This is a genomic window from Achromobacter sp. ACM05, from assembly GCF_019218915.1.
Lineage (GTDB): Bacteria > Pseudomonadota > Gammaproteobacteria > Burkholderiales > Burkholderiaceae_B > Achromobacter > Achromobacter animicus.
Genome location: NZ_JAHUWQ010000002.1, coordinates 909388 through 1024730, shown reverse-complemented (window position 1 = coordinate 1024730; position 115343 = coordinate 909388). Strand labels below are relative to the sequence as shown.

The window sequence follows — 115343 nt, the reverse complement described above, 5'->3', positions numbered from 1 at the left end:
GCGCTGCGACTGCGGCCCGCAACTGCAGGAAGCGTTGCGCCTCATGAGCCAGGAGGGCGGCTACCTGCTGTACCTGCGCCAGGAAGGGCGGGGCATCGGCCTGTATTCCAAGATCGATGCGTACCGGCTGCAGGAATTGGGCTACGACACCTACACCGCCAATCTGGAACTGGGCCACGGCCTGGACGACCGCGACTACACGCCGGCGGCGCAGATGCTGCGGGCGATGGGCGTCGATGATCTGGAACTGCTGACCAACAATCCCGACAAGCGCACGCAGTTGGAACGCATGGGCATCCGGGTCAGCGGTTGCCGCCTGACGGGGGTCTATCCGAACGAACACAACAAGGGCTATCTGCTGGCCAAGGCGCTGCGCACGCAGCATCGGATCGAGCTCGGCCAGACCGAGGAATGATGGCCCGCAAGTCCGCTAGCCGCCCCCCGGGGCGGCTTTGCTTTTCCCGAATGTAAGGACAAACCCTTATACTCTGGGCCGGTCGATGGGCCGCATTGCCGGCTGCATGGCCGTATCGTGTTTTGGAATTCCCTATGAATCAACAACATAAAGACCTGTCCGCGCTCGCAAAAGCGTGGCTGTTTGTGCTGGGCGCGTGCATTCTGGCCGCCGGGCTCTTTTTTGGTTACCACGGCGCTCGCCTGGTGGCCCTGAATGGAAGCTGGTATTTCGTGGTGTGCGGCGTCGTGCTTGCCGTCTCCGGCATCCAGATCGCCCGCCGCCGCCCCAATGGCGGCCTGCTTTTCGCGCTGGCGCTGGTCGGCACCGCGATCTGGGCGGTCATCGACGTGGGCCTGCAATTCTGGCCGCTCGTCTCCCGCGTGCTGGTGTTCGTGGGCTTCGGCATCCTGGTCGCGCTGTCGCAGCCGCTGCTGCGCCGCGCGCAGAAGCTGCCCGCCAACCCGGCGCCGTCCCGCATTGCGGCCGCCGTGCTGGCGCTGGCCTTTATCGCGACCGTGGCCGGCATGTTCGTGCCGCACGCGCCCGTGTCGCAAGGCGAGACTCTGGCGCTCAAGCCCGTCGCACCCGGCCAGGAACAGAAGGACTGGGCGCACTACGGCAACACTGCCGGCGGCACCCGCTTTGCGGCGCTGGATCAGATCACGCGCGACAACGTGAAGGACCTTGAGGTTGCCTGGACCTACCGCACGGGCGACACCCCCGTCAGCCCCGGTGGCGGCGGCGCCGAAGACCAGCAGACCCCGCTGCAGATCGGCAACCGCGTGTTCCTGTGCACCCCGCACAACAACGTGATTGCGCTGGACGCCACCACGGGTAAGGAACTCTGGAAGGTCGAGATCAACGCCAAGCAGAAGAAGTGGATGCGTTGCCGCGGCCTGGCCTATTTCGATATCGATGCGCCGCTTGAGCAGCCGACCGTCGAAGGCGCGACGCCGGTCAAGGCCGTGAGCCTCGCCGCCGGCGCCGCCTGCCGCCGCCGCATCCTGATGAACAGCGTGACGCCCGAGCTGATCGCACTGGACGCCGACACCGGCGCCTTCTGCGCCGACTTCGGCAACCAAGGCCGCGTGGACCTGCGCGCCGGCATGGGCAAGGGCGCCGACAAGGGCGAGTATCACCCGACCTCGGCCCCGACGCTGGCCGGCACGACCATCGTCATCGGCGGCCGCGTGGCGGACAACGTCAGCACCGACATGCCTGGCGGCGTGGTACGCGGTTTCGACGTGGTGACCGGCGAGCTGCGTTGGGCCTTCGATCCGGGCAACCCGGAAGACCAGGCCGCGCCCGCCGACGGCCAGACCTACGTACGCTCGACCCCGAACGTGTGGGCGCCGATGTCGTATGACGCCCAATCGAACACCGTCTTCATGCCGGTTGGCAGCGCCGCGGTGGACCTGTGGGGCGTGAAGCACACCGCGCTTGACCGCAAGTACGGCGCTTCCGTGCTGGCCGTCGATGCCAGCACCGGCCGCGAGAAGTGGGTCTACCAGACCGTGCATGACGACCTGTGGGACTTCGACGTCCCGATGCAGCCGTCCTTTGCCGACTTCCCCGTCGACGGCAAGACCGTGCCCGCGCTGGTGTTCGGCACCAAGGCCGGCCAGATCTTCGTGCTGGATCGTCAGACCGGCAAGCCGCTCACCCGCGTCGAAGAACGCAAGGTGCCGGCCGGCAACATCCCCGGCGAAACCTACTCGCCGACCCAGCCGTTCTCCGTCGGCATGCCTTCGATCGGCGCGAACGACATGAAGGAATCGGACATGTGGGGCGCCACGCCGTTCGATCAGCTGCTGTGCCGCATCCACTTCAAGTCCAAGCGCTACACGGGCCTGTTCACGCCGCCCGGCACGGATCCGTCGTTGAACCTGCCCGGCTCGCTCGGCGGCATGAACTGGGGCGGCATCTCGATCGACCCGGTGAACGGCTACCTGTTCATCAATGACATGCGCGTCGGCCTGGAAGTGCAATTGGTCGAAGCCGGCGCCAACGCCAAGAAGAGCGACGGCAATGAAGCCGCCGCCATCCAGGGCCCCGTGGCGCTGTCGGGCACGCCCTACGCGATCAACGCCAAGGTGCGCTTCATGTCGCCGCTGGAGATCCCGTGCCAGGCGCCGCCGTTCGGTACGCTGACCGCCGTGGACCTGAAGACGCAGAAGATGGTCTGGCAGGTGCCGGTCGGCACCGTGCAGGACACCGGTCCCTTCGGCGTCAAGCTGGGTCTGCCGATTCCGATCGGCATGCCCACCATCGGCGGCACGCTCGCCACGCAGGGCGGCTTGGTATTCATCGCCGCCACGCAGGACTACTACCTGCGCGCGTATGACGCCGGCACGGGCAAGGAAGTGTGGAAGGTCCGCCTGCCGGTCGGCAGCCAGGGCACTCCCATCAGCTACAAGTCGACCGCCGATGGCAAGCAGTACATCGTCATTTCGGCCGGCGGCGCCCGCAACTCGCCGGACCGTGGCGATTATGTGATCGCCTACGCGTTGCCGGGCGAGGTCTGAGCCTTGCGGTAGCGTAAAGGGCAGGGCAGCGTGAGCCACGCCCCAGCCCACCACCCCTGAAAGCATGAAGCCGCCCTCCGGGGCGGCTTCGTTGCGTTTGGGTTCGGTTGTTAACGAGGCGCGTGCTGATTATGGCCAAGGCAGGCCGGGCAGATGACGGCGATGCCGTAACACTGCTTAGCCGCTGTGCCGATGCTTGCCGGTCTTGATGAACAGGTCCGAAAAACTCTCCCAGTCCTGCAGGTACACGAACATCTCGCCGTCATCGCCTTCACACAGCGCGGATCCCCGGCTGCTTTCCTCCCAGAATGCGAAGAAGGGAAGCCGGCGGATGTCGTCCAGGCGCACCAGACGGTCTTTCACGATGGGCAGCCCAAAGTAGGTTGTGGTCATATGCCGAGCCTCGATGTTGCGACAGGGAGGAAAAATCTTACCGGCGAAAGTGAACAGCCAAGAAGAGCTAAAGAAGGTAGTGCGCCAGGACTGCTGCGGGTCAACACAATGGCGTGAGCAGCGGCTCGTCGGCGTATAGACGTTCCGTGTTATCCAGGAACATCTGCACCATTGCCTGCATAGCCTCGGGCGACCACCCGGCAACGTGCGGCGTCAACACCACGTTGTGCAGATCAGCAAGGCCCACAGGCAATTGCGGTTCGCCTTCATAAACATCCAGCGCAGCACCTGCAATCGTCTGCTCGCGCAGCGCGCATTCCAGAGCGGCGGTGTCCACCACGCTGCCGCGCGCGATGTTGATCAGGTATCCATTCGCTCCCAGATGCGAAAGGACGCCGGCATCGATCAGGTGGAAGGTCGCGTCGCCACCGGGGATGGCGACCAACAGCACGTCAGACCATTGCGCCAATTCTTCCAGCGTTGAAAAGTAACGATGCGCCGAACCCGTGCGTGGACGGCGGTTGTGGTATCCGATCTGCATTTCGAATGCCTGCGCTCGCAATGCCACTTTTTCGCCAATTCCCCCAAGGCCGACAATGCCCAGCTTCTTGCCCGACACGTTGGGAGGCAGCGGCAACTGGGTGCGCCACACGCCTTGCCGCGTAAGCTGGTCCAGACGCGGAATGCCACGGATAACCGCGATCATCAGGCCCATGGCGTGGTCGGCGACACAACTGTCGTTGGTGCCGGCCCCGTTGGCGACCTTGATGCCGCGCTGCCTGGCGTGATCCAGGTCGATTTTTTCGTAACCGGCGCCCATCGAATACACCAACTTCAAATTGGGCAAGGCGTCCATCTGCTCCGCCGTCAAGCCAATGGCGCCGATGGTCATCACCACCTCAACGCGCGAGGCGTGGTCGGCAATGGCCTGCGCGTACTGCTCTGGCGTCGGCGTGAAGATGACTTCGAAGTGGCGGGCGATCTGGTCGCGGTCGGACTGCGTGACCGGATTCATGATGATGAGTAGAGGCTTTGGGGAAGACATGCTGGGAGGGGAATCCATATCAAATTTCGGTGTGCCGGGCGACCAGACCGACGCGCACGTTGCTCAAGTGGGCTTGCATCGCCGCGCGCGCGCCTTCCGGGTTGCGGTCCACAATAGCCTGCAGGACGGCAATGTGCTCGTCGCAGCCAGGGATCAGCCGCTCCGGCGCGCCATTCTGGTCAAAACATCGCGCCTTGATGCGCAGGTCGTGGATGGCCTGCGCCATCAGCCGGTTGCCGCTAGCCCGGGCGATGCTGTCGTGCAGCAGGTTGTCGACACGATGATTCTCTTCGTGAGTGGCGTGTTGCCGGCGCCGGATCTCTTCGACCTGCTGGAGCAGGGCAGCAGCCTCAGCCGGGGGCATGCGGGTCGCGGCCGCGGCGGCCGCGTCGCCTTCCAGCAATACGCGCATCTGGAAGATTTCCAGGTACTGGCGCAGCGACGGTTCCGGCACGATCAGTTGGCCGCGGGCGGTGCGAACCGCAAAGCCCGCCCCGATCAGCCGGCTCATCGCTTCGCGCAGCGGCGTGCGCGATACGCCGAGCGCGCTGGCGAGCGTGCGCTCCTGCAGCGGCCGGTTAATGGGCAATTTGCCGAGCTGGATCATGTCCAGCATGGTCGAATAGGCCTCTTCGACCAGGTCTCGCGCGTCGGCGGAGGGGGCAGTTGCCGCCTGCCGAAGGTGGGGCGGGGATGCTTCCATGGCGTGCGTGATGGACATGGGGATCAGGGAAAGAGTAGGGGGAAGATGGGAAAGTTCGGATCGGCCCGTAGCGCAGCTTCACGGTCGCGGATCCAATCCAAATAGTCCCGCCAGCGTTGCACGGCCTGCGCCGGTTCCAGCGGCTCGAAGCGCACCCGCTGGCCCGGCCGCATCTGGGCGAGCCGGGGAAGGTCGGCGGAGATCACGGTTGCGATCTTTGGATACCCGCCGGTGGTCTGGCGGTCATTCATGGCAATGAGGGGCTGCCCCGCGCCCGGGATCTGGATGCTGCCTGCCGCAATGGGGTCGGTGATGATGTCGGCGCCCTTGGCATGCGCGATGGCCGGGCCTTCCAGGCGCAAGCCCATGCGGTCGGACTGAGGCGCCAGGCAATACGTGGCTCCAAGAAAGCGTTCGATTTCAGCCGGTGCAAAGTGGTCCTGCTGCGGCCCGAGCACGATGCCGACGGGCTCGTCCCGGTAGAACCAGCCGGTGTCGCGGGCCGCCAGCCACCGTCGTGGGAAGCGGCTTCGGCTATCGCCCGTGCCGAGCACGTCGCCTCGCGCCAGCGCACGGCCATCGAGGCCCCCGAGCCGGGCGCGCGTAAGCGTGGACGCGCTGCCCAGGACGGGCGTGACGGCAATGCCGCCACCGACCGCGAGATAGCCGCGAACGCCGCGCTCCAAGGGCCCGATCGTCAATGTGGCCCCCGCTGGCAGACGATGGGACTGCCAAGGAGTCAGGGCGCGCGCGGGCAATGCGCCGGTTGCGGCGATGTGCAGAGTGGCAGTACCAGCGAAAGCGATTGCACAGTCTGCGTCCAGCACCGTCAGCCGGCCGCCCAGCAAGGTGAATTCCAGCGCTGCGGCGTTGGGCGTGTTGCCGACGAGCGCGTTGGCCAGGCGCAGCGCACCCGGATCCATGGCGCCCGATGGCGGCACGCCCATGTGCTCATAACCCGCGCGGCCCAGGTCCTGGACCGTGGTCAGCATGCCGGGCGCTTCGACGCGTAGCCGGGCGTTCATGGCCGGACTTCCCTTTGTGGCTGCGGACGGCTGGCGGGATCGTCCTGCTGGGCGGCCAAGTGTTCGAACGCGTCGGCGTCGATTGGCGTGAACGCGACCTCGTCGCCAGCTTCGAACAAGAAGGGCTGGGCATGGCGCAGATCAAAACTGCGCCAGGGTGTGCGGCCGATCAGGTGCCATCCGCTGGGCCCGGGCACCGAGGCGATGGCGGTCTGCTGCCCGCCAATGTTGACGCTGCCCGCGGGCGTGTGCGCGCGGGGCATGGCGCGGCGGGGCGTGTGCAGCAGGGGATCGAGGCCCCCTAAATACGCGAATCCGGGCAGGAAACCTACCATGTAGACCCGGTAGACGGGCGCCGTGTGGCGCGCGATGAGCTGCGCGGGGGCCAACTGGTGTAGGTCCGCGAGCGCCTGCAGGTCCATCCCGTGGTCGCCGCCATAGCAGACGGGAACCTCCCAGCGGCGTGGAACGGGCATGGGCGCGCCAGCACAGGCGTCAAGGCTGCGTGCGATCAGGTCGCGCACTGCGCCGTGCCCGATCAGGAGCGGATCGAAGCCCACCGCCAGCGAGCGGTACGCGGGGACCACGCTCGACAAGCCTCGAGTCTTGCGCAAGGCGCTTCGCAGCTTGTGCGCCAGCGCCAGCACCTGTGCGTTCGTGTCGGCGTCGATACGGTCGGCGAACTCGATCAGCAGCGTGCGGTCACCTGCGGGAACGATGCGAGGCACCGGGGAAGGCGTGGAGATTGGCGCGGCGGTCATCATGCTGCGTTGGCGAATTCCATGGCGTCAGCCGGATGAAAGCCCCATGTCACGGCCTGGCCCGGCGTGCGCTGAGCCACGTCCTCGTTCAACGGCGCATAGGCCAGGATGATCTTGTCATAGGCTGCGATGAAGACCTTCCAGTGCACGCCGCAGAAGGTCGACGCCACCACTTTTCCCGGATGCCGCTGATCGCCGCCGGCCAGTCGGCTGCCCAGGCGCAGATGTTCAGGTCGCACGCCCAGCACGCCGTCGTTGGCAGGCAGGAAATTGCACTCGCCCAGGAAGCCCGCGACGAAGGCGCTGGCCGGCGTGCGGTACAGGCTCTCCGGTGATCCGGCCTCGACAATGCGGCCCTGTTCCAGGATGACGATGCGATCCGACAGGTTCATAGCCTCTTCCTGGTCATGCGTGACAAAGACGACGGTCAGCCCCAATTCCTGGTGCAGCCGGCGCAATTGAAGCTGGATGGACTGGCGCAGGTTCTTGTCCAGCGCGCCCAGCGGCTCATCCATCAGCAGGATGTCCGGGTTGAACACCAGTGCGCGGGCCAGCGCGACGCGCTGCTGCTGACCGCCCGACAGCGCACCCGGCTTGCGGTCCTGAAGCGGAGCGAGGCTCACCAGATCCAGGGCTTCCAGCACGCGGCGGCGGATGTCTCCATCGTTCAAGCGCCGCATGCGCAGCGCAAACGCCACGTTCTCAAACACGCTCATGTGAGGGAAGAGGGCGTAGTTCTGGAACACCATGCCGATGTTGCGATCCGCGATTGGGGTGTGCGTGACGTCGCGTCCCCCGATCGTCACCACGCCCGCATCCGGATGTTCGAATCCGGCAATGATCTTGAGCAGCGTGGTCTTGCCAGAGCCGGACGCGCCCAGCAGCGTGCAGAACTCGCCTCGGGCCACGGCCAGGTCGACCTCGGGCAGGGCGACTGAATCGCCATAGCGCTTGTGGATGCCCGCGAGAGTCAGCGGCTTTCCTTGGCTTTCCGGCGGGCGTTGCGGGAGGATGTCGTTAGCGTTATGCATGTCAGTGTTCCTTCTTTTTGCTGATCAGCAGGTTGGCGAGCAGAATGAGTGCCGTTGCGCCGACCAGTAGGCAGGAGGCGGAGATAACGGTGGGATCGAAGTCGTTGGCCAGGCCTTCGAACATCAGTTTTGGGAGGGTGCGGTTGCGTATCGTCGTCAGGAATAGCGCCATGACCACGTCGTCGAAAGAACTGACGAAGGCGAAGACGGCGCCGCCGATCAGGCTGGGGATCAGCGCCGGCAGCATGACCAACCTGAACATCGCGGGCCAGGTGGCGCCCATGCCCAGCGCAGCAAGCTCGAGGCTCGGATCCAGGCTGCGCAGCGCCGCGCGCATGGTGATGTAGACGTACGGCGCGGCCAGCACCGTATGACCAAGGATCACGGCCATGGAGTTCGCGACCCAGCCGACGGGCGCGAACAGGTAGTACAGCGCGACCGCCGTGACGATGGCTGGGACAGACATGGGGGCGATGAAGAATGCGTCCAGCCAGCCTTGATGGCGCTTAGCCAATCTGCTGACCCCCAAGGCTGCTGCTGTGCCCAGCGCCGTCGCAAGCAGGGTGACGACGATGGCTATCCGAGTGCTGGACGCCAAGGCGGCCAGCCACTTGCCATCGGTAAAGAAGTTCTCGTACCACCGCAGCCCATAGCTGGGTGGCGGAAAGATGGGGAAGTCCGTCGTGCCGAAACTCATCGGGATGACGACGACGATGGGCAGCAGCAGGAATACGGCGCATATCACGCCCAGCACTGCGGATACCCGGCCGCCCGGCGTGCGTCGATAGCCCGTGTGGTTGCTGCCCTTGCCGGAGCTGGCGCTGATCAGATTGTTCAGACCGAACAGCCGGTTGAACAGCCACAGCGATAGCAGCACGGTGGCTAGCAGCACGCCAGCCAGGGCCGACGCCAGCCCCCAGTTCAGCTCTTCCGTGATGTTGTGCGAAATCAGTTCGGCAGCCATGCGCTGGGCAGGCCCGCCCATCAGCGACGGCGTGATGTAGTAGCCGACCGCGTTCATGAAGACGATGATGCCGCCCGCAACGGCGCCGGGACTGGTCAGAGGCAGGATGACCCTGCTGAAGATGCCTGCGGATCCTGCGCCCAGGCCTTGCGCGGCCTGCACCAGACTGCCGTCCAGGGACCGGAACGAGGCATAGAGCGGTAGCACGACAAAGGGCATGAGCACGTGCGTCATGCCCACCATCACACCGGTGAAGTTATAGAGGAACGCCATCGGCTGGTCCAGAATGCCCACTGTCGTCAGCAGCGTGTTCAACGGCCCGTTCTTGCCCAGCAAGGCGATCCACGCCGATGTGCGCACCAGCGCGCTGGACCAGAAGGGGAGCAGCACCGCGAAGAACAGCACGCGCGCCACCGTGGGCGACACGGTCGCCATCAGGTAGGCCAGCGGATAGCTCAACAGCACGCAGGCCAGCGTGACCGCCGCGGCGATCGTGAACGTGTTGACGAGCACGATGCGGTAGATCGGCGTGTCCAGCAGATGGCGATAGTGGCCCAGCGTCAGTCCGCCGTCCTCTCCCTTGAAACCGTTGCCGAGCAGACCTGCAATCGGGCCGGCAAAGAACAACAGCAGGAAAAGCAGCAGCGGCAGCGCGGCAAGGGCCGCAACGCGGCCGCGCCGGGAGGCGGCGGCCCGGCGCGGTGTGGCGACGGGCAGGGAAAGGGCGTCGGTGCTCGTAGTCATGGCATCTTGGCGCCGGCGCGCACACCGGCGTCTGAGTGAAGAGGCAGAAAGATCAGCGGGCGCGGACCTGGTTGTAGCGTTCGGTGATGGCCGGGCCGTTCGTATCCCAGAACTCCGAATTCAGGAAGATGCTGTTCTTCAGGCGCTCGGTGGTCGACGGCAGACGCTCCAGGCGTTTGGCGTCGATCAGCGGCAGCGCTTGCTCGGTGGTCGGGCCGTACGCGATGTACTTGCTGAATTCGGCCTGGTGCTTGGGCTGGATCATGTAGTTCAGCAGCTTGATGGCCGCGTCTCGATTGGGCGCGCCCTTGACGATGGCGAAGTAGCCGACCTGGGCGATGCTGTCGCCCCAACCCATGGCGATGGGCAGACCTGAATCGATGCCGGCCTGAAAGCGGCCGTTTCAGCCCAGCGCCATCACCACTTCGCCGCTGCCCAGCGCGTTGACCGGTTCCGCGCCGCTCTTCCACCAGCGGGCGACGTGCGGCTTGATCTCGTCGATCTTCTTGAAAGCACGATCCAGGCCTTCAGGGGTGGCCAGCACCTTGTACACGTCCGCAGGCGCGACGCCGTCGGCGATCAGCGCCGCTTCGATCACCGTCGCGGGATCGTCCTGGAGGGTGCGCTTGCCAGGAAACTTCTTCACGTCCCAGAAATCGGCGAACGTGCTGGGCTGAGGCTTGCCGGCAGGGAACGCCTGCGTCGAAAAGCCGATGTTGGTGGAGAAGATTTCGGACGGCACGCCGTAATCGTTGCGGGCATTTGCGATGACGTGGTCCTGGTTGACCATGTCCGGCGTGATCTTCTCGAAGACGCCAAGCTTGATGCCGCGTGTGAGGCGGGCGCTGTTCTCAGTCACCACATCCCACGTGATCGACTTGGTGTCGATCATGGCGCGAATCTTCGCGACCTGCGGATCGGTGTCCTCGTGAACCGTAATGCCGGCTTCCTTGGAAAAGGGCTTGAGCCACGCGTCCCGGATGGCGCCTTGGTAGTTGCCTCCCCAGCTTGCGAAATTGAGCTCGGCCGCTTGTGCGGCGCCCGTGGCCATAGCCAGCGCGGCGGCGACAGTGCACGTGACGTTCTTCCATGTGAAATTCATTGCTTGGACTCCGTTCCATAAGAAAAGCGCGGTGGGCAGACTCGCCCCGATCCAGGGCATTTCGCCTCGGCAAGTCCTTGGCATGCAATTTGCATGCCAACGGTATGCCAAACATTCAAATTCGCCTTTTCTCGGAGTCCTTCTGATGCGCGATGTAGACCTCAATTCCGACCTGGGAGAGAGCTTCGGCCACTACAAGATCGGTGCCGACGAAGCCATGCTGGACCTCATCACCTCGGCCAACGTGGCCTGCGGTTTTCACGGTGGTGATGCATCCGTGATGCACCAAACCGCGGCATCCGCCCTAAAGCGGGGCATCGACGTGGGCGCCCATCCGGGCTTCAACGACCTCTGGGGATTTGGACGGCGCAAGATCGTCGGCGACAGCCCGCAGGCCATCGGCGACATGCTCGCGTATCAGATCGCCGCAATGCAGGGCATGGCTCGCGCGGCCGGGCATCGCGTGACGCACGTGAAAGTGCACGGCGCATTGGCCACGCTGGCGTTCGAGGACCGCGCGCTTTCCGAGGCGCTGACCTGGGCGATGCGCACGCTCGATCCGGAACTGGTGCTCGTCTGCACGCCGCACAACGAAACCGAGCGCGCAGCGCGCCGGGCGGGCATCCGCGTGGCCTGCGAGGTCTTCGCCGATCGTCTCTATGGCGACAACGGGCTTACACTGCCGCGCAGCGAGCCGGGCGCCGTCATCCACGATCCGGCCGCGGCGGCTGCGCAGGCGCTGCGCATGGTGCGAGAACAGGCAATCCGCACAGTGGGGGGCAGGGTGGTCGAGATGCCGGTGCACACGATCTGCGTGCACGGTGACAACCCGCAAGGCGTGGAGATTGCGCGCGCGGTGCGCGATGCGTTGCTGGAAGAGGGCGTGCGCCTGCGGCCGATTTCGCAGCTGGACTTTCAGTAGGGCGCGTCTTTTTGCGCTTGCCGGATCAGCGTCTTCAGTACGGTCGCGAAACGCTTCGCCGTGTTGGAGAGCGGGCTGCTGGCCGAATGCAGCAGATGAATGGCATGGCTGAGCGCGGGATCGGTCGGCAGCAGGATGAAGTCTTTGCGGAAGCTGGGGTGATAGCCGAACGACTCGATCAGCGCCACGCCCACCCCCTGGCGCACCAGCGACAGCGCTTCGGGCGTGGAACGTATTTCGATCTGCGGGTGCACTGACGCCGCTCCTGAATGGAGGAACCGGCTGGCCAGACGTCCGAACGGCGTGTCTGCGCCATAGCCAATAAGCAGATGGCCTTGCAGGTCTTCGGCCCGCAGCCGGCTGCGCACCGCCAGCGGATGACCGCGCGGCACTGCGCACCCCAGCCACCCTTGGCCGATCTCCTCGCTGACGATATTGGCGTTCACCGGCGGGGGCATCGAGGCGATACCGAAATCGGCCTGTCCCAGCAACAGGTGCGGCAGCAGCGCGTCGAAGGCCAGCGGGCGGTAGCGGATGGGCGTATCGGGATGCCGTTCGCGAAACTTCTGGATCGCGTGAGGGATGAGCCATTCGCTGAAGCTGGGGCTGGAAACGAGGCTTACGGCGCCAGCCGAACCCGCGCCCAGCGCGCCCGCCAGATCGTTGAAGCGATTGACGCGGCCGAAGATCTCTTCGGCCTCGACAAAGAGGCGGCGCGCCTCGGGAGTGGGATGCAGCCGCCCCTTGACGCGCTCGAACAGCCGGTAGCGCAAACGGTTTTCGGCCGAGGCGAGCAGCCGGCTCACGGCGGGTTGCGTCACGGAGAGCATGCGACCCGCTTCGCTGAGCGAGCCGGTCAGCATCACGGCGTGAAAGACCTCGATCTGGCGAAGCGTCAGCGCTCCGGGCGCAGAGGGAAGGGGGCCGGACATAAGGAAGCACTCGTGGACGGGAACGCGTTGCCGGCCATTTTATGTCGGGGAAGCGCCGCTGCGCGCACACAACGGCTCCGCCATGACCTTTTGCGCGCACCCCATAACTAAATGCACAGTCCCCGCGCCGGTCCGCAAGGCCGGGGTTGCGCGCAAAACCGTTTGTTTTCAAGGCTCGGCGGGTCTTGGGAGTGAACGCTGGACGGGTCATTTCGCTGGGCTGGCCGTCTTTGCGCGCCGCTGCCGCCGCGTCATGCTGCAAGCCATATCGCAACCCACCTCAGGATTTTTCCATGTCCCGCATCGTCACCGTCGCTGCCGCCCAATTGGGTCCGATCCAACGTTCCGAAGGTCGCGATGTTGCGATCGGCCGCATGATCCGGCTGATGGAGCGCGCGCATCAGCGCGGCGCCCAGGTCGTGGTGTTCCCGGAGCTGGCGCTGACGACCTTCTTTCCCCGCTGGTACTGCGAGGACCTGGACGAGGCCGACGCGTGGTTTGAACCCAACCTGCCATCGCCCGCCACGCAGCCTCTGTTCAATGCCATCAAGCGCTACGGCTTGATGGTTTACCTCGGCTACGCGGAACTGGCCTGGGAACCGGACGAGCAGGGCGTGATGCGCAAGCGCCGGTTCAACACGTCGGTCGTGATCGCGCCGAACGGCGAAATCGTGCTCAAGTACCGCAAAGTCCATCTGCCTGGTCACGCCGAGTTTGCCGAGCATCGCCAGGTCCAGCATCTGGAAAAGCGCTACTTCGAAGTGGGCAACCTGGGCTTTCCCGTCGTGCGCGCACCGGTCGCACCCGGTATCGACGCCAATCTGGGCATGTTGATCTGCAATGACCGGCGCTGGCCGGAAGCCTGGCGCGTGCTCGGGCTGCAACAGGTCGAACTGGTGATGCTGGGCTACAACACGCCCAGCCGGAACCAAGACAACCGCGGATTTGAGGCGCACCACCTGAGGGTGCTGCATTCGCATCTGTCCATCCAGGCGGGCTGCTATCAGAACGCCACCTTTGCCGCGGCCGTCGCCAAGGCCGGCACCGAGGACGGCCATGAGTTGTTGGGCCATTCCATCATCGTCAATCCGCAGGGCGAGATCATCGCGATGGCTGCGACCTGGGATGACGAGCTGATCGTCGCCGACTGCGACTTGGACCTGTGCGAACTGGGCCGCAGCACCGTCTTCAACTTCGCCAAGCATCGCCGTCCCGAAGCCTACGGCCGGCTGATCGAGCAGACCGGCAGCGTCGCGCCCGCCGTCTGGACGCCGTCCGCCTGATTCGTCCGAATTCTTCTTCCTTGCTGGATAGCCTCATGACCGCGATGCCCCTGCCTACGACCATCGAACACGAAATGCTCGGCACCCTGCGCGTGCCGGAATACGCCGACGTAACCGCCGCCGCCCAGCGGCTGGCGCCCCACGTGCGGCGCACCATGCTGTTGCGCTCGCCAGTCCTTGATGAACTTGCGCAGGCGCCAGTCTGGCTGAAGCTGGAAAACCTCCAGGTGACGGGTTCGTTCAAGGCCCGTGGCGCGTTCAATGCCTTGTTGAACATGGAGCCAGCCCAACGCGAGCGTGGCGTGGTGGCGTATTCGACCGGCAATCACGGCCAGGCTGTCGCGTGGGCCAGCCGCTGCCTGCGCGTTCCCGCCACCATCGTGATGCCGGTCGACGCGCCGGAAAACAAGGTGGACAAGGCGCTGCGCCATGGCGCCAGGGTCGTGCGCTACGACCGCACTCGCGAAAGCCGCGAAGAGATTGGCATGCGTCTCCTGGCCGAAACCGGCGCCACGCTGCTGCCGCCCGGCGACCATCCCGACGTGCTGGCAGCCCAGGGCACGCTGGCGCTGGAAGCCCTGCAGGACCTGCCCGCCGCAGCGCTTGCAAACCTGGGGCTGTTCGCAACGCCGTGCGGCGGCGGAGGCATGGCGGCAGGCTGTTCACTGGTGTTGCGCGAGCTTGCGCCACAAGCCCGGATGGTGGCCGTGGAGCCCCTCGAATTCGACGACACGGTGCGGTCGCTGGCGTCCGGCCAGCGCGAAACCAATCCGGCGGGCGCCAAGACCTTATGCGACGCGCTGCAGGCTGCGACGCCGGCCGAACTGCCCTATGCGATCAACAGCCGGTCCCTCAGCGCTGCCGTGTCCGTGAGTGACGACGAAGTCGCCGCCGCCATCCGTTTCGCGCTCGAAGAACTGCGCCTGGTGATCGAGCCGGGTGGGGCGGTTGCGCTTGCCGCGTTGCTGGCGAGAAAGCTGTCGGCCGACGGCCGCGATGCGGTCATCGTGCTCTCAGGCGGAAACATCGATCTACCGCTGTTGCGTCAGATCGCCCTGGACTGAGCGCTCGCGCCGCAGCCCGGAACGGCGGGACCCTTTCAGGCCTGCCGAGCAGTAAGGGCGCCCATCAGGCGCCTTGCACAACCCACGCGGGACGCAGAGCCCGCGCGGATACACCTATAACAGTCCAAGGAAGAAAACCATGTCCACGTATCAAAGCAGCGCCAAGCGCTGGCTCGCGGCCGCGAGCGCAGCATTTACCTTGATGGCGGCGTCCGCCGCGCAGGCCGCTTATCCCGAACATCCGGTCACGATCGTCGTGCCGTTCAATACCGGCACCACGCCCGACCTGGTGTCGCGCCTGCTGGCCGCGGAAATGGCCAAGCAGACGGGCGGCAACTTCGTGGTGCAGAACCGCACCGGCGCGTCGGGCATCATCGGCACCCAAGCGGTGGCGAACGCCGCGCCAGATGGCTACACGATTGGGTTTGCCAACGTCGCTACGCTTGCCATCAACCAAAGCCTCTACGCCAAGCTGCAGTACGACGCCGACAAGCAGTTGGCGCCTGTCGCGCTGACGGGCTCCGTGCAGAATCTGCTGGCCGTGCGCCCCGGCTTGAACGTCAAGAGCGTCGCCGAGCTGATCGCCATGGCCAAGAAAGACCCGGGCAAGCTGGTCGTCGCCTCGGGCGGCAATGGCACCACCGGGCACCTGAGCGCCGCGATGTTCGGCACGATGGCAGGGGTGGAATTTATGCACGTGCCGTACAAGGGCGGCGTCGAGGCGGACCTGGCCGTGCTGCGCGGCGAAGCCGACCTGGTGTTCGACAACATTTCGTCCATCGCGGGGTTCGTGGAGCAGGGCAAGGTCGTGCCGCTGGCCGTCACCGATCTGCAGCGTGATCCGTCCATGCCCGATCTGGCGACGCTGGATGAGCAGGGACTGAAGGGCTACCGCGCCGTGGCCTGGACCGGCTATGTGGCGCCGGCGGGCACCGATCCGAAGGTTTTGGACTATCTGAACGCCGCCTTCAACAAGGCGTTGCAATCCCCAAACGTGCAAGAGAAGCTCAAGAGCATGGCCTACGTGCCGAACATCGGGCCGCGCCAGCAGCTCTTTGAGCGTGCGCATGCGGAGCGCCCGGTCTGGGCTCAGGTAATCCAGCAAGCCAACGTCAAAATTGACTGAACCTTATGAACGGCGAACGCTACGACCTGCTGATCCGTGGAGGCACGGTAATTGATGGAACGGGCGCTGACCGCGTCCAGGCCGATGTGGGCCTGCGCGGCGGCCGGATTGCGGCCGTCGGCGACCTGAATGGCGCCAACGCCGATCAGGTGCTGGAGGCGGGCGGCCGGATCGTGTCGCCCGGCTTTATCGATACGCACACCCACGACGACCGCTACCTGTCGATGGATCCCGGCATGCCCGCCAAGCTGAGCCAGGGCGTCACCACGGTCGTGACCGGCAACTGCGGCATCAGCCAGGCACCGTGGCGTCCGGGTTGGCGAGGCGAGGTGCCGGCGCCGATCAACCTGCTGGGCAACGAGTTGGCCGACTTCCCGTACGAGACCTTCGGCGCCTACCTGGAAAACCTGGACCGGCATCCGCCCGCCGTGAATGCGGCATGTCTGGTGGGGCACACGTCGCTGCGCGCCGCCGCGATGACCGACCTGACCCGCCCCGCGACGGCGGCCGAGATCGAACACATGCAGGCCTTGCTTCGCGAAGCCATGGAGAGCGGCGCGATCGGCCTGTCGACCGGCACTGCATATCCGGCGGCCATGCCAGCCACGTTGGATGAACTGATGGCTGTTGCCAGCGTGCTGCGCGAGCATCGCGGGCTTTACGCCAGCCATATCCGCGACGAGGGCGACCGCATCTTCGCCGCGCTGGATGAGGCCTTCGCCGTGGGCGCCGCCGGCGATGCGCCCGTCCTGATCTCGCATCACAAGCTGATCGGTCCACGCAATCATGGCCGCTCGGTTCAAACGCTTGCGCACATCGACAAAGCGGGGCAGGGGCAGAAGGTGGCGCTGGATTGCTATCCCTACGTTGCAGGATCCACCATCCTGCGCAAAGACCGCCTGGCGGTGTCCAGCCGCGTGATCGTGACCAAGTCGGTGCCATATCCCCAGTACGCAGGACGCGATCTGGACGACATCGCGCTCGATATGGGTCTGAGCCCGGAGGACGCGGTCGATGCGCTGCAGCCGGCTGGCGCGATCTACTTCATCATGGACGAGACGGACGTCCAGCGCATCCTGGCGTACCCGGGCACCATGATCGGCTCGGACGGCATGCCGCACGATCCCGCGCCGCACCCGCGCTTGTGGGGCACGTTCCCGCGGGTCCTGGGCCATTACTGCCGCGACATCGGATTGTTCACGCTGGAGCAGGCCGTGCACAAGATGACGGACAAGCCCGCCGCTTACTTCCGCCTGCCGCAACGCGGCCGCATCGCGGTGGACTACGCGGCCGATCTCGTCGTGTTCGATGCAGACACCATCGCCGACACCGCAACCTGGTCGTCGCCGACGAGCCAGGCAGTGGGGATCGACTACGTGCTGGTCAACGGCAGCGTTGCATGGCAGGCGGGAGCCGCCACTGGATCGCGCCGTGGCAAGGTGATTCGGGCGGGCCGCTGAGCACGCATGACCGGCGACTTGACCGGCTGATTGCACCGGGACAAAGTGGGCCACGAGGAAGGTCTCTCGTGGTCCTAACCAATTACGCATAATGTGTATTATGTAAAGTAATAAATGGCCGTTTTTGTCCCGCCACCACGCCGCCATCAGATAAGATGCGCGCCAAGCCTCCCAACCCATCCCCATCCAGACCCCATGACCCCGCGCGTCGCCATCATCGAAACCATGGAGAACACGCAGCTCGGCCTTCTGCTGAGCGCGCTGAATGAAGCCCAGGCCGACATCACCTGGTTCCGCGTCTATCGCGACGGTCTTGGCGACATTGCCCTTGACGACTTCGACGCCCTGATCGTTCCCGGCGGCTGGCCGAGTGCGCAGGACGACGATCTTTATCCTTACCTGCCCAAACTGGTCGCGCTGATGCGGACATTTGGCGACGCCGGCAAGTCCGTGCTGGGCATCTGCTTAGGTGCGCAGGTGCTGGCCCGCGCTTACGGGGCCGACAACCTGTTGGGGGTGGCGCGGGAATTTTCCTGGACGCCGCTGACCGTGACGGACGATGGGCGCGCCGATCCGCTGTTTGCCGAATTGCAGGGCGGCTTCACCAGTTTCCAGTGGCACGTCCACACCTACACCCTGCCCCCGTCCGCCCTCCTTCTGGCCCGATCCGAAATGGTCCAGAATCAGTGTTTTCGCGTGGGGCGGGCAACTTACGGCATGCAATTCCACTTTGAAGCCAGTGGCGACGTGGTTCACGACTGGACGCGCGCCAATCCCGACCGGGTCAATCGCATTGCGCCGGGCTGGCTGGAGACCCAGGCGGCCGAGGACCGGGCCCGCTTTGCCGCCGACGCCGACGAAGCCGGCGCGCGGATCGCCCGCGCATTTGTGGCCACCATCGGCGAGCGCGCGCGGACCTGATCGACGCCGGCCCGAACAAAAAAGGCGATGCCAGGTTTCCCGGCATCGCCTTTTTGCTTTCACCGAGGGTCAGCGCTTCTTGGACGCCTCGTACTTCGCCTTGTTGGCTTCGTTCGGCGGGTACAGGCCCGGCAGCACGGCGCCATTGTTGACCTCGTCCATGATCCAGCCTTCAAACCGTTCCTGTTCGACGGCGGCGTCAACTACGTCGGCCAGCAGCGCGGCCGGGATGACGACGGCGCCGTCCTGGTCGGCAACGATCACGTCATCCGGAAAAACGGCCACGCCGCCGCAGGCGACGGGCTGCTGCCAATCCACGAACGTCAGGCCGGCCACCGACGGAGGCGCCGCCGCCCCGCTCGCCCAGACGGGCAGCTTGGTGCCCAGCACACCGGCCAGATCGCGCACGACGCCGTCGGTCACCAAGCCTGCAACGCCGCGCTTGGCCATGCGGGCGCACAGGATGTCGCCCCAGATGCCGGCGTCTTTCACGCCCATGGCGTCGACAACCGCGATGCAGCCCGAGGGCATCTGCTCGATGGCGCCGCGGCTGGATTTGGGCGAGGACCATGATTCTGGCGTGGCCAAGTCTTCGCGGGCCGGCACGAAGCGCACCGTGAACGCGCGGCCGACAATGCGTTCGAGGCCTTGCGCCAACGGGAAGGCGCCGCGGATCCAGACGTTACGCAGCCCTTTCTTGAGCAGAATCGTGGTCAGTGTTGCCGTCGTGACGCCGGACAGCGCCTTGAAATGAACCTCGTCCGAAACAGTCATGGGTTTTTCTCCCTGTGAAATCAGAATGGGCGCTCAGCGCGCCCGAACTCGATGCGGCAGATGCCTTAAACCAGATCCCGCGCGCGCGCGTCGCGCTTGCCCAGGCGCGCCAACAGATGATCGACCTCGGTCCGCGCCTGGTTGGTCAGCGCAGCACCCGGCCGGCGTTGCGCCGCACTGGTCAGGATGCCCCGGCGCATCATCACGTATTTGCGCACGGCCAGGCCGACACCCGGCTGCTGTTCGTAGCGCAGCAGCGGCAGGTGCGCATCGAACAGATCATGCGCCTCTTCGGTCCTGCCCTCGCCTACCCATTTGACGAAGTCGCACAGCATGTCCGGAAAGCAGTATCCGGTGTTGGCGCCGTCGGCGCCGCGCGCCATTTCGTAGTCCAGGAACAGGCCGTTGTTCCCGCACAGGATCGAGATATGCCGCATGGCGCCTTCGGCTTCAAAGCGGCGCAGCGCCGAGATCTTCTCCAGGCCCGGCCAGTCTTCGTGCTTGAGCATGACGCACGAAGCCAGATCGGTCACGATCCGCCGGATGACCGTGGGCGCCATCTGCACCGAGAACGTCAGCGGATAGTCCTGCAGCACAAACGGAACGTCGTCGCCAATGGCCTCCACCGCCTGGTGGTAGTAGTTGACGATCTGATCGTCGGTGCGCAAGGTGTTGGGCGGCGCGATCATGACGCCGGCCGCGCCGCGGTCCATCACCTCGCGCGTGAGCGAACGCATGGAGGCGAAGCCGGGCGCCGACACGCCCACCACGATGGGAATGCCCTGCGATTTGCCGATCACCTGCGAGGCGATTTCCAGGGATTCCGCGAAGTCCAGTTTGGGCGCTTCGCCCAGTTGGCCCAATACGGTCAAGCCGGTCGAGCCGCAAGCCAGATAGAACTCCATCATGCGGTCGATCGAGGCGTGGTCGACGGAACCATCGTCAAAGAACGGCGTCGGGGCGATGGGATATACGCCTTTCGCGTCAGCAGTCAGTTTCATGGTCTGTTTCTTCAAGAAGTTGTTTGAGTCAGGCGTCAGGCCTTAGATGCTTGCGATGAGACCGCCGTCCACCCGGATCGTCGATCCGGTGATGTAGCTGGCCCGCGCGCTGGCCAGAAACGCAACCGCATCGCCGTATTCCTGCGGGTCACCGTAACGGCCCACTGGAATGGCGCTGGTGCTTTCGCGGCTGACGTCCTCTACGCTGCGCCCTTCGCGCTTGGCCCGGGCTTCGTCCAGAAAAGAGATGCGCGCCGTCGCAATGCGGCCCGGCAGCACGATGTTCGACGTGATGCCGTCCTTGCCCACTTCGCGCGCCAGCGTCTTGGACCACCCCACCAGCGACATGCGCAGCGCGTTGGAGATGCCCAGATTCGGAATCGGCGCAATGACGCCCGAGGAGGTGCTGGTGATGATGCGGCCCCACTGCCGTTCCCGCATGCCCGGCAGGATGCGATCAGTCAGCTTGATGACGGACAGCACCATGCCTTCAAAATGCTCGCGCCAAAGATCGGCCTGCTGTCCGAAAGACGGCGTGGGTGGCGGGCCACCGGTGTTGTTGACCAGGATATCGACAGGCCCCACATTGGCCTCGATCCACGCCACCTGGCTGTCAAAGGCGTCCAATGCACGCAGATCCCATTGCAGGGCAAAGGCAGACAGGCCCTGGGCCTTGATGCCGTCGGCGGTGGCCGTAGCGGCGTCAAGGTTCAGATCGGCGACGACCACCTTGGCGCCTTCGCGCGCCAGCGACCGTGCAATGGCGCTGCCCAGGCCACCGCCGCCGCCCAATACCAGCGCCGTCTTGTCTTTGATACCCAAATCCATCTTTACCTCCGTACGAAAAAAGCTTGATCAGTCAGCGCTGAGCGCTGGCCGGCCTATCTTGACCGCGTCGCGCCACCCTGCGTCTGATGGATCGCAAGGTGCGCCCTGTAGACCTCATTCTCTTGCCAAAGCGCATCGCGGAAAAACGGAAAATTGTTGGGTAGATCATTCGGTTTATGAATGATTTGCCAGTTGCAAGGTATGCGTCTCCCAGCGTGAAAACTGTCGGCGCGGGCAATTCCGCTATATTGGGGCCACCATTTTCATGCACGAATTGAATGAACCCGCGCCGCCTCACCCCCTCCATGTCCCTGCTGTTGGCCTTTGAAGCCAGCGCCCGCCATCTGAGCTTTACGCGAGCGGCGACCGAGCTTGCGCTGACGCAAAGCGCCGTCAGCCGGCAGGTGCAGGCGCTGGAGGATCTGCTGGAAGTCGCGCTCTTTCGCCGGGAAAAGCGGCGGATTGTGCTGACCGAGGCGGGCACGGGATACCAGAAAGAACTGGCCGCCGCCCTGCAGCGCATCCGCAGCGCATCGCTTCAGGCGATCTCGCACCGCACTGGTCGAGGCGCCTTCCACCTGGCCGCGTTGCCCACGTTTACGGCCAAGTGGCTGATGCCCAGGCTGCACCGCTTCTATGCGCGCCATCCCGGCATTCTGGTTCACCTGCATTCGCGCGTGACCCGCTTCGACCTGGATCTGGCCGGCATCGACGCCGTCATTGCCGTGGGCGATGGCGACTGGCCGGGACTGGTCCCGCATCGGCTGATGAATGAACAGGTCATCCCGGTCATCAGCCCAGACATCGCCGCGCGCCAGACCATCCGCAGGCCCGCAGACCTCATCCAGCACGTGCTGCTGCAAGTCGCGGCCAGGCCGGCCGTGTGGCAACGCTGGTTCGAAGCCCACGGCCTGCCCGTGCGCTCGATGCGCTGGGGCGCGCAGTTTGAACTGACCACGCACCTGATCCAGGCGGTGGCGTCGGGCTTGGGCGTTGGCCTGTTGCCGACCTTCCTGGTGGAGGATGAGTTACGGCAAGGCGTGCTGGCGCCGGCATTGGATGAGGAATTCAGCACGGGCGCGGGATACTTTTTCCTGGCGTCGCCAGACAAGTTGGCCATTCCGGCAGTGGCGGCGTTTCGGGATTGGTTGCTGGATGAGAGCGCGGGGGGGTGAATTCCCGCGTTAATCTCGGGCGGTCCGCATCCGCATTCGCCGCTATTCAATAATTCAACAATCGTTGTATTATCCGGCGCATGAATGAAGAATATGCCGTGCTCGCCCTCGCCGCCTTGGCCCATGCCCAACGCCTGCGCGTATTCCGCGCCCTGGTCGTCGCCGGACTAGAAGGCCTGACCCCCAGCGTGCTTGCCGACCAGCTTGCTGTGGCGCGCAACACGTTGTCATTCCATCTGAAAGAGCTGGCGCATGCGGGACTGGTCTCCATCGAGCAGCAGGGCCGCAACCTGATCTACCGCGCCGACTTTTCCCGCATGAACGGGCTACTGGGCTATTTGACCGAACACTGCTGCGCGGGCGCGCCTTGCGCAGTCACCGATCGCGGCGCGTGCGAATCCTGCTGACCCAGCCCCCCTACCTACCGGCCTTCTCTCCTGCAACCCATGCACTCCACCGCAACCGCCGCACGTCCGGCGCCCCAGCGCCCTTCCATGAACGTCTTTGAGCGCTATCTCACCTTGTGGGTCGTTCTCTGCATCGTCCTGGGCGTGACATTGGGCCAGGCGGCCCCCGGCGTATTCCAGGCCATCGGTCGCATGGAAGTCGCCCAGGTCAATTTGCCGGTCGGCATTCTGATCTGGGTGATGATCATCCCGATGCTGCTGAAGGTGGACTTTGGCGCGCTGGGTCAGGTCAAGCAGCACTGGCGTGGTATCGGCGTGACGCTGTTCATCAATTGGGCAGTCAAGCCGTTCTCCATGGCCTTTCTGGGCTGGCTGTTCATCCGCCACGTTTTCGCCGCCTGGCTGCCGGCCGACCAGCTCGACAGCTACATCGCGGGTCTGATCCTGCTTGCCGCCGCCCCGTGCACGGCAATGGTGTTCGTCTGGAGCCGGCTGACGGGCGGGGACCCGGTTTTCACGCTGTCTCAGGTGGCGCTGAACGACACCATCATGGTGTTTGCCTTCGCGCCCGTGGTCGGACTGCTGCTCGGCCTGTCCGCCATCAGCGTGCCGTGGGACACGTTGCTGGTTTCTGTGGGGCTGTACATCGTGGTGCCGGTCATCCTGGCGCAGGTGTGGCGCCGCGCGTTGCTGCGGCGCAGCCAGGCGGCTTTCGATGCCGCGTTGGCGCGGATCGGTCCGTTCTCGATGGCCGCCCTGCTGCTGACGCTGGTGCTGCTGTTCGCGTTTCAGGGCGAAGCCATCATCGGGCAGCCCTTGGTGATAGCGATGTTGGCGGTGCCCATTCTGATCCAGGTGTTCTTCAATTCCGGCCTGGCGTACTGGCTCAACCGGCGCGTCGGTGAAAAGCACAGCATCGCGTGCCCGTCTGCGCTGATCGGCGCGTCCAACTTCTTCGAACTCGCGGTCGCGGCTGCGATCAGCCTGTTTGGCTTTCAGTCCGGGGCGGCGCTGGCAACGGTGGTCGGCGTGCTGATCGAGGTGCCCGTCATGCTGCTCGTCGTGCGGATCGTCAACCAAAGCAAGGGTTGGTACGAAGCCGGCGCCGCGCGCAACTGACGCCGCTTGGCACCCGCCTTTGCCGGCCGTCCGAAGCAGTCCTGGATATCCTGCCGCAACGCCAACGCGGCGCGCTCAACAAGGAGGAAGGCGACCCCGTCATCGACGCGAACGGCAATCGCGTCCAAGGTGCCTGACAGCTGAAGTGTTGCGGCGGTTATCCGACCTTCTTCGCCACCACAACCACAAACCGCTGATCCCAAGCGTGGCCAAACCCAGTCCCAGCATCGCCACGCCGATCTCACCCGCGGGGCCGCCCAACTCTCCTGTATGCAACGGATAGATCACCGAGTTGATCCGCGTGCCCGGATCGAGTTCGTTCCAGCGGTGCGCGGCCAGAACCCTGCCGTCCCGAGGATCCAGCCATACGGTGGAGCGCCCGTTGGGATGCGAATCGTCTGGAACGCGCATTCGGATAGCCATGGGCCGGTCGAGGTGTGGCGTGTAGAGAATGAAGCCGATCTCACCGTCCGGGAATGCTTCCCTGGCCGCCGCGGCAAAGGCGTCCAGAGATGGCGGCCGGGGCATCCCATTCTGCAACGCCGCCATCCCGGCCACCAGCCCCGGAAGCTTAGGCGCGACCACGCGAGCCTGCCCGCTGGCCGCAGTGATCCACCCGCCGATCGGACGCCACGCCAGGTAAGCCCCCGTCGCCACCGACACCGTCAGGAAAGTCGCCAGAATCGCCCCGCCCTGACGATGGACATCAAACAGCGCGCGCAACGTTCCCTTGTCGAATACCATGCGCAGCGATGGGGGCCATTTGCGCGGCCACCAGAGCACAAGCCCGGACACCGTCAGCACAAGATACGCCAACGCGGCCCACGCCAGCACCGCCTTGCCGGTCTGCCCCAGCATCAACGCGCTGTGCAGCTGAAAAAGGACCGCGGTAACGCCCTCGTCCTCTGCCCGCCTGCCCTGCTCTCGGCCGCTCGACGGGTCCAGATAGACGGTGCCCCGCCAGGCGGCGCGCACCCGCACCTGCAACGTGTCACCCGCCTTGCGGGGCGCATCGAACGTCAACGAGGCATCTGGGCCAAATGCGGCCACCAGATTGCGCCGCACGGTTTCCAACGGCACGGCGCCACCATCCGGCCGGCTTTCCGCGACAAAATAAGCCGGATGCAACATCCGATCCAGCGGCCGTGCGGCCACGAGCAAGGCGCCCGTCAACCCGGACAGAATCAGAATTCCGCCCAGGACGAACGCGACCCAGCGATGGCAGGCCAGCCAGACGCGCCGAGGCATCAATACGCCAGTCGCGCTTGCAGGTAGACCATGCGCGGTGCGCCCACCATGCGGCCGCCGTTGGTGTCGACGTTGCGCGTGTAGTAGCGGCGATCAAACAGGTTGTTCACGCCCACCGCCAGCTCGCTGCCGCGCCATTGCGGCACCTTGTACGCCAGTTGCGTGTTCCAGACGCTGAAGCCAGGCACACGGCCATTGATCGCGTCCGCATTCTCAGGCCCCGTGTTGGCGGTGTCCGAGTATTGGCTGCTTTGCGCCGTGGTGAACAGGTTGAACGTCCAGTTGTTGCGCGTATACCGGCCGCCCACCGTACCGGTCTGGCGCGAATAGAACGGCACGTCGTTGCCTTCGAATTCGCCGGATTTCTGAATGGCCCGCACGTACGTGTAGTTGGCGTAGACGTTCAGGCCGGCAAGCGGCCCGGAGCGGTCGAAGTCGTAGTCGATGGCGAACTCGACGCCATTGTGCGTCGTGGCGCCCAGATTGCGGAAGACGGCCGGGTTCGTGCCGGGAATCGACAGAATCTGGTTGTCGAAGCGCAGATCGAACACCGTGAATTCCGTGTGCAGTTGCTCGCCCGTGTAGCGCAGGCCGGCCTCGACCGTCTTCGCGATCTCGGGGCTCAGCGGATTGGTCGCGGACATGGAGTTGAGCTGCGTGTACTGGACCGCGCCGAACGAGGTGTTGTAGTTGGTGTAGAGCGTCAGCGCGTCATTGACCAGGTACGCCACGTTCAGCGACGGCAACCCGCGGCTGTTGCGCATGTCGAACGGCGTGTCGTTGGCGGTGCCGCTTGGCTGGCGGTGGGTGTCGATGCGCTCGTAGCGCACGCCCGGCGTGATGCGCCAGTTGCCGTAGGCAATGCGGTCGTCCAGGTAAACGGAGTGCGCGTCGGTTTCGTTGTCGAAGACCTGCTGCACACCCACGCGCTGGCCGGTCGTCAGCGACTCGGAATAGCGCCGGTCCTGGCCGGTTTCGTGGATATAACGGTAGCCGATGGTGACGTCATGCGTCGTCGGTCCCCATTCGATGCGCTGCGTGTAGCGCGGTTCGATACCCAGCACCTGGTTGTTGCGCGGTTGGTAGTCATTGCGGTTCGCGGCGGAATTGATCAGCGAACTCTGCCGGGAGCTGTCGTAGTGATAGACGCGCGCCTCGAACTCCTGCGTCTCCGAAATCGAATTCAGATAGCCGATATCAACCTGGTCCCGCTGCCCTTTCCAGTAATCGGTCGGGTGCGTGTTCTGGAAGGGATCGTCCCGATACTGGGCGACGGTCAGGCCGCCGGGCGTCATCGATTTGACGTCGTAATGCGCGAACTTGCCGTAGATCTCCGACGTGGGCGTCAGCGCAAAGCGCCATTTCAACGCGACGTCGTTGTAGCGGTCGTCGCTGCCGTCGCGCCATTGCTCGCCGTCCATGCCGGAATACATCAGGGCCACACCCAGGCCGTTGTCGAACTGCGTGCCCAGGAAGCCGGTGTATTGGGTGTTCGTGCCGCCGTGGCTGAAGACGTTGTAGCGGGCCGAGGCTTCGGCGGTCAGGCCGGGCGTGTTGGGAATCGCGCGGGTCTTGAAGTTGATGACGCCGCCGACGTTCTGCGGACCATAACGCACGGCCCCGCCGCCCCGCACCACGTCGATGGCCTCGATGTTGCCCAGACTGGTCGGGGACATGACCAGATTCGGTTGTCCGTAAGGCGCCATCGCCATCGGGATGCCGTCCAGCAGCATCGTCGTGCGGAAAGAGTTGCGCGGGTTCAAGCCCCGGATGCCCACATGCAGGCCTACCGAGCTGCCCGTGGCGCTGGTGCTGCCGCTGATCTGCACGCCGGGCACGCGGCGCAGCGCGTCCGCCACGCTGGTGGCGCCGCTGTTCTGGATTTCGTCGCGGCGCAGCAGCGTGCGCGCTCCGCCAAAAGTCTGCACGCTGTTTTCAAGGCCGGTGCCCAGCCAGTCGCCGCTGACCTGGATGGACTCCAGTGTGCTGGCGCTGGCGGCGGGCACGGCGGCCGACGCGGAAGCCTTTGCCGCTGACGCCGCCGGCGCTCGCACGACATAGCCCTGCCCGCCTTGCGCCTCGGCCACCAGTCCGGTGCCAGCGAGCAGCTTGGCCAGACCGGCGTCTACCGCGTAGCTGCCGTCGAGGCCCTGCGTCGTCAGGCGGCCGGTGTCTTCCGGACGGAACGACACCGTAATGCCCCCCGCCTTGGCGAAGGCGGAAAGCGCCTGGTCCAGCGGACCCGCCGGAATGCGGTAGTCCTGCGTGCCGGCTTGCAGCACCGGTTGCGCCACCGCATACGAAGCGCCAAAGGCGGCGGTCAGGCTCAGGCTCAATGCGGCCAGGCGCAGGACGCGCGTTGCGCTGCGCGCGGGCGATGGGGTTTGAAGTGCCACGTGTTCACATCCCGTTCAGGTCATCAATGTGCGGTATGCCGGATGAGCCGGGACAAAAGGGACACGCGGGCAGAAAGGTAGTTGTAAATAAATGAAACGGCGTCGAAGGCGTTTATCTGGCCAGCGTCACCCAGTACGAAGTGCGCGTCACCACGCGTAGATCCAGCGTGTTGGCCACGACAGCCAGCAGTGCATCGGTGTCGTGCAGGCGGAACACGCCCGACAAGCGCAAGCCCGCCACTTCGGGATCGCAGCGGACTACGCCCCGCCGGTAGCGCGATACTTCGGCCAGCAATGTGTCCAGCCGCATGTTGTCGGCCTCGATCACACCGCGCGTCCACCCCGGTGCAACTCCAGACGGTTGACGCGCGCCCGCCGGGAGGTCGCTTTGCAGGAAAGCCCCGGCCGTGAAGCGCACGGACTCGCCTGCGTTGAAGATCCGCGCCGATCCCCCGTTCGCAAGGGTGACGGCGACCCGGTGCTCGAGCACGGTCAATTCAGTCATGGCGTCGCGGCCGTCCAGTTGCCGGACGACGAACCGCGTGCCCAGGGCTTGCAGACGTCCCTGCGGCGTTTCGACATAAAACGGCCGAACCGCCTTGTCGGCCGCCGTACGTACATAGACTTCGCCAGACCGCAACTGCACCACGCGGGCGGCGTCGGAATAGCGTACGTCCATGCCCGTATCGGTATTGAGCAGCACCTGGCTGCCGTCGGCCAGCATCAGGTCGTGGCTTTCGCCCACTGCCGTGCGGTGCGCGCCCTCCTGCCCGTAGTGGAAGCGGTATCCCAGCCATGCCGCAGCCGGCGCCGCGAAACCCATCGCCGCCAACGTACGCAGCGCGGTGCGCCGGCTGACCCGCGGCTCGCGCGTCAGCAGCGGCACCCCCAGCGCGGCCGGCACGGCGTTGAACTGTTGCGTCAGCCGCTGCGCCCGTTGCCACGCGAGTTCGCGGTCCGGGCTGCCCGCGCGCCAGCGTTCGAAGGCGGCGTGATCCGCTGGCCCCGCCTCGCCCGAATGCAAACGCACCAGCCAGCGCGCCGCCTCGCGGATGATCGCGGCGTCCAGAGGCTTGGATTCGGCGACGGCCATGAATCAATGCTCCAGCAGGGTCAGGCAGACCTCGAAGCCCTGGGCCATGTATCGCTTCACCGTGCGATCACTGAGTCCGGTGCGCGCCGCGATCTCCACGTACGTCAGGCCTTCCAGTTGCGACAGCACGAACACTTCGCGCGCCTGAGGGGCCAGATTGGCCAGCATGCGGTCCAGTTGCTGCAGCGCCTGCTGCACGCCCACCAGCATCTCCGGCGACGCCTCCATCTCGGGCGGAATCTCTGCAATGGCCTGCAGCCAGGCGCGCTCGAGCGAACGGCGGCGCCAATGGTCGTTCAGCAGGCCTCGTGCGATGGTGGTCAGGTAGGCGCGAGGCTGCCGCAGGGTGCGGACTTCTTCGGGATTGCGCAGCACGCGCAGAAAGGTGTCATGCGCGAAATCCGATGCCTCATCGCCGTGGCCAAGCTGACGCCGCCACCATTGGCAGAGCCATTCGTAATGGGTTTCGCAGAGAAGCTGGATCGGCTGGAGGGGGTTGGACATGCTCAAACGCCCCGGCAAGCAGCGCGATGACACGGAAAAGCCGCCTGCCGGGAAAGCGGTCAAGCGGCGAGAACCGCCAAATGATACCAAGAATTGTTCGCAACATGTGTTGTCGCGCGGCGTCACCCCGCACTCATTGCCAATCCTGCGCGTAGATCCGCTTCCACTCCTTCTCCATATCGACGACCGTCCATCCATTGGCCCGCGCCGCGTCCAGGGCCTTGTCCAGACGGCCGACGCTCGAATCCCGGTCGTAGGCCCATTCGCGCTTGGCGTCGGTGTGGTGAACGATGCCGCCGAACCGCTTGCCCGGCCCGGCGGTGGTCCATTGCAGCATCTGCAGGTCGCCGTCCGAGTTGCCGAAGGCCAGTATGGGACGCTTGCCGATGTGACGCTGGATGGCCACCGGTTTGCCGGGGCCGTCGTCGTTGAAGTCCAGCTTCGGCAACCGCATCAGCGCGTACCCGTCGCCGCTTGCCACGAATTCGCTGCCGAACGCCGTGCCGATGACCTGTTCCGGCGGGATGCCGTAGGCCTTCTGCGTCCAGGCACGCATGAACTCGGTTTCGCCGCCCGACACGATGTAGGTCTTGAAGCCGCGCGCGCGCAGGTAATCCAGCAGCTCCCGCATCGGCACGTACGTCATGCTGTCGTACGGCAGTTTGGTGCGCGGATGGCGCGCGGTTTGCAGCCACTGATCGACGCGCTGCGTGAACTGCGCGACGGGCATGCCGGTATTGGTCGCCAACACGATTTCCCCCATGCCGCGCTCGCCGGACTTGGCCACCGCGGCATGATCGTTCTGCAGCACCGCCATGAACGGCTGACGCGTGGCCCAGTCCGGATGCGATGGCGCCAGCGCGTGGATCTCGTCCATCGAGAACATTACCTGGAAGTAGATCGGCTTTTCGCTCCACAGCGTGCCGTCGTTGTCGAACACGGCGATACGATCTTCCTCGGGCACGAAGTCCGGGCTGCCCGGTTCGGTGACTGCCTTCACGAACGCGACGATGGCCACACGGGATGGCCCGTCGGTCCAGGACGCCAGCTCCGCCTGCTTCTGGCGGTCGGACGCGGCGCAGCCGGCCAGCAGGCACACGATGCAGAGCCACATCCAGGCCAGCCGCCGCATGGAGCGATATTGAATCGAAGCTTGCATGACGATCTCCCGAGCGCGCGCATGGCGCGGTGGTGACATCCTTTGAACGATTTACCCTGTCCGCGCCCCGCACGGCGAACAGGCATCAACGGCTGGCGATGTTGCCTTGAGACGCCTGCGCCGCCTTCCACTGCTGCGGTGTCATGACGGTGCGAAAACCGATATGCGACATGGGGTTGAGCGGATCCGTGCCGCGCCGCGCGCTGGCGCGGTAGCTGATGCAATACGTGTCGCTGCAAAGAAAGGACCCGCCGCGGGTCACGCGCTTGGGCGCCGATACGGGCGTGCCGCCGTCGTCGGGATCAAAGCTGTCGGCGGGTCCGGCCGGGTCCTGCGGCGGCTGGCGGTACTGCGCCTGAAACTTGAAGGCATCCGCGCGATACCAGTCCGACGTCCATTGCCAGACGTTCCCAGCCATGTCGTACAGGCCATAGCCGTTGGGGGCGAAGCTGCCTACCGGCGTGGTGCCGACCTGCACCTTTTCATCCTTGACGACAGGAAACGGCTGCGGCTGCCGGGTGTCCCAGATGTTGGCCATCGCCTTGCCCTGTGGCAGCAGCTCGTTGCCCCACGTATACGTAGCCTGCTCCAGGCCGCCCCGGGCAGCGAATTCCCACTCGGCCTCCGTCGGCAGCCGCTTGCCCGCCCACGTGGCGTAGGCTTGCGCATCTGCGTAAGACACCTGCACGACCGGGTGATCGTCCTTGCCGTCGATATTGCTGCCCGGCCCCTCGGGGTGCCGCCAGTTTGCGCCCGGAACAAAGCGCCACCAGCGCGAATAGTCGCGCAGCGACACCTCGGTCTCCGTGCCGGTGAACACCATGGCGCCCGCCAGCAAGGCGCTGTCGTCCGGACGCGGCGTACCAGCCGGAAGCTGGACACGCAGGTCTTCCCAGCGCGGCTTCTGCTCGGCGGTCGTCACATAGCCGGTCGCCTCGACGAAACGGCGGAACTGCGCGTTGGTGACGTCGTGCACGTCCATCCAGAACCCGCTGACGCGCACCTTGTGCGCCGGGCGCTCGTTCGGCTGGGACATCTGGTGGTCGTTGCCCATCAGGAATTCGTTGCCGGGTATCCAGGCCATCGCCGCCGGTCCCTGCTTGCCGTCTCCCAACGTGATGACGTGCGGCCCCGCCGGTGGCGCGGAGACCACGACATACGCGCCGATCGCGCCTGTCGCGCCCAGTATTGCCACCAACGCCAACCCGATCTTCGCGTGCTTTTTCATGCGCGTTCTCCTTGAAGAGAATCCTTTCGCAATGCAGGCGTATCCTTTGATGCCGTTACAGCGCCGCAGCCCGCGAGGCCAGCTTGCGGTTGCCCTCGCTGTTGGGCTTGAGACTCATGCGTTCGGCGGTCAGCACCTTCGCGAGCGACCGCGCGCCGCCCCGCAGCGCCGCCTCGACCAGCGTCAGCGCCAACACGTCGCGTTGGGCGTGGCTGCCGCCGAACCGGTGCGCAATCAGCCGCACGTCGCGCAACAGATCCGCGGCCAATGCGTAGTCTTCGCGCGTGAAGGCCACCAGCGCGTGCGCCACCGGCAGCCCCACGTCGCGCGTCATCATTGCGTTGGTCCCGGCGCCCTGAGCGGCGGCTTCCATGGATTCGATCAACGACTGCGCCGCTGCCCCGTCGCCGGCGCCCAGGTAGGCCATCAACGCATGCACATCGTTGAAGGCGTAGTAGCCCGTGCCGCCGCGCGCCTGCCAGACTTCGGCAAGCTGCCGCCACCGCCAATCGACATCGATCCCACGCAGCAACAGGCGCCACAGCATGGCCGACGCGTCGATCAGGTCAAGCACCTGCCCGGTGGATGTTTCGCGCAGCCGGTCGTCGTACATGGCAAGCACTTCGGCGATGTCCTCGCGGTCCAGGTGAAACAGGGCCAGGTGCCACCAGTTGTGGATGGACAGCATGTTGTCGCTGGACCAGTCGTCGCGCCGGCCGTTCAGCCAGGCAATGCCCTCGTCCACCCTGCCCTGCATTTCCAGCACATGAGCCACCGCGTGCACGGCCCACGGATCGCGGGGGTTCAGGTCCAGCGCGCGGCGGCCCTGGACTTCCGCTGCGGCATAGAGATTGGTCTCTTCCAGCCCGAAGGCGTGCATGCCCAGCACGTAGCCGTAGTCGGGCATCTTGCAGTTCCACGCGGGCAGAATGCCGGCCACGCGGTCGCGCAACATGGCCGAGCGGCCAAGCAGGAAGTCGCCTATGTGGCCCACCTGCAGCGCCAGGGTGTCGTGCGGGTAATCCGCAAGGATGTCAGCGTAGCGCCGCAACGCGGCAGAGAAATTGCCGTCGAGCCAGGCGCGCGCCGCCGCCGTATGACGGCGCTCGCGATCATTGGCGATATCGACGAGTGCTTCGGCAGCTTCAACGCTTTCGCGTAGCAGCGGTTCGACGCACTTGTCGCTGGCGGTAATCATCATGCCTGCGCGCAGCAGGTGGCCCATGACAAAGACGGGGTCTTCGGAAAGCGCCCCGTCGATGATGCCCAAGGGATCGCCGTAATAGCCGTGGAACAAGCTTTGCGCCTGTTCGTAAGCGGCCATCGACGCCGGTTCATCGCTGGAAACGGGATTGCCCCGCACATCGCTCAGCGCCATGGTGATCTCCCAAAGGGCCGGCCCGCGACGGGCTTCGGAAATATAAGCACGGATGCCGTGCGCCGGCAAAACGCAACTGCGCTAGTGCGACTGCACCGGATTCGCGGGTATGGGCATACGCCTGCGCTTACGGCAGCCGCGGCGTCACGGGCGGGAAGACGGCGGGTCAACCATCGCCTGGCGTTGCGACACCAGCAACGCGTCGCTCTGGTCGATGCGTATCGTGCCGATTCGTGGAAACTCAAAGTCGATGATGATGTACAGCGCCGCGGTCATGACCAGCGCGTAGATCAGCTCGTGCAGTAGCGTCCCCCGTTGCGTTGCGGCCAGCTTCACGCCCACCAGCCCGGCGCAGATCAGCGCAAGAAAACCCAGGAAAACGTAGGCCGCCATGGGCGGATGCACCTTCTGGGCGGCGACAAGCGCGGTCGCCGCATCGAACATGTCATTCACTGCCTGCACGTATGAGGCCGCCAGCGGCGGCGCAACATCGTCCCGCGCCGCCCCGACGGAGGCCCGCCAGATGTCCATTTGCAGCGCGCTGGCCTTGGCCGCAATCCCCGTCCGCGCATCCAGATCGGCGACATGGCGTTCATAGAGAATCCGTTGATCGACGTAGTGGCGAAATTGCGCCCGCAGCGCCGGCTGCGCAGCGGGAGGCAGCAGATCAACCCGCAGCCATGCCGTGCCGATGGCGTTGACTTCCTGGATCAAGAGATCGCGCCGGTCCGACATACGCTGCGCCGCGCCCGAGAACGTAAAAGCGACCAGCAGCCCCAGCAGCGCAAACACCGATGCCTCGATCGCCGCCACCCCTGCCCCGCCGTTCTCCTCAAGTTTTCTGCCCAATCGCTTGCCCAATGCGATAGCGCCAAGCAGCGCCACAAAGAACGCCGCCGCCAAGCCTGCCAGGAGAAACGAGTAGTCCATGGGAACCTCGCGTGTGCGATTACCGGAGGAACGTGCGAGCGGTAGGCTGGCGCGTCCGGAACGCATCAACGATAAGAGCAACGCGCGCGGGCTGGCAATCGCGCAAGCGCAGCCAACGCGTGATACAGCCGTGCCGGTCCGTGTTGACCAATGCGGCGCACGCATGCAAGCGCATTGCGGAATCTCGTTGACAGGCGGGAAAGGAAGATGAAAATTATTGCAGTTCAAATCCTGCGGACGATGCATGTCGGATTGCAAGTCCCGGAGTCTGCGTTCCGGACTACGCGTCGCGGACTGCGCGTCCCGAATTGAACACCCCCAAGTACGTAGGCCAATGTGAACCGCACGGTTTGCAGCTTCGTGCGGTTGATTTCACTCTCACACGACGGAGTTGAAAATGGCGACCAAACGAACGCTCACTTGCGGTGCCGCAGCACTTCTCATGGCGGGAGCGGCAATCTGTGCCCCCGCCTCCGCGCAGGATCAGCGCAAACCCAACATCATCCTGCTAGTCTCCGACGACACCGGTCTCGGCGATCTCGGTCCGTATGGCGGCGGCATCGGCCGCGGTATGCCGACGCCCAACATCGACCGGCTCTCTTCCGAAGGCATGACCTTCTTCTCGTTCTACGCGCAACCCAGCTGCACCCCCGGCCGCGCAGCCATGCAGACCGGCCGCATCCCCAATCGCAGCGGCATGACCACCGTGGCCTTTCAAGGCCAGGGCGGCGGCCTGCCGGCGGCCGAATGGACACTCGGTTCGGTGCTGAAAACCGCCGGCTACAAGACGTTCTTCACGGGCAAATGGCATCTGGGCGAAGCGGACTACGCCTTGCCCAACGCCCAGGGCTACGACGAGATGAAGTATGCAGGTCTCTATCACCTGAACGCCTACACCTACGCGGATCCCACGTGGTTCCCGGACATGCCCGCGGACGTGCGCGAGATGTTCCAGCGCGTCACCAAGGGCGCATTGTCCGGCAACGCCGGCGAAAAGCCGCGCGAGGAGTTCAAGATCAACGGTCAATACGTCGACACGCCCATGGTCAACGGCCGCGAAGGCGTCGTCGGCATTCCGTTCTTTGACCGGTATGTCGAAAAGGCCTCGCTGGACTATCTGGACCGCAACGCCAAGTCCGAGCAGCCGTTCTTCATGAGCATCAACTTCATGAAGGTGCACCAGCCCAACATGCCGGACCCCGACTACATCCATAAGTCCATGTCCAAGAGCAAGTACGCGGATTCGGTCGTGGAACTGGACGCACGGATCGGCCGCATCATGGACAAGATCCGCGAGCTTGGCCTGGACAAGAACACGCTGGTGTTCTACACGACGGACAATGGCGCCTGGCAGGACGTCTACCCCGATGCGGGCTACACCCCGTTGCGCGGCACAAAGGGAACGGTGCGCGAAGGCGGCAACCGGGTCCCCGCGATCGCGTGGATGCCCGGCAAGATCGCCGCGGGCGCCAAAGATCACAGCTTGGTCGGTGGCCTGGATTTGATGGCGACGTTTGCCGCGGTTGCCGGCGTGAAGCTGCCCACGAACGACCGCGAAGACAAGCCGATCATCTTCGACAGCTATGACATGTCGCCCGTCCTTTTTGGCACCGGCAAGTGCGACCGCAAGTCGTGGTTCTACTTCACCGAGAACGAGCTGTCGCCGGGCGCCGTGCGCGTCGCCAACTACAAGGCGGTGTTCAACCTGCGCGGCGACGACGGCGCGGTGACGGGCGGGCTTGCGGTGGACACGAACCTGGGCTGGAAAGGCGCGGAGTCCTATGTTGCGACGGTGCCCCAGGTGTTCGACCTGTGGGCCGACCCGCAGGAGCGTTACGACATCTTCATGAGCAACGTCACGGAGCGAACCTGGACGATGGTCATGATCAACGACGCCGTCGCGCCGCTGATGAAGACGTACATCGACTACCCGCCCCGCAAGATGCAAAGCGAAGGCTATGACGGACCGCTGACTTTGTCCGGCTACGAGCGGTTCCAGTACATCCGCGACAGTCTGGCGAAGGACGGCTTCAAGCTTTCCCTGCCCACTGGAAACTGACGCCGGCACGCCGCGGTTCACCTGATTCGGGTGAACCGCACGGCCGCGGGACCTGTCCGGGCAGGCGGCTTGCTGCTACAGGCGGATGGACGCGGCAAGTCCATCCCGGCAAGCTAGCCGCCTGCCAGCTTGCGACCTGGCTACAGGAGGTCTCATGTGGGAACCCAGTGAACGCTATCCCGATCCGGCCATTGAGGTCCTGGATCCCCGATTCCGCAACATCCGGCTCAATAACGCGGGCATCGAACGCCTGGCGACCGGTGTCCGCTATGGCGAGGGCCCGGTCTGGTTCGGAGACGGCAGGTGCCTGATCTGGAGCGACATCCCCAACAACCGCCTCTTGAGATGGGACGAGGAAACGGGTGCGGTATCGGTGCACCGTCAGCCTTCCGGGTTCACGAACGGCAACACGCGCGACCGCCAGGGCCGGCTCGTCAGTTGCGAACATGGCGAGCGGCGCGTGGTGCGGACCGAGTACGACGGCTCAGTGACGGTGCTGGCCGACCGGTTCGAGGGCAAACGCCTGAATGCGCCGAATGATGTGGTGGTCCGTCGGGATGGATCGATCTGGTTTTCCGATCCGGTATTCGGCATTCTGAGCAACTACGAAGGCTTCAAGGCCGACCCGGAACTCCCGACGCACGTCTATCGGCTGGACCCCGGCACCGGACAGCTACAGGTCGTTGTCCGGGGCGTCCACAATCCCAACGGTCTGTGTTTTTCGCCGGACGAACGGCTGCTGTATGTCGTGGACAACGGCTCTTCTCCTAACCGCATCCTGGTCTACGGGGTTGGAGAGGACGGCACATTGGATGAAGGGCGCACGTTTGTGGAGGCAAGCCTTGAGGCGATCCCGGACGGCATCCGCTGCGATACCGAGGGCAATCTTTGGGCCGGCTGGGGACCGGGTCCGGACCTGAGCGGCGTGATGGTCTTTGCACCCGACGCCACGGCCATCGGCCGCATCGCCCTGCCCGACCGCTGCGCCAACCTGTGCTTTGGCGGCACGCGGCGCAACCGGCTGTTCATGGTGACCGGACAATGCCTGTTTGCGCTGTATGTGAATGCGCAGGGCGTCCCCTACTGCTGACCGGGCCGCTACAGAAACCCGATCCAGCGCCCCGCGATCAGGCATCCCAGCCAAAGCGCAAGCGACGCACCTGCCTGCGCGCGAAGCATCCCGGTTGGCCGGCCGCCGTTTTCGACGCCGGCCCACGCGCGGCCCCGGTGCACGAGCCAGGCGTTGACCGCACCGGCGGCCAGCAGCGCCATCTTCACCACGAATGCGGGATTTTCCAGATACTCAAGCGGACGCACCGAAAACAGCAACGCGCCCGTCAGCACCGCCAATGCAAGGCCCGTTGCGGCTGTGCGCGCCAGCACCGGCGCCAGGACGGCCAGCGCGTTCGGCTTCAGGATGCCGAGCAGGCGCAGATCCAGCGGCACGATAGACCCGATCAACAGGCCGATGGCGCCAATATGCGCGGCGTTCATCAGCAGATAGAGAACGCCGGACCGGCGCAACCACAGCGCCGGCGGAACGGATTCAAGGTGTTCGAGCGCAAGCCGCAGCAGTTCAGGCATCCGGCGCGGGTGCTCAGGGTTTCTTGATGCGGCTTGGGTAAATGTCGTAGGTCTTTCCGCCCACGGTCACCTGCACGGCCTTCATGCGTTTGGCGGCCGCGTCCTGGTCACGGTTGCCGACGGCGGTGATCGCATCGCCGGGCTTGGCGGAACCTTCCACGAATCCGGCTTCCTTTGTCTGGCTGGGGTTGCCGAGTTCCACCGTCCACACGCCGTCCTTGGCCCGGACCTTGAGCGTGGGGTGCGGCGGGGCGATCTGCACCTGTTCGACCGTGCCCTGCAATGTCATTTGTTCGGATTCTGCCCACGACCAGCCGTGGTGCGCCATGGCCGAGGGGACGACGCCGCCGATGGCAGACAGCGCTAGTGTGGCGATCAACGCGCGATGGGAAAGCTTCATGTCGATTCTCCTGAAGTGCGGTGGCTGCCGTTCGTCCGCGCGAAGGCGCAGGCGTGAGCGCGAAAAAGCAGGATAGCAGCCGACTCTTGAGACGGGTGTGAATTTATTTGGCGGTCGGGAGGCGATAAATCAGCGCGCGAATCCTGAGAATTTACTTCTAAGAATTTACTTTAGCTTGCGGCTGTTCCTTTTTAATTATCTTGTTATTAATCAATAGCTTAACGCCGATTAATGAGATAACACGTGAAGTTGAAATGGCGCCCCGCGTCGCTCGCGTCTGCCGCGTTCACCCAGGAAAACCCTGCGGAACTTTCCCTGTTCGGTAACGGTCGCTTTATGTTCAGGCAATTGTCAGCATATGCCGACATTTGCCCAGAAGCCGTTTCCGCGCGTCCACCCCCGGGAGAATTGCATGTCATTGCTCCGCTCGCGTTTCCTCGCGAATCTGCCCTCCACTTCCACCGCGCGCCCCCCTGATCTCCCTTCTCCCCTCGGCCTTTCCCTGCGTGCAGAACCATGTCCACGGCGCGTGCAACCATGAGCGCCGTTCCTGACGCCGTGAACAACCGTGCGCCCACCGGCCTGTCGGTCATGGACGCAACCATGGTGCTGGTCGGCGTCGTCATCGGCATCGGCATCTTCGGTTTCCCACCTCTTGTCGCGCAACATGCCCATTCAGACGCCATGTATATCGGCCTGTGGTGCGCGGGGGGGCTCGTCATGCTGGTGGGCGCCCTTTGCTATGCCGAACTTGGCTCGGCGTATCCCGGCGCCGGGGGCGAGTACCTGTACCTGACCCGGGCTTGGGGTGCGCGCGTTGGGCTGATGTTTGCCTGGGCGCGCTGCTCCGTCATCCAGACGGGCGCGATTGCCGTCGTGGCGTTCATCTACGGCGACTATGCCAACCGGCTGTTGCCGCTGGGATCACAAGGGCCGGCTGTGCACGCGGCCATCTCGGTGGTCGTGCTGACGGGCCTGAACATGATCGGCACGCGTTATTCCAAGCGGCTGCAATGGGTCTTTACCCTGCTGACGGTGATCGCCCTGGCCGCGGTGCTGATCGCCTGCCTGACGGCTTCGGGTGGCGAGGCGCTCAAGACCCCGGACCCCGCGCCGCTGTCGGGCAACACCGCGGGCCTGCTGGGCATGGGCATGGTTTTCGTGCTGCTGACCTATGGCGGCTGGAACGAAGCCGCGTACCTCAGTGGCGAACTGCGCGACCCCGGGCGCAACATGAGCCGGGTGCTGCTGATCGGCACGGCGGTCGTCACCGGCGCCTATGTGCTGACCAACATCGCCTTGCTGGAAATCTTTGGCTTGCAGGGGCTCCGCGACACGCCCGCGCTGGGCGCCGAGGTCATGCAGCTTGCGGCCGGCCCCTATGCCGCGGCACTGCTCAGCCTGACCATCTGCGCCACGGCGCTCAGCACCATCAACGGCACCATCATCACCGGCGCGCGGGTTTATTACGCGCTGGGCCGGGACGTGCCGCGGCTGCAGGCGCTGGCCGGCTGGAGCGACCGCAACGAAACGCCGGTCAGCGCGTTGGTGGCCCAGGGACTGATCACGCTGGCGCTGGTGGCGCTGGGCGCCTTCAGCCAGAACAGCGTGCAAACGATGGTGGCGTACACCGCGCCCGTGTTCTGGCTGTTCATGATGCTGGTTGCCGCGTCCGTCTGGCGCCTGCGCCGCCTGGATCCCGATCGCCCCCGGCCCTTCCGCGTGCCGCTCTTTCCGCTGCCCCCCCTGCTGCTGGCGCTGACCTGCGCCGGGCTGGTGGTTTCCAGCGCCATGTATGCCGGCGCCGGCGCCCTGATCGGGCTGGCCGTGCTGGCAGCCGGCGTGCCGCTCATGCGACTGCTCAAGCCCGCCCAGGCCATCGGCTAACTGGTTCTTCCCTGTCCTCTTCGTCCAAGGAACCCTCACCATGCAACGCTCCAACGTACGCTTCAACGCATCTTCCAAGTCCGCGGTTCAGGCGTTCACCCCGCGCCTGCGTCTCGCAATGCTGGCCTCGGCAATGGCGTTCGCGCTGTTGGGCGCTAGCGCCGCCATGGCGCAGACCGCCGCGGCGCCCGCCAAGGCCGGGGAACCAAAGGCCTATGTGCCCGACGTCGGCCAGGAAGGCAAGGACGTCATCTGGGTCCCAACCCCGCAAAGTCTCGTGGACAAGATGCTGGACATGGCCAAGGTCACGCCCAAGGACCGGCTGATGGACCTGGGATCGGGCGATGGCCGCACGGTCATCACGGCCGCGCAGCGCGGCCTGACCGCGCAAGGCATCGAGTACAACCCCGACCTGGTCGAGCTGTCGCGCCAGAACGCCAAGCGCGCCGGCGTGGCCGACCGGGCCACCTTTGTGGCGCAGGATCTCTTCACCACAGACCTGTCGCAGGCGGATGTGATCACGATGTTCCTGCTGTCGACCATCAACGAGAAGCTGCGGCCAAAGCTGCTGGAACTGCCGGCCGGCACCCGCGTCGTGTCCAATACGTTCCGCATGGGCGACTGGGAGCCGGACGCTTCCGAGACCGTCACCGAGAACTGCCAGACCTATTGCACAGCGCTATTGTGGATCGTGCCGGCCAAGGTTCAAGGCAAATGGGATCTGGGCGGCCAGACGCTGCAGCTGGATCAGCACTATCAGGTGCTGTCCGGCAAGCTGGGATCCGTGCCGATCTCGGACGCCCGCCTGGACGGCACGTCGATCACCTTCACCGCCGACGGCGTGCGTTATGCGGGCGTGGTGAACGGCCGCACCATGAGCGGCACCGCCGCCGGCAAGGGCAACTGGCAGGCCAAGCGGAGCTGATCTTCGTGCGTTGGACATGGCGCGCGGCGCGGCCTTGTGTGGCCGCGTCGCGTTGACCGTCCCCGGCGTCATGCAATAGCATCTGTTGCATGAGAAGAGACAGCAAGCTTTCCGGCGTCCTGCACGTTCTGCTGCATATGGCCGAGCACCCCGGTCCCATGACCTCCGACGACCTGGGCCGCGTCATGCAGACCAACCCCGTGGTGATCCGCCGCATCATGGCCGGCCTGCGAGAGCAGGGTCTGGTCCGCTCCGAAAAAGGCCACGGCGGCGGATGGACGATTTCCTGTGACTTCAACGCAGTGACGTTGCTTGATATCTACGACGCCCTGGGCGCACCGGAGATCTTTGCGATGGGCAATCGCAGCGAGTCGCCGGGATGCCTGGTGGAAGAGGCGGTGAATGCGTCGCTGGACGACGCGTTTGAAGAGGCCCAGCGGCTGCTTCTGAATCGGCTCGGCAAAGTCACGCTGGCCGCCCTGAGCCGCGATTTTCACGCGCGCATGGTGGAACGCGGGCAAGCGTTTGATCCGCAGGCCATCCACGAGGGGTGATCGCCCCCTACTTCCACGGCTGACGCCACGCCATCAACGACGCTTCGACGTGAGCAATTTCGGCCTGCGACATCCCGGCTTCTTCGTAAAATCGCTGGCGCTCGCGCACCACATCCAGGACGCGGTCGATGATCGATCTGGCGGCAGCTTCCGACCGGAGTCCGAAACGCCGGTACTCGGTCAGGCAATTTGCAAAGGTGCTGTCACGGCCCTCGGCGCCGATGTGCAGGTAATGCCGCGCCGACCCTTCCTGGGTCACCACATCAAACAGCGGCGACATCCGGTAGGTGTGCGCGCCTTCGTCCTTCAGGAAGCCGACGTTCTTCAGGTGATCGTCCGTGTTGTGAACGGCCACGTTCAGCACCATCCGCGCATACAGCTCCAGCAGATCCTGCACGGGATTCGACGAGATGCGGCGCGCCACGTCGGCCAGCCGCGCGTAGGAATACGTGGCTTTACCGCGCGGCCCGTCCAGCTCGCGCTTGCCAATGTGTACGGACGGGCTGATCAGGGAAGCGCCACTCAGGAAATGCCGCCGCGCAATGACTGGATCCGCCCCTTGCTGGACCGGCAATAGCTCGCGGTCGAATCGGTGCGTCAGCAGCACCGCGCCAAGATGGGTCTGCGCCAGGCGGATCTCGGGCACGTTCAGCCCGATGGCGCGGGCCATCTGCAGGTTGGCGTACTCCACGCGCTGGCGGTCGTAGGACTCGCCCTTGCGGGGAAACTTCGCGATCCACATCTCGCCTTCTGCATCCCGGACGATCGTTTTGGGACGCGCGCCGCCGATATCCCACGAACTGCCCAGGATGTCGCGATACAGCCCCTTGGGCTTGATGCCCTGGTCGATGTCGGTCAGCAGGTCCGCCAGGGATTCGAGCTGGCTGACTTCGGGCAGCCGATAGGTCTTGCGCATGTTGGGCGTCAACTGGCGGGCGCTGAAAAACAGCGCTCCCACGCCCATGCCGCGGCCCTTGAGCAGGACTTCGTTTTCGGTCACCCGGGCGCCCGCATTGTCCACGCGCATCACATTGCGGCCCCAGGCATCAGGCGCGGCATCGAAAATGGCGCCCAGTGTTTGATAGCGGCTTTCGGTGCGGAATGTGGTCGTCGAATCGGTAAGGGGCAGATTGAGCGGGTCCAACGAAAACGCGCGCGGATCGTTCACGTAGGACTGCACATACGTGAACTCGGCAAAAAAATGGTTCTCGTCGGTGTCGTCCAGGGTCAGGATTCCGGCCAACACGGCCTCGCCCCGGATATCCACGTAGACGAAAAGCTCGCTTTCGACGGTTTTATGCTTTTTGGCTGGCACGATGGCGACCGCCGCGTTACAGGCTGGAAGGATCGGCGCGATGCGAATGCTGCGCCTTGCCGCTGCCCCGGGCGGGCCGGCGCATGGCATCCAGCCGCTTGCCGACGCCATCGAGGTCAGGATCACCCAGCGCGAACAACTGGTCGCCAAAGCCGTACTGCAGCAACGCTTCAAATGCCAGCGCCAGGGAGACGCCCCCATCGCCGCGCTCCAGCCGGTTGATGGTCGCTCGCGAAACCCCCATGCGGCTGGCCAGCATCGCTTCTGTTTCGTTGCGGCGCAAGCGCGCGGTGCGGATGCGCGCACCTAGACGAGCCAAAGCTTCGGCCGCCTCGAAACTGGGTTCGATCTTCTTTTTCATGACGCAATAATAGTGCTTTAAACGCATTAATGCACTATTAATAAGTCAAACTCCCCACGGAGGAAAGTCGCTTTTATAGTGCACAAACGCACCTAATACGCCATTAATGAGGCAAATCCCTGCCCCGCAGCGCATTCCTCACCGCGTCACGGCCTGATCCAGCCGCAACGCCGCCCGCCCGGTGTCCAACGTGACGCGCGCGCCCAGCGGCAGGGTCAGATTGGGTTCGCCGTGTCCGCTGGGCCAGCCGGCCAGGACCGGGATGCCGCGCGCGGCAAACTGTTCGATCACCAGCGGATACAGCAGGCTTTGCGCCTGCGCATCCTCCAGATTCGTGCCGATGATGCGGGTGAAATTGCCCACGATCACGCCCTTCAGGCCGTCAAACTTGCCTGCGGCGGCCAATTGACTTAATAGCCGGTCCACGCGAGGCAGCGCCTCGTTGACGTCTTCAAAAAACAGAATGGCGTCGCGGGTATCGATCTCGTGCCGGGAGCCGATCAATGCGGCGATGAGCGCCAGGTTTCCGCCGACCAGCCGTCCGCTTGCCGTGCCCGCAACCAGTTCCACCGCCCGTGTATCCGGGGGAGGCTGAATCCAGGCGCCCTGCCCGATCTGCCCGCCCAGCATGGCCAGCAGTTGGGATTCAGTGGGCTCGCGCTTGCCCGCGACCAGATCCTGCGCCAGCATCGGCCCGTGAAACGTCACAAAACCGGCGTGGCGCTGCATGGCCAGATGCAGGGCCGTGATGTCGCTGTAGCCGATGAAGGGCTTGGGATGTTGGCGAAGCAACGCGAAATCCAGCTTGTCCAATAGCCGCCATGAGCCGAAACCGCCCTGCAGGCACCACACCGCGCCGATATCCGGCGCCTCAAACGCGGCGTGCAAGTCGTCCAGACGCTGGGCGTCGGTACCGGCCAGGTATTCATAGGGGGCGTCGAGCCGCGTGCGCGATGCCGGCATGACCACCGGCACGAAGCCCCGGTCTTCCAGCCATTCCGCGGCAAGATCGCTGGCGTTTGGCGCCGCGGACGCAGGCGCCACGATCGCGACCTTCGCGCCGGGCCGCAGGGCAGGCACGGGTGCGGCCGCCGGTTTCGCGTGAGAAGGCGGCGGCGCGGTATCGCGCCGTGCGACCGCATTCTGGGCAGACTGGGATGTGGCAATTGGTGAACCCTGCCGCCCGCCTGCGCAACCTGCCAGGCCAAAGCCGGCCAGGCAAAGCGCGCCGGCATTGAACAACATCCGTCGACGTCCGGCGTCCGGGGAGCCGCCATCAACGCGCGGCGTGGTCTGCGGATGCGCCGCGAACAGAGAATCGGCAATCTGGGAGCTGGTTGGTCCGCCCATCAGAATCGCTCGTAGTCCAGCCGATAGCGCCATTGTCCCGCGGCAAGGCCTGCCATCGGCAAACGCCCGATCCGCAGACGCCGCAATGCCAGCAAGCGCAAGCCCGCCGCATCGCACAAGGTTTCAATGAACCCCGGCGGGGGCGACTTCAGCGCAAAGCGAAGGTGGTTCTCGTTCTGCCAGCTGACCTTCATCGGCGTGGCGGCGCGGCCTTCATAGGCCATGCCGCGCTGCATGCGGGCCAGGTCCGCTTCGCTGAGCTTGCCTTCGACATGCGCGATATATTCCTGCTCCACGTGCCGGCCCTCCTCCACCAGCTTGCGGGCCACGGCGTACTCCTGGGAATAGACGACCAGGCCGCTCGCAGCGCGCTCCAGCGGCGTCACCAGCTTGAGCCCATTGAACATGCGTTTCAGGTAGCGCTGGCCCGACCGGTCTCCGGGCATCAGGTTCTCGGGCAGGATGAGGTCGCGCGCCGAGCCGGGCTGGTCGTCGGCATACATGCCGGCCGGCTTGTGGACCAGCACGGTGACCGGACGGCCTTCTTCGAGCCGTGCGCCAGGCATCAGACTCACAACCTGGGAGGGCGCGACTCGCAAACCCGCCTCTTCCTGCACTTTGCCGTCGACGGTTACCCAACCGCCTTCGATGTAGCGCTCGGCATCGCCGCGCGAACACGGCAGCTCGGCCGCCAGGCGCTTGGCCAGGCGATCGGTGTTGCTTGCGGCAGCTTGTGCGGAGGGGTTGGAGCGATCGCGGCGTTCGGGGGTATTGCGCACGGGCCGGGCGGCGGCGCCCTTCGCGCTGGCTTTGGGGCCGCCCGCTTGCGATGTAGCGCCATAGCGGTCACCACGCTTGCGGTCTTCGGGCTTGCGTTCACCGGGCTTGCGTTCACCGGGCTTGCGTTCACCGGGCTTGCGGTCGCTGGGCTTGCGGTCGCTTGCAGCGCGTCCGCTGCTTTGGCGTTCGGTGGCTTTCGGCCCGCCGCTTTTCGCCTCAGTGGCTCGACGTGCTGTTCCCTTGGATTCGATGGCCCTGCGCTCAAACGCCTCAGTCTTTCCGGCGTTGGAGATGCCCCGGCTTTGACCAGCCGGGGCACGCTGGAACGGTTTGCTCGTCGCAGCAGACTCGTCCGATCTCGCCGGACGAGCACTGCGGTTTGCCGCGCTGCGCTTGGCGGGACGGGAGGTCAGCGTGAGCGTGCCGGGCTTGGTGGGCCGCATCGTGTTGCTCATCGTCCCCCCTCCTGATGCAACGGATTGAAACGGTGAAGGAAAAGGTCAGGCACGCCTGCAGGCGCCAGGAGAAAAAGCATTGTCATCGGTGTTGCCGGGTATTGCGAAAAGCGGGCCACATGGCCCGCACCTTGAGACGGATGTTACGCCCTTTTCTGCCGCGGTCCGTCGGGCGGGTCCACGTTCAAGGCGGCTTCGTCCGGGTAGACGTCTGCGGGCGGCGGCACTTCATCGATCCACGCCTTGAGCAGCGTCGACGTCACCGCCAGAATCACCGGACCAATGAACAATCCGACGATGCCGAAGGCGAACATGCCGCCCAACACGCCGGAAAGTATCAGCAGCATCGACAGGTTCACCCCGCGCTTGATCAGCAGTGGCCGCAGCAGGTTGTCCAGCGTTCCCACCACAATGGCCCAGACCAGCAGCACGGCCGCCGCCAGCTTCATATCGTTCTGGAACAGCCAGGCGACCCCGCCCAGCATGGGCAGAAACGGGCCGAGCTGCGCCAGGCACAGCATCACCATGAGCGCGGTCAGAATCCCCGCCGCCGGCACGCCCGCAATCCAAAGCCCGATGCCGCCCAGCGCCGATTGCACCACGGCGGTCACAACGATGCCTAGCGCCACCGCGCGGATCGCAGACGCGGCCAGCCTGATCGCGGCGACGCCGCGCTGGCCCGCAAGCCGGTTGGCAAAGCGCCGCGCAAAATCGGCCGCAATGTCGCCTTTGCTGTAGAGGATGCCAGCGATGATCACGGTGATCAGCATGTGCATCACGAACACGCCGACGATGGCGGCGTGACCGAGCAGCCAGTGCGCGGCGGTGGTCAGGTACGGTTCAATCCGCGCCAGCAGCCCGCCAGCGCCCGCGTCCGACAACGTCTGCCACTCCTGGGCGATGCGGGGTCCGGCCAGCGGAATGCTGCCGATCCACGCCGGCGGCGCCAGCAGCGCATAGTCGGGCAGGCTCTTGACCGCCGCCATGATGGCGCCGCCGTGCAGCGCCAGCGTGGAGATCGCCTGATACAACGGCAGCACGATCACGAACAGCAGTATGAGCAGCATTGCCACGGTGGCCAGCCAGCGCCGCCCGCCGCAGTGCCGCTGAATCGAGAGCAACACCGGCCAGGTGGCGACCACGATGGTCGTGGCCCAGATCAGCCCGGGCAGAAAGGGACGCAGGACATACAGGCTGCCGATCATCAAGGCCAAGAGCATGACGATCACAAGCAGAGCCCGGGCTATGTCGACGGACTGGCGTGGTATCACCCGCGGCTCCTGGTGGGGCTTTCGCCCCAGGTTGCGGTGGATGCGGACTGGCGGCGCCCGCCCTGCCAGCCATCGCGATCAATCGAATGTATCCGAAATCCGCGCGAAGCTGAATGGGAACATTACTTGCTCGGCTTGCCGCTGCGGCCAGCCGGGTTCGCCGGTCCGGGGCGCAGGCAAACAGTGTGGAGGTGTGCCATGAAAAACATGGCTTTCGCCGGCATATTGCTGGCAATCGTGTTGAGCGGCTGCAGTTACATGGATTCTCACCGCTCCGACGGGTCGCACGCCGCGCGCGCAACCCATTCCGACCCCGCCAATTATCATCGGTCCGATTTTGGCGAGCCCAACAACGAACCATTCCAGGGAACTTACCCGGGACGCTGACCCGCCGATGGGCCGAACGTTGCTACCGTCGGGCGCAAGGGCTACAAAATGCCCAGCATCGTGCGAATCCGGCTGCGGATCGCGCCGGAATACGCCCAGCACCAGACCGCGAGGGCCAGCATCGCCACTGTGAAGTAGGCGCGTGCGCCCTCCGGCACGGGATTCATTTGCGACAGGGTTGGGAAGGGTTCAAAGCCGATGAAGTCGGTGGCCGCCAGCGTGCTGAAAATCAGGGCCAGCACCGGACCAGTGAACCGAGGGCGCTCGCCCCGAGTCTGGGGGGAAGCAAGAAAGCACCAATGTAACCAGCGTATGAGCTGGATGCCCACGGCGACCAGGGGAATAAGCAGCGCAAGCTGTAGCACCAGCAGCGCCAAAATGACTTGAGTAGGAAGCATGCGCGGATTTTAATCGGATCCGCGGTGTGGCCCTGGCCTATGCCCCCATTTGAAAAGCGCGCCAGCTGGGGCCTGCGCTGGCCAGCCACTCCTGGACATACTGAAGGCTCAAGGCGATTGACAGGGCCTCGCCCTGAAACAGGACGTCGGGCTGCGCGCGGAGCCAGTTGAAGTCGTCGATCCTGCGGATGTCTTGCGCCAAGACCTTCAGGCCTTGGCGTGACGCTTGCCCCAGCAGGCTGAAGAAGCGCTCTTGCAACGGGCGGCGGGTACAGATGCCTTCCGGGATGCCCACCCGCAGGCCCGTGGCGCGAAGTGTGCCGAATGGAACTTGCGCCGAGGGCAGCAGCCGCACGCGTAACGCAGGCTGCAGTTCCTGGTAGCTGTGGAAAAGCGTGGCGCCCTGCGCCAGGCGGTCGCTGAGGGGGACGTTGTACGTGACCTTGGCGCAGGGATAGATGGGCTGGCTGAGCTGCGCTTCTTGCAGCGTGTCACGCAGTTGGTCGCCGGCCACCGCGCCAATGCGCAGATCCTGGCACAGCTGCTGCGGAAGCAAAATATCGGAGTGGACGTTGAGCGGATGGTCCATCGACAGCGTTGCCATGCAGCCCGCCGCGCGGAAGATTCGCCCGGCGCGGCGCAAGGCATCTGCCGAAGCGGCATTGGTGAGCAACGCGGAAGTAAGGCGGCTGTGACCGCCGACCAGCGCCATTTCGCGGACAACCCCTTTGGCGTCCAGCACGGGTTGGATTCGTAACGGCTCGCTGACGAGTGAGGCGGATTCGGCCTGGTTGATAGCGTTCATAAGGCGACGAGTTTATGGATCGCAATTTCACAAACCAATCGTAAAAGTACGATTTGCGTTGCCATTTGCCCGCGTCATCGGCGCATTTTCAAAATTTTCTTATATCCGCCGTTTGGGGCCATACCTACGATGGGCGCATGCCTGTCAAGGAATCCAATACCCTCTCGCCAGACGTCCAGCCAGTCCCCCGAGCCCCCACGCTGCTCTTGCATCTCTTCGCCGCCGCATTGCTCGCCTGCATCGCGGCGGCCGCTGCATTTCTGCTCTACTGGTCCTTCACCAGCACGGTTTCCACCTACCGGCGCCAGATGAACGCGGCCGCGTACAACGCGCAGATCTTCTTCGATCAGCGGGAGTCGCTGCTTCGCTCGCTGGCGTCCAGCCTGGTCCGCAACACCGATTCCGCGCCGGCCTCCGAAACGCCGCGTCAGTTTGGCAACACAGGGCAGATCAACGTCTTCCCCCTGCACGAAGGTCCCAACGCCTACGACTGGGCGTTGATTCTCACCCCGCGCGATCTCAACGACATTGCGTTCGCGCAGACGCAACTGCTCTTCAGTTCCGTTCGAAATGGGCAGACCACCTATCTCACGCCCCGCCCCGGCCAACCCGCCGGTCCGGATCACGCCGCGCAATCCTGGCTCGCGCGCAAGCTCGCCGTCGCCAATCCCAACGCTGCGCACGGCGGGCAAAACGCCATCAGCTGGCTCAAGCCACCACTGAATGACGCCAAACCCCTGTATCTGTACACGCCTGTCGACGCTTCCGCGCCGAGCGCCGGATGGATCGGCCTGGAACTCGGCGACATCAACGCGGCCATCGACCCGTCTTCGCTGCAGGGCGGCAGCTACCTCCTGCATGATCAGGATGGCGCGCCCGTCCTGCATAGCTCGGACAATGCGCAAACCCTAGCGGGGCTAAGCCGCTACGCCGGACGCGAGGACTCATTCGGCTTGTGGGGACCCGGCCTGCTACCCCGCTACGTCGTGCTCAGCAAGTCCGTCGGCGAAGACGGCTGGCGGTTGGTCTATTACATGCCGATCAGCCGGATCCTGGATGACGCCGCCTACGCCATCCAGGCCACGCTGGGCGGCGCGCTTCTGCTGTGCGCTGCGGTCATCGTCGGCATTCGGCACATCCGCCGGAAACTCGTCGCCCCCGCCCTGCGCCAGTACGAGGCCCTGGCAGAAAGCGTGTCCCTGAATCGAAGACTGGTCGAAGTCGCGCCCGTGGGCCTGTGTCTCTTGCGCCGGGCCGATGGCATGCCGCTGCTGTCGAACGAGCTCGCCAGGGATTGGTTGCTGGAAGACCCCGCACTATTGGCCCGGCTGCTGGCCGACGACGGTCATGGCGCCCAACACGAATACCCGCTGGAAGACGGCCGGTGCCTGTACCTGACCTTCGCGCCCATCACCTATCGCGCCGAGGAAGTCATCCTCTGCGGCATCAACGACATCACTGCATTCAAACGGGTCGAGCACTCCATCACCCAGGCCAAGTTGCACGCCGACGCCGCGAACCACGCCAAGACGGTGTTCCTGACCACCATGAGCCACGAGATCCGGACACCGCTGTTCGGCATCCTTGGCACGCTTGAATTGCTTGGCCTGACCACCATGGACGCCCAGCAGCAGCACTACCTTCATACGATGCAGCAGTCCTCGGCAACCCTGCTCAGCTCCATCAACGACACGCTGGACCTGTCGCGCATCGAGGCCGGCTACCTGAAGCTCGAAACCTCGGAGTTCTCGCCGGTCCAGTTGCTGGACAGCGTCATTGGCACCTATGCGGCGCGCGCCGACGCCAAGGGACTGCACCTGTACGCACTGGCCGACGTGGCCGCGCCGGCGCAAGTTCTGGGCGACTCGACCCGCGTCCGCCAAATCCTCAACAACCTCGTCAACAACGCCATCAAATACACCAGTTCCGGCCAGGTGGTGCTGCGCCTGCAGGTGCTCAGCCAGGACGCGCAATTCGCCACACTGAAATTCCAGGTGGCGGACACCGGCATGGGCATCTCGGCAAAGCACCACGCGCGGCTTTTCGAACCCTACTTCCGTGCTGAATCCGGTGATAACCAGAATGTCCCTGGCACCGGCCTCGGGCTTGCCATATGCCGGCGCCTGTCCGAGATGATGAACGGAACGCTCAGCGCCGTCAGCGAACCCGGCCTGGGCACCAGCATGTCGCTCATCCTGACCCTGCCGCGCGTCGGCGGCGTGCGCACGGACCTGGGTGTGCGGCTGGATTCCAGGCCGGTCTTCGTGCGAGGCGCCAACAACGAGGTGGTCGCGAATCTGTGCCAGTGGTTGCGTCACTGCGGCGCCGTGGCAATGCCATATAAGGCCACTCTCCATGGCCGGCGCGAGGGCAGCGTCCTTGTGGAAACGTGGTCACGCGATTTGACGCCAGCCGTCTGGAGTGGCGCTCGGGTTTTTGCGCAACCCCCGGGCGTGCAGCCGCGGCCGGCTCGCAACACCTGGACGGCCGACAGCCATAGCCTCGCCAGTATCGTCGCGGCGGTCCGGCTGGCGCAGGACAGCGTCGCCACCAAGACGCTTCCCGCGCTGGAGCCGTCGCGAGAGGCGCTCGACATGCACCTGCTGGTGGTCGAGGACAATCCGGTCAGTCGTCAAATCCTGCGCGAACAGCTTGAACACCTGGGATGCACGGTGGTCGTGGCGGCAGACGGCAACGTCGCGTTGGCACTGCCCGAACTCCCCGAGTTCCACGCCATCCTGACCGACCTGCACATGCCAGAGCTGGACGGCTACGCCCTCACCCGCGCGCTCAGAAGCCAGGGCTACACCCGCCCGATCGTGGGAATCACCGCCAGCGCCTTCACCGAAGACCTGCGGCGCAGCTCGGAAGCCGGCATGAACACCGTGCTGCTCAAACCGCTGCCGATTGCCGCGTTGTGCCAGGCGTTGATGCCGTTCAAGGAAGCCGCATGACGAGAAAGCTGTCGGAGTACAGGGTGCTGATCGTGGACGATCATCCATTTCAATGCGTTCACCTGGCCGACCAGCTCGCTTCGGCCGGATTTGGCCGGGCGGATGTGGCGTCTTGCGCCGAGACCGCCCTGGCCAAGACCGCGCGGCAGCCGTATCACCTCGTGCTGATCGACCTGAACATGGCCGGCATGGATGGCGTGCAATTCATCGACCGGCTGTCCCGGCAGGAACAACCTCCCTCACTGGCTATTGTGTCGGCCTGCCTCAAAGGCATCATCAACAGCGTCGCCATGATGGCCAAGGAAAAGGGACTTGCCGTGCTGGGCTCGTTCTCCAAGCCGTTTACCCCGCACCACGCCGCCCAATTGGCCGGCCTGCTCAGCCGCAATCCGCCTGAATCAACGGAACCCACGGAACCGCAACTCGTGCGCCGCACGACGGGCCCCGTATTGGACCGTGCCGCGATCGATAACGCGCTGCATCGCGGGCACCTGCAAGCATGGTTCCAGCCCAAACAATCGCTTGCCACCGGGCGGATCGTCGGCGCTGAGGCGCTGGCGCGGTGGCTGCACCCGGCATTCGGCTGCCTGCCGCCAGACGCATTTCTCACCGCGGTGCGGGCGCACGGGCTGGACAAGGCTCTGCTGCGACATATCCTGGAAGCCGCGCTGAACGCGCACATGCACTGGCGCCAGATGGGCTTTCGGGTGCCCGTCTCCGTCAATTTGCCCACCCAGTGCCTGGACGACCCGGATCTGCCCGACGACCTCGAGGAAATCGTGGCGGCCAAGCGCGTGGCGGCGTCCGAAATCACCTTCGAACTACTCGAGGACGAGACACCGACCATACAAGGCCAATACTATATGGGGGCCAGCCGATTGCGGTTGAAGGGTTTCGGGTTGGCACAGGACGACTTTGGCCGAGGATACAGCTCCATGTACAGCCTGATTTCGACGCCGTTCACCGAACTGAAAATCGACCGCGCCTTTGTCAGTGGCGCGGCACACGACGAAAGCCGGTCGGCGGCGCTGGTGTCTTCGGTACGGCTCGGGCGGCAATTGGGCTTGCAGGTCACCGCCGAAGGCGTGGAAACCGCCCACGATCTCGCGTTCCTCCGCCGCATCGGCTGCGACTGCGTCCAGGGGTATTTCATATCCCCCGCCGTCACCTCCGACCGCTTCAGCCAGATGCTCGCCAGCGAGCGGCAGGCGGCAAATCCTGAGTATCGGTGAGAACCGGCCATGCGAAAGCCCGATACCCCGTTTGCCCGGATCACCCGTACCTCTCGCTGGCTGAATTTCGCCCTCTTCGGCATCTTGCCCTTTGCCCTGGTCCTGGTCGGTGCGCTTTATTGGGGACTGAACCGCATCGTCGAGCAAGAGAGCGATCGTCTGAAGCTCGACTTCTCCATTCTGGTCGGCTACATCCAGGCCCAGGAGCAATTCCTGGGAAAGCTCCGCGCCCACAGCCCCTCGCTGCCCACCGAAAACCTCTCGACAGAAATCACCCTACAGGCGACCGACGTGCCAGAGCGTTTCGGCATGCAGCTCTTTGAAGGTCAACATTCCCACGCGGAAATGGCTTTCTCGCTGGCGTGCGAGCAGGCCTCTGACTGCCCCACCGCAGGCCGCCGCCTTGCGAACCTGGGCGAGTTCGTGGCGGACTTCTATTCAAGTTACTGGGCGGCGTCCTACTATCCCGCCTCCACGATCTTCCTGGTCAACCAGTCGGACAGCATCAGCATGAGCGTGCCCGCCGTCGGCGCCGTGTCGGGGTATGAGCGCCTGAGTCCCGCCGCTTTCCTGACAGTCACCGACGCCATCAGAACGGAGTTGCGCCGCCTGCAGACGGTCCGCCAACGCCTTATTGATCAAGACCTTCCCGGGCATCGCGACCCTCCCAGATCCGGACGCGTCCATTGGTTCAGGTTGGAAGCGCTTTCCGGCAGCATGCTGGGCCTGCTGTACGCCGACATGCCGCAATCTGTCTGGTCCACGGCACGGGATGGAACGTCTGCCGTCTACGCGGCCACGCAATTCAATCATCAGCGGATCAACATCTTCGAAAAGACCCTGCGCAAGCCGCTGCACGGCGGGTTCTGGCTGACGCACCGCAGCGAGGGGCTGCTGCTCGGAGAACCGCCCGGACCGACCGGAACCAAGGACGGCCTGGAATACACGGCAGAAGGGATCGTGCTGCGCATCACGGACCCGTCGGGAGTTTGGACTGGCACTTATCGCGTCAGTTATGGCGCCTTCTTCCAGGACAACCTTTGGCTGCCCGCCATCGCGGGTCTGCTGATTCTGCTCAGCCTTGGGACCGGCATCATGTCTTCGCGATGGTACAGCCGCCACGTCATCGCCCCGGCCTCGAATGCGCAACGCGACATCGTCGAAAAGGAAGAATTCAGCCGGACATTGATCGAGACCGCACCCGTGGCGCTGTGCGTATTGGCGCGACCCGGTGGCGAAGTCGTATTCGGCAACAGCCTGGCGCTTCAATGGCTGGGCGCGGAGGCTGGCCGGGAACTGGACAACTCGCCGCAAACCAACCTGTTCCTGAGGCAGGTGCTCGGCGCAGCCGGTCCGGGTACGATCGCCAGTTTTCAGGCCACGGATGGACGTCCGTTGTACGTGGCCTATGCTCCTACCCGCTACAACCACCAGGACGTGGTGTTGTGCGCCTTCTCGGACATCAGCGCCCGCGCGGTCGTCGAGCAGGCCCTGACGGAGGCCAAGCGCGAGGCAGACAGGGCCAACGAAGCAAAATCGACCTTCCTGGCCACGATGAGCCACGAGATCCGAACTCCTCTCTACGGGGTGCTGGGCACGCTGCAACTCATGAGCCTCACCACCCTCGACGCCGAACAGCGCCAGCACCTGGAGCGCATGCAAAGCTCGTCGGCGATCCTGCTGCAGCTCATCAGCGACGTTCTCGACATCACCAAGATCGAAGCCGGGCAACTCGCGCTGGAGTTTTCGGAGTTCAACCCCCGCGAACTGGTCGAAGAATGCACCAACGCCTACGCGGCGATGGCCGAACAGAAGGGGCTGCTGCTCTTTTGCTGCGTGGATGTCGCCGTGCCCGAATGGATGACGGGCGACCCCGTGCGTATCCACCAGATCCTCAGCAACCTGCTCAGCAACGCCATCAAGTTCAGCGACTCCGGGCATGTGATCGTCCGGCTGACAGTGGCGCAAGTGCTGGCCGACCGGACGCATCTTAGGCTGCAGGTGGTCGACACGGGGATCGGCATCCCCAAGGAAGGACAGGCGCAGCTTTTTGTGCCGTTCTATCAGATCGACAGCGGCTCGCATACCGTGCGCGGCGCTGGCATCGGATTATCCATCTGCGCGCGCCTGGCCGGCCTGATGGGCACCAGCATCAGTGTTACCAGCGAACTCGGGCTGGGCAGCAGCTTCTCATTGGATTTGCCGCTACAAGTGGCAGCCGGCCAGCCATTCAGCCCCCCAGACTTGAGCTGCCTGACCGTATACGTCCGAAGCCCGCATCACGAACTGTCCGAAAACATCAGCCAGTGGCTGAAACGCTGGGGCGCCAAGGCAGTTCCCGCGCCCGCTCCCCTGCCCGCGGGCACGCCAGACGACATCCTTGTGGATGTCCTGAATCCGGGCAGCGGCAACCTGCACGACTGGGCCGGCCACCATGTGCTGGCCAGCGCAAGCGCCAAGCCACCTACCGCGCGCACCGTCCGGGTCATTGCCAGCATCGAACACATTGCCGCCGGCATCCTGGCCGCGGTTCGCGGAGAACACACCGTGGACCCCGAATCCGACATCAGCGCTTTAGCCCCGCTTGGCCTGTCGATCCTCGTCGCCGAGGACAATCCGATCAATCAGGCGACGCTGCAGCATCAACTCGAACAACTCGGCTGCGAGGTCACCCTGGCGTCCGACGGCGCGGAAGCGCTGATGTTGTGGGGGCTTACGCGTTACGACGTGGTCCTGACCGACGTGAACATGCCCCGCATGAATGGCTATGAACTCGTGAAGGCATTGCGGGCCCAGGGCGCCATCGTTCCCGTCATTGGCGTCACCGCCAACGCCATGCGCGAAGAAGAAGAGCGCTGTCTGGCGGCGGGCATGACCTCCTGGCTGGTCAAGCCCATCAGCCTTTCCACACTGCGACGGCATCTTCAGGGAAGCCGCGCGCCATCGGCTGACATTGCCGACGCCACGGCCCCGCCGCGCGCAACGCGCCAACCCGAGCCCGCGCCGGCCGTGCCGGAAAAGTACCGCGCATTGTTCGTCGATACGATGGAAGCCGATATCGCACAGATGGTCCGGGCCCTCGAAACGAACGACCAACGCCTTTTGAGCCGCACGCTGCACCGGATGCGTGGCGCATTGAGCGTCATGCAAATGACCGCAATCACGGAGCGCCTGGAAGCATTGGAGGAGCAGTTGCGCAGCGCCGGGCTGAATGCGGCTGCCCTGGCGGAAAGCCATGCGGTGGTCGAGCTGCTGCGCGATACGCTGGCCCAGGTCTAGCCTTCAAATTCGACGCCGAACAATCCGATATTGCGCCGAAGCCGACTGGCTTTCGAAGCTTGTCTATGTATTGAAAGGGTATCGGGCGGTAGATTCAGCGGCTTTCTCTGTAGCCCTGGCCTCCTGCTTCGCGCGTTTTCTGCCTGCAGCCCAACCGTTTCTCCTCGCCTTTTCAGTGGAGTTTGAACATAAAATGGTCACCGACGGACGTACCGAAATTCCTGGCGCTCTCAGCCTGGCGGGGCCAGCCACGGACCGGCTTCCCCGTACCGTGTCGCAATCCGGACACCCGGGCTTACCAGGCGCAGTCGAACATCAACGCGATGGCGGGACCATGATGAAGCTTTCGTCCGATCAAGATGTTCGGATCATCGTCGCCGACGACCATCCCATCATCTCCCTCGCGCTCGCGGATTCCCTGAACGATGTGCCCGGGTTTACGGTGGTGGCCACGGCTCGCTCGGGCCTCGAACTCGTCACTGCCGTGCAGGACCATCCCTGCCATCTCATCGTCACCGACTTTTCAATGGCCGCCCGGTCCGCGGACGAAGACGGCTTGCGGCTGATTGAGCGGTTGCAGCGCCTGTTCCCGGAAATTCCCATCGTGGTCTTCACGATGTTGTCCAACAGCGGCATACTGAACCAGCTTCGCCAAGTGGGCGTGGCGGGAATCGTCAGCAAGGAGGAGCCGATCGATGAGCTGGTGTCCATCTGTGTGCGCGCGCTGAGCGAGAGCGGGCCGATCCTGTCGCACAGCATCAGCCAGCGGCTCAGCCAGAACGACGTGACCATGGGACGTGCCGGCAAGGGAAAGGGGTTGTCGCCGAAAGAGCTGGAGGTGGTGCGGATGTTTGCGCAGGGCCTATCCGTTACCGAGATCGCGCGGCGCCTTCATCGTTCAGTGGCAACCATCGGCACGCAAAAACAGTCGGCGATGCGCAAGTTGAACATCGAGACCAACGCCGAACTGCTCCGGTACGCGGATGAGCAAGGTTTTTCTTGAAGATTGAGAAGGCAGCGCCCCGGAAGATTCGGCTTTCGGGGCATCTTTTTCGGTTCTTTCCCGGCACGCTGCTCGCATCGAAATATACGAAATCGGGCGCGCCATCCACCACGCGTGAATCACGGTCCTTCAGCCCGCGCCGCCACTACCGGATCCGCTTACTGCGAAGACTGCGCCGGTTTTGGCGTTTCCTGGATTGCCAGCAAGCGGCTCGCCAAATCACCGAACTGGGCGTCTCGCGACTTCAATTGCGCCAACAGATCATTCACCTGCGCGGATGCCGTAGCCAGGCGCTGCGCCAGTTCGGATTCGCGCGCCTGACTAGCCTGTAGCGCATTGGCCGCGGCGACGGCTTCGGTTTGTTGCAGGCGCTGGTCGGCCAACCCCTGCGCCTGCAAGGCGGCCGCCTGTTGTTCCGACGCGCGAAGTTGCGCTTGGGACGCAGCGAGCGCTTCCCGCAGTTGATCTGCCTGTTGCTGGGCGGCGGACAGCGATGCATCCAGGCGGGTTTGCAGGCGCTTTACGCTTCCTCGCTCCGCATCCAGTTCGTTGAGCCATCGCCGCTCGTGGGCAGCGTGACGCGCTTCCAACGCTGCAATGGCCTGTGCGTGGCGGTCGCGATCCTGTTCGGCGTCAGCCAGCAGGGCCTTGTTGGCGCCGCGGGCGTCCTCCAGGCTGTCCTGCGAGGCGGCTAGCGCCTTGTCTCGCTGGCGCAATTGCGCTTCGGCCGCTTGCAGGCGGGCTTCGGTGGTTGCCAGTTGGGCCGTGGCGACTTTCAACGCTTCCTGCAGGTCGTGCTCGCGCTCAAGCAGTTGCGCTTCGCGCTGTTCCAGCTGCTCGGCCTGCGCCGCAAACCGTTCCCCTTCCCGTGCCAGTTCTTCCCAGCGCTCCTGATAAGCCTGGGCCTGTTCTGCCCTGGCCGCAGCCAGCGCCGCTTCCCAAAAATGCGTCGCCGCTTGTGCGATCGGATCCGGCACGGCAGGCGGTGCAGCGAAAGCGCCCGGATCCTGGATGCGCGCGCCAAGGGCGCGAAACCAGGTTTCCAGATGCGGGCTAACTGTGTTGGGAGAGCCCCGGCCGATCTTCTGCCGTACCCGCTCGATCGTGGGCCGGGCGCCTTCGAGCAACAGTGCGTCTGCCGCGGTCCAGACATCTGATTCGGTGATTCCATTGGCCATGTTGATGTTCTGTCGAGTTAGACGGTCGAATTAGTCACGATAATGGAACCTTATCGTGAGTTATTTGCGATATATGTTTTATATCGTACATCGTACGTATGATTTCGTACATTTAAGTCGAAAGATACGCGCACATGCCGCTAGCGCGCAAGTCAGCAGGACGTCCGCGCTCTTCGAGACGCTTCTGCCGCAAATATTCGGTGGAACTCGGTTAATCGCTGAGCAAATCACAAGACAGGCACGGGCAGGAGGCTGCTGCACCCTTCCCTCACGACTTCGCAAAAGACCCAGTCGGCTAACGCGCCGCGCCCGTCGCCAGAATGTCGCCCGTTCGTTTCAACTCACCGCCCCAGATTTGTCCTCGCCAATTCGATTACCTCGTCACCCCTGCCGTTCATGATGGCCTTCAGCATGTACAGCCCAAACCCTTTGGCCTGTTCGAGCTTTATCTTGGGCGGGACGATCAACTCTTGCGACGAGGTCAACACATCGACCAGCACCGGGCCGGGATGGGCAAGCGCTTCCTGCAACGCCGCATCCAGGAATTCGGACGATTCCACTCGGATGCCGCGTACGCCGACGGCTTCGGCCATGGCGGCGAAATTGGGGTTCTGCAGGTCGGTGCCGGTATCCAGGAACCCGGCCGCTTTCATTTCCATGGAGACGAAGCCCAACGAGCCGTTGTTGAAGACGACGATCTTCACGGGAAGCTGCAACTGCGACAACGACAGAAAATCTCCCATCATCATCGTGAACCCGCCATCGCCGGACATGGAAATCACCTGCCGGCCCGGCGCCGCCGCCTGCGCGCCGATCGCCTGGAGCATGGCGTTGGCCATGGAGCCGTGGTTGAAGGAACCCAGCAAGCGGCGCTTGCCGTTCATGGTGAGATATCTTGCCGCCCATACGGTGGGCGAACCGACTTCCGCTGCAAAGATGGCGTCGTCATCGGCCAATTCGTTGATGCGCCGGGCCAGATACTGGGGATGCAGCGGCCGGCCGGCGGGCGCGGGAGCGGCCAGGTTGTTGAGCTCTTTGCGGGAATCCCGGTAATGCCGAAGCGCGGCGTCAAGGAAGGCGCTGTCCTGGCGGTCCTCCAGTTGCTCGAGCAGCGCGGCGATGGTCTCGCCCACGTCGCCAACAAGACCCATCGTCAGCGGCACGCGTCGGCCCAGGGCGCTGGGATCGCGATCGACCTGCACGATCTTTGCGTGTTTGGGATAGAACGGGCGGTACGGAAAATCCGTGCCCAGCATCAGCAGCAGGTCGGCGTTTTCCATTGCGTGATAGCCGGAAGAAAAGCCGATGAAGCCGGTCATGCCGACGTCGCAAGGGTTGTCCCATTCGACGTGCTCTTTGCCGCGCAACGCATGGATGACAGGAGCCTTGAGCCGCTGGGCCAGCGCGACCACGGCATCGTGGCTGCCGGCGCAGCCGCTACCGGCCAGGATCGACACCTTCCCCGCCCCGTTCAGCAGTTGGGCCAGCTTCTTCACCGCCGTCGCGTCCGGGCGGATGTGAGGAGGCGCCGGAGGCTGCGGCCACGAGGCCGGCACGTCCGAAGGGGCTGCGGCGAGCGCCACGTCGCCCGGTATCACCAGGACGGACACGCCTTGCCTGCCGACCGCCGTATTGATGGCGCGGGCCAGTATTCCCGGAAGTTGCGCCGGGTTGGAGACAAGCTCGACGAAGTCGGAGCATTCCTTGAACAGGTCCTGGGGATGGGTTTCCTGGAAATATCCCAACCCGATCTCGGACGACGGAATGTGGGCGGCGATGGCCAGCACGGGGACGCGGCTGCGCTGGCAGTCGAACAGGCCATTGATCAGATGCAGATTGCCGGGTCCGCAACTGCCGGCGCATACCGCCAGCGTGCCGGTGATGGCAGCTTCTGCGCCGGCGGCGAAAGCCGCGGTCTCCTCGTGGCGGGTGTGCATCCACTCGATCCGGCCCATCCTGCGAAGGCTGTCGTTCAGTCCATTGAGACTGTCGCCTGTCACGCCCCAGATGCGGCGGACGCCAACTTCAGCAAGCACTTTGACAAGATAGTCTGCGACGGTTGCGGCCATGGATTGCTCCTTGAGGGAACGCCGCCGGGACACTTACCGCTACGGTTTGCCCTAGCGTCGGAAGTTGACTTGCGTGCGGGAAATCGTAGCACCGCGCCCGGCGCCCTGCGCAACGGCCGGACGCCGGTAGCCGCACGCTCACCGGCTAACATGACGGGATTATTCGACTGTTTTATTACCAAAACCAAAGGGACGGCCAACTGCCGTGGGCGCGGAAACATGAATGATTTGCCTGGCATGGCCCCGGCGCTGACAGCCGCCTTGGCGCCGCTGGATCCCGACACGCTCGACAGCCACGCCGACGCCGCCGTGCGCGACCTGATGCGCGAAGGCAGTTCGGCCAACACGGCATCAAGCTACCGCGCGGCGATCCGATACTGGTCGGCGTGGTTCGGGTTGCGGTATGGCAAGGCCTTCGCCTTGCCCGTGTCCGAGGCCGCAGTCATTCAATTCGTGGTGGACCACGCGCAACGGTCTTCCGATACCGGCCTGGAGTGGGAGCTGCCGCTGGCTCTGGACCGGGAACTGGTGCGGCTGAAGGCGAAAGGCAAGCTTGGCGCGCCGAGCCTGAACACGCTGCTGCAGCGCTTGTCCGTGCTGTCCAAGGCGCATGAGTTGCTGGGGCACCCGAACCCCTGTCGCGGCGCCGCTGTGCGAGAGCTGGTGTCCAAGACCCGCCGGGCCTATGCCCGCCGCGGCGTGGCGCCCGCGCGCAAAGAGGCGCTGACGCGCGAACCGCTTGAAGCCATGCTGGAGACCTGCGACGACTCGTTGCGCGGCAAGCGGGACCGTGCGCTGCTGCTGTTCGCTTGGGCCAGCGGCGGCCGCCGCCGCTCGGAGGTGGTGCGCGCCACGATGGAAAACACCCGCCGCACGGGCGATGGCTATCTTTTTACGATGGCGCATTCCAAAACAAACCAGACGGGCGCCGTCCGGGCGCAGGACCAGAAGCCGATCCTGGGCAAGGCTGCTGAAGCGCTGGCCGACTGGCTGGCAGCCAGCGGCGTCCAGCAAGGGCCGATCTTCAGGCGGGTGCGGCGTGGCGATGTCGTGGCCGAGCCGCTGGCGGCCGCGGCCGTGCGCGACATCGTCCTGGAACGCAGCCGGCTGGCGGGGCTGGACGGCGCGTATTCGGCGCACAGCCTGCGCTCGGGCTTTGTGACGGAAGCCGGCCGGCGCAACGTGCCGCTGGGCGACACCATGGCGATGACCGGCCACGCCAGCGTGGCGACGGTGATGGGGTACTTCCGGGCCGGGGCGGCGGCGCAATCGCCCGCGGCGCGCCTGCTGGACGACCCGCCTGCCCCAGACCTACAGGATCCGCGCAACCTGCCGTAATGCAGGCAGTGACTTTACAATCACTGCGCTCCGGCCCTCGTCCCGACCGATATCCTTCGAATCAACGGTAAGCGCCCGGACGCCTGGCTCGTCCGCTGCCCGTTCCGATCCCATGCAAATCAATCTCCGCGGGCTTGTGCTTGCGCTTACCGTCTTCAGCGCCATCGCCGCCACGGCCAATGCCCTGTATGCAAGCTATCGCGTGCAGCGGGAGCAATTGATCGAGAACACGCTCGAATCGAACCGCGTCTACGCGACGAAGCTGGCCGAAGGCGCGGCCAGTTTTCTGCGATCGGCGCAGCAGCAGTTGGGATACAGCGCCCGGCACATGCCCGATCTGATGGCGTCCCCGGATCGCCTGGCTGCCGAAGTGATGCGCGTGCAGCAACAGACGGACAGCTTCAACTCGGTGGGCGTGGTGGGCGCGGACGGCACCATCCTGGCCACCACGGCGTCTTTCCGCAACTTTCTGGGCGTGCAGGTCGACAGCCCCGGCAGCCGCGCCGCCTTGAGCAAACGCCAGCCCATGATCAGCAAGCCGTACGTGTCCATCGCGGGCAATCTGCTGATCAATGTCACGCACCCGATCTTTTCGAACGACGGCGTCTACATGGGGTACGTCGGGGGCACGATCTACCTGCGTAATGAAAGCGCGTTGAACGAGCTGTTGGGCAAGCATCATTACCACGACGGGTCGTATCTGTATGTGGTGGATGGCGATGGACAGCTTCTCTATCACACCGATCCCGCGCGCGTCGGCGAAATAGTCCTGACGAATCCGGTGGTCGCCTCGGTGATCAAGGGCAATACCGGCGCGATGCGCGTCATCAATACCAAGGGGGTGGACATGCTGGCCGGGTACGCACCGGTGCCCATCAGCGGTTGGGGCGTGGTGGCGCAGCGCCCCGCCCAGGTCACGTTGGAACCGATCCACGACCTGATCTGGGCGTTGCTGGGCTATGCCGCACCGCTGGCGGTGGCTTTCCTGCTGGCCATCTGGTGGTGCGCCCGCATGATTTCGCTGCCGCTGTCGCAACTGGCCACGAACGTGGAGCATCAGGACGTATCCGTGGCGATGCAGCGCGTGCAGTCCGTGAAGGCCTGGTACTTCGAGGCCGAACGGCTCAAGCGCGCCGTGATGGCCAGCTTCACGAGCCTGCAGGACAAGATCGGCAAACTGAACCTGGCGAGCATCACGGACCCGCTGACCGGGCTGCGCAACCGACGCGGCACGCAGGACGCGGTGGACCAGATGCAGGCCGGCAGCACGCCGTTTTCGGTGGTGGCGCTGGATATCGATCACTTCAAGCGCATCAACGATACCTACGGCCACAACGTCGGCGACGAGGTGATTCGCGATATGGCGCAGATCATGCGTGAATGTTCGCGGCCGTCGGACGTGCTGTGCCGCAACGGCGGAGAGGAGTTCCTGATCCTGTTGCCCGGCGTGGCGGCGCGGGAGGCGGTGAATGTGGCCGAGCGGCTGCGCGCGCATATTGCAGAACGGCCATTGCACGGCGCCAACCGCGTGACGGTATCGGCGGGCGTGGCCCAGTGGCCGTCGACAGGACCGGACGTGGATGAGACGTTCCGGGCGGCCGACGCGGCGTTGTATGTGGCCAAGCAGCAGGGGCGCAATCGCGTCGTCATGCACGAGGTGTGAAGCCCGTCGGGTGAATTCGCCGTGGCGGCGCCAAGCCGCAGCGGCTCGGCACCAGGATCCAGTGCGCGTTCCAGCAAGAGGCCTAGGCAGATATGACACGAAGACTGGTCGCCGCAAGATTTCGCAGAAAACCGCAATTAACCGCATTCCAGCGAAATATTCTTGCCTACATAAATTGAAATCCGGCGGAATCTGCCAAAGCCCCAATATCAGCAAGGGCAATTACAGTATTCTGCGCAGCTTCGACTTTGCCTGGACCTGCACGCCGAGATGTTGCGCCCCGCCGTCGCGCCAAAATCCCTGGAACGTCATTTCATCGCGCTGGCTGTAGGCGTGCTGTTGCTGGTGTCGGTGCTTGCCGGCATCCTGCTGTACCAGAACTGGCAGTCGTACGGCGCGGCGTCGGAGGCGCGGCAGGCATTTGCCTCGGTGCGCGCGACGATCCGCGTCATGGAGCGAGCCTCCGCCGAGCGCGGCCCCATGAACGCGGCGCTGGGATCTGCCCTGCCCGTGCCGCCGGAGGTCATGGCATCGCTGGCCGCGGCTCGGACACGCACGGACAGGTTGATCGAGGCGCTGCTGGCGCTGCACGCCGGCGCCGACGGCAAAGCCAAGCGCGGCGAGATCCAACGCATACGCCAGGCGCTAGCCGAAGCGCGCCAGGACGTCGACCGACTGATCGCCGCCCCGCGCGGTCAGCGATCCGGCCAGATGCTGTGGGACGCGGTCAGCGCCATGGTGCGCATCATTCCGCAATGGCAGGCGAGCCTGGCCGTCAACGCGGGGCTGGTCATGCGCAGCGAAGCCAATGCGCCCAGCCTGTTGACGCTGGCACTGCTGGCCAGCGAACTGCGCGAACAGGCCGGCCTGCTCGGTTCCACCTATACGCCCGCTTTAAGCCAGCGCCGGCAGTTGACCGACGAGGAACAGTACCGTATCGAACGCGTGCTCGGCAGGATCGACGAGTTGCACGCGCTGATCAGGGCTCGGATGGCGACACATCCGGATGTGCGGGCGACCGAGGTGTATGCGCGGATGGAAGCGCGCTATTTTGGCGAAGGCCTGGCCTACCTTGACGATGTGCGCGAGCAGGCATCGCGGCAGTGGGACGAAGCCTCTGTCTCGACTGGCGATCTGGCCGCGGCGTATGTGCCGATGATGGGCGCCATCACCGAGTTCCGCGACGTGCTGCTGGACGAGATGGAACGTCACATCGACGCGCACCGCATGTCAGCAGCCCGATTGCTTGCCGTGACCCTGGCGGCGACCGCCCTGCTCGTGGCGGCGCTGGCCGTGGCGCTGGTGCAATTCCGCAAGCGCGTGATCCAGCCTTTTGCACTGGCCACGCGCATCATCGGATCAATCGCCAGCGGGTCGACGCCGGCCAAGATTCCACCGGGCAAATACCATGGCGAAGTCGAGGAGGTCTTCAATGCGCTGCGCGTGTTGAAGGAAAACGCCGCGGCGCGCAAGCGCCTTGAGACGGAGCGCGACCGGCTGATTGCGGACTTGGCGCATACCGCCGAAACGGACTACCTGACGGGATTGTTGAACCGGCGCGCCTTCGAGAAGCGGTTTGAGGCGGCGTGCGCCCATTGGGACGAAAGCCAGCCGATGCTGGCCTTCATCCTGTTCGATATCGACCACTTCAAGACCATCAATGACACGTACGGCCATGCGAGCGGCGACCTGGCGCTCAAGGCCGTGGCCGATTTATGCCGCACAGTCTGGCGTCAGTCAGATGTGGTCGCGCGCGTGGGCGGAGAGGAATTTGCCGTGCTGTGCCGCACGCGCGGCGCGCAGCAGGCGGTAGAGATGGCGGAACGCATGCGTGCAAGCATCGGCGCAAGCACCGTCACGTCGGAAAGCGGCGCCACGTTTGGCCTGACGGCCAGCTTCGGCGTGGCATGCATTTCCTGGAGCCATGCGGAATCCGTCAGCGGCCTTTTCCGTGCCGCTGACGAACTCTTGTATCTGGCGAAATTGAACGGGCGCAATCAGGTCCAGCAACGCACCCTGGGATGACATCGTTTCTGGCGGCCCGGAAGTTTGGTGGCCCAGAAGCTAGACGGCCCAGAAGCTAGACGGCCCAGAAGCTTGACGGCGGCTGGGCCGTCTAGCTTCTGGGCCGATGGGCGATGCGCTCAGCGGATTACCTGACTACTGCTACCTGCAGAGCGGATTGCCCGCTTGCCGGATTACGACTTGACGCGTGAAACGTCGGCCTGCTTGGAGGTCTCGGCGCTACGGGAAGGCGCGTCGTGACGGTCGGACTGCTTGTTGGATTCGGGCGCTTTCCAATTCAGCGGGGGGATCTCGAAGCTTCCCTTCTTGGCAGTCAATTGATGAGTCATAAGCATGCTCCTGGACAGGCACATGGCTTCCCCCGCCGAGCACCATGCACAGATTCTGGCGGGCCATGAATGCCGCGGGTGCGGGGGAGCATTCAGAAAGCAGGCGGCGCCGGGAAGAGGTATCGGCAGTTTTATTGTTTTTTTGCCGATAGATGAAAGATTTTAGCTCAAAGTTGACAGAAATAGCAAGCAGGAGTACCGGATGCCGTTTGCTCGCGGCATCCATTCGATGCCAAGCGGTGCTGGCAACGACTCAAAACTGCGAGTGATTGACTTTGGAGAATGATCGTTCTACCATCTGCCCATTGCAGATAGAACGATCATTCTCCATATGTCCGACACCGCCCTCACCCCCGCCTCCGACGTGCGTGAAAAGCTGCTGCGCGCCACCGAACATCTGATCTATGGCGGCGGCATCAATGCCACCGGCATGGACCTCATCGTCAAGACCTCTGGCGTATCCCGCAAGACCATCTACAACCACTACGGCACGAAGGAAGTCCTGGTTGCCGCTGCACTGACGGCCCGCGACGAGCGTTGGATGCAGTGGTTCATCGACGCCACGACCCGCGCGCCCTCGCCGCGTGCTCGCCTTCTGTCCATCTTTGATGCGCTGCGCGAATGGTTCGCGTCGGACGGCTTTCGCGGCTGCGCGTTCATCAACGCCGCCGGCGAAATCGGCGACGCGGACAGCCCGATCCGCGCGGTAGCCCGGCGCCACAAGGAACGTCTGCTTGCCCACGTGCTGTCGCTGGTGCAGGCCGCGGGCCTGCCGCACGCCGATGAGCGCGCGCGCCAATTGCTCGTGCTGATCGACGGTGCGATTGCCGTGGCCATGGTCACGGGCGATGCATCCATCACCGACAGCGCCGAACGCGCCGCCCAGGCGCTGCTTGACGCGGACCACTGAGTCCGCGTCCTCCACTTGCTTTTTTCACCCCCCTGTCCATGAGGCCTTTGCCATGACGACCCCCTCCGAAGTCCGCCCGCCCCTTCCCCCCTTCACGCACGAAAGTGCCATCCAGAAGGTCCGCCTGGCCGAAGACGGCTGGAACAGCCGCGATCCCGACAAGGTTTCGCTGGCCTACAGCCTGGACACGCACTGGCGCAACCGCGCCGAGTTCGCAACGAACCGCGAGGAAGCGCGTGCGTTTCTGGCGCGCAAATGGGCGCGCGAGCTGGACTACCGCCTGATCAAGGAGCTGTGGGCCTACAACGGCAACCGCATCGCGGTGCGCTATGCCTACGAGTGGCATGACGATTCGGGCAACTGGTTCCGTTCGTATGGCAACGAGAACTGGGAGTTCAACGAAGACGGCCTGATGTTCAACCGCTATGCGTGCATCAACGACATGCCGATCAAGGAAGCGGACCGCAAGTTCCATTGGCCGCTGGGACGCCGTCCCGACGATCATCCGGGGCTGTCGGAACTGGGCCTGTAGTACCCATCAATACGCATGCGCGCATGTGATCCGCATGCGCGCAACGCCCGCTTTTCGGTTGAAAAAGGCCTAGGGATTTCCCCCGGTTTCGTGGCGATACGCACACCCGCGCGCAACTTTCGCGAACCTTGAAAGGTGAACGGAAGTTTGGATTTTTAGACTCCCGCATTCATTGCAGTGTCAGCTTTTGTTCAGACCGCAGTCAGACATAAGCACAACAACGGGAGGAAAAGACCATGCAATCAAAAAGCAGCGCCGTACGGCGCGAGGCGTGGGCCGCGGGCACGATGATCGTGCTGGGCCTGGGCGCCATCGCGCAGGCGTCAACCTACACATTGGGAAGCCTTGATCGCATGGGTCCTGGCATGTTCCCCGCGATTCTGGGCGTGCTGCTCGTCCTTCTGGGGCTGGCCATTGCCAAGACAGCGACGTCGCCCGTGGTTGCCGAGGAAGATGCCGAAGAAGTGGCGCCGCCCGAGTGGCGCGGCTGGGGCTGCATCATCGGCGGGTTGCTGTCCTTCATTCTGATCGGCAAGTTCGGCGGCCTGGTGCCGGCGACCTTCGTGCTGGTCTTCATCTCTGCCATGGGCGATCGCCAGCACACCTGGCGCAGCGCAGCCATTCTTGCCGCCGGTGTGACGGTGCTTGGCGTGGCGGTTTTCTCCTGGGCCCTGCAGCTCCAGTTTCCGTTGTTCCGCTGGGGTTGATCCATGGAAATCTTCAATAACCTGATGCACGGGTTCTCTGTCGCGTTCGCGCTGGACAACCTGATGTGGGCCATCTTCGGCGTGTTCATGGGCAACCTGATCGGCGTGCTGCCGGGCATGGGCGTGCTGGCCGCCATTTCGATCCTGCTGCCGCTGACCTACACGATGACGCCCACCGCGGCGTTGGTGATGCTGTCCGGCATCTACTACGGCTCGCAATACGGCGGCGGGATCACGTCGATCATGCTAAACCTGCCGGGCACCGCGTCGCATGCGGTAGCGTGTCTGGACGGCAATCCGCTGGCGCGCAACGGCAAGGCCGGCTCGGCGCTTTTCATGCTGATGTTCTCGTCGTTCTGCGGCGCGTCCGTCGGCATCCTGGCGATGATCCTGTTCTCGCCGCTGCTGGTTGACGTTGCGTTCAAGTTCGGTCCGGCCGAGTACTTCTCGATGATGATGCTGGGCCTGCTGGCCGGCGCCACGCTGGCCAAGGGATCGGCGATCAAGGGCGTGGCGATGGTCGTGGTCGGCCTGCTGCTGGGCGTGGTGGGCACGGACGTCAACACGGGCACGATGCGCTTTCACTTCGGCATCCTGGAACTGTCCGATGGCCTGCAGATCGTGGCGCTGGCCATGGGCCTCTTCGGCGTGGCGGACTTCCTGAAGAACATCAATCGCATCGGCGGCGACAGCAAGGTCACGTCCGCGAAGGTGAGCCTGAAGTCCATGCGTCCGGAAGCCGGCGACATCAAGCAATCGCGCGGCGCGCTGGTGCGCGGCACGGCCATCGGCGCGGCGTTCGGCATCCTGCCGGGCACGGGTCCGACCATTGCGTCGTTCATCTCGTACGCAACGGAAAAGAAGGTTGCAAAGGAACCGCGCCGTTTCGGCCGCGGCGCCATCGAAGGCATCGCCGGTCCGGAAGCGGCCACCAGCGCCTCGACGCAGACCAGCTTCATCCCGACCATGAGCCTGGGTATCCCTGGCGACCCGGTCATGGCGCTGATGCTGGGCGCGCTCATCATCCACGGCATCCAGCCGGGTCCGCAGATGATGATCGAGCACGCCGACATGTTCTGGGGGCTGATCGCCAGCTTCTGGGTCGGCAACGTGCTGCTGCTGCTCTTGAACCTGCCGCTGATCGGCATGTGGGTGCGCCTGTTGACCGTTCCCTTCCGCTATCTGTTCCCTGCTGCGCTGTTCTTTGTCTGCGTGGGGGTCTACAGCACGAACAACAACCTGTTCGACGTGGGGATGGTGACCTTGTTTGGCGCGGCGGGTTACGCGCTGATCCGGCTGCGGTTTGAACCGGCGCCGCTGCTGCTGGGCTTTGTGCTCGGGCCGATGGTGGAAGAAAACTTCCGCCGCGCCCTGCTGCTGTCCCGTGGTGAGCTGTCGATCTTCGTGACGCGGCCCATCAGCCTGGGCTTCATCCTGGCGTGCGTGGGACTGATCGCGTTGCTCGCGGTGTCGGCCCTGCGCGCACGCAAGGCGCGCGAAGCGCTCAAGCACGCGGAGTCTGCTGCGTAACCGCAAGGCAAGTTTCGGGGTAGTGCTGCTTTGGCCGGTCTCGCAAGGACCGGCCTTTTTTTTGCGTATCGCTGGCTGACCGCAAACGCCGCGCACGTCTGGCTGGCGTTGTGGGGCTTTTATGCCTTGGCGGCGACGGGAACCCGGAAGGGAACGCCCAATCGATTGAACGCGTTCATGGCAGCGATCGCGATCGTAAGGTCGACCAGGTCCTTCGGTGCGAACGCGGCCGAGGCGGCGGCGTAGGCTTCGTCCGAGGCGTGCGTTTCGCTGACGCGGGTCACTTCCTCTGCCCACGCCAATGCTGCGCGTTCCTGGTCTGAGAACAGGTGGTGAACTTCGTCCCACACGGGCACCAGCGTGATCTTGTCGACCGACATGGTTTTGCGCAGGTCACGGGTGTGCAGGTCGATGCAGTGCGCGCAGCCATTGATCTGCGAGACGCGCAGAAAAACGAGATGCACGAGTTCCGCGGGTAGCGCCGTGCGCTGCGTGACGTAGTGATGGATACCAAAGAGCGCCTTCGCGCCGTCGGGTGCGGTTTCTTGCCAGTTCAGGCGGGTCATTCCAATTCCTTTTGCTGTGGTTGATGACCGCAACATTACCCTGCCGCATGCCGGTGCAACAGGGCCAAGAATTGGCGTATTGACTGATCCAAGATGACTGGGCCCCTTCCTGGCCAGCGGCATTGCCTACCTTTTCCCGAAGGCGGCCTTTCAGCGTTCGGGTGCGGACGCGTCGCTGCCGCCATGACCGTCGATGTGCCCAAGCGGGCGGCCCGGATCCAGGCGGTCGCGCACGCGCTGCTTCAGCACCTTGGCGTCGGGAAAACCGCCGTCGCGCTTGCGGTCCCAGATCAGGTCGCCGTTGTAGGTGATCTGGAAAATGCCACCTGTACCCGGTTGCAGCGCCACTTCGCCCAGATCGGTCGAAAACGTGGATAGCAGTTCCTGCGCCATCCAGCCGGCGCGCAGCAGCCACTGGCACTGCGTGCAGTAAAGGATGACGATGCGAGGGCGCAAGGCGGGCGGGTTCATGGGTGAGTGATTCTACTCCGGCGCGACCGCCCGCGATCCTGGATAATGTCGGGTTTTCCCGGGTCTGCAATGGGCCCTAGAGCCTGCAATGAAGTCTGCCTTGACGCCCCGAGGCCAGCGCTGGCTGATCGGTCTTTTGATGGGACTGGTCACGCTTACGCCGATGGCCATCGACATCTACCTGCCCTCCCTGCCCGCCATGGCGCACGCGTTTGACGAGCCCATCGGCGCGCTGCAGGCCAGCATCACGCTTTTCATCTTCGCGGTCGGTCTGGGTCAGGTCTTGATCGGACCGCTTGCCGACCGCTATGGCCGGCGGCCCGTGGCGCTGTGCGGGGCGCTGGCGTATCTGGCGGGCTCCGCGCTGGGCGCGGCGGCGACATCGCTCGACGTGTTCTATGCCGCGCGCATTGTGCAGGGACTTGGCGCGTGTTCCGCGTCGCTGGTGGCGTTTGCCGCCGTCCGCGATTGCTTCAGCCCGGCCGTCGGCGCGCGCGTCTATAGCTATCTGAACGGCGCGCTGTGTACGGTGCCCGCGCTGGCGCCGATGGTGGGCGGCATGCTGGCGCTCCACGCGGGCTGGCGCAGCACGTTCGTGTTCATGGCGGTGTTCGCGCTGGCGTTGGCGGCGCTGCTTGCGCTGCGCTTCGAGGAGACGCGGGCCAAGCAGGCCCACCGCCCGGGCGCGCTGTACAGCCTGCCCCGCTATGCGCCCATCGTTGCCAGCGGCAGGTTCCTGTACTTCGCGTGCTTCGGCATGGCGGGCATGGCCATGATCCTGGTGTTCGTGTCGGCCGCGCCGGTCGTGCTGGTGCAGCAACTCGGCTATTCAGAGCTGGGATTTTCGGCGTGGTTCGGTGGCAATGCGGCCATCAACATCGCCGCCTTCTTCCTGGCGCCGGCATTCATCGCTCGGTATGGCCGCTACACCATGGTGCGCGTCGGCATGACGGCGTTGCTGCTGGCGTCGGCGTTGCATCTGGGGGCATGGCTGTGGGCGCCGCTTTCCGCCTGGATCTTCATGCTGCCGGTGGCGGTGCTGACCGTGGGGTTCTCGCTGGCGTTGGGATCGGGGTTGAGTCTGGCGCTGGAACCGTTCGCGGACCGCGCGGGCACCGCTGCAGCGGTCTACGGGCTGTTCCAGATGAGCGGGTCGGCCGTGATCGCGACCGTCTTGCTCGATAGCGGGATGGCGCCGCAGGCCGCCATGGCGTTGATCGGGGCGGTGATTGTGGCGCCGTTGCTGCTGCTGTCGCCGGCACTGGGCCGGCGGATCGATGCACGCAATGGCTAGACCAGCCAGCCCAGCGACCAGCCGCTGACGGCGGCCAGCAGCACCACCCACACCGGCGACCACCGGCCATAGACCAGCAGCGCAAACAGCAGCAACGCCAGGCCGAAGTCGGCCTTGCCGAGAATCGCGCTGGTCCAGACGGGGTCGTACAGCGCGCCGAGCAGGATGCCGACGACGCTGGCATTCACGCCGGCCACCATGTTGCGCACGCCGGGCCGGCGGCGCAACGTATCCCAGAATGGCAGCGCCGCGGCGAGCAGCAAGGCGCCCGGCACGAAGATGACGCACAGCAGCGTCAGGCCGCCCGCCCAGCCGGACAAGGGGCCGGACGACATGGCGCCCAGGAACGCCGCGAAGGTGAACAACGGGCCGGGCATGGCCTGCGCCGCGCCGTATCCGGCCAGAAATTCCGCGTTGGACACCATCCCGGAAGAGACGGACGCGGTTTCGAGCAGCGGCAGCACCACGTGCCCGCCGCCGAAGACCAGGGCGCCGGCGCGGTAGAAGCCGGCGATCTGGCTGGCCAGCGCCCCGTCCGACAGCAGCGCCCACAATGGCAACCCTGCCATCAACGCGGCAAACAGGCCCAGCGACACCAGACCCGCCGCGCGCGGCACGCCCGACGAGGCATTGGACAGGACGGGCCGGGGCGGCAATTGCAGGAAGGCCGCGCCGATCACCGCACCCAGCACGACGGCCCCGATCTGCGCCAGCGCCGTGGGCAGCACCACGGTGAGCAATGCGGCGGCGATAGCCAGCGCGGCGCGCGGCCTGTCCGGACAGAGCGATCTGCCCATGCCCCAGACCGCCTGCGCCACGATGGCGACCGCCGCGACCTTCAGGCCATGGATGGCGGCCGATTCGGACAGCCAGCCATAGTGGGCAAGTCCCATGGCAAAGCCGATCAGGGCGAGCGCCGATGGCAGCGTGAATGCGATCCACGCGGCCAGCATGCCGGCCCAGCCGGCCCGGCGCAGGCCGATCGCCATGCCGACCTGGCTGCTGGCGGGGCCTGGCAGAAACTGGCACAACGCGACCAGATCGGAAAACGCGTAGTCATCGAGCCAGCGTCGCCGGTCGACGAATTCAGTGCGGAAGTAACCCAGGTGCGCCACCGGTCCGCCAAAGGACGTCAAGCCCAGGCGCAGGAAGACCAGAAACACTTCAAGGCAGGATCCGCGGCCTGTCTGGGCGCGTGCGCCGGTGGTCGGCTTGCTGTCGACATGTTCGTCATGGGGGGATGGGTGCGGCATCGGCTCGGGCTTCTTGGGAGTCGGGGCGGCGATGTCTTTCGGGCCCCAGTTCCAAGCTTATAGCCGGGCCACGGCCGGGATTCAATCGGATAAATGTCAGGAATTGGCGCTTGCCGCGCCTTGCTCGCGGCGGATCATGGCCCATACCAAAAGCGGATTCATGGCACTTCAGCGTTAGGCCAATCGGCCGCATCATGGTCCGGTCAGTTCAACTTCCATCGCATCAGAAAGGTATGCACATGAGCCAGCGTTTGAATTATTTCCAGGTGTCCGAAGTCCTGTCGAAGAAGTATGTCGATTTGAGCATGGCGCTCAAGAAAACCGCCGTGGTCCAGGAATTGGGAGACCTGGTCGATATCCGCGCCTCGCAGATCAACGGCTGCGGATTCTGCCTGGACATGCACGTAAAGGAGGCGACGATCAAAGGCGAGCGCGCGTTGCGCCTGCATCACGTCGCCATCTGGCGCGAATCGCCGCTTTTCTCGCCACGTGAACGCGCTGCATTGGAATGGACCGAGGCGCTGACCACCCTGCCCCCTCATGGCGTGCCGGACGCAATCTACGACGCCGTGCGCGCCCAGTTCACGGAAAGCGAGCTCTCGGACCTGACGTTCCGGGTGGTCGCGATCAATGGCTGGAATCGCCTGAACGTCGCCTTCCGCACTGTTCCAGGTTCGGCCGACCAGGCCTTTGGCCTGGACAAGGCGGGCCTGAACTGACCAGCGCTTGCCTTCCGCGTTTCACATCAGTTGCTGGATCCGGCGGGCCAGTTGCTCCGCCTGCTCGGCCGACACGATGTTGGTGAAGCTCATGAGCAGGCCGGAGCGCGCATCGGGCGCCGCCGACCAGTGCGACAAGGCTTGCGCATACAGGCCGTGCTGCAGCATGCGCGACGCCAGTTCGCGATCGGTCTGATGGCCTTCCAGGCGCGCCACCAGGTGCATGCCGCCCGGCTGCAAATCGATGCGCAAGCGGGACCCCATGACATCGGTCAATGCTGCCGCCGTGGCGTGGCGCCGTTCGCAGTACAGGCGGCGCATGCGCTGGATGTGACGCGCGAAATGGCCTTCGTTGATGAACGACGTCAGCACGGCCTGCGTCAACGCCGGTGCGCCGCCCGCCAGCAGCATACACAGGCGCTCGAAACGCGGCACCTGCTCTTCGGGCACGACCAGATAGGCAAGCCGCATACCCGGGAACAGCACCTTGCTGAAGGTGCCCGAATACAGCACCCGGCCCTGCCGGTCCAGACTTTTCAGCGCGGGCAGCGGACGGCCGACGTAGCGGTACTCGCCGTCGTAGTCGTCTTCCACGATCCACGCGCTGTTGCGTTCAGCCCAGTCCAGCAAGGCCTGGCGCCGGGGCAGCGACAGCGACAGGCTCAGCGGACTTTGATGCGCGGGCGTCACGACGGCCCCCCGGGCCCGCGGCTCCTGCGCGATGCCCGCCTCCACCACCAAACCTTCCGCGTCCACACGCACGGGCACGGCCTGCATCCCGGCCTGCGCCAGCAGCACCCGGGTGGGCGGATAGCCGGGGTCTTCCACCCAGACCGAATCGCCGGGCTTGAAGAGCGCCTGCATGATGAGCTGCATGGTGTTGTTGTAGCCCGACGTGATGAACACCTGGCGCGGCGTGCACTGGATGCCGCGCGCGACCTGCAGGTAAGCCGCCGTGGCGGTCCGCAGCCCAAGCAATCCGGCAGGATCCGGGTAGCCGAGGTCGGGCGGCTGCATGCCGCGCAGATGCCGCGCGCCCAGCCGCGCCCAGATCTTGCGCGGAAAGGCGTCCAGCGCGGGCAGCCCCATCTGGAATGGCAGCGGCGCGGCCGGCCGCGGCCAGCGATCTTCGACCGCCTCGGCGGGCCGGGCCCGGGCCGCCGGGGCCGCCGGGGCCGCCGAGGCCATACGCGCGGCGGGTTGCAGGTTGGGTGCGACCACGGTGCCCGCTTGGCCGCGCGCCTGGATGTACCCTTCCGACGCCAGCAGCGAGTAAGCGACTTCAATGGTGCCGCGCGCCACGCCGATTTCCTTGGCGAGCGCGCGTGCCGACGGGATGCGGTCGCCGGGTTTGAGGGCGCCTTCGGCGATGGCGCTACGGAAACGCTCGTAGACCTGCCGGTACAGCGGGAGGCCGGCGGCGTCGGCGACGGTTTGCAGAGCGTCGGGTGTTGCAGGAATCATGGCATAGTCCGTAAGCGCATTTATGGCCCTTCAAATTATGGCATGCGCTTTTTAAGATTCGTACTCACGGTGGGCGTACGTTCAGCGCCCCAACCCCTGAGGGACTGATCCATGCATACATCCTCCACTGAGCCGGCACTGCGCCATCTGGAGACGCCGGAAGAATGGCGGGCTTGCCTGCCGCTGATGCGCGAACTGCGTCCGCATCTGGCCCAGGCGGACGACTTCGTCCAACGCCTGGCCCGGATGCACCAGGAAAACTACCGGCTGCTGGCCGTCATGCGTGACGGCCAGGCGGTGGCGCTGGCGGGATACCGCTATCAGGAAAACCTGATCTATGGGCGCTTCATGTACGTGGACGACCTGGTCGTGGATCCCTCGGCGCGCGGCAGCCGCTGGGGCGCCCGGCTGATCGCCGAACTGGACCAACTCGCTCGCGATGCGGACTGCGACAAGTTTGTGCTCGATACCGGGCTGGGCAACGCGCTGGCGCAACGCTTCTATTTCCGGCAGGGCCTGTTGACCAGCGCCATCCGGTTCAGCAAACCCTTGAAAGGAAGTTCCGAATGAGCATTCTTCGAATTCGCTGCAGCCCGCGGGGGCTCGAGTCCGAAAGCTATCGCCTGTCGCAGCAGATCATCGACCGGCTGACGCGGACGGGTCCGGCCGGCGGCCTGGACGTCGTGGAGTTCGACGCCACCACCCTCACCCATGCGGATGGCGACTATGCGGCTGTGCTGGCGGCGCGAGACGAACCCGAAGCCGACGGACTGGAAAATGGCTCGCTGCTCGCGTCCGGCGATCTGATCCGGATGCTGGACGAGGCCAGCCACGTCGTGCTGGCGACGCCGATGCACAACTTCACCGTGCCCTCCTCGCTGAAAGCGTGGCTGGACCACGTGGTCCGGGTCCGCCACACGTTTCACATCACGCCCCAAGGCAAGGTTGGCGTGCTCGCTGACAGGCCGGTGTATGTCGCGATTTCGTCGGGTGGCGCGTTCAGCGGTGAAGAGGCCCGTCAGCCGGACTTCCTGACGCCGTACCTGCGTCACGTGCTGGCGACGATCGGATTGACGCAGGTGACCTTTGTCGCGGTCGAGGGAACGGCCCGGGGCCCGGAATGGCTGGAGGTTGGCCGGGCGCGTGCCCAGGCTGCGCTGGGCACAATTTCGTTCGAAAGAACGTCGGAGGAAGCGCCCGCCTGAGGCCGTTTACGCTTGCTTGCGTTTTGATGCGAACGACGCACCTCGCAGTCCCGAAATCCCGCCGGATTTCGGGACTTTTTATTAACGGATTTTGCGCAAAACGAGGCGCGGATTATCAGGCGCTTCGCAATGGATTTATCCGAGCCCAGCAATTCGCATTCCCGGATCGCCAGATGAAATAACGTGCCGAAGAAATTTCATAGCAGCCCGCTGCGGCCATATTGTAGAAATACATGCGTCTTTTCAATGGCTTGAGCCACTAAGTTGAATTCAATCCTGCAATCGTATTCAAGTATTTATTTTCCTCATAAATCTGCGAACGATTAAATGTCATTGCGCCGCAACATTATCAATCGCCAATAATTCACACTGAAACATCAGAAACTAAACGTAGGTTGCATACAGAGATAATCCGCAATTATGTCGAACTATGTCGTTACGTTTGACGCGAATTGTTTACAGCCGCGACCCTCATTTGCCCCCAACACTGACCCCTATTCAGCGGACGGGACAACAACATCAACCGCCGCCGGGTACCTGAAGTTGCAGCACCGCCTTGTCCGTTTGCGGCTGGTTGATGTGTGCGAAAAACGGGTAAGGCTCCTTCCGTCCCCTGGAGCTGACAATGACATCTGGCCACCGGCATGGCTATTTCCCCGTTCCCCTTCATCTGAACTATGTCTGGCGCGTCCTCGCGCTGCTAATGCTGCCCATGCCAGCCGCGCTGGCATGCACGACGACCGGCGCCAGCATCCTCTGCAATGACGCGTGGACGCTGTTGAATCCGAACACGGTCACCAGCAGCGCCAACGATGTTTCGGTACTGGTGACGCCGGCAGGCCAGTCCTCAGGACCTTTGGTTGCACTGCCGGGCTCGGCCGCCGTCAAGCTGACCGGCCGCAACACCACGCTCACCAACCAGGGACTGATCGACCCCACGCTGTCCCTGGCGGCGGTCGGCACGTCTGGCGCGATCATGGGCAACGCGTCAAACGCCGGCGCAGTGCGCGTCAACAACAGCGGCACGTTGTACGGCGCCGGCCTGTCGGTGCTGGGTCTGCAGGTGCTCACCACGCTGGACGGCGCCGCCCTCTCCCTGCGCAGCAATGCCACGGGCAGCATCAACATCGACAACTCGGGCACGATCGGCCTGAAACCGGGCCTGCTTTCCCTGTCGTTGCTCAATCTCAGCCCCGTCATTGCCGCCTATGGCGGCGCGCCGGTCACCGTGAACAATGCGGCCGGCGGTGTCATCAACGGCCGTGTGGGCCTGGGCCGATCGGCCACCGGCAACAGCTTCGTCAACGCGGGCACGATCAATGGCAGCGTGAGCATGGGGCAAAACAGCACCAACACGTTCACCGCCGTGACCGGGTCAACCATCTCGGCGGGCGGCCCGGACGTGGGCGTCGACCTGGCCGTGGCCGGCCTGGACGTCAGCATCGCGCTGGGCTTTGCCCAGGGCGGCACGGTGGACGGCGGCGCGAACGGCAACAACACGCTGGTGTTGCAAAACCCCGGCGCAACCGGCACCACTGGCACCGGCACGGCAAGCTCGACGGTGTACCGCAACTTCAACAACCTGCGCGTCAATGGCGGCACCTGGACGATCAACGGGCCACTGGTCAGCGGCCAGACCACGCTGAACGGCGGCCTGGTCAACTTCGACAGCAACACCGCATTCGGCGCTGGCACGCTTGTCGGCAACGGCGGCGCCATTGCGCCGGCCACGTCGGGGCTGTCGTTGGCGAACGCCATCCAGCTCAATGCGGGCGGCCTGGGCGTCCAGGGCACGAACAACATGACGCTGGCCGGCAACATTTCCGGCGCCGGCGCGCTGGACAAGTCCGGCGCGGGCGTCCTGACGCTCAATGGCACGAACACGCACATTGGCGGCGTGCGGCTCGGCGGCGGCGGATTGGCGCTGGGCGGCAACAGCGCGCTGGGATTGGGCGACCTCGTTGTGTACGGCGCGTCGTCGCTGCAGCCCGGCAGCGCCACCAGCCTGTCCAACAACATCGTGCTCGGCGCCGACCTTGCCCTGACCAACCCCTCCGCCCTCACCCTTTCCGGCGCGCTGTCGGGCGGCTCGGCGCTGGTCAAGAGCGGCGCCGGCATCCTGACCCTCACGGGTGCGAACTCGCATGCCGAGACGCGCATCAGCGCCGGTGGATTGGTCGTGGGCAACAACACGGCGCTGGGCGCGGGGCCGCTCACCGTCAACGGTGCGGCGACACTGGCCTCATCCACCAGCGTCGCGCTGCAGAACGCGATGGTGTTGAACAATGCACTGACGCTGAACGGCGCCGAAACGCTGACGCTGAACGGGCCGATCAGTGCCGCGGGATCGCTGGTGAAGACCGGGTCGGGGGTGTTGAACCTGAACGGCGCCAACACCTATGCGGGCGGCACCACGCTGGCTGGCGGCACGGTCAACGTGGGCGCGTCCGGCGCCCTAGGCACCGGCGTGGTCACCGTCAGTGGCGCGACCACCCTGGCCGGTTCGGGCGTGGCGTTGGGCAACAACTTTACGCTCGGCAACGCGCTGACCGTGGCTGGCGCCAACAACCTGACGCTCAACGGCACGATGTCGGGCGCCGGCGGCACATTGGTGAAGACTGGCACCGGGTCCTTGACGCTTAACGGCACCAACAGTTTCGGCGGCGGCACGCTTGCGGCGGGAACGATCATCGCAGGCGCGAACAACGCGCTGGGCACCGGCGTGGTCAACGTGACCGGCGCGGCTACCGTGGACAGCACTGCGCCCGTCAGCCTGGGCAACCAGTTCGTGCTGGGCGACCGGCTCACCGTGGGCGGCAGCCAGGCGCTGACCCTGGCCGGCGCGCTATCGGGCGGCGGCACGCTGGTCAAGAACGGCAATGCGAACCTGACCTTGTCTGCCGTCAACACGCACTCCGGCGGCGTACTGCTCAACGCGGGCCAGTTGACGCTGGCGAACGCGCAAGGCCTGGGCTCCGGACTGCTTGACGTCCAAGGACCGGCGACGCTGGCCGTGGGCAATCTGACCGTGGACAACAACGTCCGCCTCGGCAACACGCTGGGCATCGCCACCGGCGGACAGGCGTTGAACCTGTCGGGCAACCTGTCCGGCGGCGGCGCCATCGCCTTGAACGACGCCGGCACGTTGACGCTCTCGGGCAACAACACGCATGGCGGCGGTGTCGCGCTGAACGCGGGGACGTTGATCGCCGCGAGCGACACCGCGCTGGGCAGCGGCACACTGGCCGTCGGCGCAGACGCCACGCTGCAGAGCACGGCGGCGCGAAACTTCGTCAACAACGTTGCACTGACCGGCAACCTGACGGTGGCCGGTGCGAACGATGTCGGATTGGCCGGCGCGATTGCCGGACCCGGGCGCGTGGTGATGAACGGCCCGGGCACGCTGACACTGTCGGGCGCCAACACACATGGCGGCACAACCATCAGCAGCGGCACCGTGCTGGCTGGCGCGGGCAGCCTGGGCGCAAGCGTGCTGAACAACTCGAAACTTGTGATCGGCCAGAACGTGGATGCGACCTACGCGGGCGCGATCAGCGGATCAGGCAGCGTGGATGTGGCGGCCAACGCGCAGACGCTGGTGCTGAGCGGCAACAACACATTCACCGGCGGTTTGAACCTGCTGTCCGGCACGGTGGAGACGCGCGGCGGACAAGCGCTGGCTGACAGCGTGGCCGTGAACCTGGGCGCCGGCACGGTGTTGCGGCTGGCGGACAGCGAGACATTCGGCTCGCTTGCCGGCGCCGGCCGGCTGGACCTGGGCGCTGGGGCGACGGTGCAGATGGGGCAGGACAACGCCAGTTCGATTTTCGGCGGCGCGCTGACGGGCGCGGGCAATGTGGTCAAGAACGGCACCGGCACGCTGACGCTTACGGGCAACAGCACGCAAAGCGGCTCGTTCGACCTGGTGTCCGGCGGGCTGGACGTGAACGGCAGCCTGGCCAGTACGCAAGTGAATGTGGGCGCCGGCGCGACGCTGGCGGGCTCGGGCGTCCTGAGCGGCGCGACGACGATTGCCTCGGGTGGCGCGCTGTCGGCCACATCAGGCCAGACCCTGACGCTAGGCGGACTGACGCTGAATCAGGGCTCGCAGATCAACGTGGCGCTGGGCGCGCCGCAGGCCTCGCCGCAGACGCTGGTGCAGGTCAACGGCAACCTGACGCTGGACGGTGACCTGAACGTCACCGACAAGGGCGGCTTTGGTGAAGGCGTATACAGGCTGATCACCTACACCGGCCAGCTCACGGACAACGGGCTGGCGCTGGGATCACTGCCCCCGGGCACCGTGCCGTCGAATCTGCAGATCCAGACCGCCGTGAACCAGCAGGTGAACCTGGTGGTGCAGACCACGGGCAGCAGCGTGCAGTTCTGGAACGGCGCCAAGCAGCTTGCGGATGGCACGCTGGCCGGCGGTGCAGGCACCTGGCAGGCGGGTTCGACCAACTGGACCAATCAGGCGGGCGCGCTGACCCAAAGCTGGGCGGGCAACTTCGCGGTGTTTGGCGGCGCGTCGGGTGGCGCGGTCACCGTAGCCGGCGAACAAGCCGTGACCGGCATGCAGTTCTTCACCGACGGCTACGCGCTGCAAGACGGCGCAATCCGCCTGGCTGAGGGCCCCAACAATTTCCGCGTGGATCCGGCGCTGACCGGCACGGTGAACAGCGTCATCCGTGGTGCTGGCGCGCTGAACAAGCGTGACCAAGGCACGCTGGTGCTGGGCGGCGCGAACGAATACACGGGCGGCACGCAGATCAGCGAAGGCGTGCTGCAAGTCAGTGCCGACAACAACCTGGGCGCGGCGGGCACGGGTCTGACCTTTGCCGGCGGCACGCTGCGCGTGACCGGCACCGGCTACACCGGCACCGCGCGCGCCATCGACATCGGCGCCGGCGCGGGCTTCGACATCGCCGATGCCGGCAATGTCTTTACCTTGAACCAATCCCTGTCCGGCGCGGGCCGCATCACCAAGTCGGGCGCGGGCACGCTGGCACTGGGCGGCAACAACGCCGGCATCGGCGGCGTGACGCTGGCGGACGGCACGATTGCCGCGGGCAGCAACACGGCATTGGGCTCGGGCGTGCTGAACGTCACGGGCGGCGGCGGACTGAATGCGACAACCGCCGTGACGCTGGCGAACGACGTCGCCATCGGCGCGGGCGCGACGTTGACCAATGCAGGCACGAACGACCTGACGCTGAATGGCGTGGTGTCGGGCGCGACCGGCTCGCTGGCGAAGGCGGGTAGCGGCACGCTGACGCTCGCCGGCAACAACACCTATGGCGGCGGCACGGCGTTGATCGGCGGCGCCATCCGGGTCGGTAGCGACACTGCGCTGGGTACGGGCGCGCTGAACGTAGCCGGCGCGTCCAGTCTCTTGACCGACGGCACGCATGCGCTGAACAACGGCATCGTGCTGGACGCAGCGCTGACGACCGGCGGGGCCGGCAATCTGACGCTGAACAACACAATCTCGGGCAACGGCGCCCTCATCAAGTCGGGCGCGGGCACGCTCACGCTCAACGGCGTGAATGCGTACGCAGCCACACGTTTGGACGGCGGCCGTCTGGTGCTGGGCAACAATGACGCGCTGGGCGCGGGCGCGTTGACCGTCACGGCCGATGCCGCGGTGGACAGCGCCACCGGCCTGACGCTGGGCAACGCCATCAACGTGGCATCCGGGGCCGATCTGACGCTGGCGCAATCGCAGGACGCCACGCTGCTCGGGACCATCAGCGGCGACGGCGGCCTCATTGCTGGCGGCGCAGGCACCACGTTGACGCTTTCCGGCGCCAACACGTACACGGGCGGTACGCAACTGAACGGCGGCAACCTGCAGCTGGGCCAGAACGGGTCGCTCGGCACCGGCGCCCTCCTCGTCAACGCCGAGGCCGGCCTGTCGGGTACGACGGGCGGCCCGGCGTTGAACCTGATCAACGACGCGACGCTGAACGCGGCCCTGAACGTAACCGGAGACCGCGACATCACGCTGAGCGGCGTGGTCGATGGCGCAGGTTCGCTGACCAAGAGCGGCCCATCGACACTGACCCTTGCCGGTGCAAACACCTATACCGGCGGCACCACGCTGGCCGCAGGCTCCTTGCGCGTTGGAGACGATGCGGCGCTGGGGACCGGCGATCTCACGGTGAACGGCGCGGCCACGCTGGGGTCGACACAGGCCGTGACGCTGGCCAACAACGTCATTCTGGGTCAGGCGCTGAACCTGGATACGACCAACGGACTGCGCTTTGACGGCGAGGTTTCCGGAACCGGCGGTCTTGCCGCCGCCGGCGCGGGCTCGCTGACACTGGCCGGCGCCAATACTTACGCGGGCGGAACGCAGATCGATGGCGGCACGCTGCAGGTCGGCGGCGATTCGTCTCTGGGCACCGGCGCCCTGACGATTGGTGGCGCGGCGGTTCTGCAGGGGCTGAGCACGCCGGTGACGCTGGCCAACGCCGTGGCGTTGAACGGCGGCCCGCTGGAAGTGTCGGGCGCGCAGAACGTGACGCTGGCGGGCGACGTGTCCGGCGCGGGCGGTCTTGCCAAACTGGGCGCCAACACGCTGACGCTGACGGGCGAGAACACCTATCAAGGCGGGACGACGCTGGGACAAGGCCTGATCGTGGTTGGATCGGACCGGGCGTTGGGCACGGGTGCACTCACCGTCTCGGGCGATGCGGCGCTTGACACGGCAGCGGCCACGACGCTGGCAAATCAGATAGCACTGGCCGGCGGCGACCTGACCGTGAACGGCAGCCAGGATCTGACGCTGACGGGCGACATCAACGGCGGCAACGCATTGATCAAGAGCGGCGGCGCGACACTGACGCTGTCGGGCGATAACGGCTACGCCGGCGGCACGACGCTGTCGGCCGGCACGCTGGTCGCGGGCAGCAGCACCGCGCTTGGGACGGGCGCGCTGGATGTCACGGGTAGCGCAACGCTATCGGCGGCCGACGGCGTGACGCTGGCCAACGCCGTGGGGCTGACGGACTCGCTGACGGCGGATGGCGCGGGCAACTGGACGCTAGCTGGCGACATTACCGGCAACGGCGCACTGGTCAAGACCGGCGCTGGCACACTGACGCTGGCCGGCAGCAACAGCTACGCCGGCGGCACGCAGCTCCAGGCCGGCGCCATCACCGGCGACACCGACAGCATCAACGGACCCGTCGTGGCCAGCGCGGGCACCACCCTCACCTTCGATCAAGCCGCCGCGGGCGCCTACGCTGGCGCGCTGTCCGGCGCGGGCAATCTGGAAAAGGCGGGCTTGGGCACGCTGACGCTCGGCGGCAGCAACGCGCTGACCGGTGGCGTCGGCGTCGCGCAAGGCACGCTGGTCACGCAGGGCAACAACCTCTTCGCTTCGGCATCCGGCGTGCGCATTGACGACGGAGCCACCCTGCAACTGAGCGGCTCCGAATCCATCGCAGCGATTTCCGGCGCGGGCAAGCTGCAGGTGGACGGCAGCCTGGGGCTGGGCGGCGCGGCGGATAGCGTCTTCGGTGGCGATCTGGCCGGCGCGGGCAGTATCGCCAAGACCGGCACCGGCTCGCTGGCGCTGAACGGCGCCAGCAGCCACTCGGGCGTGTTCGACATCAACGGCGGCACGGTGAACCTGGGCGGCACGCTGGCCAGCAACACGGTCAACGTCAACGGCCCGGGCGCCACCCTGACCGGCACCGGCACCGCCAACGGCAACGTGAACGTGAACAACGGCGGCCGGATTGCGGTGAGTTCGGCCGCGCCGGGCGCGCTGACGCTCGGGTCGCTGACGCTGGACAACGCGTCCTTCATCGACGCGCAGCTGGGCGCGCCCAACGCGGGCAGCCTCATCAACGTGCACGGCAACGTCGATCTGAACGGCACGCTGAACATCGATGGCACACCTGACTTTGGCGTGGGCGTGTACCGCATCATTGCCTACTCGGGCACGGCGACGTCGATGAACCTGGCGCTGGGCACCCTGCCGCCGGGCGTCATCACGCTGCAGACCAGCGTGGCCGGCCAGGTGAACGTCCTGAACGAGTCCCAGGCTGGCGAAATCCAGTTCTGGCAAGGCGGCACGGGCACCTGGGACGCAACGACCCAGAATTGGGCCGACGCCACCGGCACGGCTGGTACGTGGGGCAGCCGCTTCGGCGTCTTTGAAGGCACCGCGGGCACGGTCACGCTGGCCGGCACGCAAGGTTTCCAGGGCCTGCAGTTCTCAACCGATGGCTACACCCTGACCGGCGGCGCGCTGAACGCGCTGCCCGGCAGCGATGGCGTTGCCACCTTGCGCGTCGAACCGTCGATGACGGCAACGCTGGACACGCCCCTCCAGGGGAACACGACCATCGCCAAGCGCGACGGCGGCACCCTGGTCTTTACGCAGGCCAACAGCTACGTCGGCGACACGCGGCTGGAAGGCGGCGTGTTGGAGATCAGCGCGGACGACCAGCTTGGCAACGCCGCCAATCGCGTCGTCTTCGATGGCGGCACGCTGCGCTATGCCAATACCGCGCCTGGCACGACTGCACGGGAGATTGCGCTGGAAGGCACAGGCGCCATCGACGTTACCGGCGGCGCGCTCACCGCGGCCGGCACGATATCGGGCGCCGATCCCGCGGCCACGCTCACCAAGACCGGCGCGGGCACGCTGGTGCTGGCAGGCGCCAACACCTACGCGGGCGGGACGGTGCTGCAATACGGCGAGATCAAGGTCGCCTCGAATACGGCACTGGGCACCGGCCTCTTCACGGCGGCCGACGGCACCACCCTGTCGAACGACATCGCCGTCGCGCTGGCGAACGATGTCGCCCTGCAAGGCGGCGTGACGGTCGCGAATGGCGCGGCCATGACGCTGTCCGGCGATGTATCGGGCGCGGGCGGCATCATCAAGACCGGCCCCGGCACCTTGACGTTGTCAGGTGCGAACGCCTACGAAGGCGGCACGCGCCTGAATGCCGGCCAGATCACCGTGGGTGCGCCGGGCGCGCTGGGAACCGGCACGCTGACGGCGGCCAACGGCACGGCGCTGGACGCGTCGGCGCCCGTAGCCCTGGCCAACGACGTGCAGCTCGACGGCACGCTGACCTTGCCGGGCAGCGCCACGCTGACGCTGAATGGCGACATCAGCGGGACTGGCGGCCTCATCAAGAATGGGACGGACACGCTGGCGCTGAACGGCGCAAACAGCTTTCAGGGTGGCGTGGCGCTCAACAGCGGCACGCTCGCGCTGGGCAGCGATACGGCCCTGGGCGTCGGGCTGCTGACCGCGGCTGACGGCACCACGCTCTCGGCCAGCGTCCCGGTCAACGCCAGCAACGCTATCACGCTGGCCGGCACGACGACGATCACCGGCGCCGATTTCGGCCTGTCTGGCGACATCGACGGCGCGGGCGGACTGGTGAAGACCGGCGCCGGCGTGCTGACGCTGTCCGGCGACAACAGCTACCAAGGCGGCACGCAGCTTTCCGGCGGCACGCTTGCCATCGGCAACGACACCGCCTTGGGCACGGGCGCGCTGACAGCGGCGGGCGGCACCACCCTGCTGGGCCTGGGCGCGGCGCTGACCAACGACGTGCAGCTTCAAGGTCCGGTCACCGTGGGCGGCGCGGGCAACCTGGCGCTCAATGGCGTCGTGTCGGGCTCCGGTCCGCTGACCAAGGATGGAACGTCGACGCTGACGCTGGGCAACGCCAACACCTACGACGGGGGCACCGTGCTGGCCGGCGGAACGATCATCGCGGGCAACAACGCCGCACTGGGCACCGGCGGCCTGACCGTCGCGGGTGCGGGCACGCTGCAGGCCGGCGCGCCCGGCATTGCGCTCGGCAATGATATTGGACTTGGCGCGCCACTGACGGTGTCGGGCGTCAACGACCTGACGCTGGCCGGCAACATTACCGGCCCCGGCAGCCTCATCAAGACCGATGCCTCGACCCTGACGCTGACGGGCCAAAACCAGTACACGGGCGGCACGACGCTGGCGGGCGGCACGCTGATCGGCGACACCATCAGCCTTACGGGCAACATCGCCACCTCGACGGGCACGTCCGTCGTCTTCAACCAGGCGCCGGGCAGCGGCACGTACGCCGGCGCCATCACCGGCGGCGGTGGACTGGTCAAGGACGGCGCGGGCACGGTCACGCTGACGGGTCCCAATGCCTATACGGGCGGCACGGTAGTCAACGCCGGCACGCTGGCCGGCAACGCCACCAGCCTGCAAGGCAACATCACCGTGGTGGACGGCAGCGCCATCGTGTTCAACCAGAACGGCGCCGACGGCACCTATGCCGGCAACATCAATACGGTCGGCAACAACACCGGCACGCTGACCAAGGACGGCGACGCGTCGCTGACCTTGACCGGCTCCAATAACGTTGGCGGCGGCACCACGGTCAACAGCGGCACGCTGCTGGTCGACGGCACGCTGAACGGTGGCCCCGTCACGATCAACCCCGGCGGCAATCTGGGCGGCTCGGGCTCCGTCGCGGCAGACGTGGAATTGGAGGACAACGCGCGACTGGTGGCAGGCACCCCCGGCAATCCGATCTCGTTTGCGCGCAGCCTGGCGCTGTCCAACGGGACGCAGCTCGACTTCACGCTCGGCACGCCGAATTCGGCCACGACGGCCGTGACCGTGGCCCAGAACCTGCGGCTGGATGGCGTGCTGAACATCACGGACGGCGGCAACCTAGGCACGGGCGTCTACCGCCTGTTTGCCTACGGCGGCACGCTGACGGACAACGGCGTGCAGTTTGGCACGCTGCCGTCCAGCCTGGCCACGGCTGACCTGCAACTGCAGAACCAGCCCAACCAAATCAACCTGGTGCTGCAGACGCAACCCGGCGAGATCCAGTTCTGGAACGGCGCCAAGACCACGCCCGACGGCATCATCGCGGGTGGCACCGGCACGTGGAACGCCGCGGGCACCAATTGGACCGACACGGCGGGGACCACCGCCGACCGCTGGAACGGCAAGTACGCGGCTTTCTCGGGCGCGGCGGGCACGGTCACTGTCGAAGGCACGCAGAACGTGACCGGCCTGCAGTTCCTGACCGACGGCTACACGCTGGAACCGGGCGCCGCCGGCGCCATCGCGATCGCGCAGGCACAGACGCCGGTCCGGGTTGAAAGCGGCGCCACCGCCACGATCTCCGCGCCCATCACCGGCGCCGGCGGCATCGAGAAGCTGAACGGCGGCACGCTGGTCCTGGACGGCATCAACACCTACACCGGCAACACCGCCATCCGCAGCGGCGTGCTGGAAGTCAGCGCCGACGAGCAGCTTGGAAACGGCGGCGCCGTGTCGCTGGACGGCGGGACGCTGCGCATCGCGGACTCGGCCTTTGCCACGACGGCGCGCAACATCTCGCTGGATGGCGTGGGCGGCGGCATCGATGTCGTCGCGGCGGGTCAGACCTTCACGCTGAACCAGGCGCTCAACGGGACCGGGGCGCTCACCAAGCAAGGAGACGGCACGCTGGTGCTGAACGGCGCCAACGGCTACACCGGCGGCACGGTCATTGCCGGCGGCACGCTGGAAGGCAGCAGCACCAGCATCGCCGGTGCGGTCAGCACGGCGGCCGGCACGACGCTGCGTGTGAACCAGTCCGCGGACGGCGTCTTGTCCGGCCCGGTCAGCGGACAGGGCCAATTGGTGAAGGAAGGCGCCGGCGCATTGACGCTGGCCGGCGTGTCGAGCTACAGCGGCAGCACCCAGGTCAATGCCGGCACGCTGATCGGAGACACGTCCAGCCTGCAAGGCGCCATCGCCAACAACGCGGCGCTGGTCTTCAACCAGGGCGCGGACGGCGCGTTCAGCGGGACGTTGTCCGGCAGCGGCAGCCTGGTCAAGCAAGGCAGCGGCACACTCGCCATCAACGGCAGCCACGCGTACACCGGCAATGCCACGATCGAGGGAGGCACGGTCGTGCTGGGCAGCGCGCAGTCGCCCGCCACGCTGCCCGCGTCCGTCCAGGTCAGCCCCGGCGCCACGCTGGCCGGCACTGGCACCATCGCGGGGCTGGTCAACGCCGGCACGGTCCAAAGCGCGCCCGCGGCGGGCGGCGGCCTGAAGGTCAGCAACAACTTCAGCAATGCCGCCGGCGCCACGCTGGCCGTAAATGTGGGGCCCAGCGCGGCCACCAACCTGCACGTGGCCGGCACCGCAACGCTTGACGGCGCATTGCAGGTGACCAACACCGCGCCACTGACCGCAAACAGCGCCTACACGGTGGTGACGGCGGACCAGGGCGTGCAAGGCACCTTCGCCTCGACGGCCCTGCCCCAGCTTGCCTTCCTGGACGGCGCGGTGGTCTACGACCCCAACAACGTCACGGTGACCTTCCAGCGCAACGACACCGGGTTCGAGACGGTTACGGACACGGCGAACCAGAACGCGGTGGCGCAGGCATTGGGACAGATCGATCCGGACTCCCCGCTGTATTCGTCGATCGTGGGATTGAGCCGGGACGAGGCGCCGGAGGCTTTCAAGCAGTTGTCGGGCGACAGTCATGCCTCGTTGTCGTCGGCAATCGTGCGCAGTTCGGAATCGGTGCGGACGCTGCCGCTGAATCACCTGCGCGACAGCCTGCGTAGCGAAGGCCGCGGCCAGGACGGCGCGTGCGGCGAACAAGGCCGCAGCGCGGGCGGCTACGCCGAGCGCTTCTCGTGCCAGCGCAATGTGTGGACCGAGGTGCTGGGCAACTGGCAGAGCCAGGACGGCGACGGCAACGCGCCCAGCTATCGCCAGCGCACCGGCGGCGTGCTGGCCGGCGGCGACATCCGGGTCGGTGACGGCTGGCGCGTGGGCGTTGCGCTGGGCTACCAGGACAGCACGATCTGGCAGGACAGCCGTAATGCCAAGGCGGACGTGGACAGCTATAGCGTCACGGTGTTCGGCGGCAAGTCGTTCGTCCAGCCCAGCGGCAACGCGTGGAACGTCATGGCCGGCGCGGCGTACAGCTGGCAGGACATCGAGACGAAACGCAACCTGGCCATCGGCGGCGCAAGCCAGGAGCTGAAGACGGATTACCGCGGCAACACCACGCAGATCTTCGGCGAGCTGGGCTATGCCATGCCGGTCTCACCGGATGCGACCGTCGAACCCTTTGTCGGCGCCGCGTGGATCAAGCAGCGCATGGGCGGCTTCTCGGAAGACGGCGGCTCCGCGGCCCTGTCGGCAGACAGCCAGAGCAACGACATCACGACCACCACTGTCGGCTTGCGCGGCAACCTGGACACGCAGATCGCGGGCGCGCCCGCCCGCCTGCGCGCCACGCTCGGCTGGCGCCATGCGATGGGCGACGTCGATCCCGACCGCACGATGGCCTTCGGTTCCGGCCCGGCGTTCACGGTTGCGGGCACGCCCATCGCCCGCAACGCCGCAGTGGCTGAAGTGGGTGCGGAAGTCGCCGTGTCCAAGAACGCCGCGATCGGCCTGAGCTACCAGGGCCAGTTCGGCAGCGGCAGCCGCGAGAATGCGGGCTTCCTGAACGTGCGCTGGAACTTCTGACGCACGCGGCGCCATCCGGCTGGTATCCGGATGGCGCCTGTCCGACCCGCTGGCGGCCGAGGGCGCAATGCCTTCGGGCGATCCGTTCGGGCCGCATTGACACCCTTGATTTAGGCGCTTTACGCTACCCCGCACTCGTGGTCCAACCGGGCGTGGTTCTGCCCTGGCGCACCAAGGTGCGGGAGGCGCGTCATGACGCTGAGCAGACCTGGCGCACTCGCGTGCGCGTTGCTGATGCTGGCTTTACTGGCGCCGGCCGGCGCGCTGGCCGCATGCAGCGACAAGACCTTGCGCGGGATGGCCGACGCGGGCCGCAGCGTGGCCACGATTGCCAAACGCTGTGGCATGAGCGCGGCGGCGGTGAAGGAAAGGCTGGGAGCGGTCGACGCGAAAGCCAACCGCGCGCCCGCCGAAACAGTGGCGCCGCGCGCGACGCCTGGCGCTGAAACGCGCGCGGCGGCGGCAGGATCCGCCGCGACTTCTGCAGCGCAGTCCGCCGAAAACGCCGCCGAAAAGCCCGCAGCAAAATCCGCGGCAACTGCCGCGACGAGATCCGCGGCAACGGCGGCCACCGCGCCGTCGGCCAGCGCCGCCAAACCGTCGGGCAAGGCGCCGACCGAGCCGCAGAAGCACCCGCCGGGCACCGTGCTGGAGCTTTGCGGATGCTACGGCAGCATGGAATACGGCTTTACCGAGCCGAACGAGCAGTGCGTCAGCGGCTTGGCGGTAGCGACGCGGTGCCCGGGCTATTGCCCGGTGAACCGGTCGCCGTGGCGCCGCATCTGCAGTTGAGGCGGTCGCCCGCCCCGCCCTTTGATCAATCGGCCGCGCTGGCCTGCGGCTGATGCGGCCGCGCATGCACCTGGTCGATGCGCAGCCCGTCACGACGCGTCACCTCAAAGCCCCAGTCACGCAGCATCACGGTGTCGCCTGTTTCCGGGATCCGGCCGCCCGCGCGCAGCAGGCACCCGGCCAGCGTCGCATCGGGGTAATCGTCGGCAAGCGCCGGCGCTTCCAGCAGGCGCGCCGCTTCGTCCACGGACAGCCGTCCGCCCAGCAACCACGAACCGTCGGAAAGCTGCAAGGCTTCGGGCTGGTCTTCCTGGTGCTCCGGCATGTCGCCCGCCACCGCTTCCAGCACGTCCATCGGCGTGACCAGGCCTTCGCACACGCCGTGTTCGTCCACGACGATCAGCATGTGATCGCGCGAGGCGCGCAGCTCATCCAGCACCTTCAGCACCGGCGTGGTTTCCATTACGTAGCGCGGTTCGCGCGCCAGTTCCACCAGGTCGATCGGGCCGGGGTTCTGCAGCAGCGGCAGCACTTCCTTGAAGTGCAGCACGCCCAGCACGTTGGCCGGGTCGCCCGCGCACAGCGGCAGGCGCGAGTGGCCGGTCGCGAACTTGCGCACGATGACGTCCGGCGTGTCGGCAACGTCCAGCCAGATCATGTCGCCGCGCGGGACCATGATGGAGCGGATGTCGCGCGCGCCGATGGACAGCACGCGTTCGATCATCGAGCTTTCCTCGGGCGCAAAAGCCGGCTCGTCGCCCGCGCCGTCGACCAGCGCCACCACTTCGTCCGCTTGCGACACGGGTTGGCCGGCACGGCCGCCGCGCAAGAGGCGCAGCACGGCCTGCGCCGTCCGTTGACGGCGGCCCAGCGCATGCGTGCCGCGGGCGCGATTGCGGCGCGCCAACTGGTTGCACAGCTCGATCAGGATCGAGAAGCCGATGGCCGCGTACAGGTAGCCCTTGGGAACATGGAAGCCCAGGCCTTCGGCGACCAGGCTGAAGCCGATCATCAGCAACAGGCCCAGACACAGGATCACGACCGTCGGGTGGCGGCCCACGAAGGCCATCAACGGGCGGCTGGCCAGCATCATGACGGCCATCGCGACCACCACGGCGATCATCATGATGCTCAGGTCCTGCACCATGCCCACGGCGGTAATGACCGAGTCCAGCGAGAACACGGCATCCAGCACCACGATCTGCAAAATGACCTGCCAGAACACCGCATGCTGCGGCTTCTGCGCCTGGTCATGGCTGGCGCTGCCTTCGACACGTTCGTGCAGCTCCATCGTCCCCTTGAAGAGCAGGAACAGGCCGCCCAGGATCAATATCAGGTCGCGTCCGGAAATCTCGGCGCCCATCACCGTGAACAACGGCGCGGTCAACGTGACCACCCACGCAATACTGGCCAGCAGGCCCAGGCGCATCACCAGCGCGAGCGTCAGGCCGATCAGGCGTGCGCGGTTGCGTTGCTCGGGCGGCAGCTTGTCCGCCAGGATCGCAATGAACACCAGGTTGTCGATACCCAGCACAATTTCAAGCACGACCAGCGTCGCCAGGCCAAGCCAGGCGGTAGGGTCGGACATCCAGTCGAAAATCATCAGGTTTCCACGGAAAACGTAAGCGGACGCGCTAGCGAAGCGCGTCGGCGGGAAGGCGTAGTGTCAGGAGCGCGCCGCAGAGGCTGCACAGGCGCGCCGACGGGCACGGCCTGGCGAGGCGGCGCGCGGCCGCCGAGTCGCGGCGTGGCCGCGGAGGCGCTGGGGAATGCGGCGCGCAGGGAAACAGCCCTTGCCGCGGCAGTGTGGAGAGGAGATAACGGGCGCCGGCAGATCCGCGGCGCCCTGCTAGGAGGAGGGTCTTCGTTCATAGATGGCGGACGGCTCCAGGCTGCCGGGGCAGCAAAAAGTCGGAATATCCGCCGCGCTCTCTTTCTTACAGGACCCTGAATATTACCTGAATCGGAAATCCGCGCGACTAGGGGATGTCACCACCTTCACTGGCCGCGCGGATCCGCCGTGCCGCCAGAACCCGATGACGCGCCCGACCCCGGCATACCGCCGTGTCCCGTGGACCCCGTATTGCTGCCCGGCGTCCCCTTCGCCCCGCGCGTGTCGGTGCCGGCGTCGTCCTGCCGAGGACTCGACCCGGCACGCGACGCATCGCGCTTGCCGTGATCGCCCTTGTCTCCTTGTTTGGATTGGTGGGGCATGGACTTCTCCTGAGCCGGCGTCTTCGGCGTGCCCGCCTTGCGATCCGGCTGGGACTGGCTGCCGGTGCGGGTGTCAGGCGTGGTCGTCTGCGCCTGGGCAACTAGCGTTTTTTCAATGCGCTGCGCGGAAACGCTGGTGGCAAGCAAGCCGCTCATCGCCGTAGCGCACAGATACAGAATCGGTTGTTTCATGGTTGCTCCTTCGTCGACAACGGTGACACACTGAGCCCCAGGCCAACGAGCTGACGCGGGATCTCTTTTCATCCAGGGGCAAGTTGCGTGCCTGCCTCGCCATGGAGCAAACCATGAGTGATAAACCTGTACCCGGCCGGCGGGGGCTGCTCAAAGCCCTGGCCGTCGGTGTCCCCGGCGCAGCGTGGGCGCCCCGCGCGATCAGCGCCCCGGACCCTGCCTCCCCCACTCCCCATCAAGAAGGTGCCGCCACGGGCGGCGCCGCCAACCGAACGCTCAAATTTTTCAACGCGCAGGAAGCCTTGACGATGGATGCCATCGCCGCGCGCCTGATTCCGGCCGACGACCTGGGGCCGGGCGCCAAGGAAGCTGGCGTGACGTTCTTTCTGGACGGCCAGTTGGCCGGCGCCTGGGGTGCGGGCAGCCAGCTCTACCGGCAAGGCCCGTTTGAACAAGGCACGCCGGAACAGGGCTACCAGTTGTCGTTCACGCCGGCCGAGATGTTCCGCCGCGGCCTTGCCGCGCTGGACGCCGCCGCGCGTAAGCAGGACGGCAAGCCTTTCGCCGAGCTGGACGCCGCGCGGCAGGACGCCTGGCTGCGCGACATGCAGGAAGGCAAGCCGGATTTTTCGCCGCTGCCGTCAGGCGTGTTCTTTCAGGCGCTGCTCGAAGGCACGATCGAAGGCTTCTTTTCCGACCCGCTGTACGGCGGCAACGCCGACATGGTGGGCTGGAAACTGGTGGGATTTCCCGGCGCGTTTGCCTCGTTTTCCAACGATATCGAACGCCACGGCGTGATCTGGGCCGGCCAGCCGGTCTCCATTGCCAACGCCGTGGGCCACAAGATGACGCCGGGAGGCAAGCATGGCTAAGACGCTGCCTGCGGTAGACGTGGCAATTATCGGCGGCGGGTGGACCGGCGCCATCATCGGCAAGGAACTCGCGGCCGCCAAGCAGCGGGTCGTGGTGCTGGAACGGGGCGAGGCGCGTTGGCCCTCGCCCGATTTCCAGGGCCCCAATGTCCACGACGAACTCAAGTACACGCGGCGCCATGAACTGCACCAGGACGCCGCGACGGAAACCTACACGTTCCGCAACAACACGGACCAGAAGGCGCTGCCGATGCGGCGCTGGCAGTTCGCCTACCCCGGCACGCATCTGGGCGGCGCGGGCAATCACTGGTCGGGCGCCTACTACCGCTTCGATCCAACCGACTTCGTCATGCGCAGCCATTACAACGAACGCTATGGCAAGGACATCTTCGACAAGGAGCTGACCTGTCAGGACTGGGGCGTGACGTACGACGAACTCGAGCCCTACTTCGACCGCTTCGACTACCTGATCGGCGCGTCGGGCCAGGCCGGCAACATCAAGGGCGAAAAGCAGGAAGGCGGCAATCCGTTCGAGCCTTGGCGCTCGCGCCCCTACCCCAACCCGCCCATGAAGGTGCCCTACGCGCCCGCGCTGTTCGGCGAGGCCGCGCGCAAGCTGGGCTATCACCCTTACGTGCAGCCGTCCGCGCTCTGCACGCGGCCGTACGTGAACTCCGAAGGCCTGCACATGAGCGCGTGCGTGTACTGCGGGTTCTGTTCGAACTTTGGCTGCGAGCACTTTGCCAAGGCCTCGCCGCAGGTCTGCATTCTGCCCGTGGCGATGAAGATGGAAAACTTCGAGATCCGCACCGGCGCGCACGTGCTGCGCGTGGAGTTGACACCGGACAAGAAGCGCGCCCGCGGCGTGACGTACGTGGATGCGGCCGGCGAAGAAGTCTTTCAGCCCGCGGACATCGTGTTCCTCTGTGCATTCGGCATCAACAACGTGCGCCTGCTGCTGCTGTCGGGCATCGGCAAGCCGTTCGATCCGGTCACCAACACCGGCGTCGTGGGCCGCAACTACACGCACCAGACCACCTCGGGCGTGAATCTGTTTTTCGATGAGTCGGTCAACATCAACCCGTTCATGGGGGCCGGCGCGGTGGCGGTGACGATGGACGACTTCAGCGCCGACAACTTCGACCACGGGCCGGTGGGCTTTGTGGGCGGCGGCTATCTGCAGATCCAGGTGGTCAGTGGCGCGCCCATCGGCTTTCATCCGACGCCTAAAGGCACGCCGTCGTGGGGATCGGAATGGAAGAAGGCCGTCGCGCGCCACTACAACCATGCGGCGAACATCACCATCACGGGCTCGGCGCAGCCGTGGCGCGGCGGGTATTTGAGCCTGGATCCCACGTACAAGGACGCCTGGGGCCTGCCGCTGTTGCGCGTGACCTACGACTTTCCCGACAACGACATCCGCATGTCGGCGTTCCTGACCGAGAAAGGCGATGAGATCGCGCGCGCCATGAAGGGCATCGCCCGCACCGAGCCCGGCCCGCGCAAGCGGCCGTTTTCGGCCACGGCCTACCAGTCCACCCACCTGACGGGCGGCGCGGCCATGGGCGATGATCCCAACACCAGCGTCGTCAACCGCTACGGACAGTCGTGGGACGTGCCCAACGTGTTCGTCACGGGCGCGGCTTTGTTTCCGCAAAACTCGGGCTACAACCCGACCGGCACCGTGGGCGCCACCGCCTACTGGATCGTAGAGAAAATCAAGGCGGACTATCTGCGTTCGCCGGGCCCGCTGGTGTCATCATGAGCGAACATCGCAAAGGCATCTTTTTCACCGTCGGGCTGATGATCGCGGTGCCGGTCATCACGCTGGTCGCCACCGGCGTCCAGATGATGGGCGCCGGCGGCGACGAGGCGATCCGGGCTTCCGCCGTGCCGCAGCCGCCGCCACCCGCAGCCAGCCCGGCGCCACAGGTGGCGGCTGGCCAAGCCGCCGCGCCTGCCGCACCGGCAGCAGCACCTTCGGCAACAGGCACAACGCCTGCCGCCCCTGCCGCTCCGGGCGCCGCTCCCGCCCCGATGAAACCCGTGCCCGGACGCAGCGCAACCGATTTCACCGCGTCGCGCCCCGACTGGGAAAAATGGCTGAACGAGGCCGATCCCGAAGCGGGCAAGCAGCTTGCCGCAAACGGCAAACCCGGCGCCGCGGTGCAGGCCTGTGTGGCCTGCCACGGACCCGCCGGCATCACGCCAACCGGCGGCATCTTCCCCAACCTGGCAGGCCTGCGCAGCGAATACCTGGCCAAGCAACTTGCCGACTTCCGCTCGGGCACCCGCGTGCAGCCGCTGATGAATACGATTGCCCGCGCCCTGACCGAACAGGAAATCGGCCAGGTGGCAGCCTACTACGGCACGCTTGCCGGACCGCCGCTGCACGTGGGCGAGTTTGGCGGCGAGGCCGCCCGCCGGCTGGACGTTGACGGCGACGGCGCTCGCGCGCTGCCCGCCTGCGCCAACTGCCACGGACTGCGCGGCATGGGCGAAGGACCGCTGCTGCCGCGTCTGGCCGGTCAATCGCGCGAGTATTTCACCGACCAGATGAACGCGTTTCGCAATGGCTCCCGCCAGAACGACGACGTGGGCGTGATGCGGGCATTTTCGCAACGCCTGACCGATGCCGAGATCCAGGCGCTGGCGGCGTACTACGCGGGGCCTGCGCCTGCGCCGCGCTAGTGTCGATGGCGTCATGACGGCGTAACGCTCCAAGGGAGTACAATCGCGTCCGCCGCACCCGCAATGGGTGCGCGGCTGCGACGCTGTCGCGATCCCAGATGGACCCGGCCTGCCGGGTGGCTCGGCCGGGCGCCTATCCCTCGGACAACTCTCAAGCACCACGGGCGTTCGCCCTCATTTGCCATAGTCGGCTGCCGCACTCCGCTGCCGCGCACACCGGCAACGCGACCCACGCCTGGCGCTTGTTCAATTCAGCTTAGCCAATCAATGTCAGTTCTTTCCAAGCTTCGTCGCGACTGGATGGCCAATCCGCGCGCGGACATTCTCTCGGGCGTGCTCGTCGCCCTTGCCCTGATCCCCGAAGCCATCGGCTTTTCCATCATCGCCGGTGTCGACCCTCGCGTCGGCCTGTACGCCTCGTTTTCCATCGCGTTCATCATTTCTTTCATGGGCGGACGACCCGGCATGATCTCGGCCGCCACGGCCGCCGTCGCGGTGCTGGTTGCGCCACTGGTGCGCGATCACGGCGTCGGCTACCTGTTTGCCGCGACGGTGCTGATGGGGGTCGTGCAGATCGCAGCCGGCTTTTTGCGGCTGGACCTCCTGATGCAATACGTGTCCCGGTCGGTCGTGACCGGCTTCGTCAACGCCCTCGCCATCCTGATCTTCATGGCACAGTTGCCGCAGCTGATCGGCGTCACGTGGGTGACCTATGCGATGGTGGCCGCCGCGCTGGCCGTCATCTACCTGCTGCCGCGCCTGACCACCGCCGTCCCGTCGCCGCTGATCGCCATCATCGTGATGACGGCCGTGTCCATCTTTGCCGACCTGGACGTCAACACCGTGGGCGACATGGGCACGCTGCCGTCGGCTCTGCCGTCGTTCGCGATTCCCGACGTGCCCTTCACGCTGGAGACGCTGCGCATCATCCTGCCGTACTCGCTGACGATGGCCGCGGTGGGCCTGCTGGAATCGATGATGACGGCGCAGATCGTGGACGACATGACCGACACGCCCAGCGACAAGCGGCGCGAATGCAAGGGCCAGGGCATCGCCAACCTCGTCACCGGCTTTCTGGGTGGCATGGGCGGCTGCGCCATGATCGGCCAATCGGTCATCAACGTGCGCGCCGGCGGCCGCACGCGGCTGTCGACCTGCGTGGCGGGCGTCTTCCTGCTGTTCCTGATCGTGGCGCTGGGCCCGCTGGTGGCGCAGATTCCGATGCCGGCGCTGGTGGCCGTGATGATCATGGTGTCCATCGGCACCTTCAACTGGCGCTCGCTGCGCAACCTCGGCTCGCATCCGTGGCAGTCATCGGTGGTCATGCTGGCCACCGTGGCCGTGGTGGTCTGGACGCATGACCTGGCGCGCGGCGTGCTGGTCGGCGTGGTGCTGAGCGGCCTGTTCTTTGCCGGCAAGGTGAAGGGGCTGCTCGACGTGGACGCGTCGCTGTCCGAGGACGGCCGCACGCGCACCTACCGCTATGCCGGCCAGATCTTCTTCGCCTCGGCGTCCCGGTTCTCGGCGGCGATCGACTTCCATGAGGACGTTGAGCGCGTGGTGATCGACTTGTCGGCCGCGCACTTCTGGGACATCTCGGCCGTCGGCGAACTGGACAAGGTGACGCTCAAGCTGCGCCGGGCCGGCCGCCAGGTCGACGTCGTGGGGCTGAACGAGGCCAGCGCGACGCTGGTCGGCCGCTACGCGCAGCCGGGCGCGTCCGCGGGACACTGACCCGGGCCGCGCCTGTCATCTGGCCTAGGTTTCGACGATGGCCAGGTTCAGGCGGCGAGCCGCGTGACGACCGCGGCCGGATCCCAGCGGCGGCCCGGCACCGCTGCCAGCAGCGCCTGCGTGTAGGGATGGGAGGGATTGGTGAACACGTCGGCGCACACGCCCTCTTCCACGACGCGGCCCGACTTCATGACGGCGATGTGGTCGCAGACCTGTGCGGCCACGCGCAGGTCGTGCGTGATGAAGACGATGGACAGGCCCAGTTGCTCGCGCAGCCGGGCCAGCAGCGCCAGCACCTGCGCCTGCACGGATACGTCCAATGCCGACACCGGTTCATCGGCGATCAGCACTTGCGGCCGCATCGCCAGCGCGCGCGCCAGGCCGACGCGCTGGCGCTGGCCGCCCGAAAACTCGTGCGGAAAGCGCCGCACGGCATCAGGCGACAAGCCCACCAGTTCAAAGAGTTCCTGCGCGCGGGCCAGCGCCTCGCGGCGCGGCGTGCCATGCACGATGGGGCCCTGCGCCACGATCTCGCCGACGCGCTGGCGCGGGTTCAGCGAGCCGTACGGATCCTGGAACACCATCTGCACGCGCTGCGCATGGGCGCGGCGGGCGCGCGCGCCCTTGAACGAGAGCGGCTCGCCGGCCAGCGTAATGTCGCCGCCATCGGGCGGCAGCAGTCCCAGCAGCGTGCGCGCCAGCGTGGACTTGCCCGACCCGCTTTCGCCCACGATGCCCAGTGTGCCGCCGCGCCGCAGCGTCAGCGTCACGTCGTCCACCGCGTGCGTCACACGGCCGGGCCGGCCGAACCAGCCGCGCTTGCGGTAGGTCTTGGACAACCCCTGCGTGGTCAGGATTGCAGGCGCGTTCCCGCCAAGGTCGACGCGGGCCGGCGCGGGCGCCAGCGGCGGCACCGCAGCGATGAGCGCGCGGGTGTACGGATGGCGCGGATGTTCCAGCACCTGATCGGCCGTGCCGCTTTCCACCAGTTCGCCGCGCTGCATGACGGCGACGCGGTCGGCAATCTCGGCCACCACGCCAAAATCGTGCGTAATGAAAAGGACCGCCGTACCCTTGCGGCGCTGCAGGTCGTGGATTAGGTGCAGGATCTGCGCCTGCGTCGTGACGTCCAGCGCGGTTGTCGGTTCGTCGGCAATCAGCAGCGCCGGTTCCAGCGCCAGCGCCATGGCGATCATTGCGCGCTGCCGCTGTCCGCCCGACAGCTCGTGCGGATAGGCGCCCAGCGCCTGCGCGGGGTCGGGCAGCCGGACGGATTCCAGCAGGTCCAGCGTGCGCTGACGGATCACGGCGCGCGACAGCCGCGTGTGCGTGCGGAACACCTCGGCGATCTGGTCGCCGATGGTGCGCAGCGGATTGAGCGCGGTCATCGGTTCCTGGAAGATCATGCCGATGCGCTGGCCGCGCAGCCGGCGCAGCGCATCGGGCGCAAGCTTCAGCAAGTCCTGCCCTTCCCAGAGCACGCGGCCGGCGCTGGCATGCACCCCTTGCGGCAGCAGGCCGAGAATCGTGCCGGCCGTCAGCGATTTGCCCGATCCGCTTTCCCCGACGACGCAGACGATCTCGCCCGGGTTGACCGCCAGCGTCAGGCCCTTGAGCGCATGCGGCCGGTCGGCGCCGGGCGGCAGGTCCACGGTAAGGTTTTCGATGCGAAGCAGTTCGGTCATGATCGTTTCAGCCTGGGATTGAGAGCGTCGTTCACCCCCTGCCCGACCAGCGATATCGCCAGGACGGTCAGCAGGATGGCAATGCCGGGAATGGCGGACACATACCACTGGACCCGGATCACCCCGCGGCCGCCGCCGATGAGGTTGCCCCAGGACGGCACGTTGGGGTCCGACAGGTTCAGAAAGGCCAGCGCGCTTTCCAGGAGGATCGCCGTGGCCATGATGACGCTGGCGTAGACGATCACAGGCGGCAAGGCGTTGGGCAGGATCTCGCGGAAGATGAGGCGCAGGTCACCCATGCCCAGCGCCCGCCCCGCCTGCACGAACTCGCGGGTCTTGAGCGTCAGGAATTCAGAGCGGGTCAGCCGCGCCACCGGCGGCCACGACACCAGCCCGATCGCCAGCACCACCGTGCGCAGGTCCGAGCCGAACACGGCCACCAGCACCAGCAGCAACAGGAAGTTGGGCAGGATCTGGAAGGCCTCGGTCACGCGCATCAGCAGGTCGTCGGCCAGGCCGCCGTAATAGCCCGCCACGGCGCCCAGCACCACGCCGATCAGCACCGACACGACCGTCGCGGCAAGGCCGATGGCCAGCGTGACGCGCGCACCGTGCAGGATCTGCGCGGCGATGTCGCGCCCCACTTGATCGGTGCCCAGCAGAAAGCGCGCGTTGTCGCCGGGCCACTGAAGCGGACGGCCGGCCAGACTGAGCGGATTGCGCGGATACCAGAAGTCGGCGCCCAGCGCGGCCGCGCAGACGGCCGCCAGCAGCACGAGGCCCAGCACGGCGACGGGGCTGTGGAAGTAACGGCGTAGCGTTTCCATGGTTCAGCTCCGGACAATGCGCGGGTCAAGCCGCGCATACAGCAGGTCGACGATGAAGTTGATGGCGATCACCAGCAGCGCGGACACGAACACGATGCCCAGCAAGGTGTTCAGGTCGCGCTGCACGACAGATTCGTACGCCAGGCGGCCCAGGCCGGGCAAGGCGAAGACGCTTTCGACCACGACCGACCCGCCCAGCATGGTCCCGGCCTGCAGGCCCAGCAGCGTCACCATCGGCAGCAGCGCATTGCGCAGCATGTGCCGCGCCACGACTGCCGTTTCGCGCAGCCCCTTGGCGCGGGCGGTGCGGATGAAATCGTGCGAGGCCACTTCCAGCATCGATGCGCGCATGATGCGCAGGTAGATGGCCAGAAAGATCAGCGCCAGCGTCGCGGTGGGCAGGATCAGATGCCACGCGATGTCCAGGATACGGGTCAGGCCCGTGTAGCCGGACGCAATGGTCTCGAACCCGCCGGCCGGCACCCAGTCCAGCCACACCGCGAACACGAAGATGCCCATCAGGCCGAACCAGAACGATGGCGTGGCGCAGAACACCAGCCCCAGCGTCGAGATCAGCCCGTCGGCCCAGCCGTTGACGCGCCGCGCCGCGACGACGCCCAGCGCCATGCCGCCCGCAAAGGCGAACGACAGCGCCGATCCCATCAGCAGCAGGGTCGCCGGCAGGCGCTCGGCGATCACGGCGGCCACCGGCTTGCCATAGATGGCGGAATAGCCCAGGTCCAGATGCGCCAGCCGCCACAGATAGTTGCCCAGGCGCGCGCTGGCCGACTCGTCCAGCTGGTAGTGCGAGCGCATGGCCGCAATGGTGGCGAGGTCGGCGCCACCAATCTGCGCCACCAGTGCGTCGACGGTATCGCCGGGCGCCAGCTGCAGCAGCAGGAACAGGCCCGCCAAAATGATCAGAAGCGCGGGCGCCGCCGCCAGAAGCCGCCGCGCCGCAAGAGTCAGGAACCCCATGCCGCGGTCCTAGGCCGACAGCCAGGCGTCATGCCAATCGCTGGACGGCCAGCGCGCATTGTTATGGCCGTTCTGCAGCTTCCGGCTTGCCACTGAATAAAACTGGCGTTCGGTCGCCATCCAGATGGGCAGCTCGTCGTTGACGGCCTGCACCCATTCGGCGTACAGCGCGCGGCGGCGGGCCGCGTCGATTTCGGACGCGGCGTCGTCGATCAGCTTGTCGACCTTGTCCGACTGCCAGCCGTACTGGTTTGTCCACGGCGCGCCCGCCGGGCTGCCCGATCGGTACCAGACCGTCGTGGACACCGCCGGGTCGCCGCGGTACTGGTGCCAGCCCGTGGCGATGTCGAAGTTGTGTTCCTTATAGACAGAAGACAGCGCGCCCGCGATGTCGTACTGCACGATCTCGACCTTGATGCCCACGGCTTCCAGCGACTGCTGGATGAAGGTCGCCAGCAGCGGCACGTCTTCGCCGTTCTGGATGGGCACCAGCTTCAGCGCGAAGCGCACGCCGCCGGCGCCGCGCTTGTACCCGGCCTCGTCCAGCAGCGCCTCGGCGCGCTTGACGTCAAACGGATACGGCGGCTTGCTGCCCGCCGGGAAGAAGGCCTCGGACGACGACGGAATGGGGCCGGTGGCCGGCTTGCCCAGCCCATACAGGAAGTTCTCGATAAAGAATTCGATGTCGATTGCATGGACAATGGCACGGCGCACGCGCACGTCGGCCAGTTCCTTGCGGCGGAAGTTGAATTCCAGCGTGTTGTTGAACACGTTGGCCTCCAACCCCTTACTGCGCACCTCGAACTGCGGGTTCTGCTTCAGGCGGTCCAGGTCGGCGAGCGTCAACTGCGAATAGGCGCTGAGCTGAAGCTGGCCGGTTTCCAGCGCGGCCGTGGCGGCCGACTTGTCCGTGATGATGCGCCAGACCACGCGGTCCAGATAAGGCTCGCCCTTGCGCCAGTAATTGGGGTTGCGCTCGGCAATGATGAACTGGCCACGCTGGTACTGCACGAACTTGAACGGGCCCGTGCCGACCGGCGCGGTGTTCGCCGGGTTCTCCAGCACGTTGGTGCCTTCGTACAGATGGCGCGGGACGACGTAGCCCAGATCGGCCAGCGCGCGCAGCAACAGGTCCAACGGCATCGGCCGGCTGTAGCGGAACACCGCCGTATGCGCGTCGGGCGTATCGACTGCCTCCAGATAGAGCTGCAGCGCGGTGCCGAAATTCAGGTGCTTCTTCCACAATTCCAGCGCGTTGTACTGGACATCAGCCGACGTGAACGGCTTGCCGTCGTGCCAGGTCACGCCTTCGCGAAGCTTGAACGTGATGGTCTTGCCGTCGGGGCCGGCAGTCCAGGCGGTGGCAAGCTGCCCCACGGGTTTGCCGGCCGCATCCAGGTCCACGAGCGATTCGATGATCTTGCTGGTAACGATGTACACGCCGGTCGAGGCGCGCAGCGCCGGATTCAGGATCCGCTGCTCGGACCCCAGGTGCACGTTCAGCACGCCGCCATGACGCGGCGCGGCGGATTGCGCGAAGATCGACGTGGGAAATGCCATCGCGGCGGCAAGCGCCCCGGAAGACAACAGGAACTCGCGGCGGGTGGTGCGCATGTCGGACTCTGGTTCTGCCTGGTTGGAAGCTGCGGATCTTAGGCCTGCGGCGCCGGGCTTGAGAAATGCTGATTTCTCATTTGCTCATGCGTCCCCCCGTATCGCCGCCGACAGAACAAGTCGTGTCGCTTCACGTTTCGTTACTCGCCGGGCACGCCACTTGCTCAAACCGACGGATCGCATCTGCCGGAGTTTTCATGCCCGCTTCGCATTCCCTCGACACCACGACGCTGACGGTGCTGACGGTCAATACCCACAAGGGCTTTACCAGTTTCAACCGCCGCTTCATGCTGCACGACCTGCGGGAGGCATTGCGCACCGCAAAGCCGGACGTGGTGTTCCTGCAGGAGGTCCTGGGTGAACATCAGACGCATGCCGGCCGCCACGAGTCATGGCCGGCGCAGTCCCAGTACGAGTTCCTGGCCGACACGCTGTGGACGGACTTTGCCTACGGCCAGAACGCCGTTTATCCGGAAGGTCATCATGGCAATGCCATCCTGTCGCGCTACCCGATCGAAAGTCACCACAACCACGACGTGAGCGTGGACGGCCACGAGGGGCGCGGTCTGCTGCACTGCGTGCTGCGGCCCCCTGCCCTCGCCTCGCCCGTGCATGCGATATGCGTGCATCTGGGCCTGCTCGAGCGCCATCGCGGCGAGCAACTGCGCCGCTTGTGCAAGCTGGTGTCGAACGACGTGCCGGCCGACGACCCGCTGCTGATTGCCGGCGACTTCAACGACTGGCGGCTGCGCGCTGATGCCTTGATGCGCGAGTGCGGGACCTCGGAGGTATTCACCTCGCGGTTGGGCCGGCCCGCGCGGACGTTTCCCGCGCGCTGGCCGCTGTTGCGGCTGGACCGCATCTATGTGCGCAGCGTGCGTGACTGGCAGCCGGTGCCGCTGGCGTCCCGCGTATGGTCTCGCCTTTCCGATCATGTGCCAATTTGCGCGGAGATTGCGCTATGAACCTGGGCTGGCGCGAAAACAACCGATATACCCTGCTGGAAAACGGCACGGAGTACTTTCCCGCGGTCGTCGAGGCCATTGATTCGGCGGCCAGCGAAGTGCTGGTGGAAACCTTCATCCTGTTCGACGACGTCGTCGGCAAAGAGATTCAGCAGGCCCTCATCCGCGCGGCGCGCCGGGGCGTCAGCGTCGACCTGCTGGTCGACGGCTACGGCTCCGACGAACTGAGCGAGGCCTTCATCGGCGCCATGACCGAGGCCGGCGTCCGCTTTCACGTCTTTGATCCGCGTCCGCGCTTTCTGGGCGTGCGCACGAACGTGTTCCGGCGCATGCACCGCAAGATCGTGGCCGTCGACCGCCAACGCTCCTTCATCGGCGGCATCAACTTTTCCGCGGACCACCTGCCCGATTACGGACCGGAAGCGAAACAGGACTACGCCGTTCTGGTGGAAGGCCCGCTGGCGGCCGACATTGCCGACTACGCGCGCGCGGCGCTCGGCAAGGGCAAGCGCGGACTGCGGCGCCGTCCCGCGCGCATGGATCCGCTGCCCGCCGGCGACGGCGGGGGCCGGCTCGTGGTGCGCGACAACGTCAGCCATCGCAGCGACATCGAACGCTACTACCGCGCGGGCGTGCGCTCGGCACGCTCGGACGTGCTGATCGCCAATGCGTACTTTTTTCCCGGCTACCACCTGTTGCGGGATCTGGTGAAGGCCGCCCGCCGCGGGGTGCGCGTGCGCCTGCTGTTGCAGGGTGAACCCGACGTGCTGGTCGCCCGGCTGGCCGCCTCGATGCTCTATGACTACCTGATGGACAACGGCGTGGAGATCCACGAGTACTGCAAGCAGCCGCTGCACGGCAAGGTGGCGTGCGTGGACGAGGATTGGTCGACGATCGGCTCCAGCAATCTGGACCCCCTGAGTCTTGCGCTCAATCTGGAAGCCAACGTCGTGGTGCGCGACGCGTCGCTGAATGCGGCCCTGCGCAAGAGCCTGGACCGGCTGATTGCAGAGGACTGCCGCCCCGTCGAAATGCCCAAGAACTCGCGGCGCCGGTTGCGCCGCCTGTGGCTGGGGGTGGTGGTGTTCCACTTTCTGCGGCGCTTTCCCGCATGGGCCGGCAGCCTCCCGGCGCACAAGCCGCGCCTGCAGACCGTCACGGCGGACACCGGCAGGGAGACGGCATGAAGATCCTGCACTCGTCGCCCATGCGGGCCCTGCGGCGCCGCTGGCCGCGGATCAAGCGCATTCTGCCCGTGCTGGTCCTGATCGTGGTGGCCGGCCTGCTTTATTACTTCGGGCGGTCCGTGGACTGGCCGCAGGTGTGGGTGGCGATGCGCAAGATTCCCGGCCAGACCATTGCCATTGCGGCCGGCCTGGTGGTGGCGGGTTACCTTGCCTATGGCAGCCTGGACCTGCTCGGCAAAAAGTACACGCGGCATCACCTGCCCGCGCCCAAGGCGCTGGGCGTGGCCATGTTGAGCTACGCGCTGAACCTGAACCTGGGCGTGCTGGTGGGCGGCCTGGGCGCCCGTCTGCGGCTGTACACCCGGCTGGGCTGCCGCAAGTCTGTGGCGACGCGCGTCGCGCTGTTTGCGGCGGCATCGAACTGGATCGGCTATGCCTGGCTGGCGGGCATCGTGTTCGCCTTGGGCGTGGTGCCGGTGCCGGCAGGCTGGGAAATCGGCTCCGGGATGTTGCGTCTGCTGGGCCTGGCCCTGCTGGCGCTGGGGATCGCCTACGTGGTGACATGTGCGAGGGCCAAGCGCCGCAGCGTCACCTGGATGGGCCACCACATCACCTTGCCACGCGCCCGCATGGCGGTGGCGCAATGCGCCGTGGCCGCGCTGTCCTGGTCCCTGATGGGCGCCATCTGCTTTGTGCTGTTGCAGGGCAAGGCGAGCTACCCCGCGGTGCTCGGCATCTTGTTGTGCACCAGCTTCGCGTCAGTCATCACCCGCGTGCCCGGCGGCCTGGGCACCACCGAGGCCATCTTCGTGGCCGCGCTGGGTTCGCAGATTCCGCCCACCGAAGTGCTCGGCGCGGCGCTGGCGTACCGCGCGGTGTATGCGCTGGCGCCGTTGTGCCTGGCGCTGGTGGCCTATCCCCTGATCGAGCTGAAACTGGGCATGCGCAAACGCAAGGGAGAAGCCGCTCCCCCCGGTCAGGCTCGCCATCTGCCATGAGGCCCGCCATGAATCGACCCCAACCCGACTCAGCAGGCACCGTCGCCGCCTACCCCCGGCGCACCGGCGCGTCCGAACATGAAATTGCGTCGCAGGAGGCGCTGGCGTTGCGGATCGCGGCATTGCTGGGCCGGCGCTTCGTGCCGGACTTCCGGCCGACCCGCAATCGCGGCGAGCCGCCGCCCTACTACGTGCCCGATCGCAGCATCACCAGCCTGGCCCGCGCGAACAAACTGGGCATCACGCGCGCGGCCGACTTGTTTGGCGGGGTGACGCCGCACGCCTTCGTGGCGACCAAATCCATCACCCATGGCGTCGTCGACGCGCAGGCGAAATCGCCGCAGGGCTGGGTGCGCCCGCTGGCCGGCGAGCTGGAAGAGGTCGTGTTGCGCGGGTACACCGCGTTCACGCTGGACGATGCGCACCGCGCGGGCGAACGTCTGCTGCAGGCGGGCCCGCTGCGGCTCAAGCCGGCCGACGCCAACGCCGGGCGCGGCCAGGTCGTCGTGCGCAATGCGCAGGAGCTTCGCGCCGCGCTGAACGGCCAGGACGCCGCCACCATGCGCCGGCTGGGGCTGGTGCTGGAAGAAGACCTGGCGCAGATCGCGACCTACAGTGTGGGCTGGATCCGCGTGGGCAAGCTGGAAGCGTCGTACGTGGGCACGCAGAGCCTCACCCGGGACAACAACGGCGAGCCGGTGTACGGCGGCTCGGCGCTGACATTCGCGCGCGGCGGGTTCGACGAACTGCGGGCGTTGAACCTGTCTGACGAAGAACGGCAGGCAGTGGACCTGAGCTGCCGTTACGACACGGCGGTATCCACCGCGTATCCCGATTTTTTCGCGTCGCGCCGCAACTACGACGTGGCGATCGGCCAGAATGCCCGCGGTGAGCCCCGCGCGGGCGTGCTCGAGCAATCGTGGCGAGCCGGCGGCGCCAGCATCGCGGAGCTTTCCGCATTGCAGGCGTTCATGCTGTCCCCGTCGCTCAAGTCGGTGTCCGCCTTTACGCGCGAACGCTACGGCGCGGACGAGCCGGCGCCCACGTCGGAGCAATACGTGTATCGCGGCGAGGATTCCGCCGTGGGTATGATCACCAAATCGGGGGGCATTCTGGAGGACGACAATGGCCGCCTTTAGCGACCCAATCGATATCGAGGTGGCGGACCAGCGGCTGGCCGGCACCTTTCTCACGCCCGAAAGCAAGGTGCCGGGCGTGCTGTTCATTCACGGCTGGGGCGGCGACCAGAAGTTCGACCTGGCCCGCGCCAAGGGCATCGCCGCGCTGGGCTGCGTCTGCCTCACGTTCGACCTGCGCGGCCATGCCGCCACGCAGGCGCAGCAGATGCAGGTCTCGCGCGACGACAACCTGCGCGACGTGATGGCCGCCTACGACCGGCTGGCCGCGCATCCGTCGCTGGACAGCGGCTCGGTGGCGGTGGTGGGCAGCAGCTACGGCGGCTACCTGGCCGCCATCCTGACCGGGCTGCGCCGCGTGCGCTGGCTGGGCCTGCACGTGCCCGCGCTGTACCGCGACGACGAATGGATGCTGCCCAAGAACCAGCTCAACCGCGAGACCCTGCGCGCCTACCGCAATTCCCACATCGAACCTGAAAGCAACCGCGCGCTGTCGTGTTGCGCCAACTTCACAGGCGATGTGCTGATCGTGGAGGCTGAGCACGATGTCTATATCCCGCACTCCACGATCATGAACTACCGGTCGGCGTTTCGCAGGTCGCATTCGCTGACTCACCGCATCCTGGACGGCGCGGACCATGCGCTGACCGACAAGGCCTCGCAGCAGGCCTACACCTCGATCCTGGTGAACTGGGTGACGGAGATGGTGATGGGCGCGCGGGTCGGCCGGGCGCGGCCTGTGCCGTAGCCGCGGCCGCGGCAACGGCAAGCCGGGCGACGGCAGATCAGGGCTTCGGGCTCAACATGTCCGACAGCGCGTCGCCCAGTTCCTTGACGGCGCCCGCCACGCCTTCCGCCGCGCCTTCTGCCCCTACCCCGATGGCGTGCCCGAACCCGCGCGCCACCTGCGCGGAAAAGCCGCGCGTGACCGAGAACTTGGGGTTGTCCAGGCTGCCAGCCAGTGCGAATTCAAACCGGATGACTCCGCTCTTGTCCTTCATGGCCGCCAGCACCGCCTTGCGCGGCAAAGAAAACAGGCTGCCGTCGCCGCTGAACTTCAGGTTGTGCAACGCCACGGTGCCCGACGCCTTGAGTTCGCGGCGCGCGATGGCCGTCTTCATGTCCAGGTCCATGGAGCCGCCGGACAGCGAGCCCGCGCCGTTATCGGCCAGATAGGGCGCCGCATGGCGGATATCCATGTTGCGCACCGCCACCGTGATGTCGGCGTCCGCACCGCCCACCACCAGCTTGCCCTTTGCCCGCACGGTGGCCTCGCCGTTGCGGTTGTCTTCGACCTTGCCGGTGAATTCCAGGTCGCTGGCGGTGCCGTCGCCAGGGATCACGACGGGCTGAAGGTGAGCCTGCACGTCCTTGAACGGAATGCGATGCGGCGGCTTGGACACCGCGCCGTCAAGATAATCCAGGCGGCCATCGCGCAGGATGAGCTCGGCCACGCGGATGGGACCGTTGCGCCGGGTCTTGCCATCGCCGTCGCCGGCGCGCAGCGCCGCCTGCAAGGTGGGAGAAATCTGCATGTCGCCATCGGGATTGCGCACCACGGCGAAGTCGAAGCCTTCGACGATGATCCGCTTGAACACGGCCTCGCGGCGCAGGAAAGCGGTCCATTCCGGTTCAAGTTCAACGCGCCGGGCACGCGCGCCGGGCTGACCGGACGCGCCCGGCACGGCGACGTCTGTCAGCACCACCTGATGCAGGCCAACCTGCACGTTGCCGACCTGGCTGCGCGGCCCCAGAATGCTGGCGATGCGCTGCTCGACCACGCGGGTGGCGGCCAGCGCCAGTACCGCGATCACCGCGCCAATCAACAGCAAAATCGCCAGGGCGGTGCCCCAGCGTGACCGGCCTCGCGCGTCGGCTGCGTTCGAACTCATTATGGTTTCCGAAGTTGTAGGGGACGTCGGCGCGAAAGCCGCCGCATGCCTCGCACCATAGCGAGGCGCGGCGGCCGGCGCAACCTGACCATCGTCCGGGATGCGCAATCGTTCATCAATGCTCGATAAGGATGAGACGGTTTGCGGCGCAAGGATGCCTCAATCCGTTCTACGCTTCAAACCTTGTCCCGCCGCCACGACAGGCGCCAATAGCGTTCGGGACGGAAGGCCGACGCGCCTGCCAGCGACATGTCAGGCTGCGCGTCGAGCGGATCAAGCGCCAGGCTGCTGCGTGCGGCCAATGCGCGTTGTCGGGCGCGGCCGACGTCAACCTCCGGCCCGACATCCAGCGGCGAGGCCAGGATCCTGCGGCCCAGCAAATCGGCCAGGCGTTGCTGGACGGCCCCCGGCTCGGCCTCCGCGACCTCTTCGTAGGTCACCCACTCCACGCGGTGGAACAGCGCGCGCAGGGTCAGGCAAGCCTCGGACACGCGCACGTGCGCGGCACTGCACAGCCCCAGCGGCATCAGAACGACACGCGGCCGCAGGGCGGACACTGCCGCGGCCAATGCGCCCGTCAGGCGCCCCTCCTCGCCGCTTTCCAGATACTCGTCGTGCAGCAAATCCATCTGCACGCCCCGCACGCCAAGCAGCGACAAGGCGCGATCGTTGCGGGCGCGGCGGTCAAGAACGGCCTGCCGGCCGTTCTTGACACCGCAGTCGCGGTCCGCCGCGGTGTTCGCTTCGGCCACCAACGGCAAGCCGGAGTACACCGTCAGAACGGTGCTGTCCGTACGCGCGGCGAGCAGCCCCGCACAACTGACGACAGCGTCGTTGAAGCAGGAAGAAACCGCGACCAGTCTGCCTTCGCGAAGCATCCCGTCCTCGCTGTCCGGCTTACCAGTACGGGGGTTGGTTGTAGTACTGATGGATGCCGCGCGCCCAGGTCTCGTCCGCCATGCTGGGCCAATTGTCCTTGTCGAACCCTTCCGCGTTCTTGAGCACGTCCTTGTCCACATTCAGCACGAAGCACTTGCGGTCGGTATCCAACGTCAGCGCGCTCCACGGAATGGCGTACAGCTTGTCGCCGATGCCCAGGATGCCACCGCGTGACAGCACGGCATACGCAATGCGGCCGCGTGGCACGTCCACCATGATTTCCTGGATGCTGCCCAGCGTTTCGCCGGCGGGGTTGTATACGTCGTTGCCTTCCAGCGTGCTGGCCGCCATAACTTCCGGTCCGGGTCCGCTTGGATCGCTCTTCGGGCCGCCCACGATCCTGGTTTCACCTTGCGCCTGGCCGGCGCCCGTCAATGGTTGGTTCATGGTGAGTCTCCTTCGATGAATGGTCCGCGTGGCGAACGGCTCGCCACGCCGCCCCGCCATCAAGCAAGCCGTGTGCCAAAGCCGCGGAGTCTTGTCTGCGCGGGGCCGGCGCCTGGAGTAGCGGCATTTTTTACATTCGTCCCCACAAAAATGCCGGAGCCGGCCCTGCAGTGCGCAGAGCCGGCCCCGGCGGTGGCATTACGCCCGGCGGGCGTTAGCGGCGCTTGCCGTGATCCGACATCATGCAGATGCCGGCCAGCACGCCCAGCAGCACCGCGCCTGCGATGCTCTTCCAGGCGTTTTCATGCACGTAGTCGTCCGTCGCGTGCGATACCTCGCGTGCCCGCGACCACGCGGCGCGTTCCCAGCCGCGTGCCTGATCGCGCGCGGCGTCCAGCCGCTGCTTGAGCTTGTCGCGCGCCGATTCGATTTCGGATCCGCTGTAGCTGGCAGTGCTGCGCAGCAGATCCTCGGTGCCCGAAATCAGGTCACGCATCGTTTGCGAAGACGTGTCCGACGAGTGAAACATATCGCGCAGCCTATCTCGCTTGTTCATGAGTTCTCCTTGAAAAACTGCGGGTCGCTCCCCCCGCGGCACGGCGCACGCGGAGCGCGGCCCGCAGGCCGCATGCCTTGCAGGACCGTCACAGATGGTCGATGCCCGGCGTCTGCTGCGGGTCCAGACCCGGCATGGGATTCGGAATGCTGTCGGGAGGCCAGTTGCCTTTCTCGTCCTTGCCCGTTTCCGGGACATCCGGCTTGGGTTGTTCGGCGGGCGAATGGTCGGGCGTTTGCTGACCGCCCTGCCCGGGCTGTTGGGAACTCGTCCCTCCGGTATTTGCCATGATGTGCCTCCTGAAATGAAAAGATCGTCGGGCCGGCGTGTCAGCCCGCCCACCATTGCTTGATCGTGGCGCGAAGCGCGGCGCCGCCCGAGGCGGCATCTTCCCTGCGCAACGCCTTGAAGTACGCGCCGATCTGTTTGGCCGGAATGTGCGGGGGCAACGGCGGCATCTCGGGGTCGGTCACCATCTCCAGCACCACCGGACGTCCTGCCGCCAGGGCGCGGTCCCACGCCGGGCCCACGTCGTCGGGGCTGTCGACCCGGATGCCTTCCAGGCCCAGCATCCGGCCATACTCCGCGTACGAAAACTTGGGCAGCCACTGCGAATCCGGAAAACGCGGATCGCCGCCCATCACCCGCTGCTCCCACGTCACCAGGTTCAGGTCACCGTTATTCAGCACCATGACGACCAGCGTGGGGTTGCTCCAGTCCTTCCAGCGATGGGCGATAGTGATCAGTTCGTTGATGCCCAGCATCTGCATGGCGCCGTCGCCCACCAGCGCGATGACCGGCCTGTCGGGATAGGCCACCTTCGCCGCGATGGCGTACGGCACGCCGCACCCCATCGTGGCCAGCCCGCCCGACACCGATCCCATCATGCCCGCCTGAATGTCGATATTGCGGGCGTACCAGTTGGCGGCCGAGCCCGAATCGCACGTCAGGATGGTCTGCGGCGGCAGCCGCTTGGACAGCTCCAGGAACGGCCGCTGGGGATTGATCGGCTCGGCGTCGACCATGGCGCGGGCATGCACCGTCTCGCGCCAGGCGGACACCTGCTTTTCGATGCGGTCACGCCAGCGGCGCGCTTTCTTGGGTTCCAACAGCGGAATCAACGCCTCCAGCGTCAGCCGGCTATCACCCACCAGGCCGATTTCGACGGGATAGCGCAGACTGAGCTTGCGCCCGTCGAGGTCGATCTGCACCGCGCGCGCCTGACCTTCCTGGGGCAGGAATTCCGCATACGGAAACGACGTCCCCACCATCAGTAGCGTGTCGCACCCGTTCATCATGTCCCAGCTGGGCTGCGTGCCCAGCAGGCCGATGGCGCCCGTCACGTAAGGCAGGCTGTCCGGCAGCACGGCCTTGCCGAGCAGCGCCTTGGCCACGCCCGCGCCCAGCAGTTCGGCGACCTGGCTGACCTGTTCGCCCGCCTGCAGCGCGCCGGCCCCGACCAGGATCGCCACCTTTTCGCCGCGATTCAGGATGTCGGCCGCGTTGCGCAGCGCGGCCGGCCCCGGCACGGCGGCGTGGGATGTGATGCCGATGCCGGTGTGCACCGTGCCGTGCTCGCGCGGCGGCACCGGCACGGCCGGCAGATCCTGCACGTCGTTCGGAAAGATGACGCAGGTGACGCTGCGGCGCTCCAGGGCGATGCGCATGGCGCGATCCACCATGTGACGCGCCTGCTCGGCGGTCGTCGCCATCTGCACGTAGTCGTGCGCGACATCCTTGAACAGGCTGATCAGGTCGACCTCCTGCTGGTAGTCGCCGCCCAGTGCGCTGCGCGCCTGCTGCCCGACCAGCGCGACTACCGGCTGGTGATCCAGCTTGGCGTCGTATAGACCATTGAGCAGGTGGATGGCGCCCGGACCCGACGTCGCCAGGCACACCCCCACCTGACCGGTGAACTTTGCGTGCGCGCAGGCCATGAATGCCGCGCTTTCCTCGTGACGGGCCTGGATGAATTCCAGCGGCTCCTCGGTGCGGCCGAAGGCGCCGATGAGCCCGTTGATGCCATCGCCGGGGTAACCGTACACCTTGCGCACGCCCCACTGCGACAGCCGCTTCAACACGAAGTCCGACACTGTTTCCATACATTTCTCCCGGCGGTCGTCGTTGAAAGCGACTGCATTCAGCAACCGCCGTTCCTGGCCCCGATGGGAATTTGGGAGGTCGTGCGCAGATAAAAATTACAAAGCGCTCGGGCGATAAGCGTTGCGCGCGTCGCCTGTCCATCATTTGGATGACAGGTATTTCTGCTGCATTGCGCAATTTTTAGTACGGGCCACGGTTTGGGCACAGCGCTTGCGTAAGGAGAGGCCTCGGCGTAATCGCGATCGAGTCGCAACTGTCTCGACCGGCCTATCAACTGGAGCAAGCATGGCAAAGACGAGAATCCTGATCGTGGCGGGAGAAGCTTTCCCTCTGGCCAAAACAGGCGGCCTGGGGGATGCGATAACGGGGATGGCGCGCGCGTTGATCGAGGCGCGAATGCCCCTGAGCGTGATCTTGCCCGGGTATCGGGGCGTAAAAGCCAAGCTGAACCGCGTCCGCCAGGTTGCCACGCTGCAGGACCTGCCGGGCGGCCCGGCCGCGCTGCTGGAAGGCAAGTGCCCGCAGTCCGGCATCGACTACCTGATTCTGGAAAACGATGCCCTGTATGACCGCGGCGGCCTGTATGTCGACGAGCATGGCAAGGAACATCCGGACAATGGACTGCGCTACGCGGCGCTGGCGCACGCTGCCGTGCGCGTGGCGGCCGGCCTGCCGGGCGTCATGCGCCCCACACTGGTGCACGCGCACGATTGGCACGCCGGCCTGGTGCCGCTGCTGCTGCGCGCCGCAGACCTGCCGGACGTCAAAAGCGTGATGACCATTCACAACCTCGCGTTCCAGGGCTTGTTCCCGATGGCCCACGCGGACGAATTCGGGGTGCCGGAATGGGCTCGCAACGATGACGGCGCGCAGGCCTGGGGCCAGCTCAATTTCCTGAAGGCTGGCATCCGCTACGCCGACCGCGTGACGACGGTCAGCCACACGTACGCCCGCGAGATCATGACCCCCGCATTCGGGTGCGGCCTGGACGAGCTGTTGCGCAGCCGTGCGGACGACCTGTTGCCGATTCCGAACGGCATCGACGACGTGCTGTGGAATCCTGCGCGTGATCCGTACCTGCGCAGCCATCGCTATTCCGTCCGCGACCTGACCAACAAGATCCACTGCAAGGCCGCGCTGCAGCGCGAATTCGGCCTGCGCCCGGATCCGGGCGCGACGCTGATGGGTATGGGCAACCGCCTGACCGAACAGAAAATGGCGGATGTCGCGGTGCATGCGCTACCGGAAGCGCTGGACCGCCACCCCAACCTGCAGATTGCAATCCTGGGCCAGGGTGACCACCGGCTTGAAGAAGCGTTGCAGGACATCGCCCGGCGCTACCCGGGGCGCTGCAGCACCCACATCGGCTACGACGAGGGCATCGCCCATCGCCTGCACGCGGGGTCCGACATCTTGCTGCACGCCAGCCGCTTCGAGCCCTTCGGCCTGACGCCGCTCTACGCCATGCGCTATGGCACGCTGCCCATCGGGTCGCGCGTCGGCGGCATGGCCGACACCATCCAGGACCCGGGCCCGCGAGCGCCGCTGTCGGCCATGTCATCGGCCACCGGCCTGCTCTTCGAAGGCGACACGCCGCAGGCCATGAGCGCCGCCATCGAGCGCGCAATCGATCTGCGCGCCCACGGCATTCTGTGGCGGCTGATGCAGCGCAACGCGATGAACACCGACTTTGGCTGGCGCGCCGCCGTCAGTCTGTACGCCAGCCTGTACCGGTCGCTGGTGGAGCCGAACTACCGCGATGCGGCGCCCGCCCCTGCCTTGCAGCCGGCCAGCGTTTCCGCCGTCAACCGCCGCCAGCCGCGCACAGGTGGCGCCATGCCAGCCGCCATCTAAGGAGCGACACCGGTGTCCCATCCCGCCGTCCCCGCGCCGTCCCGCGCCCCGATACGTCTTTATCACGCCCGCAACGGCCTGCCGGACGGCGAAGCCGCCGTCCAGGCGCTGAGCAAACGGCTTGCCCAACGCGGCTTCAACGCCGTGCTCGTGCCGGCCCCCTGGCTGACTGGGCCGCAGCCGGGATCGCTGGCCGCGCAGGACGCCGACACGGCGATGCGGGATGGGCAGGCAACGCCGATCATCGAGTGGTAC

General features: G+C 65.8%; 92 protein-coding genes, 2 pseudogenes and 1 other annotated feature (2 of these 95 only partly in view). Of the genes and pseudogenes, 46 read left to right on the top strand and 48 right to left on the bottom strand.

Annotated elements, in window-relative coordinates:
- Positions 1–415 carry the 3' portion of a GTP cyclohydrolase II RibA gene (ribA, locus tag KW836_RS15545; RefSeq protein WP_255595902.1) on the top strand. It extends 167 nt beyond the left edge of the window, so only the last 415 of its 582 coding nucleotides appear in the window; its start codon lies beyond the left edge, outside the window; it ends in the stop codon at positions 413–415.
- Between the two features lie 134 nt (positions 416–549).
- Complete coding sequence (locus KW836_RS15540) at positions 550–2982, top strand: membrane-bound PQQ-dependent dehydrogenase, glucose/quinate/shikimate family (protein WP_218343898.1); 2433 nt, start codon at positions 550–552, stop codon at positions 2980–2982.
- A 177-nt stretch (positions 2983–3159) separates the two neighbouring features.
- On the opposite strand, the gene KW836_RS15535 is transcribed toward KW836_RS15540, so the two are convergent.
- The 8 genes and pseudogenes from KW836_RS15535 to KW836_RS15500 form a co-directional block, all read right to left on the bottom strand.
- Positions 3160–3375: a hypothetical protein gene (locus tag KW836_RS15535; RefSeq protein WP_218343895.1), complete on the bottom strand. Its 216-nt coding sequence runs from the start codon at positions 3373–3375 to the stop codon at positions 3160–3162.
- Between the two features lie 100 nt (positions 3376–3475).
- Positions 3476–4420, bottom strand: a complete 945-nt coding sequence (locus KW836_RS15530; RefSeq protein WP_218343893.1) for a 2-hydroxyacid dehydrogenase — start codon at positions 4418–4420, stop codon at positions 3476–3478.
- Positions 4421–4439: 19 nt separating this feature from the next.
- Positions 4440–5123, bottom strand: coding sequence for a GntR family transcriptional regulator (locus KW836_RS15525; protein WP_255595901.1), 684 nt, complete (start codon positions 5121–5123; stop codon positions 4440–4442).
- A gap of 23 nt (positions 5124–5146) precedes the next feature.
- Positions 5147–6148: a biotin-dependent carboxyltransferase family protein gene (locus tag KW836_RS15520; protein WP_218343889.1), complete on the bottom strand. Its 1002-nt coding sequence runs from the start codon at positions 6146–6148 to the stop codon at positions 5147–5149.
- Complete coding sequence (gene pxpB, locus KW836_RS15515) at positions 6145–6909, bottom strand: 5-oxoprolinase subunit PxpB (protein WP_218343887.1); 765 nt, start codon at positions 6907–6909, stop codon at positions 6145–6147. Before pxpB ends, KW836_RS15520 begins: the two co-directional genes overlap by 4 nt.
- Positions 6909–7940, bottom strand: a complete 1032-nt coding sequence (locus KW836_RS15510; RefSeq protein ID WP_218343884.1) for an ABC transporter ATP-binding protein — start codon at positions 7938–7940, stop codon at positions 6909–6911. The genes pxpB and KW836_RS15510 overlap by 1 nt, the downstream gene beginning before the upstream one ends.
- 1 nt (position 7941) lies before the next feature.
- Positions 7942–9648 carry an ABC transporter permease subunit gene (locus tag KW836_RS15505; protein WP_218343882.1) on the bottom strand — a complete coding sequence of 569 codons (1707 nt, stop codon included), beginning with the start codon at positions 9646–9648 and terminating at the stop codon, positions 7942–7944.
- A gap of 52 nt (positions 9649–9700) precedes the next feature.
- A pseudogene (locus tag KW836_RS15500) lies at positions 9701–10699 on the bottom strand (ABC transporter substrate-binding protein).
- Positions 10700–10895: 196 nt separating this feature from the next.
- Between KW836_RS15500 and KW836_RS15495 the strand changes: the two are divergent.
- The gene (locus tag KW836_RS15495) at positions 10896–11672 is read left to right on the top strand and encodes a LamB/YcsF family protein (protein WP_218343881.1); all 777 of its coding nucleotides are present in this window, start codon (positions 10896–10898) and stop codon (positions 11670–11672) included.
- Here KW836_RS15495 and KW836_RS15490 read toward each other — a convergent pair.
- Positions 11666–12604, bottom strand: a complete 939-nt coding sequence (locus KW836_RS15490) for a LysR family transcriptional regulator (RefSeq protein WP_218343879.1) — start codon at positions 12602–12604, stop codon at positions 11666–11668. The two genes, KW836_RS15495 and KW836_RS15490, sit on opposite strands and share 7 nt — an antisense overlap.
- Before the next feature lie 293 nt (positions 12605–12897).
- On the opposite strand from KW836_RS15490, the gene KW836_RS15485 reads away from it, so the two are divergent.
- The 5 genes from KW836_RS15485 (at position 12898) to KW836_RS15465 (ending at position 18458) form a co-directional block, all read left to right on the top strand.
- Positions 12898–13887: an N-carbamoyl-D-amino-acid hydrolase gene (locus KW836_RS15485; protein ID WP_218343876.1), complete on the top strand. Its 990-nt coding sequence runs from the start codon at positions 12898–12900 to the stop codon at positions 13885–13887.
- Between the two features lie 35 nt (positions 13888–13922).
- A complete protein-coding gene (locus tag KW836_RS15480) occupies positions 13923–14951 on the top strand; it encodes a threonine/serine dehydratase (RefSeq protein WP_218343873.1) in 1029 nt (342 codons plus the stop codon).
- 139 nt (positions 14952–15090) lie between these two features.
- The gene (locus KW836_RS15475) at positions 15091–16077 is read left to right on the top strand and encodes a tripartite tricarboxylate transporter substrate binding protein (RefSeq protein ID WP_218343863.1); all 987 of its coding nucleotides are present in this window, start codon (positions 15091–15093) and stop codon (positions 16075–16077) included.
- A 5-nt stretch (positions 16078–16082) separates the two neighbouring features.
- Positions 16083–17537 carry an amidohydrolase family protein gene (locus KW836_RS15470; protein ID WP_218343860.1) on the top strand — a complete coding sequence of 485 codons (1455 nt, stop codon included), beginning with the start codon at positions 16083–16085 and terminating at the stop codon, positions 17535–17537.
- A gap of 195 nt (positions 17538–17732) precedes the next feature.
- On the top strand, positions 17733–18458 hold the full coding sequence (locus tag KW836_RS15465) for a type 1 glutamine amidotransferase (protein ID WP_218343857.1): 726 nt from the start codon (positions 17733–17735) through the stop codon (positions 18456–18458).
- 69 nt (positions 18459–18527) lie between these two features.
- Here the strand turns inward: KW836_RS15465 and KW836_RS15460 are convergent, their stop codons facing one another.
- From KW836_RS15460 to KW836_RS15450, 3 genes are all read right to left on the bottom strand, one after another.
- On the bottom strand, positions 18528–19232 hold the full coding sequence (locus tag KW836_RS15460; RefSeq protein ID WP_175121516.1) for a ribonuclease activity regulator RraA: 705 nt from the start codon (positions 19230–19232) through the stop codon (positions 18528–18530).
- A gap of 65 nt (positions 19233–19297) precedes the next feature.
- A complete protein-coding gene (locus KW836_RS15455) occupies positions 19298–20233 on the bottom strand; it encodes a dihydrodipicolinate synthase family protein (protein WP_175136488.1) in 936 nt (311 codons plus the stop codon).
- Positions 20234–20275: 42 nt separating this feature from the next.
- Entirely contained in the window at positions 20276–21061 is a 786-nt protein-coding gene (locus tag KW836_RS15450; RefSeq protein WP_218343855.1) for an SDR family oxidoreductase, read from the bottom strand.
- Between the two features lie 278 nt (positions 21062–21339).
- On the opposite strand from KW836_RS15450, the gene KW836_RS15445 reads away from it, so the two are divergent.
- The 4 genes and pseudogenes from KW836_RS15445 to KW836_RS15430 form a co-directional block, all read left to right on the top strand.
- The gene (locus KW836_RS15445) at positions 21340–22236 is read left to right on the top strand and encodes a LysR substrate-binding domain-containing protein (RefSeq protein ID WP_218343852.1); all 897 of its coding nucleotides are present in this window, start codon (positions 21340–21342) and stop codon (positions 22234–22236) included.
- Between the two features lie 80 nt (positions 22237–22316).
- Positions 22317–22643, top strand: a complete 327-nt coding sequence (locus KW836_RS15440; RefSeq protein WP_218343849.1) for a helix-turn-helix transcriptional regulator — start codon at positions 22317–22319, stop codon at positions 22641–22643.
- A gap of 39 nt (positions 22644–22682) precedes the next feature.
- Complete coding sequence (gene arsB / locus KW836_RS15435) at positions 22683–23762, top strand: ACR3 family arsenite efflux transporter (protein WP_218343847.1); 1080 nt, start codon at positions 22683–22685, stop codon at positions 23760–23762.
- A pseudogene (locus KW836_RS15430) lies at positions 23759–23899 on the top strand (arsenate reductase); the annotation flags it as partial. The gene arsB and the pseudogene KW836_RS15430, both read left to right, overlap by 4 nt.
- Here KW836_RS15430 and KW836_RS15425 read toward each other — a convergent pair.
- The 8 genes from KW836_RS15425 to KW836_RS15390 all read right to left on the bottom strand — a co-directional run bounded on the left by KW836_RS15425 (position 23862) and on the right by KW836_RS15390 (position 33944).
- Positions 23862–25010 carry a PepSY domain-containing protein gene (locus tag KW836_RS15425; RefSeq protein ID WP_218343845.1) on the bottom strand — a complete coding sequence of 383 codons (1149 nt, stop codon included), beginning with the start codon at positions 25008–25010 and terminating at the stop codon, positions 23862–23864. The pseudogene KW836_RS15430 and the gene KW836_RS15425 sit on opposite strands and share 38 nt — an antisense overlap.
- The gene (locus KW836_RS15420) at positions 25010–27406 is read right to left on the bottom strand and encodes a TonB-dependent receptor (RefSeq protein WP_218343843.1); all 2397 of its coding nucleotides are present in this window, start codon (positions 27404–27406) and stop codon (positions 25010–25012) included. The genes KW836_RS15425 and KW836_RS15420 overlap by 1 nt, the downstream gene beginning before the upstream one ends.
- Positions 27407–27518: 112 nt before the next feature.
- Entirely contained in the window at positions 27519–28499 is a 981-nt protein-coding gene (locus KW836_RS15415) for a FecR domain-containing protein (protein ID WP_218343841.1), read from the bottom strand.
- Between the two features lie 3 nt (positions 28500–28502).
- A complete protein-coding gene (locus KW836_RS15410) occupies positions 28503–29003 on the bottom strand; it encodes a sigma-70 family RNA polymerase sigma factor (protein WP_218343839.1) in 501 nt (166 codons plus the stop codon).
- A 133-nt stretch (positions 29004–29136) separates the two neighbouring features.
- Positions 29137–30135, bottom strand: a complete 999-nt coding sequence (locus KW836_RS15405; RefSeq protein WP_218344292.1) for an HAD family phosphatase — start codon at positions 30133–30135, stop codon at positions 29137–29139.
- A gap of 112 nt (positions 30136–30247) precedes the next feature.
- A complete protein-coding gene (locus tag KW836_RS15400) occupies positions 30248–31390 on the bottom strand; it encodes a formylglycine-generating enzyme family protein (protein ID WP_218343837.1) in 1143 nt (380 codons plus the stop codon).
- Positions 31391–31445: 55 nt separating this feature from the next.
- Positions 31446–32768, bottom strand: a complete 1323-nt coding sequence (locus KW836_RS15395) for a tetratricopeptide repeat protein (RefSeq protein WP_218343835.1) — start codon at positions 32766–32768, stop codon at positions 31446–31448.
- Between the two features lie 144 nt (positions 32769–32912).
- Positions 32913–33944 carry a hypothetical protein gene (locus KW836_RS15390; protein ID WP_370633032.1) on the bottom strand — a complete coding sequence of 344 codons (1032 nt, stop codon included), beginning with the start codon at positions 33942–33944 and terminating at the stop codon, positions 32913–32915.
- A gap of 151 nt (positions 33945–34095) precedes the next feature.
- On the opposite strand from KW836_RS15390, the gene KW836_RS15385 reads away from it, so the two are divergent.
- Complete coding sequence (locus tag KW836_RS15385) at positions 34096–35757, top strand: arylsulfatase (RefSeq protein WP_175121524.1); 1662 nt, start codon at positions 34096–34098, stop codon at positions 35755–35757.
- A 154-nt stretch (positions 35758–35911) separates the two neighbouring features.
- Positions 35912–36847 carry an SMP-30/gluconolactonase/LRE family protein gene (locus KW836_RS15380; protein ID WP_218343834.1) on the top strand — a complete coding sequence of 312 codons (936 nt, stop codon included), beginning with the start codon at positions 35912–35914 and terminating at the stop codon, positions 36845–36847.
- An 8-nt stretch (positions 36848–36855) separates the two neighbouring features.
- Here KW836_RS15380 and KW836_RS15375 read toward each other — a convergent pair whose 3' ends face one another.
- Positions 36856–37341: a DUF6644 family protein gene (locus KW836_RS15375; RefSeq protein WP_218343833.1), complete on the bottom strand. Its 486-nt coding sequence runs from the start codon at positions 37339–37341 to the stop codon at positions 36856–36858.
- A gap of 13 nt (positions 37342–37354) precedes the next feature.
- Positions 37355–37741, bottom strand: a complete 387-nt coding sequence (locus KW836_RS15370; protein WP_175121527.1) for a DUF6152 family protein — start codon at positions 37739–37741, stop codon at positions 37355–37357.
- A 537-nt stretch (positions 37742–38278) separates the two neighbouring features.
- On the opposite strand from KW836_RS15370, the gene KW836_RS15365 reads away from it, so the two are divergent.
- From KW836_RS15365 to KW836_RS15355, 3 genes are all read left to right on the top strand, one after another.
- Positions 38279–39628 carry an APC family permease gene (locus KW836_RS15365; RefSeq protein ID WP_175121528.1) on the top strand — a complete coding sequence of 450 codons (1350 nt, stop codon included), beginning with the start codon at positions 38279–38281 and terminating at the stop codon, positions 39626–39628.
- A 40-nt stretch (positions 39629–39668) separates the two neighbouring features.
- Entirely contained in the window at positions 39669–40553 is an 885-nt protein-coding gene (locus KW836_RS15360; protein ID WP_218343832.1) for a cyclopropane-fatty-acyl-phospholipid synthase family protein, read from the top strand.
- 89 nt (positions 40554–40642) lie between these two features.
- Positions 40643–41107 carry an Rrf2 family transcriptional regulator gene (locus KW836_RS15355; RefSeq protein ID WP_218343830.1) on the top strand — a complete coding sequence of 155 codons (465 nt, stop codon included), beginning with the start codon at positions 40643–40645 and terminating at the stop codon, positions 41105–41107.
- Positions 41108–41114: 7 nt separating this feature from the next.
- Here KW836_RS15355 and KW836_RS15350 read toward each other — a convergent pair whose 3' ends face one another.
- The 5 genes from KW836_RS15350 to ydiK all read right to left on the bottom strand — a co-directional run bounded on the left by KW836_RS15350 (position 41115) and on the right by ydiK (position 46588).
- Entirely contained in the window at positions 41115–42422 is a 1308-nt protein-coding gene (locus tag KW836_RS15350; RefSeq protein WP_286896289.1) for a type II toxin-antitoxin system HipA family toxin, read from the bottom strand.
- 16 nt (positions 42423–42438) lie between these two features.
- The gene (locus KW836_RS15345; RefSeq protein WP_175136502.1) at positions 42439–42783 is read right to left on the bottom strand and encodes a helix-turn-helix transcriptional regulator; all 345 of its coding nucleotides are present in this window, start codon (positions 42781–42783) and stop codon (positions 42439–42441) included.
- Between the two features lie 138 nt (positions 42784–42921).
- Positions 42922–43863 (bottom strand): LD-carboxypeptidase, encoded by a 942-nt coding sequence (locus KW836_RS15340; protein ID WP_218343829.1) that lies wholly within the window; start codon positions 43861–43863, stop codon positions 42922–42924.
- 269 nt (positions 43864–44132) lie between these two features.
- Positions 44133–44840 carry an RNA pseudouridine synthase gene (locus KW836_RS15335; RefSeq protein ID WP_255595896.1) on the bottom strand — a complete coding sequence of 236 codons (708 nt, stop codon included), beginning with the start codon at positions 44838–44840 and terminating at the stop codon, positions 44133–44135.
- A gap of 671 nt (positions 44841–45511) precedes the next feature.
- Positions 45512–46588, bottom strand: coding sequence for an AI-2E family transporter YdiK (ydiK, locus tag KW836_RS15330; RefSeq protein WP_175121533.1), 1077 nt, complete (start codon positions 46586–46588; stop codon positions 45512–45514).
- A 249-nt stretch (positions 46589–46837) separates the two neighbouring features.
- Here ydiK and KW836_RS15325 point away from each other — a divergent pair, with 249 nt between their 5' ends.
- On the top strand, positions 46838–47026 hold the full coding sequence (locus tag KW836_RS15325) for a hypothetical protein (protein ID WP_218343828.1): 189 nt from the start codon (positions 46838–46840) through the stop codon (positions 47024–47026).
- A 41-nt stretch (positions 47027–47067) separates the two neighbouring features.
- On the opposite strand, the gene KW836_RS15320 is transcribed toward KW836_RS15325, so the two are convergent.
- A complete protein-coding gene (locus KW836_RS15320) occupies positions 47068–47424 on the bottom strand; it encodes a hypothetical protein (protein WP_218343827.1) in 357 nt (118 codons plus the stop codon).
- Between the two features lie 37 nt (positions 47425–47461).
- Positions 47462–48136 (bottom strand): hypothetical protein, encoded by a 675-nt coding sequence (locus tag KW836_RS15315; protein WP_218343825.1) that lies wholly within the window; start codon positions 48134–48136, stop codon positions 47462–47464.
- Positions 48137–48366: 230 nt separating this feature from the next.
- On the opposite strand from KW836_RS15315, the gene KW836_RS15310 reads away from it, so the two are divergent.
- The 4 genes from KW836_RS15310 (at position 48367) to KW836_RS15295 (ending at position 56697) form a co-directional block, all read left to right on the top strand.
- Positions 48367–51183 (top strand): ATP-binding protein, encoded by a 2817-nt coding sequence (locus KW836_RS15310; protein ID WP_218343823.1) that lies wholly within the window; start codon positions 48367–48369, stop codon positions 51181–51183.
- Positions 51180–52415: an EAL domain-containing protein gene (locus KW836_RS15305; RefSeq protein WP_218343822.1), complete on the top strand. Its 1236-nt coding sequence runs from the start codon at positions 51180–51182 to the stop codon at positions 52413–52415. The genes KW836_RS15310 and KW836_RS15305 overlap by 4 nt, the downstream gene beginning before the upstream one ends.
- 9 nt (positions 52416–52424) lie before the next feature.
- Positions 52425–55694: a hybrid sensor histidine kinase/response regulator gene (locus tag KW836_RS15300; protein WP_218343820.1), complete on the top strand. Its 3270-nt coding sequence runs from the start codon at positions 52425–52427 to the stop codon at positions 55692–55694.
- A 334-nt stretch (positions 55695–56028) separates the two neighbouring features.
- The gene (locus KW836_RS15295) at positions 56029–56697 is read left to right on the top strand and encodes a response regulator transcription factor (protein WP_175121538.1); all 669 of its coding nucleotides are present in this window, start codon (positions 56029–56031) and stop codon (positions 56695–56697) included.
- Between the two features lie 158 nt (positions 56698–56855).
- Here KW836_RS15295 and KW836_RS15290 read toward each other — a convergent pair whose 3' ends face one another.
- Both KW836_RS15290 and poxB read right to left on the bottom strand, forming a co-directional pair.
- Positions 56856–57875 carry a DNA-binding protein gene (locus tag KW836_RS15290; protein ID WP_218343818.1) on the bottom strand — a complete coding sequence of 340 codons (1020 nt, stop codon included), beginning with the start codon at positions 57873–57875 and terminating at the stop codon, positions 56856–56858.
- 341 nt (positions 57876–58216) lie between these two features.
- Positions 58217–59944, bottom strand: coding sequence for a ubiquinone-dependent pyruvate dehydrogenase (gene poxB / locus KW836_RS15285; RefSeq protein WP_218343816.1), 1728 nt, complete (start codon positions 59942–59944; stop codon positions 58217–58219).
- 219 nt (positions 59945–60163) lie between these two features.
- Here poxB and KW836_RS15280 point away from each other — a divergent pair, with 219 nt between their 5' ends.
- From KW836_RS15280 to KW836_RS15270, 3 genes are all read left to right on the top strand, one after another.
- A complete protein-coding gene (locus KW836_RS15280) occupies positions 60164–61282 on the top strand; it encodes a site-specific integrase (RefSeq protein WP_370633031.1) in 1119 nt (372 codons plus the stop codon).
- A gap of 112 nt (positions 61283–61394) precedes the next feature.
- Positions 61395–62945 (top strand): sensor domain-containing diguanylate cyclase, encoded by a 1551-nt coding sequence (locus tag KW836_RS15275; RefSeq protein WP_218343814.1) that lies wholly within the window; start codon positions 61395–61397, stop codon positions 62943–62945.
- A gap of 270 nt (positions 62946–63215) precedes the next feature.
- Positions 63216–64970, top strand: coding sequence for a diguanylate cyclase (locus KW836_RS15270; protein ID WP_218343812.1), 1755 nt, complete (start codon positions 63216–63218; stop codon positions 64968–64970).
- Positions 64971–65143: 173 nt separating this feature from the next.
- On the opposite strand, the gene KW836_RS15265 is transcribed toward KW836_RS15270, so the two are convergent.
- Positions 65144–65299, bottom strand: a complete 156-nt coding sequence (locus KW836_RS15265) for a hypothetical protein (RefSeq protein WP_175121543.1) — start codon at positions 65297–65299, stop codon at positions 65144–65146.
- Between the two features lie 331 nt (positions 65300–65630).
- Between KW836_RS15265 and KW836_RS15260 the strand changes: the two genes are divergently transcribed.
- The 4 genes from KW836_RS15260 to KW836_RS15245 all read left to right on the top strand — a co-directional run bounded on the left by KW836_RS15260 (position 65631) and on the right by KW836_RS15245 (position 68978).
- Positions 65631–66209 carry a TetR/AcrR family transcriptional regulator gene (locus KW836_RS15260; RefSeq protein ID WP_218343809.1) on the top strand — a complete coding sequence of 193 codons (579 nt, stop codon included), beginning with the start codon at positions 65631–65633 and terminating at the stop codon, positions 66207–66209.
- 52 nt (positions 66210–66261) lie between these two features.
- Entirely contained in the window at positions 66262–66741 is a 480-nt protein-coding gene (locus KW836_RS15255) for a DUF1348 family protein (protein ID WP_175121545.1), read from the top strand.
- Positions 66742–66977: 236 nt separating this feature from the next.
- Positions 66978–67448 carry a tripartite tricarboxylate transporter TctB family protein gene (locus tag KW836_RS15250; protein WP_175121546.1) on the top strand — a complete coding sequence of 157 codons (471 nt, stop codon included), beginning with the start codon at positions 66978–66980 and terminating at the stop codon, positions 67446–67448.
- Positions 67449–67451: 3 nt separating this feature from the next.
- Positions 67452–68978 (top strand): tripartite tricarboxylate transporter permease, encoded by a 1527-nt coding sequence (locus KW836_RS15245; protein WP_175121547.1) that lies wholly within the window; start codon positions 67452–67454, stop codon positions 68976–68978.
- A gap of 119 nt (positions 68979–69097) precedes the next feature.
- Here KW836_RS15245 and KW836_RS15240 read toward each other — a convergent pair whose 3' ends face one another.
- Together KW836_RS15240 and KW836_RS15235 are read right to left on the bottom strand one after the other, a co-directional pair.
- On the bottom strand, positions 69098–69544 hold the full coding sequence (locus tag KW836_RS15240; RefSeq protein ID WP_175121548.1) for a carboxymuconolactone decarboxylase family protein: 447 nt from the start codon (positions 69542–69544) through the stop codon (positions 69098–69100).
- Positions 69545–69694: 150 nt separating this feature from the next.
- Positions 69695–70015, bottom strand: coding sequence for a SelT/SelW/SelH family protein (locus KW836_RS15235; RefSeq protein ID WP_175185278.1), 321 nt, complete (start codon positions 70013–70015; stop codon positions 69695–69697).
- A gap of 88 nt (positions 70016–70103) precedes the next feature.
- On the opposite strand from KW836_RS15235, the gene KW836_RS15230 reads away from it, so the two are divergent.
- On the top strand, positions 70104–71309 hold the full coding sequence (locus KW836_RS15230; RefSeq protein ID WP_218343806.1) for a multidrug effflux MFS transporter: 1206 nt from the start codon (positions 70104–70106) through the stop codon (positions 71307–71309).
- Here the strand turns inward: KW836_RS15230 and chrA are convergent.
- Complete coding sequence (gene chrA / locus KW836_RS15225; RefSeq protein ID WP_218343804.1) at positions 71306–72562, bottom strand: chromate efflux transporter; 1257 nt, start codon at positions 72560–72562, stop codon at positions 71306–71308. The genes KW836_RS15230 and chrA overlap by 4 nt on opposite strands.
- 239 nt (positions 72563–72801) lie before the next feature.
- On the opposite strand from chrA, the gene KW836_RS15220 reads away from it, so the two are divergent.
- On the top strand, positions 72802–73281 hold the full coding sequence (locus tag KW836_RS15220) for a carboxymuconolactone decarboxylase family protein (protein WP_175121552.1): 480 nt from the start codon (positions 72802–72804) through the stop codon (positions 73279–73281).
- A 21-nt stretch (positions 73282–73302) separates the two neighbouring features.
- Here KW836_RS15220 and KW836_RS15215 read toward each other — a convergent pair whose 3' ends face one another.
- Positions 73303–74745: a PLP-dependent aminotransferase family protein gene (locus KW836_RS15215; RefSeq protein ID WP_218343803.1), complete on the bottom strand. Its 1443-nt coding sequence runs from the start codon at positions 74743–74745 to the stop codon at positions 73303–73305.
- 111 nt (positions 74746–74856) lie between these two features.
- Here KW836_RS15215 and KW836_RS15210 point away from each other — a divergent pair, with 111 nt between their 5' ends.
- The 4 genes from KW836_RS15210 (at position 74857) to KW836_RS15195 (ending at position 90264) form a co-directional block, all read left to right on the top strand.
- Positions 74857–75315, top strand: a complete 459-nt coding sequence (locus tag KW836_RS15210; RefSeq protein ID WP_175121554.1) for a GNAT family N-acetyltransferase — start codon at positions 74857–74859, stop codon at positions 75313–75315.
- The gene (locus KW836_RS15205; protein ID WP_218343801.1) at positions 75312–75950 is read left to right on the top strand and encodes an FMN-dependent NADH-azoreductase; all 639 of its coding nucleotides are present in this window, start codon (positions 75312–75314) and stop codon (positions 75948–75950) included. Before KW836_RS15210 ends, KW836_RS15205 begins: the two co-directional genes overlap by 4 nt.
- Positions 75951–76575: 625 nt before the next feature.
- A complete protein-coding gene (locus KW836_RS15200) occupies positions 76576–89472 on the top strand; it encodes an autotransporter-associated beta strand repeat-containing protein (RefSeq protein ID WP_218343800.1) in 12897 nt (4298 codons plus the stop codon).
- A gap of 192 nt (positions 89473–89664) precedes the next feature.
- Positions 89665–90264 (top strand): hypothetical protein, encoded by a 600-nt coding sequence (locus KW836_RS15195; protein WP_218343798.1) that lies wholly within the window; start codon positions 89665–89667, stop codon positions 90262–90264.
- A gap of 25 nt (positions 90265–90289) precedes the next feature.
- Here KW836_RS15195 and KW836_RS15190 read toward each other — a convergent pair whose 3' ends face one another.
- Complete coding sequence (locus KW836_RS15190) at positions 90290–91867, bottom strand: TerC family protein (RefSeq protein WP_175185286.1); 1578 nt, start codon at positions 91865–91867, stop codon at positions 90290–90292.
- A 395-nt stretch (positions 91868–92262) separates the two neighbouring features.
- Positions 92263–92670 (bottom strand): hypothetical protein, encoded by a 408-nt coding sequence (locus KW836_RS15185; protein ID WP_218343796.1) that lies wholly within the window; start codon positions 92668–92670, stop codon positions 92263–92265.
- Between the two features lie 113 nt (positions 92671–92783).
- Between KW836_RS15185 and KW836_RS15180 the strand changes: the two genes are divergently transcribed.
- The 4 genes from KW836_RS15180 to KW836_RS15165 all read left to right on the top strand — a co-directional run bounded on the left by KW836_RS15180 (position 92784) and on the right by KW836_RS15165 (position 97967).
- Positions 92784–93542, top strand: coding sequence for a gluconate 2-dehydrogenase subunit 3 family protein (locus KW836_RS15180; protein WP_175121559.1), 759 nt, complete (start codon positions 92784–92786; stop codon positions 93540–93542).
- Positions 93535–95307, top strand: coding sequence for a GMC family oxidoreductase (locus KW836_RS15175; protein WP_175136521.1), 1773 nt, complete (start codon positions 93535–93537; stop codon positions 95305–95307). The genes KW836_RS15180 and KW836_RS15175 overlap by 8 nt, the downstream gene beginning before the upstream one ends.
- A complete protein-coding gene (locus tag KW836_RS15170) occupies positions 95304–96233 on the top strand; it encodes a c-type cytochrome (RefSeq protein WP_218343794.1) in 930 nt (309 codons plus the stop codon). The genes KW836_RS15175 and KW836_RS15170 overlap by 4 nt, the downstream gene beginning before the upstream one ends.
- A 97-nt stretch (positions 96234–96330) precedes the next feature.
- Positions 96331–96383 (top strand) — a sequence feature (sul1 is cis-regulatory element that is thought to sense ions involved in sulfur or methionine metabolism; They are found in Alphaproteobacteria).
- Positions 96384–96500: 117 nt separating this feature from the next.
- Positions 96501–97967 (top strand): SulP family inorganic anion transporter, encoded by a 1467-nt coding sequence (locus KW836_RS15165; protein WP_218343792.1) that lies wholly within the window; start codon positions 96501–96503, stop codon positions 97965–97967.
- 47 nt (positions 97968–98014) lie between these two features.
- Here KW836_RS15165 and KW836_RS15160 read toward each other — a convergent pair whose 3' ends face one another.
- From KW836_RS15160 to KW836_RS15145, 4 genes are read right to left on the bottom strand one after another with little or no spacing between them, the layout of a single operon-like run.
- The gene (locus tag KW836_RS15160) at positions 98015–99652 is read right to left on the bottom strand and encodes an ABC transporter ATP-binding protein (RefSeq protein WP_175121563.1); all 1638 of its coding nucleotides are present in this window, start codon (positions 99650–99652) and stop codon (positions 98015–98017) included.
- Positions 99649–100479 (bottom strand): ABC transporter permease, encoded by an 831-nt coding sequence (locus KW836_RS15155; protein WP_105238898.1) that lies wholly within the window; start codon positions 100477–100479, stop codon positions 99649–99651. Before KW836_RS15155 ends, KW836_RS15160 begins: the two co-directional genes overlap by 4 nt.
- A gap of 3 nt (positions 100480–100482) precedes the next feature.
- Positions 100483–101457 (bottom strand): ABC transporter permease, encoded by a 975-nt coding sequence (locus KW836_RS15150; RefSeq protein ID WP_218343791.1) that lies wholly within the window; start codon positions 101455–101457, stop codon positions 100483–100485.
- Between the two features lie 9 nt (positions 101458–101466).
- A complete protein-coding gene (locus tag KW836_RS15145) occupies positions 101467–103071 on the bottom strand; it encodes an ABC transporter substrate-binding protein (RefSeq protein WP_218343790.1) in 1605 nt (534 codons plus the stop codon).
- Positions 103072–103268: 197 nt separating this feature from the next.
- Here KW836_RS15145 and KW836_RS15140 point away from each other — a divergent pair, with 197 nt between their 5' ends.
- The 5 genes from KW836_RS15140 to KW836_RS15120 are packed head-to-tail and all read left to right on the top strand — an operon-like array spanning position 103269 to position 108105.
- Positions 103269–104036, top strand: coding sequence for an endonuclease/exonuclease/phosphatase family protein (locus KW836_RS15140; RefSeq protein ID WP_175121567.1), 768 nt, complete (start codon positions 103269–103271; stop codon positions 104034–104036).
- Positions 104033–105223 carry a cardiolipin synthase ClsB gene (gene clsB / locus KW836_RS15135; RefSeq protein WP_175121568.1) on the top strand — a complete coding sequence of 397 codons (1191 nt, stop codon included), beginning with the start codon at positions 104033–104035 and terminating at the stop codon, positions 105221–105223. The genes KW836_RS15140 and clsB overlap by 4 nt, the downstream gene beginning before the upstream one ends.
- Positions 105220–106221 (top strand): lysylphosphatidylglycerol synthase domain-containing protein, encoded by a 1002-nt coding sequence (locus tag KW836_RS15130; RefSeq protein ID WP_175136527.1) that lies wholly within the window; start codon positions 105220–105222, stop codon positions 106219–106221. The genes clsB and KW836_RS15130 overlap by 4 nt, the downstream gene beginning before the upstream one ends.
- Positions 106222–106229: 8 nt before the next feature.
- Positions 106230–107360 (top strand): DUF3182 family protein, encoded by a 1131-nt coding sequence (locus KW836_RS15125; RefSeq protein WP_175136528.1) that lies wholly within the window; start codon positions 106230–106232, stop codon positions 107358–107360.
- Entirely contained in the window at positions 107347–108105 is a 759-nt protein-coding gene (locus KW836_RS15120; RefSeq protein ID WP_175121571.1) for a S9 family peptidase, read from the top strand. Before KW836_RS15125 ends, KW836_RS15120 begins: the two co-directional genes overlap by 14 nt.
- 37 nt (positions 108106–108142) lie before the next feature.
- On the opposite strand, the gene KW836_RS15115 is transcribed toward KW836_RS15120, so the two are convergent.
- From KW836_RS15115 to KW836_RS15090, 6 genes are all read right to left on the bottom strand, one after another.
- The gene (locus tag KW836_RS15115) at positions 108143–109249 is read right to left on the bottom strand and encodes a DUF748 domain-containing protein (protein WP_218343789.1); all 1107 of its coding nucleotides are present in this window, start codon (positions 109247–109249) and stop codon (positions 108143–108145) included.
- A gap of 176 nt (positions 109250–109425) precedes the next feature.
- Positions 109426–110127 (bottom strand): PIG-L family deacetylase, encoded by a 702-nt coding sequence (locus KW836_RS15110; protein WP_218343788.1) that lies wholly within the window; start codon positions 110125–110127, stop codon positions 109426–109428.
- Positions 110128–110146: 19 nt separating this feature from the next.
- Complete coding sequence (locus tag KW836_RS15105; RefSeq protein ID WP_175136531.1) at positions 110147–110575, bottom strand: PRC-barrel domain-containing protein; 429 nt, start codon at positions 110573–110575, stop codon at positions 110147–110149.
- 214 nt (positions 110576–110789) lie between these two features.
- The gene (locus KW836_RS15100; RefSeq protein ID WP_175121575.1) at positions 110790–111131 is read right to left on the bottom strand and encodes a YqjD family protein; all 342 of its coding nucleotides are present in this window, start codon (positions 111129–111131) and stop codon (positions 110790–110792) included.
- 88 nt (positions 111132–111219) lie between these two features.
- Positions 111220–111420 carry a hypothetical protein gene (locus tag KW836_RS15095; RefSeq protein ID WP_175121576.1) on the bottom strand — a complete coding sequence of 67 codons (201 nt, stop codon included), beginning with the start codon at positions 111418–111420 and terminating at the stop codon, positions 111220–111222.
- A gap of 40 nt (positions 111421–111460) precedes the next feature.
- Complete coding sequence (locus KW836_RS15090; protein ID WP_218343787.1) at positions 111461–113233, bottom strand: thiamine pyrophosphate-requiring protein; 1773 nt, start codon at positions 113231–113233, stop codon at positions 111461–111463.
- A 286-nt stretch (positions 113234–113519) separates the two neighbouring features.
- Between KW836_RS15090 and glgA the strand changes: the two genes are divergently transcribed.
- A complete protein-coding gene (gene glgA / locus KW836_RS15085) occupies positions 113520–115088 on the top strand; it encodes a glycogen synthase GlgA (protein WP_218343786.1) in 1569 nt (522 codons plus the stop codon).
- Positions 115089–115100: 12 nt separating this feature from the next.
- On the top strand, positions 115101–115343 hold the beginning of the coding sequence (locus tag KW836_RS15080) for an alpha-1,4-glucan--maltose-1-phosphate maltosyltransferase (RefSeq protein WP_218343785.1). Its footprint extends 2955 nt past the window's final position; the window shows 243 of its 3198 coding nt (coding positions 1–243); the start codon lies at positions 115101–115103; its stop codon lies beyond the right edge, outside the window.

Coding starts and splice junctions, on each gene's coding strand:
- arsB (WP_218343847.1), top strand. CDS start 22,683: ATGCACTCCACCGCAACCGCCGCACGTCCGGCGCCCCAGCGCCCTTCC.
- KW836_RS15535 (WP_218343895.1), bottom strand. CDS start 3,375: ATGACCACAACCTACTTTGGGCTGCCCATCGTGAAAGACCGTCTGGTG.
- KW836_RS15505 (WP_218343882.1), bottom strand. CDS start 9,648: ATGACTACGAGCACCGACGCCCTTTCCCTGCCCGTCGCCACACCGCGC.
- KW836_RS15235 (WP_175185278.1), bottom strand. CDS start 70,015: ATGAACCCGCCCGCCTTGCGCCCTCGCATCGTCATCCTTTACTGCACG.
- KW836_RS15200 (WP_218343800.1), top strand. CDS start 76,576: ATGACATCTGGCCACCGGCATGGCTATTTCCCCGTTCCCCTTCATCTG.
- KW836_RS15370 (WP_175121527.1), bottom strand. CDS start 37,741: ATGAAGCTTTCCCATCGCGCGTTGATCGCCACACTAGCGCTGTCTGCC.
- KW836_RS15440 (WP_218343849.1), top strand. CDS start 22,317: ATGAATGAAGAATATGCCGTGCTCGCCCTCGCCGCCTTGGCCCATGCC.
- KW836_RS15110 (WP_218343788.1), bottom strand. CDS start 110,127: ATGCTTCGCGAAGGCAGACTGGTCGCGGTTTCTTCCTGCTTCAACGAC.
- KW836_RS15395 (WP_218343835.1), bottom strand. CDS start 32,768: ATGGCGCTGAGCGATGTGCGGGGCAATCCCGTTTCCAGCGATGAACCG.
- KW836_RS15290 (WP_218343818.1), bottom strand. CDS start 57,875: ATGGCCAATGGAATCACCGAATCAGATGTCTGGACCGCGGCAGACGCA.
- KW836_RS15450 (WP_218343855.1), bottom strand. CDS start 21,061: ATGGATTTGGGTATCAAAGACAAGACGGCGCTGGTATTGGGCGGCGGC.
- KW836_RS15445 (WP_218343852.1), top strand. CDS start 21,340: ATGAACCCGCGCCGCCTCACCCCCTCCATGTCCCTGCTGTTGGCCTTT.
- KW836_RS15265 (WP_175121543.1), bottom strand. CDS start 65,299: ATGACTCATCAATTGACTGCCAAGAAGGGAAGCTTCGAGATCCCCCCG.
- KW836_RS15240 (WP_175121548.1), bottom strand. CDS start 69,544: ATGACCCGCCTGAACTGGCAAGAAACCGCACCCGACGGCGCGAAGGCG.
- KW836_RS15315 (WP_218343825.1), bottom strand. CDS start 48,136: ATGGCGCTGGTCGGCGGTCACAGCCGCCTTACTTCCGCGTTGCTCACC.
- KW836_RS15365 (WP_175121528.1), top strand. CDS start 38,279: ATGAGCGCCGTTCCTGACGCCGTGAACAACCGTGCGCCCACCGGCCTG.
- KW836_RS15520 (WP_218343889.1), bottom strand. CDS start 6,148: ATGAACGCCCGGCTACGCGTCGAAGCGCCCGGCATGCTGACCACGGTC.
- KW836_RS15270 (WP_218343812.1), top strand. CDS start 63,216: ATGTTGCGCCCCGCCGTCGCGCCAAAATCCCTGGAACGTCATTTCATC.
- KW836_RS15410 (WP_218343839.1), bottom strand. CDS start 29,003: ATGTCCAACCCCCTCCAGCCGATCCAGCTTCTCTGCGAAACCCATTAC.
- glgA (WP_218343786.1), top strand. CDS start 113,520: ATGGCAAAGACGAGAATCCTGATCGTGGCGGGAGAAGCTTTCCCTCTG.
- pxpB (WP_218343887.1), bottom strand. CDS start 6,909: ATGACCGCCGCGCCAATCTCCACGCCTTCCCCGGTGCCTCGCATCGTT.
- KW836_RS15150 (WP_218343791.1), bottom strand. CDS start 101,457: ATGGGGTTCCTGACTCTTGCGGCGCGGCGGCTTCTGGCGGCGGCGCCC.
- KW836_RS15205 (WP_218343801.1), top strand. CDS start 75,312: ATGAGCATTCTTCGAATTCGCTGCAGCCCGCGGGGGCTCGAGTCCGAA.
- KW836_RS15190 (WP_175185286.1), bottom strand. CDS start 91,867: ATGATTTTCGACTGGATGTCCGACCCTACCGCCTGGCTTGGCCTGGCG.
- KW836_RS15165 (WP_218343792.1), top strand. CDS start 96,501: ATGTCAGTTCTTTCCAAGCTTCGTCGCGACTGGATGGCCAATCCGCGC.
- KW836_RS15540 (WP_218343898.1), top strand. CDS start 550: ATGAATCAACAACATAAAGACCTGTCCGCGCTCGCAAAAGCGTGGCTG.
- ydiK (WP_175121533.1), bottom strand. CDS start 46,588: ATGCTCTTGGCCTTGATGATCGGCAGCCTGTATGTCCTGCGTCCCTTT.
- KW836_RS15130 (WP_175136527.1), top strand. CDS start 105,220: ATGAAGATCCTGCACTCGTCGCCCATGCGGGCCCTGCGGCGCCGCTGG.
- KW836_RS15125 (WP_175136528.1), top strand. CDS start 106,230: ATGAATCGACCCCAACCCGACTCAGCAGGCACCGTCGCCGCCTACCCC.
- KW836_RS15120 (WP_175121571.1), top strand. CDS start 107,347: ATGGCCGCCTTTAGCGACCCAATCGATATCGAGGTGGCGGACCAGCGG.
- KW836_RS15375 (WP_218343833.1), bottom strand. CDS start 37,341: ATGCCTGAACTGCTGCGGCTTGCGCTCGAACACCTTGAATCCGTTCCG.
- KW836_RS15465 (WP_218343857.1), top strand. CDS start 17,733: ATGACCCCGCGCGTCGCCATCATCGAAACCATGGAGAACACGCAGCTC.
- KW836_RS15480 (WP_218343873.1), top strand. CDS start 13,923: ATGACCGCGATGCCCCTGCCTACGACCATCGAACACGAAATGCTCGGC.
- KW836_RS15155 (WP_105238898.1), bottom strand. CDS start 100,479: ATGGAAACGCTACGCCGTTACTTCCACAGCCCCGTCGCCGTGCTGGGC.
- KW836_RS15185 (WP_218343796.1), bottom strand. CDS start 92,670: ATGAAACAACCGATTCTGTATCTGTGCGCTACGGCGATGAGCGGCTTG.
- KW836_RS15175 (WP_175136521.1), top strand. CDS start 93,535: ATGGCTAAGACGCTGCCTGCGGTAGACGTGGCAATTATCGGCGGCGGG.
- KW836_RS15195 (WP_218343798.1), top strand. CDS start 89,665: ATGACGCTGAGCAGACCTGGCGCACTCGCGTGCGCGTTGCTGATGCTG.
- KW836_RS15525 (WP_255595901.1), bottom strand. CDS start 5,123: ATGGAAGCATCCCCGCCCCACCTTCGGCAGGCGGCAACTGCCCCCTCC.
- KW836_RS15095 (WP_175121576.1), bottom strand. CDS start 111,420: ATGGCAAATACCGGAGGGACGAGTTCCCAACAGCCCGGGCAGGGCGGT.
- KW836_RS15425 (WP_218343845.1), bottom strand. CDS start 25,010: ATGCCTCGGCGCGTCTGGCTGGCCTGCCATCGCTGGGTCGCGTTCGTC.
- KW836_RS15170 (WP_218343794.1), top strand. CDS start 95,304: ATGAGCGAACATCGCAAAGGCATCTTTTTCACCGTCGGGCTGATGATC.
- KW836_RS15250 (WP_175121546.1), top strand. CDS start 66,978: ATGCAATCAAAAAGCAGCGCCGTACGGCGCGAGGCGTGGGCCGCGGGC.
- KW836_RS15405 (WP_218344292.1), bottom strand. CDS start 30,135: ATGCGGCGGCTGGCCTGGATGTGGCTCTGCATCGTGTGCCTGCTGGCC.
- KW836_RS15415 (WP_218343841.1), bottom strand. CDS start 28,499: ATGGCCGTCGCCGAATCCAAGCCTCTGGACGCCGCGATCATCCGCGAG.
- KW836_RS15495 (WP_218343881.1), top strand. CDS start 10,896: ATGCGCGATGTAGACCTCAATTCCGACCTGGGAGAGAGCTTCGGCCAC.
- KW836_RS15280 (WP_370633031.1), top strand. CDS start 60,164: ATGAATGATTTGCCTGGCATGGCCCCGGCGCTGACAGCCGCCTTGGCG.
- KW836_RS15230 (WP_218343806.1), top strand. CDS start 70,104: ATGAAGTCTGCCTTGACGCCCCGAGGCCAGCGCTGGCTGATCGGTCTT.
- KW836_RS15490 (WP_218343879.1), bottom strand. CDS start 12,604: ATGTCCGGCCCCCTTCCCTCTGCGCCCGGAGCGCTGACGCTTCGCCAG.
- KW836_RS15455 (WP_175136488.1), bottom strand. CDS start 20,233: ATGAAACTGACTGCTGACGCGAAAGGCGTATATCCCATCGCCCCGACG.
- KW836_RS15260 (WP_218343809.1), top strand. CDS start 65,631: ATGTCCGACACCGCCCTCACCCCCGCCTCCGACGTGCGTGAAAAGCTG.
- KW836_RS15180 (WP_175121559.1), top strand. CDS start 92,784: ATGAGTGATAAACCTGTACCCGGCCGGCGGGGGCTGCTCAAAGCCCTG.
- KW836_RS15100 (WP_175121575.1), bottom strand. CDS start 111,131: ATGAACAAGCGAGATAGGCTGCGCGATATGTTTCACTCGTCGGACACG.
- KW836_RS15090 (WP_218343787.1), bottom strand. CDS start 113,233: ATGGAAACAGTGTCGGACTTCGTGTTGAAGCGGCTGTCGCAGTGGGGC.
- KW836_RS15380 (WP_218343834.1), top strand. CDS start 35,912: ATGTGGGAACCCAGTGAACGCTATCCCGATCCGGCCATTGAGGTCCTG.
- KW836_RS15325 (WP_218343828.1), top strand. CDS start 46,838: ATGAAAAACATGGCTTTCGCCGGCATATTGCTGGCAATCGTGTTGAGC.
- KW836_RS15530 (WP_218343893.1), bottom strand. CDS start 4,420: ATGTCTTCCCCAAAGCCTCTACTCATCATCATGAATCCGGTCACGCAG.
- KW836_RS15295 (WP_175121538.1), top strand. CDS start 56,029: ATGATGAAGCTTTCGTCCGATCAAGATGTTCGGATCATCGTCGCCGAC.
- clsB (WP_175121568.1), top strand. CDS start 104,033: ATGAACCTGGGCTGGCGCGAAAACAACCGATATACCCTGCTGGAAAAC.
- KW836_RS15160 (WP_175121563.1), bottom strand. CDS start 99,652: ATGACCGAACTGCTTCGCATCGAAAACCTTACCGTGGACCTGCCGCCC.
- KW836_RS15310 (WP_218343823.1), top strand. CDS start 48,367: ATGCCTGTCAAGGAATCCAATACCCTCTCGCCAGACGTCCAGCCAGTC.
- KW836_RS15510 (WP_218343884.1), bottom strand. CDS start 7,940: ATGCATAACGCTAACGACATCCTCCCGCAACGCCCGCCGGAAAGCCAA.
- KW836_RS15245 (WP_175121547.1), top strand. CDS start 67,452: ATGGAAATCTTCAATAACCTGATGCACGGGTTCTCTGTCGCGTTCGCG.
- KW836_RS15210 (WP_175121554.1), top strand. CDS start 74,857: ATGCATACATCCTCCACTGAGCCGGCACTGCGCCATCTGGAGACGCCG.
- KW836_RS15385 (WP_175121524.1), top strand. CDS start 34,096: ATGGCGACCAAACGAACGCTCACTTGCGGTGCCGCAGCACTTCTCATG.
- KW836_RS15105 (WP_175136531.1), bottom strand. CDS start 110,575: ATGAACCAACCATTGACGGGCGCCGGCCAGGCGCAAGGTGAAACCAGG.
- KW836_RS15390 (WP_370633032.1), bottom strand. CDS start 33,944: ATGCATCGTCCGCAGGATTTGAACTGCAATAATTTTCATCTTCCTTTC.
- KW836_RS15215 (WP_218343803.1), bottom strand. CDS start 74,745: ATGATTCCTGCAACACCCGACGCTCTGCAAACCGTCGCCGACGCCGCC.
- KW836_RS15460 (WP_175121516.1), bottom strand. CDS start 19,232: ATGACTGTTTCGGACGAGGTTCATTTCAAGGCGCTGTCCGGCGTCACG.
- KW836_RS15140 (WP_175121567.1), top strand. CDS start 103,269: ATGCCCGCTTCGCATTCCCTCGACACCACGACGCTGACGGTGCTGACG.
- poxB (WP_218343816.1), bottom strand. CDS start 59,944: ATGGCCGCAACCGTCGCAGACTATCTTGTCAAAGTGCTTGCTGAAGTT.
- KW836_RS15470 (WP_218343860.1), top strand. CDS start 16,083: ATGAACGGCGAACGCTACGACCTGCTGATCCGTGGAGGCACGGTAATT.
- KW836_RS15145 (WP_218343790.1), bottom strand. CDS start 103,071: ATGCGCACCACCCGCCGCGAGTTCCTGTTGTCTTCCGGGGCGCTTGCC.
- KW836_RS15115 (WP_218343789.1), bottom strand. CDS start 109,249: ATGAGTTCGAACGCAGCCGACGCGCGAGGCCGGTCACGCTGGGGCACC.
- KW836_RS15255 (WP_175121545.1), top strand. CDS start 66,262: ATGACGACCCCCTCCGAAGTCCGCCCGCCCCTTCCCCCCTTCACGCAC.
- KW836_RS15360 (WP_218343832.1), top strand. CDS start 39,669: ATGCAACGCTCCAACGTACGCTTCAACGCATCTTCCAAGTCCGCGGTT.
- KW836_RS15355 (WP_218343830.1), top strand. CDS start 40,643: ATGAGAAGAGACAGCAAGCTTTCCGGCGTCCTGCACGTTCTGCTGCAT.
- KW836_RS15485 (WP_218343876.1), top strand. CDS start 12,898: ATGTCCCGCATCGTCACCGTCGCTGCCGCCCAATTGGGTCCGATCCAA.
- KW836_RS15475 (WP_218343863.1), top strand. CDS start 15,091: ATGTCCACGTATCAAAGCAGCGCCAAGCGCTGGCTCGCGGCCGCGAGC.
- KW836_RS15220 (WP_175121552.1), top strand. CDS start 72,802: ATGAGCCAGCGTTTGAATTATTTCCAGGTGTCCGAAGTCCTGTCGAAG.
- chrA (WP_218343804.1), bottom strand. CDS start 72,562: ATGCCGCACCCATCCCCCCATGACGAACATGTCGACAGCAAGCCGACC.
- KW836_RS15400 (WP_218343837.1), bottom strand. CDS start 31,390: ATGAAAAAGCACGCGAAGATCGGGTTGGCGTTGGTGGCAATACTGGGC.
- KW836_RS15345 (WP_175136502.1), bottom strand. CDS start 42,783: ATGAAAAAGAAGATCGAACCCAGTTTCGAGGCGGCCGAAGCTTTGGCT.
- KW836_RS15300 (WP_218343820.1), top strand. CDS start 52,425: ATGCGAAAGCCCGATACCCCGTTTGCCCGGATCACCCGTACCTCTCGC.
- KW836_RS15305 (WP_218343822.1), top strand. CDS start 51,180: ATGACGAGAAAGCTGTCGGAGTACAGGGTGCTGATCGTGGACGATCAT.
- KW836_RS15275 (WP_218343814.1), top strand. CDS start 61,395: ATGCAAATCAATCTCCGCGGGCTTGTGCTTGCGCTTACCGTCTTCAGC.
- KW836_RS15320 (WP_218343827.1), bottom strand. CDS start 47,424: ATGCTTCCTACTCAAGTCATTTTGGCGCTGCTGGTGCTACAGCTTGCG.